At 49.9% G+C, this 98840-nt stretch carries 87 protein-coding genes and 8 tRNA genes; 46 read left to right on the plus strand and 49 right to left on the minus strand.

From position 1 onward, the window contains the following. The first annotated feature begins 96 nt into the window (after window positions 1-96). The 3 genes from CWE07_RS08725 to CWE07_RS08735 all read left to right on the plus strand — a co-directional run bounded on the left by CWE07_RS08725 (window position 97) and on the right by CWE07_RS08735 (window position 2206). Complete coding sequence (locus CWE07_RS08725; RefSeq protein WP_111569544.1) at window positions 97-339, plus strand: hypothetical protein; 243 nt, start codon at window positions 97-99, stop codon at window positions 337-339. 93 nt (window positions 340-432) lie between these two features. Further along, window positions 433-1605: a trans-sulfuration enzyme family protein gene (locus CWE07_RS08730; RefSeq protein ID WP_241974110.1), complete on the plus strand. Its 1173-nt coding sequence runs from the start codon at window positions 433-435 to the stop codon at window positions 1603-1605. Next, entirely contained in the window at window positions 1595-2206 is a 612-nt protein-coding gene (locus tag CWE07_RS08735; RefSeq protein WP_111569543.1) for a YigZ family protein, read from the plus strand. Before CWE07_RS08730 ends, CWE07_RS08735 begins: the two co-directional genes overlap by 11 nt. Here CWE07_RS08735 and CWE07_RS08740 read toward each other — a convergent pair. From CWE07_RS08740 to CWE07_RS08760, 5 genes are all read right to left on the minus strand, one after another. Next, window positions 2153-2860 (minus strand): gamma-glutamyl-gamma-aminobutyrate hydrolase family protein, encoded by a 708-nt coding sequence (locus CWE07_RS08740; RefSeq protein ID WP_111569542.1) that lies wholly within the window; start codon window positions 2858-2860, stop codon window positions 2153-2155. The two genes, CWE07_RS08735 and CWE07_RS08740, sit on opposite strands and share 54 nt — an antisense overlap. A gap of 2 nt (window positions 2861-2862) precedes the next feature. Next, window positions 2863-3870 (minus strand): amidoligase family protein, encoded by a 1008-nt coding sequence (locus CWE07_RS08745; protein WP_111569541.1) that lies wholly within the window; start codon window positions 3868-3870, stop codon window positions 2863-2865. Between the two features lie 9 nt (window positions 3871-3879). Then, on the minus strand, window positions 3880-4617 hold the full coding sequence (locus CWE07_RS08750; protein ID WP_111569540.1) for a hypothetical protein: 738 nt from the start codon (window positions 4615-4617) through the stop codon (window positions 3880-3882). Between the two features lie 68 nt (window positions 4618-4685). Next, a complete protein-coding gene (locus tag CWE07_RS08755; RefSeq protein ID WP_111569539.1) occupies window positions 4686-6122 on the minus strand; it encodes a GTPase/DUF3482 domain-containing protein in 1437 nt (478 codons plus the stop codon). A gap of 24 nt (window positions 6123-6146) precedes the next feature. Then, entirely contained in the window at window positions 6147-7637 is a 1491-nt protein-coding gene (locus CWE07_RS08760; protein ID WP_157983253.1) for a DUF2868 domain-containing protein, read from the minus strand. A 175-nt stretch (window positions 7638-7812) separates the two neighbouring features. On the opposite strand from CWE07_RS08760, the gene tig reads away from it, so the two are divergent. The 7 genes from tig (at window position 7813) to CWE07_RS08795 (ending at window position 16281) form a co-directional block, all read left to right on the plus strand. Further along, a complete protein-coding gene (gene tig, locus CWE07_RS08765) occupies window positions 7813-9117 on the plus strand; it encodes a trigger factor (protein ID WP_111569537.1) in 1305 nt (434 codons plus the stop codon). 83 nt (window positions 9118-9200) lie between these two features. After that, complete coding sequence (gene clpP, locus CWE07_RS08770; RefSeq protein ID WP_111569536.1) at window positions 9201-9818, plus strand: ATP-dependent Clp endopeptidase proteolytic subunit ClpP; 618 nt, start codon at window positions 9201-9203, stop codon at window positions 9816-9818. A gap of 32 nt (window positions 9819-9850) precedes the next feature. After that, window positions 9851-11128, plus strand: a complete 1278-nt coding sequence (clpX, locus tag CWE07_RS08775; protein ID WP_111569535.1) for an ATP-dependent protease ATP-binding subunit ClpX — start codon at window positions 9851-9853, stop codon at window positions 11126-11128. A gap of 130 nt (window positions 11129-11258) precedes the next feature. Next, window positions 11259-13625, plus strand: coding sequence for an endopeptidase La (gene lon / locus CWE07_RS08780; RefSeq protein ID WP_111569534.1), 2367 nt, complete (start codon window positions 11259-11261; stop codon window positions 13623-13625). A gap of 247 nt (window positions 13626-13872) precedes the next feature. After that, window positions 13873-14145, plus strand: coding sequence for a nucleoid-associated protein HU-beta (gene hupB, locus CWE07_RS08785; protein ID WP_111569533.1), 273 nt, complete (start codon window positions 13873-13875; stop codon window positions 14143-14145). Window positions 14146-14197: 52 nt separating this feature from the next. After that, a tRNA-Asp gene (locus CWE07_RS08790) sits at window positions 14198-14274 on the plus strand. A 147-nt stretch (window positions 14275-14421) separates the two neighbouring features. After that, window positions 14422-16281: a SurA N-terminal domain-containing protein gene (locus tag CWE07_RS08795; protein ID WP_111569532.1), complete on the plus strand. Its 1860-nt coding sequence runs from the start codon at window positions 14422-14424 to the stop codon at window positions 16279-16281. Window positions 16282-16375: 94 nt separating this feature from the next. Here the strand turns inward: CWE07_RS08795 and CWE07_RS08800 are convergent, their stop codons facing one another. The 6 genes from CWE07_RS08800 to CWE07_RS08825 are packed head-to-tail and all read right to left on the minus strand — an operon-like array spanning window position 16376 to window position 23425. After that, window positions 16376-18082, minus strand: a complete 1707-nt coding sequence (locus tag CWE07_RS08800) for a BatD family protein (RefSeq protein ID WP_111569531.1) — start codon at window positions 18080-18082, stop codon at window positions 16376-16378. Then, window positions 18079-19962, minus strand: a complete 1884-nt coding sequence (locus CWE07_RS08805) for a tetratricopeptide repeat protein (RefSeq protein WP_181452275.1) — start codon at window positions 19960-19962, stop codon at window positions 18079-18081. Before CWE07_RS08805 ends, CWE07_RS08800 begins: the two co-directional genes overlap by 4 nt. Next, window positions 19962-20978, minus strand: a complete 1017-nt coding sequence (locus tag CWE07_RS08810; protein ID WP_111569529.1) for a VWA domain-containing protein — start codon at window positions 20976-20978, stop codon at window positions 19962-19964. The genes CWE07_RS08805 and CWE07_RS08810 overlap by 1 nt, the downstream gene beginning before the upstream one ends. Continuing rightward, window positions 20971-21450 (minus strand): DUF4381 domain-containing protein, encoded by a 480-nt coding sequence (locus tag CWE07_RS08815; RefSeq protein WP_111569528.1) that lies wholly within the window; start codon window positions 21448-21450, stop codon window positions 20971-20973. Before CWE07_RS08815 ends, CWE07_RS08810 begins: the two co-directional genes overlap by 8 nt. Continuing rightward, a complete protein-coding gene (locus CWE07_RS08820) occupies window positions 21450-22424 on the minus strand; it encodes a DUF58 domain-containing protein (protein WP_241974111.1) in 975 nt (324 codons plus the stop codon). Before CWE07_RS08820 ends, CWE07_RS08815 begins: the two co-directional genes overlap by 1 nt. Window positions 22425-22468: 44 nt before the next feature. Then, on the minus strand, window positions 22469-23425 hold the full coding sequence (locus CWE07_RS08825) for an AAA family ATPase (RefSeq protein ID WP_111569527.1): 957 nt from the start codon (window positions 23423-23425) through the stop codon (window positions 22469-22471). Window positions 23426-23613: 188 nt separating this feature from the next. Between CWE07_RS08825 and fadI the strand changes: the two genes are divergently transcribed. The 3 genes from fadI (at window position 23614) to CWE07_RS08840 (ending at window position 27469) form a co-directional block, all read left to right on the plus strand. Then, window positions 23614-24927 carry an acetyl-CoA C-acyltransferase FadI gene (fadI, locus tag CWE07_RS08830; RefSeq protein WP_111569526.1) on the plus strand — a complete coding sequence of 438 codons (1314 nt, stop codon included), beginning with the start codon at window positions 23614-23616 and terminating at the stop codon, window positions 24925-24927. After that, window positions 24927-27089 (plus strand): fatty acid oxidation complex subunit alpha FadJ, encoded by a 2163-nt coding sequence (gene fadJ, locus CWE07_RS08835; protein ID WP_111569525.1) that lies wholly within the window; start codon window positions 24927-24929, stop codon window positions 27087-27089. The genes fadI and fadJ overlap by 1 nt, the downstream gene beginning before the upstream one ends. A gap of 173 nt (window positions 27090-27262) precedes the next feature. After that, window positions 27263-27469: a hypothetical protein gene (locus CWE07_RS08840; protein ID WP_111569524.1), complete on the plus strand. Its 207-nt coding sequence runs from the start codon at window positions 27263-27265 to the stop codon at window positions 27467-27469. Here the strand turns inward: CWE07_RS08840 and CWE07_RS08845 are convergent. The 4 genes from CWE07_RS08845 to nadK form a co-directional block, all read right to left on the minus strand. Further along, entirely contained in the window at window positions 27466-30309 is a 2844-nt protein-coding gene (locus CWE07_RS08845; RefSeq protein ID WP_126818996.1) for an insulinase family protein, read from the minus strand. The two genes, CWE07_RS08840 and CWE07_RS08845, sit on opposite strands and share 4 nt — an antisense overlap. Window positions 30310-30511: 202 nt before the next feature. Continuing rightward, entirely contained in the window at window positions 30512-30859 is a 348-nt protein-coding gene (locus CWE07_RS08850; RefSeq protein ID WP_111569522.1) for an outer membrane protein assembly factor BamE, read from the minus strand. A 115-nt stretch (window positions 30860-30974) separates the two neighbouring features. Further along, on the minus strand, window positions 30975-32642 hold the full coding sequence (gene recN / locus CWE07_RS08855; RefSeq protein WP_111569521.1) for a DNA repair protein RecN: 1668 nt from the start codon (window positions 32640-32642) through the stop codon (window positions 30975-30977). A 158-nt stretch (window positions 32643-32800) separates the two neighbouring features. After that, window positions 32801-33694: an NAD(+) kinase gene (gene nadK, locus CWE07_RS08860; protein ID WP_111569520.1), complete on the minus strand. Its 894-nt coding sequence runs from the start codon at window positions 33692-33694 to the stop codon at window positions 32801-32803. Window positions 33695-33908: 214 nt separating this feature from the next. Here nadK and grpE point away from each other — a divergent pair, with 214 nt between their 5' ends. The 9 genes from grpE to greA all read left to right on the plus strand — a co-directional run bounded on the left by grpE (window position 33909) and on the right by greA (window position 46204). Then, window positions 33909-34535: a nucleotide exchange factor GrpE gene (gene grpE, locus CWE07_RS08865; protein WP_111569519.1), complete on the plus strand. Its 627-nt coding sequence runs from the start codon at window positions 33909-33911 to the stop codon at window positions 34533-34535. A 167-nt stretch (window positions 34536-34702) separates the two neighbouring features. Then, entirely contained in the window at window positions 34703-36634 is a 1932-nt protein-coding gene (dnaK, locus tag CWE07_RS08870) for a molecular chaperone DnaK (protein WP_111569518.1), read from the plus strand. A gap of 99 nt (window positions 36635-36733) precedes the next feature. Then, the gene (gene dnaJ / locus CWE07_RS08875; RefSeq protein ID WP_111569517.1) at window positions 36734-37885 is read left to right on the plus strand and encodes a molecular chaperone DnaJ; all 1152 of its coding nucleotides are present in this window, start codon (window positions 36734-36736) and stop codon (window positions 37883-37885) included. A 161-nt stretch (window positions 37886-38046) separates the two neighbouring features. Beyond that, entirely contained in the window at window positions 38047-38889 is an 843-nt protein-coding gene (locus CWE07_RS08880; protein WP_111569516.1) for a M48 family metallopeptidase, read from the plus strand. A gap of 127 nt (window positions 38890-39016) precedes the next feature. Further along, a complete protein-coding gene (locus CWE07_RS08885) occupies window positions 39017-40270 on the plus strand; it encodes a dicarboxylate/amino acid:cation symporter (RefSeq protein WP_111569515.1) in 1254 nt (417 codons plus the stop codon). A gap of 79 nt (window positions 40271-40349) precedes the next feature. After that, entirely contained in the window at window positions 40350-41162 is an 813-nt protein-coding gene (gene dapB / locus CWE07_RS08890; protein ID WP_198679907.1) for a 4-hydroxy-tetrahydrodipicolinate reductase, read from the plus strand. A 152-nt stretch (window positions 41163-41314) separates the two neighbouring features. Continuing rightward, the gene (gene carA / locus CWE07_RS08895; protein ID WP_111569513.1) at window positions 41315-42493 is read left to right on the plus strand and encodes a glutamine-hydrolyzing carbamoyl-phosphate synthase small subunit; all 1179 of its coding nucleotides are present in this window, start codon (window positions 41315-41317) and stop codon (window positions 42491-42493) included. A gap of 10 nt (window positions 42494-42503) precedes the next feature. After that, window positions 42504-45731, plus strand: coding sequence for a carbamoyl-phosphate synthase large subunit (gene carB, locus CWE07_RS08900; RefSeq protein ID WP_111569512.1), 3228 nt, complete (start codon window positions 42504-42506; stop codon window positions 45729-45731). Continuing rightward, the gene (gene greA / locus CWE07_RS08905; RefSeq protein WP_111569511.1) at window positions 45728-46204 is read left to right on the plus strand and encodes a transcription elongation factor GreA; all 477 of its coding nucleotides are present in this window, start codon (window positions 45728-45730) and stop codon (window positions 46202-46204) included. Before carB ends, greA begins: the two co-directional genes overlap by 4 nt. A 125-nt stretch (window positions 46205-46329) precedes the next feature. On the opposite strand, the gene CWE07_RS08910 is transcribed toward greA, so the two are convergent. Then, window positions 46330-46599 (minus strand): helix-turn-helix domain-containing protein, encoded by a 270-nt coding sequence (locus tag CWE07_RS08910; protein WP_126818997.1) that lies wholly within the window; start codon window positions 46597-46599, stop codon window positions 46330-46332. A gap of 114 nt (window positions 46600-46713) precedes the next feature. Here CWE07_RS08910 and CWE07_RS08915 point away from each other — a divergent pair, with 114 nt between their 5' ends. Further along, complete coding sequence (locus CWE07_RS08915) at window positions 46714-47244, plus strand: helix-turn-helix domain-containing protein (RefSeq protein WP_111569509.1); 531 nt, start codon at window positions 46714-46716, stop codon at window positions 47242-47244. Between the two features lie 66 nt (window positions 47245-47310). Here the strand turns inward: CWE07_RS08915 and yhbY are convergent, their stop codons facing one another. Beyond that, window positions 47311-47604, minus strand: coding sequence for a ribosome assembly RNA-binding protein YhbY (gene yhbY / locus CWE07_RS08920; protein ID WP_111569598.1), 294 nt, complete (start codon window positions 47602-47604; stop codon window positions 47311-47313). A gap of 153 nt (window positions 47605-47757) precedes the next feature. Here yhbY and rlmE point away from each other — a divergent pair, with 153 nt between their 5' ends. The 18 genes from rlmE (at window position 47758) to CWE07_RS09010 (ending at window position 67118) form a co-directional block, all read left to right on the plus strand. After that, window positions 47758-48387 (plus strand): 23S rRNA (uridine(2552)-2'-O)-methyltransferase RlmE, encoded by a 630-nt coding sequence (gene rlmE / locus CWE07_RS08925; protein ID WP_111569508.1) that lies wholly within the window; start codon window positions 47758-47760, stop codon window positions 48385-48387. Window positions 48388-48458: 71 nt separating this feature from the next. Further along, the gene (ftsH, locus tag CWE07_RS08930) at window positions 48459-50411 is read left to right on the plus strand and encodes an ATP-dependent zinc metalloprotease FtsH (RefSeq protein WP_111569507.1); all 1953 of its coding nucleotides are present in this window, start codon (window positions 48459-48461) and stop codon (window positions 50409-50411) included. 99 nt (window positions 50412-50510) lie between these two features. After that, the gene (gene folP / locus CWE07_RS08935) at window positions 50511-51323 is read left to right on the plus strand and encodes a dihydropteroate synthase (protein ID WP_146608518.1); all 813 of its coding nucleotides are present in this window, start codon (window positions 50511-50513) and stop codon (window positions 51321-51323) included. Window positions 51324-51328: 5 nt separating this feature from the next. Beyond that, entirely contained in the window at window positions 51329-52660 is a 1332-nt protein-coding gene (glmM, locus tag CWE07_RS08940; RefSeq protein WP_111569506.1) for a phosphoglucosamine mutase, read from the plus strand. Window positions 52661-52788: 128 nt separating this feature from the next. Further along, complete coding sequence (gene tpiA, locus CWE07_RS08945) at window positions 52789-53544, plus strand: triose-phosphate isomerase (RefSeq protein WP_111569505.1); 756 nt, start codon at window positions 52789-52791, stop codon at window positions 53542-53544. Window positions 53545-53551: 7 nt separating this feature from the next. Beyond that, window positions 53552-53842 (plus strand): preprotein translocase subunit SecG, encoded by a 291-nt coding sequence (secG, locus tag CWE07_RS08950; protein ID WP_111569504.1) that lies wholly within the window; start codon window positions 53552-53554, stop codon window positions 53840-53842. An 8-nt stretch (window positions 53843-53850) separates the two neighbouring features. Beyond that, a tRNA-Leu gene (locus tag CWE07_RS08955) sits at window positions 53851-53937 on the plus strand. 81 nt (window positions 53938-54018) lie between these two features. Next, window positions 54019-54095, plus strand: a tRNA-Met gene (locus CWE07_RS08960). Between the two features lie 165 nt (window positions 54096-54260). Next, on the plus strand, window positions 54261-54689 hold the full coding sequence (gene rimP / locus CWE07_RS08965) for a ribosome maturation factor RimP (protein WP_420836544.1): 429 nt from the start codon (window positions 54261-54263) through the stop codon (window positions 54687-54689). Window positions 54690-54713: 24 nt separating this feature from the next. Further along, window positions 54714-56210, plus strand: a complete 1497-nt coding sequence (nusA, locus tag CWE07_RS08970; protein ID WP_111569502.1) for a transcription termination factor NusA — start codon at window positions 54714-54716, stop codon at window positions 56208-56210. Between the two features lie 22 nt (window positions 56211-56232). Then, complete coding sequence (infB, locus tag CWE07_RS08975) at window positions 56233-58914, plus strand: translation initiation factor IF-2 (protein ID WP_111569501.1); 2682 nt, start codon at window positions 56233-56235, stop codon at window positions 58912-58914. A gap of 91 nt (window positions 58915-59005) precedes the next feature. Continuing rightward, complete coding sequence (gene rbfA / locus CWE07_RS08980) at window positions 59006-59401, plus strand: 30S ribosome-binding factor RbfA (RefSeq protein ID WP_111569500.1); 396 nt, start codon at window positions 59006-59008, stop codon at window positions 59399-59401. Beyond that, window positions 59401-60348, plus strand: a complete 948-nt coding sequence (truB, locus tag CWE07_RS08985) for a tRNA pseudouridine(55) synthase TruB (protein ID WP_111569499.1) — start codon at window positions 59401-59403, stop codon at window positions 60346-60348. Before rbfA ends, truB begins: the two co-directional genes overlap by 1 nt. Window positions 60349-60434: 86 nt before the next feature. Beyond that, window positions 60435-60704, plus strand: a complete 270-nt coding sequence (gene rpsO, locus CWE07_RS08990; protein ID WP_111569498.1) for a 30S ribosomal protein S15 — start codon at window positions 60435-60437, stop codon at window positions 60702-60704. 149 nt (window positions 60705-60853) lie between these two features. Next, window positions 60854-62956 carry a polyribonucleotide nucleotidyltransferase gene (pnp, locus tag CWE07_RS08995; protein WP_111569497.1) on the plus strand — a complete coding sequence of 701 codons (2103 nt, stop codon included), beginning with the start codon at window positions 60854-60856 and terminating at the stop codon, window positions 62954-62956. Between the two features lie 127 nt (window positions 62957-63083). Then, the gene (ggt, locus tag CWE07_RS09000) at window positions 63084-64829 is read left to right on the plus strand and encodes a gamma-glutamyltransferase (RefSeq protein WP_111569496.1); all 1746 of its coding nucleotides are present in this window, start codon (window positions 63084-63086) and stop codon (window positions 64827-64829) included. Window positions 64830-64852: 23 nt separating this feature from the next. Next, entirely contained in the window at window positions 64853-65767 is a 915-nt protein-coding gene (gene nlpI, locus CWE07_RS09005) for a lipoprotein NlpI (protein WP_111569495.1), read from the plus strand. Window positions 65768-65771: 4 nt separating this feature from the next. Beyond that, a complete protein-coding gene (locus CWE07_RS09010) occupies window positions 65772-67118 on the plus strand; it encodes a hypothetical protein (RefSeq protein WP_111569494.1) in 1347 nt (448 codons plus the stop codon). A gap of 72 nt (window positions 67119-67190) precedes the next feature. On the opposite strand, the gene lipA is transcribed toward CWE07_RS09010, so the two are convergent. The 21 genes from lipA to CWE07_RS09115 form a co-directional block, all read right to left on the minus strand. Beyond that, window positions 67191-68156, minus strand: a complete 966-nt coding sequence (gene lipA / locus CWE07_RS09015) for a lipoyl synthase (protein WP_111569493.1) — start codon at window positions 68154-68156, stop codon at window positions 67191-67193. Continuing rightward, window positions 68140-68802 carry a lipoyl(octanoyl) transferase LipB gene (lipB, locus tag CWE07_RS09020; RefSeq protein WP_111569492.1) on the minus strand — a complete coding sequence of 221 codons (663 nt, stop codon included), beginning with the start codon at window positions 68800-68802 and terminating at the stop codon, window positions 68140-68142. The genes lipA and lipB overlap by 17 nt, the downstream gene beginning before the upstream one ends. 197 nt (window positions 68803-68999) lie before the next feature. Continuing rightward, window positions 69000-69263: a DUF493 family protein YbeD gene (gene ybeD, locus CWE07_RS09025; protein WP_111569491.1), complete on the minus strand. Its 264-nt coding sequence runs from the start codon at window positions 69261-69263 to the stop codon at window positions 69000-69002. Window positions 69264-69271: 8 nt separating this feature from the next. Next, window positions 69272-70435 carry a D-alanyl-D-alanine carboxypeptidase family protein gene (locus CWE07_RS09030; protein ID WP_111569490.1) on the minus strand — a complete coding sequence of 388 codons (1164 nt, stop codon included), beginning with the start codon at window positions 70433-70435 and terminating at the stop codon, window positions 69272-69274. A gap of 116 nt (window positions 70436-70551) precedes the next feature. Further along, on the minus strand, window positions 70552-71361 hold the full coding sequence (locus tag CWE07_RS09035) for a septal ring lytic transglycosylase RlpA family protein (protein WP_111569489.1): 810 nt from the start codon (window positions 71359-71361) through the stop codon (window positions 70552-70554). After that, window positions 71345-72388 (minus strand): lytic murein transglycosylase B, encoded by a 1044-nt coding sequence (gene mltB / locus CWE07_RS09040; RefSeq protein WP_241974112.1) that lies wholly within the window; start codon window positions 72386-72388, stop codon window positions 71345-71347. The genes CWE07_RS09035 and mltB overlap by 17 nt, the downstream gene beginning before the upstream one ends. 34 nt (window positions 72389-72422) lie before the next feature. Further along, complete coding sequence (rodA, locus tag CWE07_RS09045; RefSeq protein WP_111569488.1) at window positions 72423-73550, minus strand: rod shape-determining protein RodA; 1128 nt, start codon at window positions 73548-73550, stop codon at window positions 72423-72425. After that, complete coding sequence (mrdA, locus tag CWE07_RS09050) at window positions 73537-75474, minus strand: penicillin-binding protein 2 (RefSeq protein ID WP_111569487.1); 1938 nt, start codon at window positions 75472-75474, stop codon at window positions 73537-73539. Before mrdA ends, rodA begins: the two co-directional genes overlap by 14 nt. Continuing rightward, a complete protein-coding gene (rlmH, locus tag CWE07_RS09055; protein ID WP_111569486.1) occupies window positions 75474-75944 on the minus strand; it encodes a 23S rRNA (pseudouridine(1915)-N(3))-methyltransferase RlmH in 471 nt (156 codons plus the stop codon). Before rlmH ends, mrdA begins: the two co-directional genes overlap by 1 nt. 6 nt (window positions 75945-75950) lie before the next feature. Further along, on the minus strand, window positions 75951-76271 hold the full coding sequence (rsfS, locus tag CWE07_RS09060) for a ribosome silencing factor (RefSeq protein WP_111569485.1): 321 nt from the start codon (window positions 76269-76271) through the stop codon (window positions 75951-75953). A gap of 116 nt (window positions 76272-76387) precedes the next feature. Then, window positions 76388-77068: a nicotinate-nucleotide adenylyltransferase gene (gene nadD / locus CWE07_RS09065; protein ID WP_111569484.1), complete on the minus strand. Its 681-nt coding sequence runs from the start codon at window positions 77066-77068 to the stop codon at window positions 76388-76390. Then, on the minus strand, window positions 77068-78171 hold the full coding sequence (gene holA / locus CWE07_RS09070; protein ID WP_111569483.1) for a DNA polymerase III subunit delta: 1104 nt from the start codon (window positions 78169-78171) through the stop codon (window positions 77068-77070). Before holA ends, nadD begins: the two co-directional genes overlap by 1 nt. Before the next feature lie 6 nt (window positions 78172-78177). Beyond that, window positions 78178-78675, minus strand: a complete 498-nt coding sequence (locus tag CWE07_RS09075) for an LPS-assembly lipoprotein LptE (protein WP_111569482.1) — start codon at window positions 78673-78675, stop codon at window positions 78178-78180. Beyond that, the gene (gene leuS / locus CWE07_RS09080) at window positions 78676-81264 is read right to left on the minus strand and encodes a leucine--tRNA ligase (RefSeq protein ID WP_420836543.1); all 2589 of its coding nucleotides are present in this window, start codon (window positions 81262-81264) and stop codon (window positions 78676-78678) included. Between the two features lie 84 nt (window positions 81265-81348). Continuing rightward, window positions 81349-81552: a hypothetical protein gene (locus tag CWE07_RS09085; RefSeq protein WP_111569481.1), complete on the minus strand. Its 204-nt coding sequence runs from the start codon at window positions 81550-81552 to the stop codon at window positions 81349-81351. 136 nt (window positions 81553-81688) lie between these two features. Next, complete coding sequence (gene lnt / locus CWE07_RS09090) at window positions 81689-83251, minus strand: apolipoprotein N-acyltransferase (protein WP_241974113.1); 1563 nt, start codon at window positions 83249-83251, stop codon at window positions 81689-81691. A 2-nt stretch (window positions 83252-83253) separates the two neighbouring features. Next, window positions 83254-84132: an HlyC/CorC family transporter gene (locus CWE07_RS09095; RefSeq protein ID WP_111569480.1), complete on the minus strand. Its 879-nt coding sequence runs from the start codon at window positions 84130-84132 to the stop codon at window positions 83254-83256. Window positions 84133-84136: 4 nt separating this feature from the next. After that, window positions 84137-84646 carry an rRNA maturation RNase YbeY gene (gene ybeY / locus CWE07_RS09100; RefSeq protein ID WP_111569479.1) on the minus strand — a complete coding sequence of 170 codons (510 nt, stop codon included), beginning with the start codon at window positions 84644-84646 and terminating at the stop codon, window positions 84137-84139. After that, window positions 84646-85695 (minus strand): PhoH family protein, encoded by a 1050-nt coding sequence (locus CWE07_RS09105; RefSeq protein ID WP_111569478.1) that lies wholly within the window; start codon window positions 85693-85695, stop codon window positions 84646-84648. Before CWE07_RS09105 ends, ybeY begins: the two co-directional genes overlap by 1 nt. Before the next feature lie 54 nt (window positions 85696-85749). After that, on the minus strand, window positions 85750-87180 hold the full coding sequence (gene miaB, locus CWE07_RS09110; protein WP_111569477.1) for a tRNA (N6-isopentenyl adenosine(37)-C2)-methylthiotransferase MiaB: 1431 nt from the start codon (window positions 87178-87180) through the stop codon (window positions 85750-85752). A gap of 76 nt (window positions 87181-87256) precedes the next feature. After that, the gene (locus CWE07_RS09115) at window positions 87257-88159 is read right to left on the minus strand and encodes a DMT family transporter (protein ID WP_111569476.1); all 903 of its coding nucleotides are present in this window, start codon (window positions 88157-88159) and stop codon (window positions 87257-87259) included. Between the two features lie 198 nt (window positions 88160-88357). Between CWE07_RS09115 and CWE07_RS09120 the strand changes: the two genes are divergently transcribed. After that, complete coding sequence (locus CWE07_RS09120) at window positions 88358-89581, plus strand: FAD-dependent oxidoreductase (RefSeq protein WP_111569475.1); 1224 nt, start codon at window positions 88358-88360, stop codon at window positions 89579-89581. Between the two features lie 68 nt (window positions 89582-89649). On the opposite strand, the gene CWE07_RS09125 is transcribed toward CWE07_RS09120, so the two are convergent. The 6 genes from CWE07_RS09125 to CWE07_RS09150 form a co-directional block, all read right to left on the minus strand. Beyond that, a tRNA-Leu gene (locus CWE07_RS09125) sits at window positions 89650-89736 on the minus strand. Window positions 89737-89748: 12 nt separating this feature from the next. After that, window positions 89749-89823: transfer RNA gene (locus CWE07_RS09130), tRNA-Gln, on the minus strand. A 36-nt stretch (window positions 89824-89859) separates the two neighbouring features. Then, window positions 89860-89934: transfer RNA gene (locus CWE07_RS09135), tRNA-Gln, on the minus strand. 17 nt (window positions 89935-89951) lie between these two features. Continuing rightward, window positions 89952-90036 (minus strand) — tRNA-Leu (locus tag CWE07_RS09140). A 9-nt stretch (window positions 90037-90045) separates the two neighbouring features. After that, a tRNA-Met gene (locus tag CWE07_RS09145) sits at window positions 90046-90122 on the minus strand. 155 nt (window positions 90123-90277) lie between these two features. Next, window positions 90278-91657, minus strand: a complete 1380-nt coding sequence (locus CWE07_RS09150; RefSeq protein ID WP_111569474.1) for a class II fumarate hydratase — start codon at window positions 91655-91657, stop codon at window positions 90278-90280. A 157-nt stretch (window positions 91658-91814) separates the two neighbouring features. Between CWE07_RS09150 and CWE07_RS09155 the strand changes: the two genes are divergently transcribed. Continuing rightward, window positions 91815-92645: an EAL domain-containing protein gene (locus tag CWE07_RS09155; RefSeq protein ID WP_157983254.1), complete on the plus strand. Its 831-nt coding sequence runs from the start codon at window positions 91815-91817 to the stop codon at window positions 92643-92645. 8 nt (window positions 92646-92653) lie between these two features. On the opposite strand, the gene ychF is transcribed toward CWE07_RS09155, so the two are convergent. From ychF to CWE07_RS09180, 5 genes are all read right to left on the minus strand, one after another. Next, window positions 92654-93745, minus strand: a complete 1092-nt coding sequence (gene ychF / locus CWE07_RS09160; RefSeq protein WP_111569472.1) for a redox-regulated ATPase YchF — start codon at window positions 93743-93745, stop codon at window positions 92654-92656. An 11-nt stretch (window positions 93746-93756) separates the two neighbouring features. Continuing rightward, the gene (gene pth, locus CWE07_RS09165; protein ID WP_111569471.1) at window positions 93757-94347 is read right to left on the minus strand and encodes an aminoacyl-tRNA hydrolase; all 591 of its coding nucleotides are present in this window, start codon (window positions 94345-94347) and stop codon (window positions 93757-93759) included. A gap of 23 nt (window positions 94348-94370) precedes the next feature. Continuing rightward, window positions 94371-94994 carry a 50S ribosomal protein L25/general stress protein Ctc gene (locus CWE07_RS09170; protein ID WP_111569470.1) on the minus strand — a complete coding sequence of 208 codons (624 nt, stop codon included), beginning with the start codon at window positions 94992-94994 and terminating at the stop codon, window positions 94371-94373. A gap of 121 nt (window positions 94995-95115) precedes the next feature. Then, a complete protein-coding gene (locus CWE07_RS09175) occupies window positions 95116-96039 on the minus strand; it encodes an energy transducer TonB (RefSeq protein WP_157983255.1) in 924 nt (307 codons plus the stop codon). A gap of 212 nt (window positions 96040-96251) precedes the next feature. Beyond that, entirely contained in the window at window positions 96252-96797 is a 546-nt protein-coding gene (locus tag CWE07_RS09180) for a DUF2058 domain-containing protein (RefSeq protein ID WP_157983256.1), read from the minus strand. A gap of 92 nt (window positions 96798-96889) precedes the next feature. On the opposite strand from CWE07_RS09180, the gene CWE07_RS09185 reads away from it, so the two are divergent. From CWE07_RS09185 to CWE07_RS09195, 3 genes are all read left to right on the plus strand, one after another. Beyond that, window positions 96890-97984 (plus strand): endonuclease/exonuclease/phosphatase family protein, encoded by a 1095-nt coding sequence (locus CWE07_RS09185; protein WP_198679908.1) that lies wholly within the window; start codon window positions 96890-96892, stop codon window positions 97982-97984. Between the two features lie 102 nt (window positions 97985-98086). Next, window positions 98087-98365, plus strand: coding sequence for a peptidylprolyl isomerase PpiC (ppiC, locus tag CWE07_RS09190; protein WP_111569467.1), 279 nt, complete (start codon window positions 98087-98089; stop codon window positions 98363-98365). A gap of 12 nt (window positions 98366-98377) precedes the next feature. Continuing rightward, window positions 98378-98818, plus strand: coding sequence for a M14 family metallopeptidase (locus CWE07_RS09195; RefSeq protein ID WP_126818998.1), 441 nt, complete (start codon window positions 98378-98380; stop codon window positions 98816-98818). The last annotated feature ends 22 nt before the right edge of the window (window positions 98819-98840 follow it).

The raw sequence follows: 98840 nt of genomic DNA on the forward strand, positions 1-98840 counted from the left end.
GTCATCCACCAGCTCGGTCAATTGCAGTTGCTAAGTGGTTGAATTCTGCTTAACTAAAAGACTAAGTTAAATTGTTTTGAAGTGAAGAGGCGAGTTATGGATATTGATAAAGTAGTACAAAGCCCTGCTGATTATTTCGCAAGTCCTGCACAGGTCGCGACTGAGCCTGCGCTCAACACAGCACAAAAAATTAAAGTGCTGGAGAGTTGGCAAGTCGATGCAAATCGCTTATTGACGTCAGACGCAGAGAACATGCCAGGTGATGAGCATGAACAAATCACCGCTCAGTTGCAGGAAATTAGCAGCACCTTAAACGACTTGAAGTCTGCTGCAGGCTGATTCCCTACTCAAGCGCGGCGCGCTCAAGCGACAGTTGGTGGTTGTACGAAGTTGAAGCACAGTATTAGAACACCAACGCGCAGGAGTATCGCTATGAGTAGCGCCGACAAACCAACCAGTTCGACCCTTAGTATGGCAACCTTAACGGCTCAAGCTTTGGGCTTAGTCGATTCGCAAACACGCTCGGTTGTGTTGCCGATATACCCTGCCACCACCTATTTGCGCGATACTGATAACCAGTACTGTAGCGGACATGTGTATTCACGTGACGATAACCCGACATATAAACCTGTTGAGTCGCTGCTATGCAAGCTTGAAAAAGGCGAGGACGCATTGCTATTCGGCTCAGGCATGGCCGCCGCAGTCGCGGTATTTCAAGCCTTACGCCCGGGCGACCACGTCATTGCACCTAAGGTTATGTATTGGTCGCTGCGCAACTGGTTGCTAGGCTTTGCGACTGACTGGGGTTTACAAGTGAGTTTGGTTGATTGTACTGACACCGAGGCAGTCGCGCGCGCGATCATTCCCAACAAGACTCGCCTGGTGTGGTTAGAAACTCCTGCTAACCCGATGTGGACCTTAAGCGATATTGGCGCTATCAGTCAGTTGTGTAAGCCCCATCAAATTACCCTTGCTGTTGACTCAACCTGCGCCACACCTGTATTGAGCCAACCTTTGACCTTGGGTGCTGATATTGTCATGCACTCGGCCACTAAATACTTAAATGGCCATTCCGATGTTATCGCAGGTGCACTAATTACTGCCCAAGACACCCCGTTGTGGCAACGCATTCGCACTATTCGACGCGCAGGTGGCGCGGTAATGAGTCCATTTGACGCTAGCCAGTTGTCGCGTGGGATGCGCACTTTGGTGATTCGGGTGCAGCAAGCATGCCGCAACGCAGTTGCGATTGCTGAAGCGTTACAACAACACCCGTTAGTCACTCACGTGCATTACCCTGGCTTGTTGAGCGGTGAAGCGCTGGCATTAGCGCAGCGTCAAATGCCAGGCGGGTATGGCGCAATGTTGTCGGTCCAGGTTCGTGGTGGCGAGGCGGCAGCGATCGCAACAGCCGCCCACACGAAACTATGGAAGCGGGCAACCTCCTTGGGGGGTGTCGAGAGTTTAATTGAGCACCGGGCCAGTATTGAAGGGCAGGGCACGCCAGTCCCAAATGACTTGTTACGTTTATCGACAGGTATTGAGGACGCGGACGAGTTACTTGCTGATTTTATTCAAGCACTTGAGGCAGGGCATGACGTTTAAAGTGCCCGCAGGCTTTAAAGAGACCGAGTTAGAGATTAAGAAAAGCCGCTTTATTGCTTGGGCGGCGCCCGTGCAAACGCGTGAGGATGCGCTGGCCTGGGTCGAGCAAGCCAAGGTGGCTTTTCCAGACGCAAGGCATCATTGCTGGGCTTATTTGTTGGCGAGCTCTGGTGCCGCCACGCATGCTGCAGCCAACGATGATGGTGAGCCTTCGGGCACGGCGGGCAAGCCGATTTTAAATGTGATTCAGCATAAAGACATTGCCAATGTGGTGGTCATAGTGATTCGCTACTTTGGTGGCATCAAACTAGGCGCTGGCGGGCTAGTGCGTGCCTATGCAGGTGCCAGTGAGCAAGTCTTAAGCCAACTCGAAGTCAACGAGCTGGTAGCTACGCAAGTACGATATGTACGCTGTGATTTTGCTCAAGAGCAGCAAATACGCCACTTCTGTCAGCAGCAGGGGGTAACCGTGGTTGACGTGACGTATGCGGAGCACGTCACCTTAACCCTTGAGGCACCTGAACATGTGCTTGCGGATCTCGAAGCGTTAGCGGCGAGCTTGCAAGCGCACGTCTTGGAAACGTCTGGCACAAGCGATTAAATGACGAAATATATGACGCTGACGGCGCAAATACAGCAAAAACTCTGGGTGCCATTGCACGCCCATTAAGAAGTCGTAGCCTGGGTCTTCAATCGCCTGCACAATCCCATCCAAGTCACGTCCACTGACCTGCAAGCCGTCGCCCAGACGGTCAATGGCTTGATTATGCAAACTGTTAATCGGGGCCTTAGCGCCACCGAGTAACCTTTGCAGCTGGGTTTGTTGGCGAATGCAAAGGGTTTTAACCGGCAACACAGTCCAGCGGTTTGAGGTAATTTGACGGCGGCTTTTGAGCTCTTGCATCAGATTGCCACCGCGGCACACATTGAGTAGCTGCGCACCCCGACAAATCCCCAGCAGTGGCGTTCTTGAGTTCAATGCCGCGTGAATCACGGCTTGCTCAAAGGCGTCGCGCTCGGCATCGTACTTAGGTTGAACCTCTGGCTCTGCGGCGTACAGCACAGGGTCGACATCGTGCCCGCCGGTCACTACAAAGCCATCAAATTGGCTTAAATCCAGCGTGTCTTGGGGCCGAATTTGGCGTGCTTCGCCACCATAAAGCTTCACGATAAGTGCCACACATAGGCGAGGCATCAAAGCTTTGGTCTGCGGCCCGGTAATTCCAATCAGCGGCTTGCCATTTGGCGAGGGCATACTTACATGTCCTCGAGGTGGATGAGCCACTGTTTGCGCACTTCACGGCTCCAGTCGCTCTTACGTGGCCGCAATACATGTTGCCACCAAGGACGCTGTTCATTCTTTTGCCATTGTTTTGCACACTGACGCAGGCGAGCCTTGTCTTGGGCTAATGCTTCGACTTGCAACCAACCGTTCCATGCAAGGTGGATACCCCAATCAGGTAAGTGAATTTCACAGTTAGGCAGCCGGTAGTGAAAAGCTGGGCGCGCTTTAATCAGCGGATCTTGGGTAAACTCCTGCACTAACTCTTCATTGATAAAAGCAAATAACGGCAGTAGATCAAGGGCGCGGTTACGTGTTGGATTGTCAGTTAAGTAGTCACGAATTAGCTCGTCGTTTGAAGTAGGCCAATAATCTTCAGCGAGTACTTTTTTGACGTATTTAGTTGGAAATGGGTCGACGTAAGTGGTGATACGGCGAGTAAAGTTAATCGAAGCCTCGTCATGCAACCAATCGTACAGGCATAAGAAAGCTTTCAAATACCGTGTGATAGTATCGACGTCAAGACTAGGAAGTTCAGGGTTTAGCTGCATACTGAACGCGTACAGCACAGAGTCAGACGTGCCTTTTGCGCCGGCTTTACGGAGTGTCTCGATTAAGGCTTGCACCTCGTCGAGTCGACGCATATCCAAGGGTGGGCTGACGAGTTCGTGTGGCACCAGGGGCTTGGAAACCAGTTCCAGTAGGCTTTCAATATCTTTTTTATGCCCTTGGTGCTCTTTTTCCCCCATTTCCTTGAGCAAACGGAAGTCGAGCTCGGTTAGCCACTCGCCATCGTCGTCGCCTTTCAAGGTATATTGATAGCGACTGGTCGGTTCAACCTTGAGGTTAAAAAAATCCGCAACTATGGTCGATAACTGGTCAATACTGAGGCCGCTCATCTCCATTTCGACACCAATGCGACGCGCGTTGCCGTCGGCATTGGTGAGCAGCTGAGGCATGTGGATTCTGTGTTCGGCTGACATACTACACCTCTATGGAATCGCGTGGGTCAAGGCCTGATTACTAAGGTCAACTTGGCAAAATTGTTCTGGGTAATGGTTGAAGGCATCACGCCAATTACTGCGAATCGGTTCGATATCGCCGATTCCAAAGCGTAATAGCTCTGGAATACTGTAATAAAAGCCTTGGTGCGCAGTTTCAGTGCAGCCTGATGCTTCTGTATAGCCATAGGCGGTGACTGTTTGGTCGACCGCAATACGATCAAAAAAGCGGATTTCACGGCGCAGGAATGCATCCATATACTGCTCCGCAACAAAGCGCACACCGGGAATTAGTAAGCCCTGATGCTGCTGAGTCCAGCTCGACGACAAGGCACCGCCCGAGAATGCGACAATGGACTCTGGCGCAAGATATTTCTGCCGCGCTGCGGTAAATAAATAGTTCGCGCATACGCTTAAGCAATATTCCTCAACCACCAAGTCGAGTTCACGGCGGTGAATAAAATAGCCTAGTTGCATGGTCGCAAGTGGATCGCCTTCAGTCACGTTGACCCGCACGCGCTCCACATTGTATGAACTGGTAAGGGAGCGCACTTGCTCTATGGTTGCCTCGCTAATGAAGCCGCTTATTTGTAACTCACTGTCAGTAATTCTGACGGATGAGCTAGGCGTTTCAGTAGGGCTACTACTACATGCGCTTAACGCAAAACCAGCGAGCAATAGACAACTAAGGCGGGCAACGCGAGCAGACAGGTGTTGAAATACAGGCATAGGAAGCTCTTATTGTTATGTTAAGTAGTAATAGTTACGTCATGTTCTAAGCAATCAAAGCAGTGTGTTTACTTTGACTCAATCCGCTGTAAAGTCAACCGCTGAGCTAGTTTATCTACTAGGTGTTGGCGTTCAGGGTCGTCATTCTGGCGGGAAGCAAGTCGTGAACGGGTGGTCGCCACGCTCGGCTGGAAACGCTGAAACTGCTCCGCACTCGCTATCGATGACCAGCCTGGAAAACCTCTCGCGTGCTCAAAAAATGGCTCAAAATCTGCTAACTCAGCGGTGTCGACCGTTAACGTTGACGGGCTTTGGTTGGCGTGAGCCCGGGAATCTAAGTGCCTGGTAAGTTGCTGACAGCGCGCAACCAATAGTTTCAGCACTGAGGTTTCCACACTTAGTTCGCGGTAGCCACGCAATTTGTCTTTAACCCGTTGCCCGTAACTACGCCAGCTTTGCCAAGCGCCCCCCAGAGTGGCGCCAAGTAAAGTGGCACCGCCCAAGGTGGTGCCCAACATCATCACGTCGATGCCAGCGCCGACAGCGGCACCGCCCGCCGCAACTTTGCTGGTTTGAATACCGAAAGACTTCAAGCTGTGCGGGTTAAATAAGTCGTGTTGCCAACGGCCTTGGCTCAGTTGCAGTGCGTTAATATCGACGCTGTCAACGCTAAAGCCATAGAGCTTAAACAGACTATTCGTTGCGTGTTGCTCACGCTGTCTGACCAATTGCTGAAGGTCGTTCACTTGCTGATTAAGCGCGTCAGCGTCTTGTGTCGTGGTGTGTAAGCGCAGTGCGCTGCAATCGACGATAAGCTCAGCAATGATCTGGCTGGCGGCATGCTGGCGTTGGGTTCTGCGTTGCTGTATCTCTTGTTGCCATGCGCTTAATAAAGCGCGGCGAGTTGGCAATAGGGTGGCTAAGTTGGCATAAATCAAGGCTTCGCCCTGGGCTTCTGGGGTAACGCTGTCAAACGCGACCCAAGCGTGTAAATTGACATTTGCCAGCGCTTGTTGCCAGGCGCTTTGTTGACTCTCTGGGCTCGACGAAAAGTTAAGTATTGGGAGTAACGGCCTTGCCGCCATACTCAGAATTGCCAGTTCGTCTTGAAACTTGGCCAACACAGGGTCGCGGGTGTCGATCACATATAGCCCGGCATCGCACTGCAAAAGTTGGCGAATCACTTTAGCCTCTTGGGCATAACTTGCATCCGCTTCTGGGCTGGCCAGAAACTGTTGTAATAGCTTAGGACCATCGTGGCGCAGTTGCTGGCGCTGGGCTAAGTGCTGCAGATACTCGTACAGGCCGACCCCATCTTCTAATCCCGGGGTGTCATACCATTCCACCACTGAGGACTGCCATTCAACGCGCGCGACACTCACATCGCGCGTGGTGCTCGGCTGATCGCTGACCTGGCCAAAGGTTGCGTCACGCAATAGCGTGCGCAGCAACGAGGTTTTGCCAACGTTGGTATGCCCGACAATGGCTAATTTAATGCTGTCCACTTTGCTTTCAACTCCAATGTGCTTTCAACTCCAATGTGCGTTCAACTCCGTAACTGTCGCTACCCAATTGTTATCCACGACTTGGAAAGATTCGATGTGTAACGGCGTGGGCACATGTTGGGTTAAATACTCGCGCCACATCTCAGTGCGCTGACTGCCAGTCTCAGGACGTGCGTTCACCAGTGCAATGTGTAGCTGCCTGCTCGACGCGCCCTGTTTTGTCAAACTCTGGATAAACCGTAAACTGCCGCGTTCAGGGGACAGCCGCGCATTGACCACCACCAATAAGGGGCGGTTTGGGCCTTGGGTTAGTATATTTAAAGCATGCTGGCGCTGCGCGCCACTGTTGACCAATTCGCAGTGCACCGCAGTGGGTTGCTGCTGCCAAGCGTGACGAAAGTTGGCATAGTCATCTTCTGGCCAATCTAAATAATAGACCAAGGCTACAGTCGAATTAACTGCTTGCGTGCTAGGTTGGCTCTTTCGTTGCGAGCTGGCTTGCATATGGAGTTCTGCTGGCGCTGGGTCCACCACACGCACCTGGCGTTGCTCAAAGGCCGGTAATAACTCACTGTAACCGGGCAAGGTGGGGTTGATAGTGAGTGTGCCCACACGTTGGCGTAACCAAAGCTTACAACCCAGCCAGCAGAGTATACGTGGCGCGACAGCATAGAGCAGCACGCAGGTTAACAGCCACCAAGCCGTTTGTTGCGGGTTGAAACTGCCACCTTGCTCAATGTTTGGTGCACTGAGCCCAAACCACGCAGGCACTGTATGCAAGGTAGCAACCAGCATCTGAATGTGCTGCTCGCTAAGCAGCGTGGTAGGCCATGAAAACTGATAATCAGCGACTACAAAACGGACAAACAGCGTCATCCAGGCTGCGCTTAACAGTGTCAGCCACATGCTATGGGCAATGGTTCCCAGACCCGGGCGAATTAGCCTCTGCTGTTGTATCAATTGGCTTAAGCCTAGCGCAGCATTGACGTGGACAGGGTTACGTAACTTTGACAGTAGGTGATGAAATCCCCAGCCAAGCGGTGAGCTGGCGCGATTACCGACAAGGTTGGCGATGCCCCACAGCACAATGAATAAGCCATTCACGACGATGAGCATGACGATGGCTTCTACCACACTGACGGCACCCGCTTGCTGCGGTGTCAGTGAAATAGCCAGCCCCACGCCGCTCAACCCGGCAAACAATAACAAGGCGATATAACTAACGCGTAACAGCATAGTGACATGACGAATGCCCTGATCAAATTGGTGTTGTTGCGCTAATTGCTCGGCACGGCGTTGTACAAAATGCTCGAAGTTGGAGGCGGTGCGCGCATGGCGAATAGCTTCGGCGTCGGCAAAAGGGCCTTGAGTCGCCTCAATGCGGCGAATAACAGCGGATGTCCAATGTGAAAGAAAATGCGAATGACTCTGTGCTTGCCCCATGCCAGCCTTAAGTTGGTGCGTTTGCCAACAGTATGCAAGGCCGATATAAATTGTCAATTTAATCCAATTCACGAGAAATTTCCCTAGGGTTCTCGACGTACGCATTTGTGCTGGCTATAATGTCGCGTCAATTTTTAACGTGAGCTCATTTAAGCCACTCGTGAATGCTACTCGTGCTATTCGAGCCAGCGACTCGATTAAGCGACACGATGAGCAGCCATCCAGGTGATGTTGAGGTAGATTAGTAATGCAGGTTTCCGTAGAAACAACACAAGGTTTAGAGCGTCGCGCGACAATTGTTGTGCCGGCTGAAAAGATCGATAACGAAGTCAAAAAACAGGTCCAGCAGGAAGCTCGTCGTGCGCGCATTGATGGTTTCCGCCCTGGCAAAGTGCCTGTGAGCGTGATTGAAAAGCGTTTTGGCCAAGCTATCCGTCAAGATGTTGCCATGCAAGCGATGCAGCAACAGTACATTGAAGCGATGATTCAGGAAAAGTTGAACCCTGCTGGCGCGCCAAAATTCGAACCAAAAACCATGGAAAAAGGTAAAGACCTTGAGTTCGTGGCTATTTTCGAAGTCTATCCAGAAGTGGAATTGAAAGACTTAGAAAAAGTTGAAGTCGAAAAACCAGTTGCGGAAGTAACTGAAGGCGACGTTGACAACATGCTGGAAACATTGCGCAAGCAACACGCTGGCTGGAAAGAAGTTAAGCGTGCAGCAAAAGACAGCGACCGTGTCGTGATTGATTTTGCTGGCAGCATCGACGGCGAAGCCTTTGACGGTGGTAAAGCGTCTGACTTCGCACTTGAAATGGGACAGGGTCGTATGATCCCTGGCTTCGAAGAAGGTATCGCAGGCATGAAAGCTGGCGAAGAAAAAACTATCGAAGTCACGTTCCCTGAAGAGTACCACGCTGAAAACCTGAAAGGTAAAAAGGCAGAGTTTGCTATCACTTTGAAGAAAGTTGAAGAGCAAGAATTGCCAGAATTGACTGCCGAGTTCGTTGAGCAGTTCGGTATCACTGAAGGCGGTGTCGACGCACTACGCGCAGAAGTGAAAAAGAACATGGCTCGCGAATTAAAAGGTGCAGTGAATAACAAAGTAAAGCAGCAAGTGATTAAAGGCTTGTTAGCTGCAAATACTGACGTGCCAGTGCCGTCAGCATTGAAAGAGCAAGAAGTGAACGCATTGCGTCAGCAAGCGTTACAGCGTTTCGGTAACAACGCGAAGAACATGCCTGAATTGCCAGCTGAGTTATTCGAAGAGCAAGCTAAAGAGCGTGCTCAAGTCGGTATCTTATTAGGTGAAGTGATTCGCGGCAATGAGCTTAAAGTTGACGATGCTAAGGTGAAAGATTTGATCGAAACCACTGCATCTGCGTATGAAGATCCGCAAGAAGTGATCGAATACTACAACAGCAACCAAGAGTTGATGCAGCAAGTTCGCAACATGGCGCTAGAAGAGCAAGCAATTGAGCTGATTCTAGAAAAAGCCAAGGTGACTGAGAAGCCAATGAGCTTCGATGACGTGATGAACCCACCACAGCAATAATTATTGCTGATTGAGTTCACAATTGCTTTAATGGCTCGGGTGGGTAACACTCGAGCCATTTTCATTAAGGAGCTTTAGCTTTTATGCAAAACACAACACCCGACCCAATGGCGGCATTAGTGCCAATGGTGATAGAACAAACCTCAAAAGGTGAGCGCTCATTTGATATCTATTCGCGCTTATTAAAAGAGGGTGTAATTTTTATGGTGGGCCAAGTGGAAGAACATATGGCGAACCTAATTGTCGCGCAAATGTTGTTTCTTGAGTCTGAAAACCCAGATAAAGACATCAGCCTTTATATCAACTCACCGGGTGGCTCAGTGACTGCGGGGATGGCTATCTACGACACCATGCAGTTTATTAAAAATGACGTGAGTACGGTTTGTATTGGCCAAGCGGCTAGTATGGGTGCATTTTTATTAGCCGGTGGCGCTAAAGGTAAGCGCTATTGTTTGCCGAACTCGCGGGTCATGATTCATCAACCGTTAGGTGGCTTCCAAGGCCAAGCGTCAGATATTGAAATTCACGCCAAAGAGATTTTGTATATCAAAGATAAGTTAAATCGTATTTTAGCTGAGCACACTGGACAGGACGTCGAGCGTGTCGCACGTGACACCGACCGCGATAATTTTATGAGTGCACAAAACGCAGTGGATTATGGTATTGTGGATTCAGTGCTGACCCACCGTGGTCAAAAGTAAGCAGTAAACAGCACCCAGCGCTGGAGAGTTAGATGACAGACAAAACAAGTGGCAGCGACAAAGACGGTAAAGCACTTTACTGTACTTTTTGTGGTAAAAGCCAGCATGAAGTGCGCAAGTTAATCGCCGGCCCTTCGGTGTTTATTTGCGACGAGTGCGTGGATTTATGCAACGACATTTTGCGTGAAGAAATTAAAGAAATAGCGCCACAGCGTGATGAAGACGATGTGCCTACGCCGCACGATATTCGTCAGCATTTGGATGACTATGTCATTGGCCAAGATCGCGCCAAGCGTGTGTTGGCAGTAGCGGTTTACAACCATTATAAGCGCTTGTCGAATGCAGGCGTTTATAACGATGTTGAGCTGGGTAAAAGTAATATTTTGCTAATAGGTCCTACTGGTAGTGGTAAAACCTTATTGGCAGAAACCTTAGCCCGCTTCCTGGATGTGCCATTTACGATGGCCGATGCAACCACGCTAACCGAAGCCGGTTACGTGGGTGAAGACGTTGAAAACATCATCCAAAAGCTGCTGCAAAAGTGTGATTACGACCCGAAAAAAGCAGAGCGTGGCATTGTCTATATTGATGAAATCGACAAGATTTCACGCAAGTCTGATAACCCGTCGATCACGCGTGATGTGTCGGGTGAAGGCGTGCAGCAAGCGTTGTTGAAGTTGATTGAAGGCACGATTGCCTCGGTACCGCCGCAAGGTGGTCGTAAGCATCCACAACAAGAATTCTTGCAAGTTGATACGTCAAAAATCTTGTTTGTGTGTGGTGGTGCGTTCTCTGGTCTGGATAAAGTCATCGAACAGCGTTTAGCTGTGGGCTCAGGTATTGGTTTTGCGGCGGAAGTAAAAGCCAAAAAAGACAAGCCAAGCGGTGATGTGCTGGCTCAAGTTGAGCCGGAAGACTTAGTCAAATATGGTCTTATTCCAGAGTTCATCGGACGCTTGCCTGTAGTTGCCAGCTTAAATGAGCTAGATGAAGACGCGCTAGTGCAAATTTTAAGTGAGCCGAAAAACTCATTAACCAAACAATATTCGGCATTATTGTCGATGGAAGACGTTGAACTTGAGTTCCGTGACGACGCGCTACGTGCCATAGCACGCAAAGCTTTGTCGCGTAATACGGGTGCACGTGGCTTACGCTCTATTGTTGAAGACGTTTTACTTGGCACTATGTATGACTTACCGTCGTCAGACGGGGTAAGCAAAGTGGTGATCGATGAAACGGTTATAAACGGCGAATCTGACCCGATTTTAATTTACGGGAAGAAGAAAGACGCCAAAGCTTCAGGCGAATAAGTTGAAAAAAGCATCACTTAACTCAAAAAAAGGGCCATTTAGGCCCTTTTTTTTTGCTTCCTATTGAACTTTCGCGCGAAGCCCGCATATTTAAGCATAGAGATTTTCTTTTGCGCCAATGGAGATAAAAATGACAGATACAAGCAACGAGCGCTTTAGCATACCCGTGTTGCCGTTACGCGACGTCGTGGTGTACCCACATATGGTAATTCCATTATTCGTGGGTCGGGAAAAGTCAATTCGTTGTCTTGATGAGGCCATGGACAATGACAAGCAAGTGTTCTTAGTGGCGCAAAAAGATGCCGGTGTCGACGAACCGAGCAGTGATGATATTTATCAGGTGGGGGCAGTTGCCACCATCTTACAAATGCTTAAGCTACCAGACGGCACGGTCAAAGTGTTGGTCGAGGGTAAACAACGCGGCAAGCTGGTCGAGTATGAGCAAAGCGAGCCATTTTTCCGTGCACAGGTTGAGTACTTAGACTCTCAGCCATTGGACGACAAAGAAGAAGAAGTGTTGGTACGTTCAGCCATGAACCAGTTTGAAGGGTACGTGAAGCTGAATAAGAAAATTCCTCCTGAGGTGATTACGTCATTACAGGGTATTGATGATGCAGATCGCCTGGCGGACACCATGGCCGCTCACATGCCGCTTAAGCTGGCAGATAAGCAACATGCCTTAGAAATTATTGACATACGCGAGCGCGTTGAACATTTGATGGCGATGATGGAAGGCGAGATTGATATCTTGCAAGTGGAAAAGAAAATCCGTAGTCGCGTTAAGCAGCAAATGGAAAAGAGCCAGCGCGAGTATTATTTGAATGAGCAGATGAAAGCCATTCAAAAAGAGCTGGGCGAGAGCGAAGATGGTGTTGATGAATTTGAGCAGTTAGAGCAAAAAATTGAAGCTGCACAAATGCCTGATGAAGCGCGCGATAAGACTAAAGCCGAGCTACAAAAGCTGAAAATGATGTCGCCGATGTCCGCTGAAGCGACAGTAGTACGTGGTTATATTGACTGGATGGTGTCGATTCCATGGAAGAAGCGCTCGCGGGTGAAAAAAGACTTAGCTAAAGCGGAAGAGATTTTAGATGCGGATCACTTTGGTTTAGAAAAAGTCAAAGAGCGTATTATTGAATATTTAGCGGTGCAACAACGTACCAGTAAAGTCAAAGGCGCAATTTTGTGCTTAGTAGGTCCTCCAGGTGTGGGTAAAACCTCGTTAGGTCAGTCGATTGCGAAAGCCACAGGGCGCAAATATGTGCGCATGGCCTTAGGCGGCGTGCGTGACGAAGCGGAAATTCGTGGTCATCGCCGCACCTATATTGGCTCAATGCCGGGTAAGCTGATTCAAAAGATGTCAAAAGTAGGCGTGCGCAACCCGCTATTTCTACTCGATGAAATCGACAAGATGTCATCGGACATGCGCGGCGACCCTTCATCGGCCTTACTTGAAGTGCTTGACCCTGAGCAGAACAGTAATTTCAACGACCATTATCTGGAAGTTGACTACGACTTGTCGGACGTCATGTTTGTGGCGACTTCGAATAGCATGAATATTCCAGGCCCGCTATTAGACCGGATGGAAGTCATTCGGTTGTCAGGTTATACCGAAGACGAGAAGCTTAACATTGCGAAGCGTCATTTGCTGGAAAAGCAAATGGAACGTAATGGCTTGCGCAAGAACGAGTTAACGATTAAAGACGACGCTATTATTGGCATCATTCGTTACTACACACGTGAAGCTGGGGTACGTAACTTAGAACGTGAAATTTCAAAGCTTTGCCGCAAAGCAGTGCGTAATATCTTGATCAATAAGAAAATCAAGTCGATTACGATTACCGCCAAAGACCTTGAAGATTACCTCGGTGTGCAGCGCTTTGATTACGGTAAAGCCGAAGAAAGCAACCAGATTGGTCAAGTAACAGGCTTGGCTTGGACACAAGTGGGCGGCGATTTACTTACCATTGAAGCGACCAGTGTATCGGGTAAAGGTAAGACGACTTTCACCGGCTCACTCGGCGATGTCATGAAAGAATCTATCAGTACCGCGATGACGGTCGTGCGTAGTCGCGCGGACAAGCTTGGTATCGCAGATGACTTCCACGAGAAGCGCGATATTCATGTGCACGTACCGGAAGGTGCTACGCCGAAAGATGGCCCGAGCGCTGGTATTGCCATGGTAACCGCTTTGGTGTCATCACTGACCTCGAACCCAGTACGTGCTGACGTTGCGATGACCGGTGAAATTACCTTGCGTGGTGAAGTGCTTGCCATTGGTGGTTTGAAGGAGAAACTTTTAGCCGCCCACCGTGGTGGGATTAAACGAGTGTTGATTCCGAAGGACAACGAGCGCGATTTAAAAGAGATTCCAGAGAACATTAAAGGTGATCTTGAGATTCACCCAGTGCAGTGGATTGATGAAGTTTTGCACTTAGCATTGGCGCAAGACCCGGTAAAAACGGTTAAAACAGGCGCTGGGCGGAAGAAAAAATAGCCGCCCAGGCTAAATTTGCAGAAAAATTTGTTAAAAATGCTGAAAAAGGCTTTTCATACGCAACGACTGTGATAGCCTAGTGAAAGTTACTCCAGCCCTTGCTGAGCAAGGTACAGAGGACTTTCGCAAATACTTTAGTCTAAGAACATTTACCTTGAACTAAAGATATAAGCTTGTTATAAACTTTTCTGGCCCATGTAAGATGGTTCCATGGAACTCCATAATAACAATGTAAGGGGATGATACTGTGAACAAGTCTCAGCTAATTGACAAAATTGCAGCAGATGCTGAACTCTCAAAAGCGGCTGCAGGTCGTGCTTTGGACTCAATGATCGATGCAGTAACAGAAGCTTTGAAAAACGATGACCAAGTAGCTTTGGTAGGCTTCGGTACTTTTAGCGTTCGTGAGCGTTCTGCGCGCACTGGCCGTAACCCGCAAACTGGTGAAACTATCCAGATTTCTGCAGCTAAAGTGCCTTCTTTTAAAGCTGGTAAAGCGCTAAAAGACGCCGTTAACTAAGCGATTGCAAAACAAAGAGTGTTAAAGGCACCCAATAGGGTGCTTTTAATTTGGAGTGGTAGTTCAGTTGGTTAGAATACCGGCCTGTCACGCCGGGGGTCGCGGGTTCGAGTCCCGTCCACTCCGCCAATTTTGTTAGCTAAAATTCCACCTGTCTTGGTAATTATGTTAGTATCGGGACTAGGTGGCGAAAGAGAAGCGCACCCAACCCGGTGCGCTTTTTTTATAGCCTGAATATACGTCAACAGTGATATCAACTGATTAAGAGACTGGATTATGCTCGACAGGATTCGTGAGGGCTCTAAAGGCCCCGCAGCAAAGATTATCCTATTTGTGATTATTATCACGTTTGCCCTTACTGGTGTAAGCGGCTACTTAGGCGGTGGTAACGAAGATTATGTGGCTGAAGTCAATGGTGAAAAAATTTCACGCATGGACTTTGACCGCGCTTACCAAAATGAACGCGCCCGGATGGAAGAGCAGCTTGGTGATTTCTTCGACAACTTGTTGGCCGATGAAAGCTACATGCGTGATTTTCGCCAAGGCGTGTTGGAGCAACTGATCGAGGAGCGCTTAGCGACCCAGTTTGCACGCGAGCAAGGTTTCCGTCCATCTCCGGAGTCGATTCGCGACAATATTCGCCGCATGCCTGAGTTCCAGATCGGTGGTCAATTCAACAACGATCGGTATGTCGCTTTGTTGATGAATGCGGGCTTTACCCCTGAGCAATTTCGCGATTATATGGCCAATGAATTAGGCCGTTCAACTATGTTGTCTGGCATTATGATGTCTGAGTTCATGTTGCCGTCAGAAGCTGAGTATTTCCAGCGTCTGCAAAATCAGCGTCGCAGTGGTGAATTTTTACGTATTCCAGTAGAAAGTTACACGGATAGTGTAACCGTCAGCGATGAAGAGATTGCCGAGTTTTACGCGCAGAATGAATCGCGCTTTGAAACTGAAGAGCGCATTCGCGTTGAATATGTAACCCTTGATTTTGATGATGTGCTGGCAACGATAGATGTTTCTGAAGAACAAGCACGCCAGTTCTACGAGCAAAATACAGCAAACTTCCGTTCACCAGAGCGCCGCGAAATTGCGCATATTCTGGTTGAAGGCGATGACCAAGCCACACGCGAGCGCGCAGAAGCATTGTTAGCCCGAATTCAACAGGGCGAAGACTTTGCTGAGTTAGCGGCAACTGAATCTGACGACACGTTTAGCGGTAGCGATGGCGGTGAGCTTGGTCGTTTAGAGCGCGGCATGATCGACCCTGATGTTGAAGATGCTGGCTTTGCCCTTGCACAACAAGGCGACGTATCTGAAATTATACAGTCAGAATTTGGCTTCCATATTGTCAAACTAACGATGTTACGTGAATCACAAGTTGATGCATTTGACGACGTGCGCGATATGATAGTGACCAACTTACGACGCGAGCGTGCTGAGCAAGCTTACTTTGAAATGCAACAAGAGTTGTCGCAGATAGCCTTTGAGATGGACAACAGCTTAGAGCCTGCGGCTCAGGCACTAGATCTCGAGATTCAGGTTAGTGACTGGATTGGTCGTCAAGGCAGTGCCGAATTCGACGACCAGCGCGTGTTGAATGAAATCTTTTCACGCGATGTCGCCCGCGACAACTTAAATAGCGAATTGCTTGAAATTGGTGAGCGTAGCTATGTGTTCCGTGCTGCTGAGTATCAACAAGCCAGTGTGATGCCACTTGAAGATGTGCGCGAGCGTATTGAGCAGACCCTATTGTTACGTAAAGCTCGCGAAGAAGCACAGCAGTTCGCGCAGCAGCTACTCGACGACTACCGTGCTGGTGAGTTACCTGCAGGCGTTGATATGGAGTCTTTTGACGCAGTATCACGTTACAGTGACAGTGTCCCAAGCGCAGTAATTAATCAGTTGTTCCGCCTGCCTGTACCAACGGACGGCAGTGTGTCAGCTGAGATCACTGAGTTACGCGATGGCGATATTGCCATTGTCGCTGTGACGGAAGTGATGGAAGGCGAGGTCGACAGTGACAGCTTGGCGCAAGTGACTGAGCAGTTCCAAGCGCGCTATATTGACGCTGCCTATCAAGCCTTTATGGATGCACTGAAAGAACAAGCGTCAATACGTCGCAACCTGTAAGTTAAGTCTTACCATCCAACTGCAGCAAAAAAGCCGTACTGAATGAACAGTACGGCTTTTTTATTGGCGGCGTTAGTCGCTACGAACTGACTGTTTAGTTCAAGTACAAGCTTGGTAACTTCGCATCGGTCGTTGCTTTGGCTGGCTGTTGGTGCAAGCGTTGAATGGCTTGCCACAACTGAGGGCCACCGCGCCAAGGCTCCTTATTGGCGGCATAGAGAGCATGCTCCAAACCATCTAACGCGTCATGCAGTGCTTGGCTATGCAGCGTATCTGCTAACTGACGCGCGCTTTGGTAGGCGCCTGGGCGGCTTTGCAACCAGCGTTGTAAAGCTTGATGCGCGGCTTGTGCGTCACTCCCTGCGCAAGCATGTTTAAGGGCTTGGAGCGGCTGTCTGCTACTTTTAGGTACCTGACCATCAGGCTCAGACACGGCAATAGGGCGCGCCTTTCGATGCTTAGTGGCCCATAGCCACAACGCCGCGGCCAGCGTGACTAACCAAAGGCAACCGAAAATCAGGGTGGCCGTGCGCCAATAACCGGGCTCAGATGGCGCTACAATCATTGGTGCCATTGCCGATGGGGGGGGATTATTGGCTTCACCAAGTTCAGCTTGAGCGAACGGAGATGCCAGTCCACCTGCGGGTTCATGCACTTCAATCTCGCGTGCCGGTATCGTTGCGCTGCGCTGTTGTTGGCGTTCGACGTCCCACCACTGCACGTCTATGGCTGGAAGCTGAAAAGTCCCTGCGCGTGCGGGAATAATGACGCCGCGAAATTGCGCTTGAGCGAAGCGCTGGCCCTGGCGGCTGAAGCTGTCGCGTTCAGTGCGTTCAGGGTAATAGCGCATACCTTCAGGCAGCATGATCTCAATATCAGGCAGTTGCTCGTCGCGCACACCTTGAGCGGTGAGGGTAATGCGACGACTAATCGGTTCGCCGACAATTAAGCGCTGTGAATCATCCCATTCTTCATTCAGCGTCACTTGTTCACTCGGTAGCCAGTGCCCCTGATAGTTCTGGGGTTGGGCTTGTACATCAATGTCTATATCGGCTGCCAATGCGCTGACCGTTTGCGGACGACTAAACGTTGCAAAAGAGCGGCTTGTGTTATCTCGGATCTGACCGTCAAAACGGCTACCTTGAATGCTCAGCGGCCCGCTGCGACGTGGGGTGATAAAATACGTGCGCGTAATCACGCGATAGCGTTGGCCATCAATGATGTCTTGACGGTCTTCGTCATTACTGGCTTGCTGAATATCCGCATGCTCAACTTCAGGTGGGCTAATGCTACCGCTTTCCAGGGTTTGCGCGATATGTAAGCGCACGGTGTAGCGAACCTGCTGCTGCACATAAGGGGTTTGGTTGTCGACTTCAGCAGTCACAAAGACCGGACCGCGTTGGCTTTCGCTGTCACCAGGCGCTACCACATCTACCACGATAGGTGAGGTGCGGCGGCCTTCAATCGTGAACGAGGGGATTTCGTATTGCCCAGGGTTACGTGCAATCAAGGTTAATTGCCAACGGGTTTGGCGGCTCATTTGGCCATTAATCAATTGTGTTGATCGGTCGACAGATGTGGCACCGACGATAAAATGACGCGTCAATGCGTCACTGCGAAAGGCATTGCGGGGTAAATCGTCATTCGCGGTAATGGTGAGGGTAAAAGATTCGTCCGCAATCACAGGGTTTTTATCGACTTCAGCTCTGACATCAAAAGCTTCGGCGGGTGCGCCCCACAACAACACCAAAAGTAGCCCTGAATAAATTAACCAGGTTACTTGGGTCAAAGGTAACTTCATGGGCGGCGTACTCCTCGCGGTAACTGAGATTGCTGGCGGCGTTCGGCTTCACTACGCATGCGGTTGCGCAGTAAAGTCGCCGGGTCATTTTGCACGCGGCGGAGTAATTGCTCCAGTTCAGCGCGCTCTTCATCACTTAAATCATCGTCGGCTAAAGCACTTTCAAGCATAGCGCTGGCCTCGGCATTATCTGCGTCCTGTGGCTCATCCGCACCTTGCTGTTGCACTTCCTGGGATTCAGCCTCGTCGCCATTATCAGCGTCTTGTTCATTTGTCATATCGTCGGCGCCGTCTTCTTGGGCATCGCCTTGGGCTTCGTCTTCAGCTTGCTGCGAATCCTGTTGGTCATCCCCTTGAGTGTCGTCCCCTTGAGTGTCGTCCCCTTGATTGTCACCTGAGTCGGGCTGACTAGCTTGGTCACTGTTGTCGCCCTGACTGTCATCATTTGGTTGTGACTCAGACTCTTGTTGTTGTAGCAACTGTTCAATCAGTGCTGCGTTCTCCTCGGCTTCAGGCCAATCTGGACGGGCAGCCAAGGCTTGCTGAAAAGCATTCAGCGAGGCTTCAAGCTCACCTAACTGCGCGAGGGTATTGCCTTGGTTAAACCAGCGCTCAGGGCTGGCCGGAGCCTGCTCATATGCCTCTGCCGCGGCCCCATAATTACCGCCACGGTAATAGGCATTGCCACGTAGCATCGGGTTTTGAGCCAGTCGTGCAGCGCGTTCATAGTCACCTGCGTCAAACGCTTGCTGGGCACGCTGCTGCTGATTATAAAACGGTCGGGCTAGTCGATTCGTTACACTTGGATTATCTGTGTTAGCGCCTGAATTTGGCGCGCTGGCGAGTGCAGTGCTTGGGAACAGCAGCATACTGCAAAAGCCAATGCCGGCGATACTGAGCAATACACCGCGACGCATCACCAGCACTGCTAAAGGCACCAGCAGCCAGGCTAAATAGGGGCCTCGGTCGCGCCATTGGTCTGCACTGTCCTGATATTGCTCATCTTCCACGCTGTTCTGCCAAGCACCTTGGCCAACTAAGTGATCGATGTCACTCTGATCAGCACGTAACGCTGCGTAACGACCATTATATTCGCGCGTTAGACGTTGAAATAAGGAACTATTTAACTGCGCCATCGCAAGGCGGCCCAATTCATCGCGCAACATGTCACCAGAGCTGAGGCGAATTGGGCTGCGCTCCTCGTTGCCCGCCACTAAAGCAGATACGCGATGTCCTTTACCACGCAGAAAACTGCGTATCTCTTGGTAGTCGTCCAGACGCATACCAGCGCTTAACCAGTAAATTTCTGCATTCGCGTAGCCTGCGTCAACCACCATGCGGTGCGCTTCTTGAAATGCACGCACAGGATAATTGCCCGCAACGGGCATAATTTCCGGACTTAAAGCCGGCAGCATCCCTTGAATATTGGCATGGTCGCGCGTCAATGGAGATAGCGCAAATGCATCCCCAGCATAGGCAATCAGGCCAATTTGGGCGTCCTCAAGCTCGGCAATCAAATCAAGGGCTTTGAAGCGTAAACGTGTCAGTCGGTCTGGACCAATATCGGTGGCCCGCGTATTCAAGCTCATATCCATGATGACAATAGCGTTACGTTCGGTTTGAAATGTGGGTGTCGGTAGTCGCTCCCAGGCCGGCCCAGCCAAGGCGACACAGGTAATCACCCACGCACTTGCCAACATCGCAAACCAACGTCCACTCGGCGCGTCTTGCTGCGCGAGTAAGCGCTGACTTAAGTGTGGAGCCAGTACTTGGTGCCAACCTGAACTTTGTTTAAATAGACGCCACAACCAAGGACTTAAGACTATGAGTAGAGCAATCCCGATTAGCCACCAAGGGCGTAAAAAATGAAAGGCTTCCATTATTCCCCCTGTTGCCATGAAGTCAGTTGAGCTTGGTGGCGCCGGTGTCGCCATAGCCTCAGGGCCAACGCCGACAGTAATAAACCAAAACCGAAGGCCATCGGCCAATGCGCCAAAGAGGTTTGTGGCCGCAAGCGCTGACTGTCATCCGCTATCGGCTCTAACTCGTCTATCAAACGGTAAATATCGCGCATTTCCTGTTCGTTCCGTGCACGAAAGTATTGCCCACCCGTACTCTGGGCGACGGCACGAAGAAAGTCTTCGTCCATCTCAGCACTTGGGTCGATACGTCGTTCGCCAAACAGACCTTGTACGATCATTTCATCCGACCCTATGCCAATCGTATGCATTCTCACGTTACTGTTGGCAGCCAGCCGCAGGGCTTGCTCAGCATTGATTTGACCGGTATTGATCATGCCATCGGTGAGCATCAGTACCACAGGTGGCTCGCTTTCACTGTCGTGCATAGTGGATATCGACAGCGCGATGGCGTCACCTAAGGCCGTACGTTGCCCGGCTAAACCAATTTGCGCTTCGCGCGCAAGTTGCGCCAAGGCATTCAAATCCCGGGTCAATGGCGAATACACGTACGCGTTGTCTGCGTATACAATCAGGCCAATTCTGTCGCCTTGGCGGCGCTCAATAAATTCCGCCAAAATATGGTGAGCGGCCTGTAAGCGCGTCACCTGCCGCCCGTTGTAGGTCATGTCGTCCGCTTGCATACTGCCGGATAAGTCCAGCGCAATCATCATTTCACGGCGCTCGGTGGTGACGGTGACAGGTTCACCCAACCAGCGCGGTTGTGCCAGGGTTGCCACCAATGCAAGCCAAATGCAGGTTGGGAGCAGCCAGCGTTTTAGTAGTGCAGGTTGACGTACTTGGCGCGGGCCAATAAAGCGCGCTGCTTTGGGTAACGCTAAAGGTGCTTGGGTGTGGGCTGCACTTGGCAGTAGCAGGCGCACTATCCAAGGCAATGGGAGCAACAGCCATGCCCAAACTAAAGCAAATTCAAACATTTGCCACCTCACGCTTAAATTGTGGTTGGGCAAGTTGCCACCATTTCAAAGACCATGCGTGGTAGGCCTCCACCAGCGCCGGGTTTTGGGGCTGGTACTGCGCTTCAATCAAAGGTGTGAGCTGTTCACCTAAAAGGGCGCGTTGAGAATCCGGCAGGTGAGATAACAATAGTGCTGACCACTGATTGCTGGAAAGCTGAGCGATGCTGGTGCGCGAGTGTTTGAGCATAAGCACTTGTTTTAAGCGTAAACTCACCTCACTGATAGAGGCTGGCGGTGACGTCAATAGTTGATTAACTGCGCGCATGCCCCGGCGACGCTTGAGATAGCGCACTAACAGAATAGTTGCAACGATGGCGAGACTGAATAGCGCAACGATGAGTAGCCACCAGCCCCAAGCTAATGGCCACCAACCCGCAGTGGTTTGGGTTACAATATCGTGTAACGGTAGTTCATTCGATGTTGTTGACATTAGCTCAGCGCCTCGCGTTGCAGTGACAGCGGCGTTGCGGCGTCAATCAGTAAACTTGGAATACGTGCCTGTTGTAACATATCTTGGCGCTGTTGCAGCCAATCGCCGGCTTGGCGCTGGTACAGCGCATTAGTGCGGCTGTCACCTAACCAGAAATCACGGATAAAATCATCGTCTTTGGCTTGTACCCGGGTTGCTGCAACATTGGGCAGCCGCAACTCCAGCGGGTCAGTTAAGATAATGGCTTGTACGGAATTGTGCGCACTTAAGCTGCGCAAATCCTGAATGCTGCGGGCATTCAGGTAATGAAAGTCGCTAATCAGGAACACTTGGGCGCCGGTTTTTACTAACTGGCGTAAGCGCTGAAGGTTAGCCTGAAAGGTGGTTGCATCCCCGCTGATCGACGCTTGTTGTGGCGCACCTTGATGCGCTGCTACCAGCTCGTGCAATAAGCGTAATACGCCTTTGTCCCGAGCCATCGGCTTGACCTCACTGTGCTTGCTGTCGTTAAACACCAAACCGCCGACCCGATCACCACGGTAGGCGTAGCGCCAAGCTAAATTAGCGGTGACATGTGCCGCTTGTACCGATTTATATAGCAGCTGGCTACCAAAATACATGCTCGGGCTGAAGTCAACGAAGAAAAACACCGGGCGCTCTTTTTCTTCGCGATACAGCTTGGTGTGGGTTTGCCCGGTGCGTGCGGTTACGCGCCAATCAATCGCTCGAATATCATCGCCTGCCTGATAATGACGCACTTCATCAAACTCCATGCCGCGCCCTTTGGTCTTGCTTAACTGATTACCGGAGCGACCACGCGCAGGTGTGCGCCTGCCCGTGGGTAATTTATGACTGCGTTGCAGTCGATATTGCAGTAGCTCCGCTAAAGCAAGACTATAGCCAGATGCCTGCAGGTGTTGCAGCCATTGGCTCGGGTTGCTCGGCAGTGTGGTTGGGGTAGGTTTATTTAACATAGCACCTTAAATTATCTACAACTGGGCGTACACATTGAATGCCGTTAAGGCGCAGGCACAAGTTCAAGAATCTTGTCTAACACTTGATTGGCGCTAATACCGTCCGCTTCTGCTTGATAGCTTAAAATCAGGCGGTGGCGCAACACATTATGTGCCATCGCGGCAATATCTTCTGGGGTGACAAATTCACGACCTAACAGCCAAGCCCGGGCTCGCGCACAGCGTTCCAGTGCAATCGATGCGCGCGGGCTCACCCCGAAGTCAATCCAACTGGCGAGCTTATCATCATAAGCTTGTGGCTTACGCGTCGCCATGATCAACTGAACCAAGTAGTGCTCAACTGCGTCTTCCATATGCAGGCTTAGACAGGCTTGGCGGGCGGCAAAAATGGCATTCTGGCTTAATGGCTGTGGCATCTGGCTTTCACCCTGAATCGACTCATTGCGGGTTAAGCGCAGAATCTGCTGTTCAGTTTCCGCATCGGGGTAGTCTAATTCTAAATGCAGTAAAAAGCGGTCGAGTTGCGCTTCAGGCAATGGGTACGTGCCTTCTTGCTCAATTGGGTTTTGGGTGGCCATGACAGTGAATAGGGCAGGTAACGGGTAAGTACGCTTACCTACAGTAATTTGACGTTCGGCCATTGCTTCTAATAGCGCTGATTGCACTTTGGCTGGCGCACGGTTGATTTCGTCAGCCAACACTAAGTGGTGAAACAATGGCCCGCGTTGAAATTTAAACTCGCCAGTCTCAGGGCGATAAATGTCCGTACCAGTGAGGTCAGCAGGCAGTAAATCTGGGGTAAATTGAATGCGGTGGAAGTCCGCCTCTATACCTTTCGCCAAGGCATTCACTGCTCGGGTTTTAGCTAAGCCCGGCGGACCCTCTACCAGTAGGTGACCGTCGGCTAAAAGTGCGATAAGAAGATGTTCAACCAACTCGGGCTGGCCGATGACTTGGCTGTTTAGAAAATCGCGTAACTGTCGAAAGGCGTGAACTGCCATGCTGGATGCTACTCCTGATTTAAGTAAGTTCGTCTATGCTGTAATGGACACTCTGATGCCAAATTACACCGATAGTTCTGCTATAAGGGCAGTCTACCTAAAATCAAAGGTTTAATTCTGCTAAATTTGACGTTAGAATCGATTAATTATTTCGTGGTCTGACCAGCAAGCCGAGCTAGGGGAGTTCTATGTCAGCTTCAGCACAACATTTAAAAACCGCGTCGGGTGACCGCATTGCGATTGTCGATGGCCTACGCACACCGTTCGCCAAACAAGCCACTTACTTCCATGGGGTACCAGCCCTTGATATGGGCAAGCTCGTGGTTCAGGAGCTGTTGAATCGCAGTGATATCGACCCTGCATTGGTGCAACAATTGGTGTTTGGCCAAGTCGTGCAGATGCCATCGGCCCCCAACATTGCGCGTGAAATTGTGCTCGGCACCAACTTGTTAGCGGCAACAGATGCTTACAGCGTTAGCCGAGCCTGCGCCACCAGCTTTCAATCGACCGCCAGTGTCGCCGAGGCGATGTTGGCTGGTAACGTGGATGTGGCTATTGCAGGTGGCGCGGACTCGTCGTCGGTGCTACCGATTGGTGTGTCGCGCAAATTGGCCCATGCGCTGGTGGATTTAAACAAAGCCCGTAGCTTAGGTGCACGCCTGAAAATCTTTAAGCGGTTAAGCTTTAAAGATTTGCTGCCAGTACCCCCAGCTATCGCCGAATATTCAACCGGTTTAAGTATGGGTGATACCGCCGAGCAAATGGCGAAAACTCACAATATTAGCCGTGCAGACCAAGATAAATTAGCCCATCGATCGCATACCTTGGCGCACCAAGCATGGGAAGCAGGTAAGCTTGATCGTGAGGTCATGGCTGCACACGTGGCACCGTACACGGATTTCTTACAGCGTGATAACACCATCCGTACGGATTCAAAAGAAGATGGCTATGCTAAGCTGCGCCCGGTGTTCGACCGCAAACACGGCTCGGTCACTGCGGCCAATTCAACGGCTTTAACCGATGGCGCGTCGGCGGTTCTAATGATGACCGAAAGCCGTGCTAAAGCACTTGGTTATAAACCACTTGGCTACATTCGTAGCTACGCGTTTAGCGCGATTGACGTCTGGGAAGACATGCTGATGGGTCCTTCTTATGCCACGCCATTAGCGCTTGACCGCGCTGGTATGCAGTTAAGTGATATCGATATTATTGAAATGCACGAAGCGTTTGCCGCGCAAACCTTAGCGAACGTCAAAATGTTTGCAAGCCAGAAATTTGCCCAGGAAAAATTGGGTCGTAGCCAAGCCATTGGTGAAATTGACATGGATAAATTTAACGTAATGGGCGGCTCTTTGGCATATGGTCACCCATTCGCAGCCACAGGTACACGCTTAATTACGCAGACTTTGAATGAGCTACAGCGCCGCGGCGGTGGTACCGCCTTGACTACGGCGTGTGCCGCAGGTGGCCTAGGTGCTGCGATGATCTTGGAGACCGAATAATGACTGACACATTACATCCAGAATTGGCGACCACAAATAGCCCGGCAAGCACATCCGCATTTACCCTTGCCAAGCGCGAAGACGGTATTGCAGTGATTACGATTGATGTGCCTGGCGAGAGCATGAACACGTTGAAGGCGAGCTTCGCTGACGAAGTGACCGCATTGTTAGACCAAATCGAAGAAGACAGCAGTATTCAAGGTGTGGTGCTGATTAGCGGTAAGCCAAGCTCGTTTGTGGCTGGTGCGGATATTCGTATGATCAGTGAGTGCAAGACCGCAGCCGATGCTGAAAGTCTGGCGCGTCAAGGCCAAGCCTTGTTTGACCGCATTGAACAGCAGCGCATCCCTTTTATTGCTGCAATTCATGGTGCCTGTTTAGGGGGCGGCCTTGAGCTAGCATTAGCTTGCCATGGCCGGGTGATTTCCGATTCACCAAAAACTGTCATGGGTTTGCCAGAAGTACAGCTCGGCTTATTGCCAGGTTCTGGTGGCACGCAACGCCTACCGCGTGTGGTGGGTGTTCAACAAGGCCTGACTATGATGTTGACGGGCAAGCAGTTACGTCCAAATCAAGCGAAAAAGTTAGCGCTGGCGAACGATGTTGTGCCGCATAGTATTTTATTGGCGGCGGCGGTTGAATTGGCGAAGAAAGGCAAGCCAAAGAAAGCCAAAGCGAAGCAAGGTGCGCTGCAAAAGCTGCTTGAAGGCCCGTTGAAAAACGTACTGTTCAACAAAGCACGCGAGCAGGCGCAGAAGAAAGCTAAAGGTAACTATCCTGCAATTGACCGCATCATTGATACCGTTAAGCATGGTGTTGAGAAGGGCTTTAAAGCAGGTTTAGAACTTGAGGCAAAGAACTTCGGTGAACTGGCCATGACCCCTCAAAGTCAGCAGTTACGCAATATTTTCTTTGCTACCACGGAAATGAAAAAAGAAACCGGTGCCGATGGCGTGCAGCCAGAGAAAGTGAAGAAAGCGGCGGTATTGGGTGGTGGCTTGATGGGCGGTGGTATTGCTCACGTCACTATCAGTAAAGCAAAAGTACCGGTGCGGCTAAAAGATATTGGTCAAGAGGGAATTAAAAACGCCCTGAATTATCATTACCAGTTGCTCAAGCCGCGGGCGAAGAAACGTATTATTCGTCAGTCTGAGCTTGAAAAGCAGATGCTGATGCTAAGCCCGACGGTGGATTACAGTGGCTTTAAAGACACGGATATCGTGATTGAAGCGGTGTTTGAAGATCTTGCCCTGAAGCAATCCATGGTGGCTGATGTTGAGCGTGAAGCCAAACCGACAACGATTTTTGCGACCAACACGTCCTCACTGCCGATTACCAAGATAGCGGCGAAAGCTGAGCGTCCAGAGCATGTGATTGGCCTGCATTACTTCTCGCCGGTAGAAAAAATGCCATTGGCAGAAATCATCACGCACTCAGGCACGTCAGCGAAAACGATTGCGACCACGGTTGCCTTTGCAAAGGCACAGGGCAAAACACCGATTGTGGTGCGTGACGGCGCTGGATTCTACGTGAATCGTATTTTAGCGCCATACATGAATGAGGCAGCACGCTTGTTGTTAGCAGGCGAACCGATTGAACACCTGGACAAGAGCTTGGTGCAATTTGGTTTCCCTGTGGGCCCAATCACGTTGTTAGACGAGGTTGGTATTGATGTGGGTGCTAAGGTTGCTCCAATTTTACGTGATGAGTTGGGCGAGCGTTTCAGCGCGCCGGCTGCATTCGATAAGCTACTTGATGATGGCCGTAAAGGACGTAAAACTAAGAAAGGTTTTTATCAGTACGGCAGTGGTAAAAAGGGCAAAGAGGTCGACAGCTCAGTCTATCAAGTGCTAGGTATTACCCCGTCGCAAAACCTTACCCAAGAGCAAGTGGTAGAGCGTTGTATTTATCCAATGTTGAACGAAGCGGCATGGTGTTTACAGGACGATATTATCCGCTCACCACGTGACGGTGATATTGGCGCGATTTTCGGCATTGGTTTCCCACCATTCCTTGGCGGTCCCTTCCGTTATATGGATAGCTTAGGCATTGCCCAGGTCGTTGCAACGCTGCAGCGCTTAGAGCAGGAGCATGGCAGTCGCTATGCACCTTGCGATTTACTGGTGCAAATGGCGAAAGATAACACGCGCTTTTATGTGTAATTCGAGGTGTAATTCGAGGTGTAATCCGAGCGCCCACGCTAGTGGGTAAACAAAAGGTTAGGTATGTGCGGGTTTCCCGCGAAGACCTATAGCAAAAAGGGCAGTGTGGTAGCTGCCCTTTTTTTGTACACTATACTAGTTGTTACACATCAAGATTTAACTAGGGGTGCCATATGTTTGTCGTACCTGTTGTCAGTTTATTATCAGGCGCGTTTTTCTACACGCAAGCCTTAAAAAATGCCATGGGCGCAAAGCGCTGGGCATTGATGGGCTTAATCATGGGCCCGTTTATCTGGCCATTGTTTAATACCCATAAGCGGCTGATGTGGCTTAAGGCTGGGCGTAATGCTGGCCAATGCAGTGGTCAATTTCACGCTTAATCGTCCTCGTTGTCTACCCCATAGTTAGCGTGATTCTGTTGACCTGCCTGGCTGACATTACCTTGGGTGCAGGTGAGCCAAAGCCTTGCAGACTGAGCCAATAGCCGTTGCCGCGCGATATCAGTCAGGCTGGCTAATGACATCTCATCAATGAGCGCAGCCATGCGCTTGGCTAAATCAAACTTAACATCGTCAATACTAATGCTGGTCCAAAAGCGTTGGGCACGAATACGCAAATTGGGGTCAGCATCGGTCAGTTGTGACACCACACTGTGTTTCGCGTCTTGCCATAAAGTCTCTGGTAGTTGCGGTAACTGAGCGCAGAAATCTTCAATAAAACTCTCGATGGCACGCTCAAGCTCGGCCAGGCCGGTATGGGGAGATTGTACATAAAAAAGCAGACCCGGACGGCCATTCATTGGTACGTAGCTATTACCTACCATATAGCCAAGCTGTTGCTCAGTGCGCAGCTGATTAAAAAAGCTTGGTGAAATAATATGATTCAGCAACAAAAAGGCCGCTTTCTCTAAATCACTAATGGATTGGCCTTGGCAGAACAGTGCGACAGCATGGTCAGGGTGCGGAAGCTGGCAATGAATTGATTCCGCCTTCCCCGGTTGTAGCAATGTCACTTCACGCAGGGGCGCCTGTTGTGGGCGACCACTCAGGCTCAATTGGTGGGTCAACGCGCGTCCAATGCGCTGCGCAACGTCGACGGGCCAATCGCCACATACCAAAGCGGTAACATTCATTTGCGCAAAGATAAGCGGCATTTTCTGTGCAAAACTGTGGGCGTCCATAGTCTCAAGCTCGGTGGCGAGCTCGGCACCGATATAGCATCCACGCTGCAAGGTTTGGTTCAGCACCGTAAACAAGTGATTAATCGGCTTATGGCGATTAACCGCCAGCCAATTATGATAAAGCTGATGACGGATATGCTGAAAATGCTGTGGGTTGAATTCAAAATCAGTCAGGCTATTGAGAATTAATGACAATAGCTCAGGCTGACGTTCTGAAAAGCCGCTAATGTGAATACTAATGCCGGACTGTTGAGGGTAAACATTGAATTGCATCCCAGCCACTTCAGCGTCGTAACAACGCTCATTCAGCGCATCAAGCACCAACTCACACCAAACCCGAGCATGGGCAAACGCGGATTTTGTATTGGTGGCTCGCGGCAGCGCTAATGATAAATAAATGTGGCCTTTGGGTACCCGAAATTCGGGGTCTTGAAAATGCCAAAGACTCAACGCAGGAACGCCTGCCAGTAGATTAGGCAGCCGTGTGTCCTGATCGCGCAGTGGCATGGCCTCAAGGCGTCTGGGAATAAATGGATTGGCACTGGGTAACTCAAGCAATACATCTGCATCGCAATTGAAACGCGCTAATTGCGCTTCGGACAACGGAGCGATGCGATACGCGGTTTCATACAACTGGGTTGTTTGATTCACTGGTAGCGAGTGATGGATTAAAACCACACGCGCCTGTTCTGGCTGCATATGTGCCAGTAAGCGTTCGGCTTGCGCAGCATTAAACTCGCGCATTAAGTAATCGCCTTGAATGATATCGTCGCGTCGATAATGCAACATATTAATCGACAGCTGGGATGCCAACTCAAGGCTGCGAATAGGCTCTTGATAGCGAAACGAAAGTGCCACCATTTGCTGGCGCTCAGCGTAATGGGGTGACGCTAGATCTTGGCGGCTGAGTTGGCGAATCGCCTGAAAAATCAGTTGGCAGACGGTGTCATACTGCGCTAAACCTTGCTCTGTCAGTTGAATATTAAAGTTAAAGTCTTTGAAATTACTGCCGTTGATACCACCCCCGGCAGACAGATCAGTGACCAAGCCTAGGGACTTTAGTTGCGAGGTCAGACTGCCAGGCCCCTCATAGCCAAGCAAATGTGCCAATAAAGTGGTGGTTTTGTATGGGTAATCGTCATCAATCCCCGGCAATGGTAAGGTCAGTATCATGCGACATGCATTTTTCAATGGTCGCACATGAACCACTACGCCTTGCTGTGATTTCAAGTACAAAGGCGCTTGAATGGCGCTAGGGGTTTCGCCCTCGGCTGCGATGTCGCTGAAATAGCGTACGCTTAGCCCCTCGAGCTCATCCAGACTTTGTGGCCCGACAAGCACCAAACGCATGTTGCGGGCGTGATACCAAGTGTTGAAAAAAGTGCGAAGTTGTTGCTGTAAGCTATTTTCAGCATAGTTTTGTAGGGTCGCAGCATTGCCCACTGAAAACTTAGTGAATGGGTGGGCTGGGTTAGCGGTCTCTTTATGCACTTGATAGAGTCGGCGTAGCTCATCGTTGAGCTTCATCCGATACTCAGCTTCCACAGATTGCAGTTCTTTGGCAATCCACTCAGGTTTAAACAAGGGCGCAATAAACAACTGTGCGAATAGAGCTAAACCCTGAGCAAATTGCGGCGCACGAATATCAAAATAAAAGTTGGTGTGCTCTGTACCTGTCCATGCATTGTGTTGCCCGCCGTGCTGACCGACAAAATCTGGATAAACGTTTGGCTCGGGTGTTTGCTCGGTGCCCATAAACAGCATATGTTCAAGAAAATGAGCTAACCCCTGGGCGTCCATCGGGTCCTGAAAATGCCCCGCACGGATAGCTAATGAGGCAGCGCTATGTGTGGTGGACTCGTCATGCACTAACAACACTTCAAGACCATTTTTTAGCTCAACTAAACGATACTTGCGAGTGTCGTTAGGGCTTTTAATCAGGTCGTCAAGCAGCTGTGTTGCTTTAGGAACAGGTGTAGAGGCTTGCGCCGACGTGGTTTGGTGCGGGTCGCTATGCTGCATGGATGTGTGTGATGGCAATGTCGTCAGTTCCTAAACAAGAGCAAGCAAAATTGGGGCGCACAACGTGCGGAGCCTGGCTCATGACTCACACTCAATCTCGTGGTGTGAGTCGCATACGGCATACTGACTAGTTTAGTGAATAATGATGACACGGTTCACTAAAACAATGCTGTAAGGCTACGCGCGACATACCCTATCGCGCGTTGATTCAACGGGGCGTTTACTCTGCTAATGGGGTATCAAAGTCAGCGGGCTTTTCATAAAAACCACTGACGTCAGCTAATACATCATTTTCAAAGTGCACTCGAAACTCACGTTCAACCAAATCGCCGCGCCCAGGCTTTAAACGATACACATAAATCCAATCATCGTCGCGAAATGAGTTGTACACAACAGGTGAACCTAATACGAAACGCACTTGCTCCCGGGTCATGCCGACACGCAAGTTATCAACATCCCGTTGTTCGATGAAGTTACCTTGTGGAATATTGATTTTGTAGACCAAAGGGTCAATCACAGCGCAGGCTGAGATACTGCAAATGGCCGCAGCCAGAACGATTGCTTTCATGTGGAACCATATTAATAAATGAATGAACTGATGATAGCGAATGAACTATACGAATACTAGCCCTAGCGTTGACCCGCTAGGGCTAGAAAAGTTCAGCGTTGCTGGTTGATGATGCTCAACTGGCGAGTAAATCTTGCGCATTGGCAAGGGCTTTATCGGTGACTTGGTCGCCGCCTAGCAGTCGAGCCAACTCGACTACCCGTTCGTCACCTTGTACCGGTGTCATGGTAGTCTTGGTGGAGTCAGCAAAATGCTGCTTTTCCACACGCAATTGCTGGTGCGCCTTCGCTGCTACTTGTGGCAAGTGAGTTACACAGATGACCTGAGTGCGCTCGCCAAGTTCGCGCAATAAACGGCCTACTGTCGAAGCAGTTGGGCCACTTATGCCCACATCGACCTCATCAAACATAAGTGTCGGTGTACTTGCTCGATTAGCCGTAATCACCTGAATAGCCAAGCTAATTCTTGACAATTCACCACCTGACGCAACTTTCTGCAATGCCTGTAGTGGCTGACCTGGGTTAGCACTGACTTTAAACTGCACGGCGTCAATGCCTAAGCTGCTGGCGTATTTTTTATCCGCCTGAATATCGACCTCAAAACGAGCTGCCGGCATATTAAGCTGCTGCATACTCTGCGCGATGGCGGCGCTAAGTTCTTCAGCGGCATGTTGACGATGCTGGCTTAACTCAGTGGCTGCCGCTAAATAACTTTCACGCGCTGCAGCGACTAAACTATCAATATTTTCAGCTTGTTCATTGCTGCTGTCAATTTGAGCTAACTCTTGCTCGAGTGTAGCGCGCAGATTGGGTAACTCAGCAGGCGTGATATGATGCTTTTTCGCCAACTGTAGCGCTTGGGTCATGCGTTGTTCGAGCTGGGCGAGGGTGTCCCCATCGACCTCAACACCATCTTGATACTGACGCAATTCTCGCACCGCTTCCTCGACTTGCACGCTCGCTTCACTCAGCAGATCAATGCACGGCTGTAAACGCGGATCTAAGCTTACTTGTTGACTCAAGCGCTCAATCACAGCTTGGACTAGCGAGTAGGCATTATTGTGCTCACCGTCATATAAACAGTTAATTCCAAAGGCAGCTTCGTCTTGTAGCGTGCTTGCATTCGCTTGACGCTGATGCTCTTCCTCGATACTTTCAAACTCACCAGGTAGTAAATTGAATTCTTGTAATTCAGTCACTTGGTAACGAATAAGTTGCTGGCGCGATTTAAGTTGTTCAAGATCTTGGTCAAGCTGCTTTTTCTGCCGTTTCAGCTGTTGTAAGTCGCGCCAAGCATCAGCCACCTGCTGTAAGACAAGTTTTTGATCCGCATACTGATCGACTAAGCGCAATTGTTGCTCAGGCTGACTAAGCAATTGGTGTTCATGCTGACCATGAATATTCACCAGACTAGCGCCGATATCTTTTAACAGATTAAGCGGAGAGGGTACGCCGTTAATGTAAGCCTTTGAGCGACCTTCTTTGCTCAAGGTACGACGTAAAATACATTCGCTATTATCTTCGCTATCCAATTCTTGCGCGAGCAACCACTCTTTGGCGGTTTGGTTACTACGAATATCAAATACGGCGATAATTTCGGCTTTATCTGCGCCTGGGCGCACCATACTGGCTTCAGCCCTGGTACCTAAGCACAGCCCAAGGGCGTCCAGCGCAATAGATTTACCTGCGCCAGTTTCACCGGTAATGGCAGTCATACCTTTTTTAAGGTCAATATGAATATTTTCTACGATAGCAAAGTGACGAACTTGCAATTGAGTCAGCATACACGCCTCTAAACCTGTTTATTTATACAGTAACTATATACAGTGTATATCCAGTACTGCAAGAGGTTTTTTGCGGATATTTTCGCCAGTTTCAGCGAGTCGAGGCTAACTTATTGTTTTACATGAATTTAACCTAGTAACCGCAGGGCGCGGCAGGGCTAAAATAAGCGACTGCCCCACTTCAACTTATTACGTAAGACATGGTAGTAGTTGTATGACTTGGGGTGGATTAAGCGCAGTTGCTGAGGGTGCTTTTGAATCAAAATCTCGTCACCGGGTGCGACTTTGAGGGTCACATGGCCGTCGCAACTGATATGCAGAGGGTCATTTTCATTCGCGACTCGAATACGAATTTGACTATCACCGGCCACCACGATGGGGCGGCTGCTCAGTGTATGTGGAAACATAGGCACTAGGGCCATGGCGTCTAAATGTGGCGTCAAAATAGGCCCGCCAGCAGACAGTGAGTAAGCAGTCGAACCGGTTGGTGTGGCAATAATCAGACCGTCGGAACGCTGTGAAAACATGAACTCGTCATCCACATAGACTTCGAATTCAATCATGTGCGCGACTTTATCTGAGTGCAATACCATTTCATTGATAGCATTGTTGCGGCCAGTCACTTTGCTGCCACTGCTCACTGTCGCAGCGAGTAGATATCTGAATTCAGTTTTGTATTCACCACGCAGCACCGCTAATAGAGGGTCTAAGGCATCATCCGGATCTAAATCAGTCAAAAAGCCAAGGTTGCCACGATTGACACCAATTACGCCGATTTCATATTGACTCAATACCCTAGCGGCACCCAGCATATTACCGTCGCCGCCGACAATCACGGCGAGGTCCGCTTGTTGACCGATCTGGTCGATGCTACATAAATCAGCGTCATGAGGGTGGTCGAGGGCTTCCCAGCTATTACGCTCGAGGAGGAGCTGATAGCCATGCTCGCGTAAGCCGTGGTACAGCACCTTGAGGCTTTCTTGGGCTTCCGGCATGCTGGCCTTGCCCATTAAGCCAATACATTTGAATCCGTTAGAGTGCGTATCTGGCATGCTATTCTCGCCTGTAAATTTGCTTAAAATTAAGAGCTTTAGCGCCGTAAATCAAGTGATTCCCAGACCTCAGGTCAATATTTCCCAACTTTGTAACTAAATTTGCGCCCTTGTACGCTTGAATCGATAAATTCTGCCCCCATTGTGATAGCAACTGTGCTTAAGCAATCATTGAACCGCTTAAGCCAATGTCTTGGACCAGAGGATTAAAAGCATGACAAAGCCAGAACAACCTAACACTGAAGCCCAGACTGAGCAGGATCTAGAACAGCCAGTCGAGACTCAAGCCGACCAAGAAGCAGCCGCTGGCCAAGAACCTTCATCGCAAGGCGATGCGCTGGCACGTATTGGCGAGCTGGAAGCCGCGCTGGCTGCAGCGCAAGATGAAGTGCAAAGCCGCAAAGACGCCGCACTGCGTGCGGCGGCAGAAGCGGAAAATGTGCGCCGCAGAGCGGCTCAGGATGTGCAAAAAGCGCGTGATTTCGCGCTGGAAAAGTTCGCTGCCGAGCTACTTTCTGTAGTGGACAACTTAGAGCGTGCGTTGCAGTCCGTTGGCGATAGCAGCGACAGCCAAGAAGCTTTGGTCGCTGGGATTGAAATGACTCACAAGAGCTTTTTAAGCACGCTGGAAAAATTTGGTATTGCGTCCGTTGACCCACAAGGTCAACCGTTTAACCCAGAGCAGCATGAAGCCATGGGTATGCAAGAGAGCGCTGAACACCCTGCGAATACGGTGTTAGCGGTATTGCAAAAAGGCTATGTGCTGAATGGTCGTTTACTACGTCCAGCGATGGTGATGGTATCGCGCGAGCCAAGCGCTGGCGTCGACACCACGGCCTAGACATTCCAAGGTTGAAAAAAAAGTTTGGCTTAAACCTTTAAAAATTTAGAACAACCCTCATTAAAAGGGTAACCAAAAATTTCGTCACGGTGAGCGCACGAAGCGCTTGAGTAAGATAGCAGCATTGGCTCACCGCAACACCGAGTTAACAGGAATTGGAGCATATCATGGGTAAAATTATTGGTATTGATTTAGGTACAACAAACTCTTGCGTGGCTGTACTTGACGGCGATAAAGCGCGCGTCATTGAAAACGCTGAAGGCGATCGCACAACCCCTTCAATTGTTGCATTTACCCAAGACGGCGAAACCTTAGTAGGCTCACCTGCTAAGCGTCAGGCAGTGACAAACCCTAAAAATACATTGTTCGCGATCAAGCGTTTAATCGGCCGTCGTTTTGAAGACGAAGAAGTGCAGCGCGATATCGGCATCATGCCATTTGGTATCGTCAAAGCCGACAATGGCGATGCTTGGGTTGAAGTCAAAGGTGAAAAGAAAGCACCACCGCAGATTTCAGCTGAAGTCTTGAAGAAAATGAAGAAAACCGCTGAAGATTACTTGGGCGAAACAGTGACCGAAGCCGTTATCACTGTGCCTGCGTACTTTAACGATGCTCAGCGTCAGGCAACCAAAGATGCAGGCCGAATTGCTGGCTTAGATGTAAAGCGCATCATTAACGAGCCTACCGCAGCGGCGCTTGCTTATGGTATGGACCGTAAGAAAGGCGACAATGTGATTGCGGTTTACGACTTAGGTGGCGGTACTTTTGATATTTCAATTATCGAAATTGACGAAGTTGAAGGCGAACACACCTTTGAGGTACTTGCAACCAATGGTGATACTCACCTCGGTGGTGAAGACTTTGATAACCGTGTTATCAACTACTTGGTTGAGCAGTTCCAAAAAGACCAAGGCATTGATTTACGCAAAGATCCGTTGGCGATGCAGCGTCTGAAAGAAGCTGGTGAGAAAGCTAAAATTGAGCTTTCATCTGCGCAACAGACCGAAGTTAACTTGCCTTACATCACTGCAGATGGTTCAGGTCCTAAGCACTTGGCAATTAAATTAACCCGCTCAAAGCTTGAGTCGTTGGTTGACGACCTAGTGCAAAAGTCACTTGAGCCTCTACGTCAGGCATTAGCAGACGCCGACCTTAAAGTGGGTGACGTCGATGACATTATCTTGGTTGGTGGTCAAACCCGGATGCCGAAAGTTCAAGAAGTTGTGACTGACTTCTTCGGCAAAGCGCCACGCAAAGATGTGAACCCAGATGAAGCGGTTGCTGTTGGTGCTGCGGTTCAGGCTGGTGTTTTGGCTGGTGACGTGAAAGATGTATTGTTGCTTGACGTGTGCCCACTGTCACTTGGTATCGAAACCATGGGCGGTGTGATGACTAAGTTGATTGAGAAGAACACGACGATTCCGACCAAGCAGTCGCAAACTTTCTCAACGGCAGAAGACAATCAGTCAGCAGTAACAATTCACGTACTGCAGGGTGAGCGTAAGCGCTCAGCGGACAACAAGTCATTGGGCCAATTCAACCTTGAAGGTATTCGCTCTGCAATGCGCGGACAGCCGCAAATTGAAGTGACCTTTGATATTGATGCCGACGGTATTTTGAATGTGTCTGCGAAAGATAAAGACACCGGCAAAGAGCAGAAGATCACCATCAAAGCGTCATCGGGTCTAAGTGACGATGAAGTAGAAAAAATGGTACGTGACGCCGAAGCCCATGCTGAAGACGACAAGAAGTTTGAAGAAATGGTACAGGCTCGCAACCAAGCAGATGGCTTGATTCACGCTACGCGCAAGCAAATGGAAGAAGCTGGTGATGCATTGACAGACGCTGACAAAGCGCCAATTGATAGTGCCATCACTGAGCTTGAGTCAGCGATCAAAGAAGGCGATAAAGAAGCCATTGAAAGCAAGCAACAAGCGTTGATTGAAGCATCAGCGAAGTTGATGGAAATTGCACAGCAAAAAGCACAGCAAGGCGCAGCAGATGCCGGCGCTGATGCAAATAACAGTGCCGCAAACAATGCTGCCGACGACGTTGTCGATGCAGAGTTTGAAGAAGTGAAAGACGACGAGAAAAAGTAAGTCGACACTGGTAACTCACTTCCTCAGCACGGGCGTTGACGTAAGGCATCGCCCGTGTGTTTGTTTGCAGACATTAAGTAATCTAGAGAAGACGTAGCTATGGCAAAAGCGGATTATTATGAAATTCTTGGGGTCGCCAAAGACGCCAATGAACGTGATATTAAAAAAGCCTACAAACGTATGGCGATGAAATATCACCCTGATCGCACCAAAGGTGACAAAGACCTTGAGGCCAAATTCAAAGATGTGAAAGAAGCCTATGAGGTATTAATTGACCCAGCTAAGCGTCAGGCGTATGACCAATATGGCCATGCTGCGTTTGATCAGTCACGCGGCGGCTTCGGTGGCGCTGGCGGCGGCGCAGGCGGTGCCGATTTTTCTGATATCTTCGGTGATGTATTTGGTGATATTTTCGGCGGTGGACGTCGCGGTGGCGGTGGACAGCGCGCAGCGCGTGGTGCCGACTTGCGCTATAACCTTGAAATGTCACTCGAAGAAGCGGTGCGTGGAAAGCAAGTTGACTTAAAGATCCCAACCTTAGCTGAATGTACTGACTGTGATGGCAGCGGTGCAGCGAAAGGTTCGAAGGCGGAAACTTGTGACTATTGCCATGGTGCGGGTCAGATCCAAATGCGTCAGGGCTTCTTTGCGGTGCAGCAAACCTGTCCGCAATGTGGTGGCCGCGGTAAAGTGATTAAGAACCCATGTCGTAGTTGCCATGGCGAAGGCCGGGTGGAACGCACTAAAACTTTGAATGTGAAGATTCCAGCTGGCGTTGACACCGGTGATCGCATTCGCCTTGCTGGTGAGGGTGAAGCGGGTGAGCAGGGCGCTCCTGCAGGCGATTTATATGTTCAGGTGCATGTGCGTGAGCATGATATTTTCAAGCGCGATGGTAGCAATCTGTTCTGCGAGGTGCCGATTAGCTTTACCCATGCAGCCTTAGGCGGTGAAGTAGAAGTACCGACGTTAGATGGCAAAGTGAAGCTAAAAATCCCAGCTGAGACTCAAACTGGCCGTATGTTCCGCTTACGTGGCAAAGGTGTTAAATCGGTGCGCAACGGCGTAACCGGCGACCTGATTTGTAAAGCAGTGGTGGAAACCCCGGTCAATTTGTCAGAGCAGCAGCGCAACTTGCTGCGTAGCTTAGACGAATCAATGGGCCAGGGCGATGAGGCGGCTAAGTATCGTCCGAAAGAACGCGGGTTCTTCGACGGTGTGAAAAAGTTTTTTGACGATTTGACGAAGTAAAAAGTCGATTAATTCGGTCAAAAAGGAGTGCTTAAGCGCTCCTTTTTTGTTAATAGTGTTCTATCATGTTAGTAAAGCAAATGTGCAAGTATGTGTATGTTTGCTAACCGATAACAGACGCTCGGCTGCTTCCACATGCAGCGTAAATTGATAGGTGTAAAATGAAACGACTAGTAAAAACCATTGCGATGGCCGCCATTGCGCTGAGCGTTGTCAGCGCTTGCAGCACTTCGCCGACCGGGCGTAATCAGCTTAATTTACTACCGGCTTCACAGCTCGACCAAATGGGCGCTGAATCCTGGAACCAAATCAAAGGCCAAGAGAAAATTTTGCAAGACGCTGAGGCGCAAGCCTATGTGGCTTGTATCACCAATGCAATCGCGGAAGTTGTACCTGAGCGCTACCATCGTGACAATTGGGAATTTGAAATTTTTGACTCCGAAACCATTAATGCTTTCGCACTGCCAGGTGGCTACCTTGGGGTGTATGTAGGCATGATCCGCTTGGCTGAGAACCAACATCAACTTGCTGCGGTGATGGGTCACGAAATTGGCCACGTAATGGCAGAGCACAGTAACGAGCGTGTCTCGCAAAACCTGATTTTAACGGGGGCTTTAGTCGGGACCGACTTGGCGTTTTCAAACCGTTCGGCGTCGCAGCGCGCGATGATCATGGCCGCTGTCGGGGTGGGTGCTCAGGTTGGTTACATGTTGCCGTTCAGTCGTCGGCATGAATCAGAAGCGGATGAAATAGGCATGGATTTAATGGCGCGCGCAGGGTTTGACCCGCGCCAAGCGCCTAAGTTGTGGGAAAACATGCAAAGCTTAGGTGGCGGTGGCGGACCTGAATTTTTATCAACGCACCCGTCACCAAGCTCGCGTATCCGTGATTTAACTAATCAGTTGCCTGACGCGATGCCGTTATACGAGGCGCGCAGCAGTCAAGGTAATTTACCGCAATGCCGCCGTCCTGCTTGGGCCAATGAGCGCCCTCAACAAAGCTAATAAGTCATGCTTTTTTGATATAAACCATAGCAAAACAGACTTGTTACCCAACCGCTACTTGACCTAAGGTAGCGGTTTTTGTATCTAAGCGCAGAATAATATTTCAGGCGTTGTTTTAGGAGTGGGTATGCTCAAAGCTTGGTTCGCGATTCCGTTTTGGCAACGAGTGCTAGGTGCCTTTGTTTTAGGCGCTCTGTTAGGTGTTGTGCATGCGGACACTGCAGTGGCTATGCAACCATTAGGTCAGCTATTTATAAACGCCATTCAAATGCTGGTGGTGCCACTGATTTTTTGCGCCATTGTGAGTGCTATCACCAGCTTACAGGCACAGCAAAATATTAAGCGTTTGGCACTTAAAACGGTCGGCTTGTTTTTATTCACTGCGTGGATAGCAAGCTTGATTGGTTTGAGCGTCGGTAGTTTTATCGATATGGCACCTGCGGTCGAATTGAGTGCGAGCAGTGTCCCAGAGCGCGACATTCCACCTTTTTCCCAAGTTTTGTTGAATATCATCCCAACCAACCCGTTTGCGGCCATGGTAGAGGGGCGGGTGCTACAAATTCTGCTGTTTGCAGCTCTGGTTGGTATTGCAATTAACCAACTTAAAGACAAGGCCGAACCGGCGCGTGCGTTTTTTAAATCAGGTGCAGAGGTTATGTTCCAGATAACGCGCATGGTGCTTGAACTCACCCCAATTGGGGTGTTTGGCCTGATGGCCTGGATGGTGGGTAGCCATGGTTTGGAAACCTTGCTGCCATTGGGTAAATTTATTCTCGCTATCTACATTGCCTGTATCATTCACATCGTGGTGACCTATGGCCTGCTGGTGCGTTATGGCGCGAAATTTAGTCCGTGGCAATTTTTCAAGGCGATCATGCCGACACAACTGGTCGCTTATACCACGTCAAGTAGCTATGGCACCTTACCGTCTACCTACCGCACCACCACCGAGCGGCTGGGTGTGAATAAAGATTATGCGAGTTTTTCGTTGCCCCTTGGCGCCACTATCAATATGGACGGTTGTGGCGGGATTTATCCGGCGATTGCAGCGATATTTATTGCGCACTTGTACGGCATTCCGTTGGGCTTGACTGAGTATGCAGTGATTATGGTCACAGCGACGATCGCTGCGGTAGGTACTGCAGGTGTACCAGGCTCAGCGATGGTGATGTTGACGGTGACCTTAACTGCGGTTGGCTTACCACTTGAGGGTATTGCCTTTATTGCCGCGGTGGACCGGATCATTGATATGATGCGTACTGCGACCAATGTAACAGGCGATATGGTGGTGACATCGGTGGTGGCACGCTCGGAAAACATGATTGACGATACACAAGCGACGCTTGACCAGCCAGATGCGACCACGGCACAGCGCGCTTAGTGCTTGCATGAGTGAATCTTGCTACACTGCAAACGCGGCACTTTGAGGCCGCGTTTTGTTTTAGTTTTGGGGAATAACATTGAGTGAATTGAAGGTTGCTATCATCGGAGCTTCAGGGCGTATGGGCGCTCAGCTTATCGAATTAATGCTAGATCGTGATGACGTTACTCTGGTCGCAGCGGTCACCCATGCTGAATCGTCAGCGTTGGGACAAGACGTAGGCAGTCGACTGCATCGACCCACAGCCGGCGTTCAATTTAGCCACGACCTGATGGCTGCAGCCAAAGCCGCCGATGTACTCGTGGACTTTAGTTTACCTGCGGCATTAGCCGATAATCTGGCTGCTGCGGTACAGACCCAAACCCCGATTGTCGTATGCACCACCGGCTTGAATTCACGTCAACACGCCGACGTCGAGGCAGCCGCGGCAAAAGTGCCGGTATTGTATGCAGCAAACACCAGTTTGGGCGTTAACCTATTGCTTGCCTTAGTGCGCACCGCCAGTCAGGCCCTAGGTAGCAATTGCGATATTGAAATTCTAGAGGCACATCATACGGCTAAACGTGATGCCCCATCGGGTACTGCACTTGCATTGGGCGAAGCGGCCGCAGCAGGGCGCGGGCAGCAGCTAAAAGACGTGGCGGAATACCAGCGCAACCATCAGCATGACCCCTATAAAAAAGGCAGTATTGGCTTTGCCACCTTACGTGCTGGGGATATTGTCGGCGAACATACGGTTTACCTGGTATGCGGCAGTGAGCGCTTAGAACTGACGCATCGGGTGGCTGGTCGTAAAACTTTTGCTGAAGGCGCTCTGAACGCGGCACTGTGGCTGGCAAAGCAGACGCCAGGTTTTTACCACATGAAGCACGTTCTTGGGCTAGACGACTAAGGTCATTTTCTGTAGACTACGTCCAATTTGCCGTCATCACTGTGAGTGCATGGGCGAAGATATAGCGAATAGCGAAAGACACAAGCATTTTCATGCAAAACGGGGGAGTCATTGAGTTGATTTAACCCGTTTTTTTATGTTCGGAGGTTAACTTGAGCATTCTTGCGAGACAAGCCGCGCGAAGAGCGATTCTGGTTCTCGCTGACGGCACTGTATTTCACGGCACTGCAATTGGCGCCAGTGGAAAAGCCGTTGGTGAAGTTGTTTTTAATACCGCCATGACAGGCTACCAAGAGATTTTGACCGACCCCTCCTATTCAGAACAAATTGTCACCCTTACTTACCCCCATATTGGCAATTACGGTACCAACTCCGAAGACACCGAATCCGATAAAGTATGGGCCAAGGCATTGGTCATTAGAGATCTCCCCCTCCTCGCAAGTAACTTCCGCTCTCAGCAATCCCTCGATGAATATCTTAAAAGCCACAACGTGGTTGGCATCGCCGATATCGATACCCGTCGTTTGACTAACGTTTTACGTAACAAAGGCGCGCAAAACGGATGCATCATTGCGTTTGGCGCCGACGCTGACGTTACAACAAGCGACAGCGAGCAAACCGCACTTGCGGCTGCTCAGGCATTCCCAGGCTTACAAGGCATGGATTTAGCGAAGCTGGCAAGTTGCACGGCGCCGCACTCATGGACGCAAACCAGCTGGCAGTTGGAAAGTGGCTACGGTGAGCAAACTCAGTCGCAATTTCATGTAGTTGCTTATGATTACGGCGTTAAACACAATATTTTACGCATGTTAGCAGACCGCGGTTGCCGTATTACGGTAGTGCCCGCGCAAACCAGCGCTGCTGACGTGCTGGCATTACAGCCAGACGGTATATTCTTATCGAATGGTCCAGGTGACCCCGCAGCTTGCGATTATGCCATCGAGGCCATTCGTGAGTTGCTTGAACATAATATCCCAATCTTTGGTATCTGCTTAGGCCATCAATTATTAGCCTTGGCGATGGGTGCGCGTACCACCAAGATGCCACATGGTCACCATGGGGCAAACCACCCGGTGTTAGACATCGCCAAAGGCGTGGTGATGATCACCAGTCAAAACCATGGTTTTGCGGTCGATGAGAAGAGCTTGCCAAGCCATTTGCAAGCGACGCACCGCTCGTTGTTTGACCAAACTTTGCAAGGTATACATGCCACCGATAAGCCCGCGTTTGGCTTCCAGGGGCACCCAGAGGCAAGCCCTGGCCCGCATGATGCTGCGCCATTGTTCGAGCATTTTATCGATTTGATGAAGACCCACCAAGCCAACCAATAGGAGCTGCTGAATGCCAAAACGTACAGACATCCAGAGTATTTTGATTATTGGCGCAGGCCCTATTGTTATCGGTCAAGCCTGTGAATTTGACTATTCTGGTGCGCAAGCCTGTAAAGCGCTTCGCGAAGAAGGTTACCGAGTTATTTTGGTGAACTCTAATCCTGCCACGATTATGACAGATCCTGATATGGCCGATGTAACCTACATCGAGCCTATTCATTGGGAAGTGGTTGAGAAAATCATTCAGCTTGAACGTCCGGATGCGGTGTTACCAACGATGGGTGGACAAACCGCCCTAAACTGCGCCCTCGAGCTTGAAGAAAATGGCGTCCTGGCCAAATACAATGTTGAGATGATCGGCGCCACCGCAGATGCGATTGATAAAGCTGAAGATCGGGATCGTTTCGATAAAGCAATGAAATCAATTGGTTTGAAAACTCCTCAAGCTGAAATTGCCAACAGCATGGAAGAAGCCTTTGACGTGCTCGAGCGCGTTGGCTTTCCATGTATTATTCGCCCGTCTTTCACCATGGGCGGTAGCGGCGGTGGTATCGCGTATAACCGTGATGAATTCGAAGAAATTTGCTTGCGTGGCTTAAAGCTATCGCGCACCAACGAGTTGCTGATTGATAAATCATTGATTGGTTGGAAAGAGTACGAAATGGAAGTGGTGCGTGATAAGAACGATAACTGCATCATTGTTTGTACCATTGAAAACTTTGACCCGATGGGCGTGCACACGGGTGATTCGATTACCGTGGCACCTGCGCAAACCTTAACGGATAAAGAATTCCAGATTATGCGTAATGCGGCGATGGCGGTTCTGCGCGAGATTGGGGTCGAGACTGGCGGTTCGAACGTCCAATTTGGTGTCAACCCAGATACCGGCGACATGGTCATTATCGAAATGAACCCACGTGTAAGCCGGTCGTCGGCATTGGCGTCAAAAGCAACTGGTTTCCCGATTGCTAAAGTCGCAGCTAAATTAGCCGTTGGCTACACTCTGGACGAACTGGCGAATGATATTACCGGCGGGGTGACCCCGGCGTCATTTGAGCCTGCCATTGACTATGTTGTGACCAAAATTCCACGTTTTAACTTTGAAAAGTTTGCTGGTGCCAATGACCGCCTGAATACCCAGATGAAATCTGTGGGTGAAGTGATGGCGATAGGGCGCAACCAGCAAGAGTCATTGCAAAAGGCGCTACGCGGTCTTGAGCTTGGCTATAGTGGCTTTGATTCGCTCACTGACTTGAGTGACCCAGAAGTTGCTCAAGCGACTATTATTCGCGAACTGAAAGAGCCAGGGGCAGAGCGTATTTGGTATATTGGCGATGCGTTCCGCTTCGGTATGAGTGTCGATGACGTATTTGAACTCACTAAAATTGACCGTTGGTTCTTAGTTCAAATCGAGGAAATCATTCGACTTGAAGCCGAAGTGACTGAGCTTGGCTTGTCTGAGCTTGATCATGATGCGTTGCGTTTATTGAAGCGCAAAGGGTTTTCAGACGAACGCTTGGCATATTTGCTTGGGGTCAGTGAGCAAGAAGTGCGTAAGCGCCGTGAACACTTTAAGTTGTTCCCGGTATATAAGCGCGTTGATACCTGTGCCGCTGAATTTGCTTCAGAAACTGCGTATATGTATTCCACGTATGACGAAGAATGTGAAGCACGCCCAAGTGATAAAGACAAAATCATGGTTATCGGTGGCGGGCCAAACCGCATCGGTCAAGGCATCGAATTTGATTATTGCTGTGTGCATGCAGCCCTAGCAATGCGTGAAGATGGTTACGAAACCATAATGGTGAACTGTAACCCTGAAACGGTATCGACGGACTACGATACGTCTGACCGGTTATATTTCGAGCCTATTACGTTAGAAGACGTGCTTGAAATTGTACGTATTGAAAAACCAAAGGGTGTGATTGTGCAATATGGCGGACAAACGCCATTGAAGCTAGCGCGCGCTTTAGAAGCCAACGGCGTACCTATCATTGGTACATCGCCTGACTCGATTGACCGTGCAGAAGACCGCAAACGCTTCCAGCACGCAGTTCAGCGTCTGAATTTAAAGCAGCCTGAGAATTCGACCGTCACTAATTTTGATGAAGCGATGACGGAATCACGCCGCATCGGTTACCCACTTGTCGTGCGTCCATCCTACGTACTTGGTGGGCGCGCGATGGAAATCGTGTATGACGAGCAAGATTTACGCCGCTATCTGACTGAAGCGGTGAAAGTGTCGAACGCGGCGCCTGTGCTACTCGACCGCTTCTTAGACAACGCTGTAGAAGTCGACATTGACGCGATTTGTGACGGTGACACGGTGTTGATTGGCGGTATCATGCAACACATTGAGCAAGCCGGTGTGCACTCAGGTGATTCAGCCTGTTCACTGCCGCCTTACTCATTGTCGGATAACGTGCAAGCTGAGTTGCGGGAACAAGTGCGTAAACTGGCGTTTGAGTTGAATGTTCGTGGCTTGATGAACACCCAGTTTGCGATTAAAGACGGTGAAATTTACCTGATTGAAGTGAACCCGCGGGCCGCGCGGACAGTGCCCTTTGTGTCGAAGGCGACAGGTGTACCGCTGGCTAAAGTAGCTGCACGGGTCATGGCGGGCCAAAGCTTGAAGCAACAAGGTTACACCAGCGAAGTGATTCCACCTTATTATTCGGTCAAGGAAGTGGTCGTGCCGTTCGCTAAGTTCCAAGGTGTTGACCCGATCCGCGGGCCAGAGATGCGCTCAACGGGCGAGGTGATGGGTGTTGGCGAGAGTTTTGAAGAAGCCTATGCCAAAGCCAATTTAGGGGCTGGTCAGGCGTTACCGCGCAAGGGCAAAGCCTTGTTATCGGTACGTGAAGCAGACAAGAAACGCGTCGCGGAATTGGCACGTGGTTTACTGTCACTGGGCTTTGACGTTGAAGCGACGCGTGGAACCGGCGCTTACTTGCAACAACAGGGTATAAAATGTTCGATTGTGAATAAATTACAAGAAGGACGCCCAAACATTGTGGATGCAATCAAAAACGGCGAGTATAGTTATATCATCAATACGGTAGAAGGCCGCCAAGCGATAGCTGACTCCGTATATATTCGTCGCGAGGCTTTGGTCAATAATGTGATTTATACCACCACATTAAATGCAGGTTTCGCAACTGTCAAAGCACATACAGTGAATGATCGAGCTCGGGTAAGCTCGGTGCAGGATTTACACAAAAGGGTAAGTGAAGGATGAACCAAATACCAATGACAGTGGGCGGTGCGGAAGCACTGCGCACTGAATTAAAACGTTTGAAGCAAGAGGACCGTCCGCGCATTATTCAGGCCATCGCTGATGCACGTGAACATGGTGATCTGAAAGAAAATGCTGAATACCATGCTGCGCGTGAGCAGCAAGGTTTCTGCGAGGGGCGTATTCAAGAAATTGAAGCTAAGCTATCGAACGCGCAAATCATTGATGTCACCAAAATGCCCGATACGGGCAAAGTAGTGTTTGGCGTGACTGTCACCTTATACAACACCAGCACGGACAAAGAGGTGAAGTATAAGATTGTCGGTGATGACGAATCAGACATTAAAAACAATTTGGTATCAGTCAATTCACCCATTGCACGGGCGTTAATCGGTAAGCAAGTAGACGATGTTGCTGTGGTGATTACCCCAGGTGGTGAAGTTGAGTACGAAATCGTCAGCGTTGAATATTTATAGTTGTATACGTATTCAGTGACGCAAGCGCGAATTAAAAAAGAGCCGAAAGGCTCTTTTTTTGTGTGCTCTGCAAGCTAATCATCGCACTTATGACCCCACAAAAGCTCAGCCGCTTGATAATTTGGCTACTCGCTCTTCAACTTTGCCAAGAGTTCAGCCCGTTTTAACTGCCGCGCATCGACTTGAGAACTGGCATGGTAAGCGGGTACATCAGGGAAAACTTCCTCTAAGCTTTTATCCAAAGCCTTGGCGATTGCCTCAGCCACATAGAGTGAACGTGCCTTTCGTGCCGCCACTTTCGACAGCAGTGATGGGCTCCTTTCGATCACTTCCGCCAGCATACTAAAATCGTAGCCACGGGAAGTTAGTCCTTTTTTTATTTGATCTTTAGTCATTTATGTATTTACATAGCAATGGATTGGAGTTCATATCTGAGCTCATTCGGGTATTCATTCTGGAGTTCAAAAAAGACCTCAAATGAAGATTAAATATTATTCAAATGAAAACTTATGACAAATAAAACACAAGCGCCCGTTAAAAGCAAGCCAGCAGAGGCTTCATTAGCAGAATACATGGAAAAGTTGGGGCGCATTTCCGGCGAGAAAAAGACCGCAGGTATTCTTCGTTGGATGGGGGTAAGCTCGTCGAGTTACTCGAATTGGGTCCGGCGGGGCACGATTCCCTATAAAACCTTAGTCAATGTGTTGCTCGAGCGAAATATATCGCTGAATTGGTTTTTCGCGCCTTATTCGCGTTTGCAAGTGCCGGTGATCACGAGTGAGCAAACGCAGGAGAAAGCCCAGACCTATCGCGGGCAGTTGCAACAAGCCAAAGAAAATAGTGCTGGTTTTATGCAGGCTTACGCCGATTGTGAGTCTTTACTACAGCGCTATGGCGTGGCTCAAACCACCGCCAATATGCAAATCCTGTTGGATATGCACCTGCGTGTTAACGAAGGCGTGGTAAACCGTGAAGATGTGTTGGAACATTTAGCGCAAACATTACTAAATATTCAGAATGGGCAAGCGCAGTCACGTTAAGCGCTGCGGATACAAAAAAAGGCGAACCTTTGCAGGGTTCGCCTTTTTGCGTTTACACGCTAGCCATTAGCGCGGTAATTTAATCGTCGGTTGCTGCGCAGGGCGATACAGGATCAAGGTTTTACCAATGGTTTGTACCAAGCTTGCTTTGACTTCGCGACAAATGGCCTCGGCAATCGCCGTGCGCAGCTCTCGCTCATCGGTAGGCACTTTAACCTTGATCAGCTCATGGTGTTCCAAAGCACCGTCAATTTCTGCTACCACGCCCTCAGTAAGCCCGTTAGCACCTAACAACACCACTGGCTTGAGCGGGTGGGCTAAGCTTTTTAGGTGCTGCTTTTGTTTGTTATTTAGTTCAATTGCATCTGTCATGCAGTCATTTTCCTTATAAAGTGCTGGGAAATGGCCTGCTTATTACCGGTTTCCCTTGATTTTGGTGTATTCTAACGCCATCTAACGATGTGAGCTAGTGAATCTCGGGATTTGTCCGAAAATTGAAAATGATGAGAGAGCATGGGTAAGAAGAAGCGCAGTGCCAGTAGTCGCCGATGGCTAAAAGAACACTTTGACGATCAATACGTACAAAAGGCACAAAAGCGTGGCTTGCGTTCACGTGCCGTATTTAAGTTGGAAGAGGTTCAGCAGCGAGACCGAATTTTAAAGCCCGGACAGACTGTGGTTGACTTAGGTGCTGCCCCAGGTGGTTGGTCACAGTTGGTGGTGGATATTCAGCAAGGCAGTGGTCAGGTCATTGCTTGTGATATTTTACCGATGGACCCAATCGCGGGTGTCGATTTCCTTGAAGGGGACTTTCGCGAAGAAGCCGTTTTAAATGCATTATTAAACCGCATCGGCGGCGCCAACGTAGATGTAGTATTGTCCGATATGGCGCCCAACATGAGTGGTAACCAAACGGTTGATCAGGCGCGCTCCATGTATTTGGTTGAGCTCGCATTAGATATGTGTCATCAAGTGTTAAAACCGAACGGTAGTTTTGTGGTCAAAGTGTTTCAAGGTGAAGGCTTTGACCCTTTTCTCGCCAACGTAAGGGCAGCGTTTAACAGTGTCAAGGTACGCAAGCCTGATTCATCCCGTGCACGTTCACGGGAAGTGTTCTTGGTGGCGAGTGGCTATAAAATATAGTAGGCTAAAGACGTTTTGCTGTATGGCTTGTGAGCCGTGCAGCCTAGTCATGTAATAAAGAGGTAACTGCGTTGAGCGATATGGCAAAGAATCTAATCCTTTGGTTAGTCATCGCGGTGGTATTGATGAGTGTCTTCCAAGGTTTTTCACCAGGCACCAACGATACCCCGACTTACTCGTATAGCGAGTTCGTACGTGATGTGAATCAGGGTCAAATCCGTGAAGTTACGATCGACGGGCGCGTGATAACCGGCGTTAATCGTAATAACCAACAGTTCAGAACAGTGGGTCCTGCCAACGATCAGAAATTGGTAGACGAGCTGATTGACCGCGGTATCGACGCGCGCTGGAGAGAGCCAGAAAGCCCAAGCATGCTGGGTACTATCTTTATCTCTTGGTTCCCGATGTTATTGCTCATCGCGGTGTGGATTTTCTTCATGCGCCAGATGCAAGGCGGTGGCGGTCGCGGTGCGATGTCGTTTGGTAAAAGTAAAGCCAAACTGATGAGCGAAGATCAAGTTAAAACCACATTGGCTGACGTGGCTGGTTGTGATGAGGCGAAAGAAGAAGTTGCTGAGCTGGTGGATTACTTACGCGACCCGACCAAATTCCAGAAACTTGGTGGCCGTATTCCAACCGGTGTATTGATGGTGGGCCCTCCAGGTACGGGTAAAACTTTATTAGCGAAAGCGGTGGCTGGTGAAGCGAAAGTTCCGTTCTTTACAATTTCAGGTTCTGACTTTGTTGAGATGTTCGTTGGTGTTGGTGCATCACGTGTACGCGACATGTTCGAGCAAGCCAAGAAATCTGCGCCTTGTATTATCTTTATTGACGAAATCGATGCCGTAGGCCGCCAGCGCGGTGCTGGTTTAGGTGGCGGGCATGATGAGCGCGAGCAAACCCTCAACCAAATGCTGGTCGAAATGGACGGCTTTGAAGGTAATGAAGGTATTATCGTGATTGCGGCTACCAACCGACCTGACGTGCTTGACCCTGCGTTGTTACGTCCTGGTCGCTTTGACCGCCAGGTTACCGTTGGTTTACCTGACGTACGTGGGCGTGAGCATATTTTGAAAGTTCACATGCGCAAAGTACCTTTAGGAGATGACGTTGAGCCAGCCGTGATTGCACGTGGTACTCCAGGGTTCTCTGGTGCCGACTTGGCGAACTTAGTCAATGAAGCGGCGTTATTCGCAGCGCGTGAAAATCGCCGTGCGGTAGGTATGAGCGAATTCGAGAAAGCCAAAGACAAGATCTTGATGGGGTCTGAGCGTAAGTCGATGGTGATGAGCGAGTCAGAGAAAGAAATGACGGCTTATCATGAAGCTGGCCACGCCATCGTCGGTCGTATTGTGCCTGAGCATGACCCTGTGTATAAAGTATCGATCATTCCACGTGGTCGCGCGCTGGGTGTTACCATGTACTTGCCTGAACAAGATCGCGTCAGTCATAGCAAGCAACATTTAGAAAGTATGTTGTCGAGCCTGTTTGGTGGCCGTATCGCTGAGCAAATTATTTATGGCGATGAGAAAGTAACGACCGGTGCTTCCAACGACATTGAACGCGCAACCGATATCGCGCGTAAAATGGTGACTCAGTGGGGCTTATCGAGCAAAATGGGGCCATTGCTATATGCTGAAGAAGAGGGCCAAGTATTCTTGGGCCGCTCTGTGGCACAAAACAAGCAAATGTCTGATGAGACGATGCGCGCGATTGATGCGGAAATCCGCTCGTTAATCGATAAAAACTATGATCGTGCGAAGCAGATCTTAGAAGACAATGTAGACATTCTGCATTCGATGAAAGATGCGTTGATGAAGTACGAAACCATTGATGCAGCGCAAATCGATGACTTAATGGCGCGCCGTGAAGTTCGTCCACCGCAGGACTGGCAAGACGTTGATAGTGACGTACCGCCATCAGGACCAACATCGACGGACGGTAAGAAGAAGCCACGTAAGAAGGCCGATTCGCCTGACGGCTCGTTGGATTTAAACAACCCTGACGAGTCACCAGCCAAATAAGCTGATAAGAAAGCCCCGTATTGCGGGGCTTTTTTTTGACACTTAATATGGCTCTACAACCTTAACCTGTTTTCACTTATTACCGCACAGGACATCGAAATGCGCAAAAAATCGCCACGCACAGCAGTGATGGGAATACTCAATGTGACCCCAGATTCATTCTCCGATGGGGGCCAATTTAATCAGCTTGATGCAGCCTTGCGCCAAGCGGAGCAGATGCAAGCAGCCGGCGCCGAGTGGATTGACATCGGTGGCGAGTCGACGCGACCCGGTGCCGCCGAGGTTGCTTTACAGGCCGAAATTGATCGCGTTATTCCCGTGATTGAAGCCGTGCGCCAACGCTTCGACATGCAAATCTCCGTTGACACCAGTAAAGCAGGGGTCATGCAAGCAGCGATTCAAGCTGGGGTGGCGATGATTAACGACGTCCGCGCATTACGTGAACCCGGGGCGCTCGAGGTCGCTGCACAAAGCCAGGTACAGATATGTCTTATGCATATGCAAGGCCAGCCTCGAAGCATGCAAGAGGCACCCGATTACGATGATGTGGTGTGTGAAGTGAAAGATTTTTTGCAGCAACGCATCGACGCTTGTGTACGTGCAGGCATTGGGCGCGAGCGTTTGTTACTTGACCCTGGGTTTGGTTTTGGTAAAACTGTGCGCCACAACTATCAATTATTGCAACGTTTACCAGCACTACGTGAATTTGATTTACCTCTGCTGATCGGTTTATCGCGTAAATCCATGCTTGGGGCCGTCACCGGTCGTGAGGTGGAGGGACGCCTTGCTGCAAGTATTGCAGGCGCAACTATCGCGGCGATGAAAGGGGCAGATGTGATTCGAGTGCATGACGTTGCAGAAACCGTGGATGCTATACAAGTGGTTCACGCGACTTTAAATGGGGAGTTTTAGTTACAATGGGGAAGTATTTCGGCACCGATGGTATCCGTGGGCGCGTTGGCAGTGAATTAGTCGCACCCGATTTCGTATTGCGCTTAGGCTGGGCAGCAGGCAAAGTTTTGGCGGCTGAGGGCAATACCAAGGTGTTAATTGGCAAGGACACGCGCATATCTGGTTATATGCTGGAGTCGGCGCTGGAGGCAGGGCTCTCTGCTGCTGGCGTTAGTGTTGAGCTTTTAGGTCCAATGCCAACCCCTGCAATCGCTTATCTGACACGCACTTTTCGCGCGTCAGCAGGGATTGTCATCAGTGCGTCGCATAACCCTTACTACGACAATGGCATCAAGTTTTTCTCGGATACAGGGCATAAGTTAAGCGACGATTTAGAGGCTCAAATAGAAGCCATGCTCGACAAGCCAATGACGTGTGTGGAGTCAGAAGCTTTAGGTCGGGCGTCACGGATTACTGACGCTCCTGGTCGTTATATTGAGTTCTGTAAAAGCGTTTGCCCCGGTGACATCTCGTTTGCGGGGCTCAAAATTGTGGTCGATTGTGCACATGGCGCGACGTATCACATTGCGCCTTCGGTATTTCGTGAGCTTGGTGCCGAAGTTATCAGTATTGGTACGAAACCAGATGGCTTGAATATCAACCACCAATGCGGAGCGACTCACTTAGACGCACTGACCCAAGCCGTGCTTGAGCACAAAGCGGATGTCGGTATCGCCTTAGACGGTGATGGCGACCGAATTATGATGGTGGATGAACAAGGTCGCGTGGTAGATGGCGATGAGATTGTGTATGCACTGGCTAAGCAAGCGTTGCTAAACGGCACCTTGGAAGGTGGTGTGGTGGGTACCTTGATGAGCAATATGGGGCTGGAACTCGCATTGCGTGACCTAGGCATTCCATTTACGCGCGCCAAAGTGGGCGATCGCCATGTGATGGAGGCCTTACGCGATAATGCTTGGAGTATTGGCGGTGAGAACTCCGGGCATGTGATCAACTTGCAATATCACAGCACTGGCGATGGCATTATTGCCGGTGTACAAATACTCAGCGCAATGCTTCGTAAGAAGTGCTCGCTACGCGCCTTGCTCGAGGGAATGACCAAGCTACCGCAGGTGTTGGTGAATGTACAATACAATGGTAAGCAGGACCCATTACAGGCGCCTAATGTACGTTCTGCGGTGACTGAGGTTGAGGCTGCGTTGAAAGGTGAGGGGCGAGTATTACTACGTAAATCAGGCACTGAACCGCTGATTCGAGTCATGGTCGAGGGGCGTAATGAGAAAACCGTACGTGCTTTTGCCCAGCAAATCGCATCGGAAGTCAGCGCGGCTGTTTAAGCCTCAATATCAAGTTGGTTAAAGCGCGTACAGCACGCGCTTTTTTTATGGGAATAGCTTGTATCTTGCAGGCAGGTTAGGTACTATCGCTGCCGCTTGAAACGAGGGAATAACCAAGGAACTACAGCATGCGCCAATCGTTAGTGATTGCAAACTGGAAGTTAAATGGTGATTTGGCTTTACTTGATTCTATGATGAACGGGTTAAGTAGCCAAACTGGATATGTAGCCGATGTGGTCATCTGTCCGCCTGCGGTGTATCTGGCTGCCATGCAGCAGCGTAGCCTCGCGACAGCAACAGATTCTTTTAAACTTCACGTCGGTGCGCAAAACTGCAGTGAGCACACACAAGGTGCTTTTACTGGTGAGCTAGCGCCACAGATGTTACGTGAAGTGGGTTGTGAATACGTTATTTTGGGACACTCAGAACGACGTAACTTGTACGCAGAAACTGACGCGCTGATTGCGCAAAAAGTCGCAACTGCGCAACAGCAGCAACTCAAAGTAGTATTATGTGTAGGCGAAAGCTTAGAACAGCGTGAGCAAGGCCAAACCCTGGATGTGGTGACGGCGCAGATTGCAGCGGTGTTGGCAGCAGATGTAGACGCCAGCCAGTTAATTATTGCCTATGAACCTGTTTGGGCGATTGGCACTGGTAAAACTGCGACCCCCGAGCAAGCACAAGAAGTGCATGCCGCGATTAGACAGTTTTTAAACCAACACAGCGGTGTTGGTGAACACATTGCTTTGTTGTACGGAGGCAGTGTGAAAGCAGACAACGCAGCAGTGTTATTCGCCCAGCCAGACATCGATGGCGGTCTGATCGGCGGCGCGAGTCTGGATGTTGAGCAATTTCGCGCCATTTGTAGTGCGGTGAAAGGATAATAGAAGCATGTACGAGATATTTTTAGTGTTATACCTATTATGCGCTATTGCTTTGATTGCAATGATCTTATTGCAACGCGGTAAAGGCGCTGAAATGGGCGCGTCATTTGGTTCTGGGGCGTCAAATACGGTATTCGGTTCAAGTGGTTCTGGTAACTTCATGACCCGTACCACCACTATTTTGGCCGTTGCGTTTTTCCTGCTGAGCCTGATTTTAGGCAACATGGCAGCTGGCGGCAGCCAAGTCCAGGACGATTGGAGCGACCTAAGCGTTCCAACATTACCGGACGATATGTAACAAAATTTGCCGAAGTGGTGGAATTGGTAGACACGCCATCTTGAGGGGGTGGTGCTCTTCTGAGCGTACGAGTTCAAGTCTCGTCTTCGGCACCAAATAAATTACCCATTTATCAGCATTGTAGCCGTTACGGTGTTGAATAAAGCCGCTAGTTCAGTATAATAGTGGCAATCGGACGCGGGGTGGAGCAGTCTGGTAGCTCGTCGGGCTCATAACCCGAAGGTCGTAGGTTCGAATCCTGCCCCCGCAACCATTTACAGGGTCCCAGTTTGGTTGAAAAGCCCCGACACAGTAAGCGGGGCTTTTTGCTATCTGCCCTGTGATGAAGTAAGTTTATCGTCACCAAAAACTGGGCTTTTAAGCCCTTTTTTTATTTCTGGAGGACGCCTTGGCGACCATTACTGAACGTTTAACTGAGATGCTGGCGCCGGCAGTAGAAGCGCTAGACTATGAACTGGTGGGTGTGGAATTTATTCGCGCCGGCAAGCATTCAACCCTGCGTGTGTATATTGACCATGCGGAAGGTATTTCTGTCGACGATTGCGCCCGTGTCAGCCATCAGGTGAGCGCGGTACTTGACGTTGAGGACCCAATTAACACGGAATACAACTTAGAAGTGTCATCTCCAGGTATGGACAGACCTTTGTTCAACGCTGCCCAATATGCGCAGTTCGCCGGTGAGAAGGCCCAAGTAGCATTAAATGTACCAGTAAGCGGCAAGCGCAAATTTACTGGTGTGATATCGCAGGTAGCAGGCGACGTTGTGACCTTTGAAGTGGGTGAAGAGACCCTTGAAGTGGACGTAGCTACCATTAAAAAAGCAAATATAGTCCCGAATTTTGATTGAGGATTTCGTTGGCGAGGCACGAACATGAGTAAAGAAATCTTGATGGTTGCAGAAGCGGTGTCGAATGAAAAAGCGGTACCTCGAGATAAAATCTTCGAAGCTTTGGAATCAGCGCTAGCAACTGCTACTAAGAAAAAGTATGACGGCGAAATTGAAGTTCGCGTCAGCATTAACCGCCAGACTGGCGATTTTGATACGTTCCGTCGTTGGAAAGTAATTCCAGATGACGCGCAAATGGAAAACCCATATGCGGAAATGAGCCTTTCCGCTGCGCAATATGATGACCCGGAGTTACAACTGGGTGATTACGTCGAAGAGCAAATTGAATCGATTAAGTTTGACCGTATTACTACCCAGACTGCCAAGCAAGTTATCGTGCAGAAGGTGCGTGAAGCTGAGCGCGCTATGGTAGTAGAAGAGTACGAAGACCAAGTCGGTGAATTAATTAGCGGTATCGTGAAAAAAGCGACCCGCGACAATATTATTTTGGATTTGGGTAATAACGCAGAAGCGGTTATTTTCCGTGATGAAATGTTACCGCGCGAAATGGTGCGCCCAGGTGATCGTGTACGCGGTTTACTGTATGCAGTGCGTCCAGAAAGCCGTGGTGCGCAATTATTCGTCAGTCGCACAAACCCGAACTTCTTAATTGAGCTGTTCCGCATTGAAGTGCCGGAAATTGGCGAAGAAATGATTGAAGTCAAAGGCGCAGCTCGTGACCCAGGTTTACGCGCGAAAATTGCGGTGAAAAGCAATGACCGCCGGATTGACCCAGTCGGTGCCTGTGTCGGCATGCGTGGTGCACGTGTTCAAGCGGTTTCAGGTGAGCTCGGTGGTGAGCGTATTGATATCGTATTGTGGGACGAAAACCCTGCGCAATTCGTGATTAATGCGATGTCGCCGGCAGAAGTTGCTTCGATTGTTATGGACGAAGAAACTCGCACCATGGAAATCGCAGTGGAAGCTGACAACTTAGCCCAAGCGATTGGTCGTAACGGTCAGAATATTCGTTTAGCTAGCCAACTTACCGGTTGGGAGCTCAACGTGATGACGGTGGAAGACTTTAACAAGCGCAATGAAGAAGAAGCGGGTCGCTTGAGCAAGCTATTCACGGAAGGTTTGGACATTGACGCTGATTTCGCTGCCGTATTAATCGACGAAGGTTTCTCTTCGCTGGAAGAAGTTGCGTACGTACCAGTGGCTGAATTACTGGCGATCGACGGTATGGACGAAGATATGGTTGAGGAGTTGCGTACTCGTGCGAAAGACTTCCTGACCACCAAAGCTTTGGCCACCGAGGAATCGTTAGAAGGTGCGGAACCAGATCAAGCTTTAGTTGACCTTGAAGGTATGGATAAGCATTTGGCCTATGAATTGGCCGCTAAGGGCGTAAAAACCTTAGAAGACTTAGCTGAGCAGGGCATTGATGACCTCTCAGAAATTGAATCTTTAGACGCTGAAAGAGCAGGCGAGCTGATCATGAAAGCTCGTAATATCTGCTGGTTTAGCGAAAACGAATAACAGTCAGTGAGGTGAGAAATAAATGGCAGAAGTTAAAGTAGAGAAGCTCGCCAGCGACATTGGTACCTCCGTTGAACGGTTGTTAACGCAATTTGAAGAAGCCGGCATGCGCAAGCAGGCTGGTGACAATGTGTCAGAAGATGAAAAGCAGAAGCTGCTGACGCACTTGAATAAGCAACATGGCGGTTCTGGTACATCAGAACCGACACGCATGACGTTGACCCGCAAAACCAAAAGCACTTTAAGTGTTGCTGGTGGTGGCGGTAAAGCGAAAGCGGTTCAAGTTGAAGTGCGTAAAAAGCGTACCTATGTGAAGCGTCCTTCCGCTGAAGAATTAGCTAAACAGGAAGAAGAGCGTTTAGCAGCAGAACGTGAAGCTGAAGCGAAGGCGCAAGCAGAAGCAGAAGCCCAAGCTAAAGCGAAAGCAGAAGCAGAACGTAAAGCGGCGGAAGAAAAGGCCAAAGCGGAAGAAAAGCGTTTAGCTGAAAAAGCGCGCAAAGATAAGCAGCGCGAAGAAGCTGAAAAAGTAGCGCGTGCGGCCATGAGTCCGGAAGAGCGCAAGAAAGCTGACGAAGCGAAAGCCGAAGAAGAGCGCCTGCGTAAAGTTCAGGAAGAAGAGGCCAAGAAAAAGGCAGAAGCGGAAGCAGCTCGTCAAGCTGAAGAGGCACGTCTCCTAGCAGAGGAAAACGAAGCGCGTTGGCAGGAAGAAGAAGCCAAGCGCAAGAAGGCAGAAGAAGAAGAGGTTCACTTTACCACCTCTGAAACTGCTAAGCAGGCTGAAGATCAGCAAGATAACGATGAAGAACGTCGTTCGCGCCGCGCTAAGAAAAAGCGTAGCCGTAAAGACGAAGAGCGCGAAGAAGCACCGCGCCGCGAGCGTCGTCGTAAAGGCGGTAAGATGCGCGCACCTTCAACCTTGCAGCATGGTTTCCAGAAGCCAGCGTCACCAGTTGAACGTGAAGTTCGGATTACCGAGACGATTACGGTCGGTGAATTGGCTAGCCGTATGGCTGTAAAAGCCGGTGAATTAATCAAGACCATGATGAAAATGGGCGAGATGGTCACCATTAACCAGGTGCTAGATCAAGAAACTGCGGCTTTAGTGGTTGAAGAACTAGGTCATAAGCCAGTGCTGGTCAACGACAATGCCCTTGAGCAGTCAGTTCTTGACGATCGCCAAGAAGAAGGTGAATTGAAGCCTCGTGCGCCGGTTGTCACTGTGATGGGTCACGTTGACCATGGTAAAACCTCTTTGTTGGATTACATTCGTAAAGCCAAAGTGGCAGCGGGTGAAGCCGGTGGGATTACCCAGCACATTGGTGCATATCACGTAGACACTGGTCACGGTATGATCACCTTCTTAGACACTCCTGGTCACGCGGCGTTTACGTCCATGCGTGCACGTGGTGCGGGCGCGACTGACGTGGTCATTCTAGTGGTCGCAGCCGATGACGGCGTGATGCCACAAACGATTGAGGGTATTCAGCACGCTAAAGCTGCTGGTGTGCCTTTAGTGGTTGCGGTCAACAAAATGGATAAACCAGAAGCTGACCCAGATCGTGTGAAATCAGAATTGTCACAGCACAACGTATTGTCAGAAGAGTGGGGTGGCGACACCCAGTTCGTTCACGTATCAGCCAAAGCTGGTAGCGGTATCGACGAACTGCTTGAAGCTATTTTGCTCCAAGCAGAACTACTTGATTTGCAAGCTGATGACAGCGGCATGGCACAGGGTGTCGTGATTGAATCGCGTCTTGATAAAGGCCGTGGTCCGATTGCTTCCATCTTGGTTCAAAGCGGTACTTTACGCAAAGGCGATATCGTGTTGTGTGGTCTCGAGTATGGTCGAGTGCGCGCTATGCGTGACGAAACAGGTCAGGAAGTCTCGGAAGCGGGCCCTTCAATTCCAGTAGAAATCCTTGGTTTATCAGGGGTGCCTCAAGCGGGTGATGAAGTAACTGTGGTACGTGACGAGAAAAAAGCCCGTGAAGTTTCGAACTACCGTCAAGGTAAGTACCGTGATATCAAACTGGCGCGTCAGCAGAAAGCTAAGCTGGAGAACATGTTCAGCAACATGGCCGACGGCGAAGTATCGGAATTGAATATTGTTCTGAAGGCGGACGTACAAGGCTCGTTGGAAGCGATAGCAGAATCCTTGCAAAAGCTGTCTACCGATGAAGTTAAAGTGAATATTATTGGTAACGGTGTAGGTGGTATCACCGAAACCGACGTCACTTTGGCCGGTGCGTCGAACGCTATCGTGATTGGCTTTAACGTACGTGCGGATGCGACTGCTAAACGTGCAGTTGAGCGCGAGCAAGTCGACCTACGTTATTACAGCGTTATCTATGACTTGATTGATGAAATCAAGCAAGCGATGACGGGTATGTTGGCACCTGAATTCAAGCAAGAAATCATTGGCTTGGCTGAGGTTCGCGACGTATTTAAGTCACCGAAGCTTGGTGCTATCGCAGGTTGTATGGTCACCGAGGGCGTGGTTAAGCGCTCTGCACCGATTCGTGTTCTACGTGATAACGTCGTTATTTACGAAGGTGAACTTGAATCACTGCGCCGCTTTAAAGACGACGTACAAGAAGTTCGCAACGGTATGGAATGTGGTATCGGGGTGAAGAACTATAACGACGTTAAAGTTGGTGACCAAATTGAGGTGTTTGAAACCGTTAAGGTTGAACGCTCACTATAATGGCAGTCTAAGCAACATCAGGTTGTTAGGCTGACAGGTAGATAACATGGGGGCTGTAGCCCCCATGTGTGTATCTGTAAAGGAGAGAATCATGGGTAAAGAATTTAGTCGTACGGACCGTTTCTCGCAGCAGTTACAGCGGGAAGTGGCGCAAATTATACAACGTGAAATTAAAGACCCGCGGGTGGTGATGCCAACCGTGTCTGACGTGGAAGTGTCGAAAGATTTAGCCTACGCCAAGGTGTTTGTAACGTTTTTAAACGATGATGCTGATAGCGTTAAAGAAGCCCTGAAAGTGTTAAATGACGCCAATGGTTTTATTCGCTCGCTGTTAGGCAAGCGTTTGAAAGCTCGTATTACGCCAAACTTACGCTTTGAGTATGACCCTTCATTAAATGAAGGTATTCGTATGGCTCGCTTAGTTAATGAAGCGACCCAACGTGACGCTGAGCGCAAGAAACAATCAGGCCAGACGGACGACGAATAGTGGCACGACGGAGTAAGAAAGGACGCCCAGTGAATGGCGTGGTGTTGGTAAATAAGCACCAGGGTGAATCGTCGAATCGCGTATTGCAACAGGTAAAGCGCTTGTTCAATGCACAAAAAGCAGGGCATACCGGCGCGTTAGACCCGCTAGCGACTGGCATGCTGCCGATTTGTTTAGGTGAAGCGACTAAGTTTTCCCAGTTCCTGTTGGATGCCGACAAAGTCTATCGGGTGCGTGCCCAGTTAGGTGTGCGTACCGATACGTCGGATGCAGATGGTGACGTGGTGGCAACTCGACCCGTGGACGTAAGCCCGAGTCAGCTTGCCGCCGCATTAGAACCATTGCGTGGTGCGATTATGCAAGTGCCATCCATGTTCTCGGCACTAAAGCATGAAGGCAAGCCACTCTATGAGTACGCACGTAAAGGCATTGAAATCGAGCGCCCTGCGCGCCCGGTGCACATCTACCGGCTGGATTTATTGCAGTTTGAAGGTGATATGGTCGAGCTTGAGGTGCATTGCAGTAAGGGCACCTATATTCGCTCGTTAGTGGACGACTTAGGCCAAGCTTTAGGGTGTGGCGCCCATGTCACTATGCTGCACCGCTTGGCAGTCGCAGACTACCCGGCCGAGCGCATGCTAAGCGTTGAGCAATTAGCTAGTTTTGCGCCTGACCGAGAGCAACCCGATGCCGATTACTCCGCCATCGACCAGCATTTGCTGGCGTTAGACAGCCCGGTTGCGCGTTTACCAATGATTCACGCTGGCTTGGTGCAAAGCGATGGCTTCTTGCATGGGCAACCTGTCGATGCACATCGTTACGCTGCTGGCACGCAAGTGCGTGTGGAGAGCGAGCACGGTGTGTTTCTGGGGGTAGCAGAATATCGCGAAGACGGCCGTGCGTGGCCAAAACGCGTGGTGGTATTTGAACAGCCCGACAAAGCTTGAAAAGCATCTACGAGCTGCGTATAATTCGCAGCGATTTTAACCCCTGGCTGAATTAGTGATCGGTCGGGCTTATTTTGGAGAACACTATGTCACTAAGTGCAGAAGTAAAAGCGCAGATCGTTAAAGATTATGGCCGTGGTGAGAACGACACAGGTTCACCTGAAGTTCAGGTAGCTCTGTTGACTGCTCAAATCAACCATTTACAAGGTCACTTCAAAGAGCATATCCATGACCACCACTCACGTCGTGGTTTGTTGCGCATGGTAAGCCAGCGCCGTAAATTGCTTGACTACCTGAAAGGTAAGAGCAACGAGCGTTATCTAGACCTGATCAACCGCTTAGAACTGCGTCGTTAATCAGTTTCAATAAAAAAGGGGCCTATTCGGCCCCTTTTTTTTGCTTTTCTGCTCTTATTTTATACGCGACTTCGTTATACTGTGTCGCGAGAAATAAGCGAAAGTAGGGTCTTGGGTAAAAGACCAACAAAGGTGAAGGAAAAAACATAGTGAATCCTATAACAAAACAGTTCCAGTACGGTCAGCACACGGTCACCCTAGAAACGGGGGCTATCGCACGCCAAGCGTCGGGTGCAGTATTGGCAAGCATTGATGACACAGCAGTTTTAGTAACTGTTGTCGGTAAGAAAGACGTTAACGAAGGCATGGATTTCTTCCCGCTGACGGTTAACTACCAAGAGCGTACATACGCGGCAGGTAAAATCCCTGGTGGGTTCTTTAAGCGTGAAGGTCGTCCAACTGAAAACGAGACTTTAACCTCACGTTTGATTGACCGTCCAATTCGTCCATTATTCCCTGAAGGTTTCAAAAACGAAGTTCAAGTCATTGCGACTGTGGTGTCTTTGAACCCTGAAATCTCTCCTGATATCGTTGCGTTGCTGGGTACTTCAGCGGCATTGGCTGTGTCTGGCATTCCGTTTGCTGGTCCAATTGGTGCAGCACGCGTTGGTGTGATTAACAGCGAATATGTGTTGAACCCGACGGCAACTGAACTGCAAACCTCTGATCTTGATTTAGTGGTTGCAGGTACAGAAGCTGCTGTATTAATGGTTGAATCAGAAGCGAACTTGCTGAGCGAAGAAGCAATGTTAGGTGCCGTAGTTTACGGTCACGAGCAGATGCAAACAGCGATCAGCGCAATCAATGAATTTGCTGCTGAGGTCAACACCCCGAAGTGGGATTGGCAGCCGCCTGCAGTTAATCAAGAATTGAAAGCTGCAGTGAAAGAACTGGCTGAAGACAAAATTGGTGAAGCTTACCGCATCACTGATAAAACTGAGCGTCGCGACAAGCTGACAGCTGCTCGCACTGAAGTGATGGAAGCTTTGGCTGCGAAGTTTGAAGAGCTGGACCAGAAAGCGGCAGGCAACTTCTTCCACGATTTAGAAAGCGATGTGGTACGTAGCCGCGTGATTAAAGGTGAGCCGCGTATCGATGGCCGTGAACCTGATATGGTTCGTGCCCTTGACGTTGCCACTGGCGTATTACCACGTACGCACGGTTCTGCCGTGTTCACCCGTGGTGAAACCCAGGCACTCGTGGTTGCAACACTAGGTACTGAGCGTGACGGTCAGAACATTGACGAAATCATGGGCGCACGTACCGACCGTTTCATGTTGCATTACAACTTCCCTCCGTATTGCGTCGGTGAAACTGGCTTTGTCGGTTCACCAAAACGTCGTGAAATCGGTCACGGTCGTTTAGCTAAGCGCGGTGTCTTGGCTGTCATGCCATCAGCCGAAGAATTCCCGTACACCGTGCGTGTGGTATCTGAAATCACTGAATCAAACGGCTCAAGCTCAATGGCTTCAGTATGTGGTACCTCGTTGGCATTGATGGATGCTGGCGTACCAATCAAGTCATCTGTTGCTGGTATTGCAATGGGCTTGGTTAAAGAAGGTGATGATTACGTCGTATTGTCTGACATCTTGGGTGACGAAGATCACCTTGGCGACATGGACTTCAAAGTAGCAGGTAGCCGTGAAGGCGTAACCGCGCTACAAATGGATATCAAGATTGAAGGTATCACCAAAGACATCATGGAAAAAGCATTGGCTCAAGCCCGTGCTGCGCGTTTGCACATTTTGAATGTGATGGACGAAGCCATGAGTGGCGCACGTGAAGAAGTATCAAGCTACGCACCACGTTTCCACATCTTGAAAATCAATCCTGAGAAGATTCGTGACGTTATCGGTAAAGGCGGCGCAGTTATCCGCGAATTGACTGAGTCGACTAACACCAACATCGAAATTGATGACGATGGTACGATTAAGATTGCTGCAACCTCAGAAGCTGACGCGCAAGCGGCAGTCGCTCGTATCGAAGCGATTACAGCAGACGTTGAAGTAGGTCGTATTTATCAAGGTAAAGTGGCACGTATCGTTGATTTCGGTGCGTTCGTAACTGTATTACCAGGTAAAGACGGTTTAGTGCATATCTCACAAATCTCTGACGATCGCGTTGAAAACGTTGCTGATCACATGAGTGTGGGTGACACAGTAGCAGTCAAAGTATTGGAAATCGATCGCCAAGGCCGTGTGCGTTTAAGTATGAAAGAAGCAGCTGAAAAGCCAGCAAGTAACGAAGAGTAAGTTAACTTACTCGAGCGCATACATAGCTCGTTACAAAAGCCAGACACTAAGTTGTCTGGCTTTTTTGTTTTTTGGCCCAGCAAAGTGGTATAACTAGATATCATTCAAGTGACTATGAGTATGCCCTATGCCAAAACCTGCCATTCATTCCCGCGCATTTAATAGACCCACACGCAAATTCGGATACTTCGCCGCCACGCTGGCGCTGACGGCTGCTATTAGCGCACCAGTCAGTAGTTATGATCGTGTGACTGGGCACCACTTTGCGTCGCGTTCTGAAGCAATGGCACCTGACGCGATGGCGGCAACCAGTCAGCCGTTAGCGACGCAAGTTGCGTTAGAGGTCATGCGTCAGGGCGGTAATGCGATTGACGCTGCCATTGCAGCCAACGCGTTACTGGGGTTGGTGGAGCCGACTGGCAACGGCATCGGCGGCGATTTGTTCGCAATTATCTGGCATGCCGAAAGCGAACAACTGTATGGATTGAATGCGTCGGGGCGATCACCGCAAAGCCTTACCCTTGATTATTTCCGTGAGCAGGGCATTGAGCAAATACCCCAACGAGGGCTACTCACCCTGTCGGTGCCCGGCGCGGTGGACGGCTGGCATGAAATGCATTCACGCTTCGGCGCGTTAGATTGGGCCGCGTTATTTGAGCCGTCGATTCACTATGCGGAATCTGGATTCCCAGTAACTGAGGTGATTGCGTATTATTTTGGCCGCAACGCCGAAGTTTTATCTGAGTTTCCTGGTTTTGCTGACGTATTCTTAAAAGACGGCCAACCGCCACAGCAAGGCCAACGTTTTCGTAACCCAGATTTAGCTAACACGTATCGAACGATTGCTCAGGAGGGACGGGACGCCTTTTATCAAGGCAGTATCGCCCACGCAATCAGCAACTTTGTTGCCGAGCACGGTGGCTTTTTAAGCTATCAGGACTTGGCGAATCATACATCGCAGTGGGTCGAGCCGGTATCCACCAATTATCGTGGATACGATTTGTGGGAGCTGCCACCAAATACCCAAGGTATTGCAGCACTGCAAATTTTAAATATTTTGGAAGACTACGACTTAGCGGCCATGGGTTTTGATAGCCCTGAATATATTCATCATTTTGTCGAAGCCAAAAAGCTCGCTTTTGAAGACCGTGCTAAGTTTTATGCGGATATGGATTTTCAGGATGTACCTGTGGATTGGCTTATCTCCAAAGAGTACGCCGCAGAACGTCGCCAATTAATTGATCCTGAACGGGCAGGGCGTGCCTATGAGCCCGGTAACCCGCCAATGCAGGGGGACACTATTTATCTCACCACAGCAGACCAACAGGGTAATATGGTGTCACTCATTCAAAGCAATTACCGTGGTATGGGGTCAGGCATTACCCCGGCTGGAACCGGTTTTGTGCTGCAAAACCGCGGTGAAATGTTTGTTCTCGATGAGCAGCATGCCAATGGATATGCACCCGGCAAACGGCCTTTCAATACCATTATTCCAGCATTCGTCACTAAGGACGGCAAGCCAGTTATGAGCTATGGTGTTATGGGTGGGGGTACACAGCCGCAAATGCACGCGCAGATTCTGATTAATATGCTAGATTTTGGCATGAACCTGCAGGAAGCGGGCGACGCGCCGCGTATCTTGCATTCAGGTTCAAGCCAACCTACTGGGGAGCAAATGAGCGATGGCGGCGTTTTAAGCTTGGAAAACGGGTTTTCTGACGCAACCCGCCGTGAACTCGTTAAAATGGGTCATCGCTTGCAAGAGGCGGTTGGCCCGTATGGCGGTTATCAAGCGATTTGGTACGATGCCGAGCAGGATATCTATAAGGGTGCCTCAGAGAGCCGTAAGGACGGTCATGCTGCAGGCTTTTAATTAAGTAATAAGTTGGGGTTCATGTGGTTAATTTACGGTTAGTTTGTGTTGCATTATGGGTGTGTGTTTTAGCCGCTTGCGCCTCAGCTCCGCAAGGGCAAGGGGCAGCTGGCGGTGCGCAAACATCGGCTACAGGCTCGTCCGCAGACATGCGAGCGAACCAGTTTATTTTAGTTGAGCCTTTATTGCCAAACCCGCAGCGTCAGATAGAAATTGCGCAAATCTCGCAGCTCATTCATGAGCATGACTTAAGTCGTGAACAGCGCGCTGTGCTGCATTATCGCCGTGGCGCACTGTATGACGCCTTGGGTCTAAGTACACTGGCACGAATCGATTTTAATCAAGTGCTGGAGTATCGCCCTGGGATGGCCGATGCCTATAACTATATTGGTATTCATGCGACTCAAGCCGGCGACTTTGAAATGGCCTTTGAGGCCTTTGATAGTGTGCTAGAGCTGGATGGTGAGCACCCTTATGTGTTGCTTAACCGTGGCATTGCGGCCTATTACGCGGGTCAGTATGAACTTGCCCAAGTGGATTTAGCTGATTTCCACTATCAGGCACAGGATGATGCGTATCGTGTACTCTGGTTGTTCTTTGCTGACTTACAAATTGACCCAGAGCGAGCGTACGCATTACTGGTTGAACGCCAGGAAGGTCTGGGTGATCGCTGGGAAAGGAACTTGGTGCGTTTATTTACCGAGGAAATATCACCGCAACAACTGATGGCGAGCACATTAGAAGGCGTTGAAGATCAGTTAGGTCTGATTGAGCGTTTAGCTGAAGCGTATTTTTATTTAGGTAAATACCAACGTATGCAAGGTGAGAACGACGAAGCAGCCAATTACTTTAAGCTTGCTTTGGCAACCAATTTGTATGAATTTATTGAGCATCGCTACGCCTATTTAGAGTTAGACGCGATCCGTTATCCAGGCTAACTACATGCGGCGGGTGGCGAGCTTTGCCTGGCTGCGCTGGCTCGGTGTGGTGCTGCTTACATTCAGCTTAGGGGCCAGCAGCCCTGTCACACATGGCTACTGGCAGCAGCTGTTTGAGCGCAGTCCTGAAGCGGTTGCCTACCCAGCCAGTTTTTATGGTGTTAGCGAAGCCAGTACCAGCATAGGCCAGACGCTTTGGCAGTCTGGTCAACGAGCCGTAAGCCTACACTACTTACGGTTAGGCGTGCAGCAGGGGGATGCCCATGCTGCCCGTCTACTCGCCGACTATATCCCCTCCCAGCGCGATTATTGGCGCTCACAAGCCAGCCTGTTAGGTGACGAGACAGAAATACTGCGGCTCGCTGCCGATTTGCTGGCGACCGATCCCGATGCAGCTGTTGCAACCTTATTAAGCGGTGAGCAAGACGTGCGTAAATTACCTAAGATGCAACGCCAAGCGCTGATGCGCCTATTGTTTAATCATCCATGGCTGCAAGACCAAGAGTTAAACTGGCAACAGATACTGGCAAATGAGGCTGCGTTAGCGCCCGATTCAATTTGGCTAGAGCGCCAAATATTGGCTCAGCAGTTGGCAAGTACCACGGGCCTAAAATGGCACACAGGGGCTTGTAGCGCTCAGGTTGAGCTACGTGTTGAAGGTGGTCAGGGGCGTGAACAGCTGTATGCTTGGTTATTGCAATTACGCGAGCATCCCATGGCTGATCTCGGTCTATGCTGGTTCGAGGCACAGCAGCCGGCACAGTGCGAGGAGACTAGCGCCGGGCGCTTGCGTTGTGACGTTGATACCCAGCGCTATCAAGTGACAGTCGCAGCACAGCAGCACCAGTTCGCCAGCCTTCCAGCTCGCGCCAATGTGCACGGCCGGGCGATGAGTATTAGCGCAGCCTCGAGCTTTAGCGTGTGGGTACATGAGTTGGGACACATGTTTGGTTTAGCCGACGAATACCCGATGGCGCCGGCTTTAGCCGCAGCATTTTGTCGCGGTGATTACACATTTAATGCGCAAAACCTATATATCACACCGCGTGATGCAGACGCGCTCGACGCTGACCAAGTGGTGGCTGTTCAGCGCGAGTTGCCGTGGCAGGCTTGGTTACAACAACCTATCGCGCAACGTCAGGCGTCAGGTGCAGAGGTCTTAGGGTCTGCGAATCCAGAGCAAATTGGCTTGTTCGCTGTGGATACCTGCGAAGGCACGGGCTTTCAAGCTTGGCGGCCAGTGGCAAAGACCACTTTTATGCAGCAGCATGAAGTCGGTGTTGTGCCTGACTTATATATTCAGTTAATGCGTCAGCATTTACTTGGGTACAGCGACAGCCATTTAAAATAGGCACCGCGCAGAAACACAAAAGCCACTATCTGTCAGGATAGTGGCTTTTAAAGGTATTACGCGGCTGAGTGCTTAGGACACTTCAATGCCTGCAGCTTGCAAGTCTGCATGGTATGAGGAGCGCACGAGCGGGCCTGAAGCTGTGTGGGTGAAGCCCATCTTGTCAGCTTCGCGCTTAAACATCGCAAACTCGTCAGGGTGCACATAACGGTCAACTTTGATGTGGTGACGGCTAGGTTGCAAGTACTGACCGATGGTGAGCATGTCGACGTTGTGGCGACGTAAATCTCGCATCACTTCGAGAATTTCTTCGTTGGTTTCACCAAGACCAACCATTAAGCCTGACTTGGTCATCACATCAGGACGGCGCTCTTTATAGAGCTTAAGTAAATCCAGCGACCATTGATAGTTTGCCCCAGGGCGTGCCGCTTTGTACATACGTGGCACGGTCTCAAGGTTGTGGTTAAACACATCAGGTGCTTCACCCTCTAAAATATCGAGGGCAATTTGCATGCGTCCACGGAAGTCAGGCACTAATACTTCGACTTTGATGTCTGGGCTATGGGCACGGATTTCGCGAATGCAGTCAGCAAAATGCTGCGCACCACCGTCACGCAGGTCGTCGCGATCAACAGAGGTTACCACCACATAGCGTACACCCATGTCACGAATGGTAAGACCAAGTTTACGTGCTTCTTCGGCGTCTGGCGGTAGCGGACGACCATGGGCTACGTCACAGAATGGACACCGGCGCGTACAAATGTCACCTAAGATCATAAAGGTTGCGGTGCCGTGGTTAAAGCACTCAGGTAAGTTCGGGCAAGAGGCTTCCTCACATACTGAATGCAAACCGTGTTTGCGCATCGCTTTCTTAATATGGTCAATTTTCTCCGTCGAAGCGGGCAGCTTAACTTTCAGCCATTCAGGCTTGCGCAACATCTGCTCACGTTCAGTTGGAATAATTTGTACTGGGATCAGTGCCATTTTATCAGCGTCACGCATTTTGACGCCTGGCTGTAGTCTAACTGGCTTGCTCATAGTCTGTATTCAGCCCCTTTACTTCGTGTGTCTGTTGGTAGCCCAACAGCTCAATAAATGCATTACTAATTGCGTGTGCGGCTTCGTCTAAGTTGTCCGGGCCACCATGGGCAGACGTTTGCGTCATTTGCATACCAGCGTAACCGCATGGGTTAATTCGTAAGAACGGTTCCATATTCATGTTAACGTTCAACGCCAAGCCATGAAACGAACAACCGCGCCGAATTCTTAGCCCCAACGAACAAACTTTTTGCTCTCCAATATACACGCCCGGCGCGTCGGCTCTTGGTGCCGACTGGATTGCGTAGCGCTTAAGTGCCGCAACAACAGTGTCTTCAATCGCGCTGACAAGTTGACGCACGCCCATTTTACGGCGTCGTATGTCAATCAAAAAATACACCACTAACTGGCCAGGACCGTGGTAGGTGACTTGCCCACCGCGATCAACCTGCACCACGGGAATGTCCCCTGGGGCCAAAATATGTTCGGCTTTACCGGCTTGGCCTTGGGTGTATACAGGCGGGTGCTCAACCACCCAAATTTCATCTTTGGCGCTTGCGTCACGTTGGTCTGTGTACGCCTGCATGGCGTGCCAAACCTGGGTGTAGTCCATGCGGCCAAGATATCTAATCGTTAATTCAGTCAATCGGAAGCCTGTGTGTCAATGATGAATATGGTTAACCACCACATTCGCTTAATCAATTTGCGTATTATACCTGTCCTGCGCTCAGGTTACACCTTAGAAGCCGTAAGGTTTTTCTAGCTCAAGGGGTAACCAAGCAAAGCGCGGATAAAAAAAACGCGGCCAGCGCCGCGTTTTGAATAACTAGATCGTGATGCTGTTTACAGTACGTAACGAACGTCATCAATGGCCGACAATTCGCGATATAAAGTTTCCACATGGTCTTTACTGGTAACCACCACGCTAATCGAGATAGACGTGTAGTTGCCTTTACTCGATGGACGCTGCTGCGGACGATAGTCGCCAGGCGCATGCTGTTGCACCACTGAGACAATTTGATCTTGCAGGGTTGGGCTCGTTAACCCCATGACTTTGAAAGTAAAATCACAAGGGAAATCGAGTAGCTCGTCAAATTTAGTTTGCATAGTGGTCCTTACTCGTCTGAAAAGCTCTTGCGAATGCTATCGACCATACGCTTAAAGAAGCCGCCTTGAGCGACATCTTCCAGTGCAACCAGTGGGAAAGTGGCTAAGTCTTCGCCATTCAAGCTAAGAATCAGTTCACCAACTTCGTCGCCACGGGCAATCGGGGCTTCAAGAGCCGAATGAAGGACGAAGTTAGCGGTTAAATTCTGACGTTGGTTGCGTGGCAAGGTCAACACGACATCCTGGTCTACACCAAGTGATACCTCGTCTTTTTCGCCGCCCCATAGGCGATGCTCGACAAAACTTTCTCCCGCACTATAGGCGTCGACGGTTTCGAAAAAGCGAAAACCGTAGTTCAGTAGCTTCTTACTCTCAGCGGCGCGTGCACGCTCACTGTCGGTGCCCATTACGACAGTAATTAATCTTGTGTTACCGTCCACTGCGGAAGTCACCAAACTAAAGCCAGACTCACGGGTGTGACCGGTTTTGATGCCATCTACGTTGAGGGAGCGATCCCATAGCAACGAGTTGCGGTTATATTGACGGATATCGTTATAGGTATGCTCGCGTTCGGCGTAAATCGCATATTCTTCCGGCACGTCACGAATAAGTGCCTGGCCCAGAATCGCCATGTCACGGGCGGTGGTTACTTGGCCTGGTGCTGGTAAACCATGCGAGTTCACAAATGTGGTGTTGTACATACCCAAACGCTGGGCATGGGCATTCATCAAGTCGGCGAAGGCATCTTCAGTGCCTGAGATATGCTCGGCCATCGCCACGGTGGCGTCGTTGCCAGATGAAATAATAATGCCTTTATTTAATTCACGTACTGGCACCTGACGACCAACTTCAATAAACATCAACGACGAGCCAGGGAAGTTACGTGCCCATGCGTTTTCGCTGACGGTGACCATGTCGTCTTCGCTAATGGTGCCGCGTAATAGCTCGTGGCCAATAATGTAACTGGTCATCATTTTAGTTAATGACGCGGGCCCATGCGGCTCATCGGCACTACCTTCGGCAATCACCTGACCGGTGCGATAATCCATAAGGATATAGCTTTTGGCGTTAACAGAAGGAGCAGAGGGCACAACAGCGGTAGCCGACGCGGTAAAAAGGGTAGCTGCCGCGATACAAGAAGACAGGGTAAGGTTGGAAAAGACTTTGCGCATGTCGCTATTTATCTCATTTATTCAGGGTTGACGGTATTTGCGCGAGCGCTGGTCGATGACCAAACTAACTAGCCCGCACAGGCTGTTGATTGTAACAAAAACTACGTGTTGCTTCACTACTGGTTAACGCGAAACGCTTGGTTAAAGCCGTCATTACGTAAGCGCTGCAGCCATTCACTGGCCTGACTCTCATTAAACGGCCCTAACAATAAACGATGTAGACCATTGCGTTCGCGAGAGGTTGCATTCAACGCATATTTTTCTGCCAGGTTGGCTTTTAGTTCAGTCAGCCGAGTAGGGTCACTTAGCGCGGTCAACTGAATGTAAACAACCTCAGTGCCCGTGGAGCTGCTGCTGGTATCGCCGTCCGCTTGACTGGCAACTAACGGCGGCGGCATAAAGATAGCTTCCACCCGCACGGGTGCGGTGCCGCTGTGCAGCATATCAAGCTTGTAAGCGGCGGCGTATGACAAATCAATGATGCGCTCGGGGTGAAACGGACCGCGGTCGTTGACCCGAACAATCGCCTCGCGGCCGTTATTTAAGTTGGTCACTTTAACATACGTAGGTAATGGCAAGTAGCGATGGGCGGCAGACAAACCGTACATATCGTAGTATTCGCCATTGGACGTCAGATGACCGTGAAATTTTTCGCCATACCAAGACGCGCGACCCACTTCGCTATACCCCTGAGCACTGGGTAGCACATGATAGGTTTGTCCAAACACCGAGTAAGAGTCCATGTTGCCCTGACGCGACAAAGGTTCATAGCGTGGCTCTAACGGCGTCAACTCTGCAGCCGTTGGGGTGCGCAGTGGTGCCTGGTCGTTACGCATTTGGTAACGCCCTTCAGGTTTGGCGCTACAGGCGGTTAGCACCACACTACCAAGCGCAAGCAATACCCACCATTTATTGTTGCTTAGCATGGCGAATTTCTTCACTTAATAAGTGCACGGCAAGGGCGTACAACGGGCTGTGGTTATAGCGTGTAATGCTATAAAAATTTGGCAAACCGACCCAGTAGCTGGCGCCATCTTGCTCGTCAAAACGGAATAAGCGTGCTGGCGTATCGTCACCCATCTGGGTAATAAAATCGACCCCAGCGGCGCGTAACGAGCCCACAGTGTGGGTTAAGTTCTGGCCGCGCGACGATACCAAGGTATCTAAGTCCTCAACTCGGTTAGGCCATGCTGGAACCGCTACGGGCTGACCTTTCTGATAACGGTGACGGGCAAAGTAGTTGGCAACGCTACCAATAGCATCGACTTTGTTATTTAGTAAATCACGCTGGCCGTCGCCATCAAAATCAACCGCGTAAGCACGATAGCTCGAGGAAATAAACTGGCCATAGCCCATCGCACCGGCATAAGAGCCCTTAATGGCTTCTGGGTCGAGTCCTTCGGCGGCAGCTAAACGAATGAATTCACCCAATTCACTACGAAAAAAGCGCTCTCGCGGCGGGTAATAAAAGCCTAACGAGTAAAGTGAATCAAGCACTCGGTAATTACCCATATACTGGCCGTAAAAGGTTTCGACCCCAATAATCGCGACGATCAAAGACGCAGGGACGCCGAATTCTTGCTCCGCACGGGCCAAGGTGTCTTGGTGTTCATTCCAAAATGCGACCCCTTGCTGAATACGGCGCTCGGTCAAAAAGATACCGTGGTACTGGTGCCACGGACGTGCTTCCCATGGGCGTTGAATTGCTTGCAATACTTGCTCATCGCGTTGGGCGGAGTCGAGTAACTGAGTGATATAATCAGGGTCGATTTGATGTTGTTGTGCAAGCTCCTGAATAAATGCTTGTTTAGCTGCTTCCGTGGTGGCGCTAGGGCTCACTTCTTGTTGTGCATAAACCGCGACACTAGCGCTAAGGCCGATACCAGTCATGACAAATTTTGCCAAGCTGGCAATACGGCGGAAAAAAGGCGATGCAGAATTCTGAGGGCACATAATCATGTCCATAGTGATAAGTAAAATGCGTTTGTTAGCGGCCAGGCTCGTCTCGTAAGGTCAAACGGCGGTGCGTGCCGATTGCCATCAGAATCCCAAACCCTGCCATAATGGTAACCATTGAGGTGCCGCCATAACTAATCAGTGGCAATGGCACACCGACCACGGGCAACAACCCTGATACCATGCCGATATTGACCAATGCATAGATAAAAACGGTCATCGTAATGCTACCGGCCAACAGTTTACTAAATACATGTTGTGCGCGTATAGCAATCAGCAGGCCACGATAGATAATAAAGCCGTAAATAAACAGTAAAGCTATGACACCAATTAAGCCAAATTCTTCACTGAAAACCGAAAAAATAAAATCTGTGTGGCGTTCCGGCAAAAATTCCAGTTGTGATTGTGTGCCTTGCAACCAGCCTTTACCTTCAAGGCCACCTGAACCAATCGCAATTTTGGATTGAATAATGTGGTACCCGGCGCCCAAAGGGTCGCTTTCTGGATTTATAAACGTCAAAACGCGCTGCCGTTGGTAGCCATGTAATAAAAAGAACCAAGCAACGGGCAAAAACGCACCCAGAGCAAGCAGGCCCATAATAATCAGTCGCCAGCTCATGCCTGCTAAAAACAACACAAAAATACCCGAGCTAAACACCAGCAATGCAGTGCCCAAATCGGGTTGGCGAGCGATCAGTAAAGTGGGTACTAACACTAGAAACAAGCCAATGAACACCGTAGTCCAGCGTACCGGCAGTGGTTGACGCGCGCAGAACCAAGCTAGCATCATCGGTGCGGCAAGTTTCATCAGCTCCGAGGGCTGCACTCTCACGACCCCGAGATCCAACCAGCGTTGTGCACCTTTACCGACCACCCCCACTAACAGCACCGCTACAAGCAACGCCAAACCGACGATGAATACTGGGATAGTAAGGCGTTTAAAAGTATCCGGAGAAATTTGTGCAAACACCAACAGAACAACAAATGATAAGCCAATGCGTGCGACCTGGCGCTCAACTAAGTCAATATTTTGCCCACCTGCGCTATAAATGACTGCCAAGCTAATACAACACAATGCAATCAAAGCTAAGAGCAAGGGTAGGTCAATATGGAAGCGTTGGAATATCGCTGATAAGCTGCGTGGGTTAGTCTCGTGCATGATCACGCTCCAACGGCAATGTGACTAACTCAACCTCACGTTGATAATCAAAGTAAAAGTCGAAGATCCGCCGTGCAATCGGAGCGGCATTACGACCACCACCGCCGACGTTCTCAATCGCAATAGCGACGGTAATTTGTGGGTCATCGGCAGGGGCGTAGCCAATGTAGGTTGCATTGTCGCGTAACCGCTCATCAACCTCTATGGGTACTTGCTGGCCGTCAACAATTTCATATTCCGGGGTGCGTTCCGCTTCGGCGCGGCTAATTACCTGTGCCGTCCCCGTCTTGCCCGCCGCACGATAGGGTGCATTCAGAAAAGCCGCATGCGCGGTGCCGTCGACGCGACTAATGACGCGCTCCATGCCGTCCATGACTGCCGTAAAATAGTCGTTGCTACGCAGTTGCAGCGGAGGTAGTTCAAACGGCTCCTGATACTCAATCTCTTCGCCGTGGCGAACGGCACGTAAAAATCTTGGTTGTAAGCGTCTACCCTTGGTGACAATGGTATTGGTGCTAGTAGCAAGCTGTAGTGGGGTGACTGTCCAGAAGCTTTGCCCGATGCCAACGGACAGTGTTTCACCCGTGTACCAAGGCTCGTTCAATGTAGCGCGCTTCCAGCCACGAGAGGGCAGCAGTGCTGCGTTTTCCTCGTGAATATCAATGCCAGTTGACTGACCAAAGCCAAGTTCAGCCATAAAGTCGTGAATGCGGTCGATGCCAAGCTCGTGGGCAAGCTTATAAAAATAGGTATTGTTTGACACTTGAATGGCTTTTTTCATGTCCACCCAACCATGACCCCAGCTGCGCCAATTACGAAAACGTCGCTCGACGCCAGGTAATTGGTAGTAGCCTGGGTCCCAAACCCGTGTATTAATGTCAATTAAGCCCGACTCAAGACCGAGCAACGACATATGCGGCTTAATTGTGGACGCGGGCGGATAGCGCCCTTGGGAGGCACGGTTAATCAGTGGATTGTTGGGGTCTTGCAACAGCGCCTGGTAGTCTTGCACTGAAATACCATGCACAAATAAGTTAGCGTCGTAACTTGGGTTAGAATACATCGCCAGTAGGCCACCGGTATCGCTGTCCATTACCACAATCGCGCCACGTCGCCCCTGCAACTGTTGCATCGCAATTTTCTGCACTTCGATATCAACTTCCAGATAGATATCCTGGCCCGGAACAGGCGGGGTAAAGTCCAGGGTGCGTACCACCCGACCGCGGCTATTTACTTCAACGGTCTGATAACCTGGGCGGCCATGCAAAATAGATTCGTAGTAACGTTCCACCCCCAACTTACCGATGGTACGCGTAGCCGCATAACGGCCATACTCATCATTGGCGCGCAGGCGTTCTATATCTTGGCGGTTGATACGCCCGACATATCCAACCACATGGGTAAATAATTCGCCAAAGGGATAGTGACGTTGTAAACGCGCCTCAACGGACACGCCGGGAAAGTGGTGTTGGTGCAAGGAGAAGCGCGCAACTTGCTGTTCACTGATATTGTCCGCAAAAGGGATTTGAGGGAAACGCCGGGCCCGGCGTAGTTGGCTGCGGAAACTTTCAACTGCGGTCTCGTCTAATTCAAGTAGCGTCGCTAAACGGTGCAGCGTATCGTCTAGGTCATCGACTTCTTCGGGAACAATCTCAATGCTGTAAACAGGTACATTCTCAGCCAAGATCTCACCATTGCGGTCATAAATAAGTCCACGGTTTGGCGCGACGGGTAGCACGGTAATGCGATTTGAATTTGAACGCGTTTGGAATTCCTGAAAGCCGGTGACTTGCAGGTGGTAAAGATTTGTTAGCAATACCAGGAATACCGCGGCCGCAACGACCATACAAGCGATAGCACGACGAGCAAACAAGTTTGCTTCTATGGTGTGGTCGTGAATCGTAGGTCGGCGTTTAGGTTTCATTATTCCCGATGGTATGGATGATTGTTATTTAAACTCCAAGCTCGAAATAACGCCTCCGCAACGATGATGCGAACCATCGGGTGGGGCAAGGTCAACGGCGATAATGACCACTTTTCTTCACTTGCCTGTATACATGCTGGCGATAACCCTTCAGGCCCACCAATTAAAAAGCTAACGTCGCGGCCATCCAATTGCCATTGCTGCATGCGCTGGGCAAGCTTAGAGGTCGACCATGGCCGTCCTTCAACCTCTAAAGTGACAATCCGTGAGCCTTTATTCACCTGGCTTAGCATGTGTTCACCTTCTTGCTCGGTGATACGCGCTATATTTGCCTTTTTGCCACGTTTTCCTGCAGCAATTTCAGTCAGTTGCAACGGCATGTCAGGCGGTAAGCGACGGGCGTATTCCTGGAATCCTACGCTAACCCAATCTGGCATTTTGCTGCCTACCGCGAGCATTTGCAAACGCATAACGACTTATAAACCCCAGAGTTTCTCAAGCTGGTAGAAGTCACGAGTAGCGTCTTGCATCACATGCAGCACGACATCGCCGAAATCAACCAATACCCACTCAGAGTCTAACTCGCCCTCAATACCGATCGCTGCAAAACCTTGGTGCTTGGCTTCTAAGGCAACGTGGTTGGCAATACTGCGAACATGGGTTTTGGAGTTTCCTGAGCACACGATTAAAAAGTCTGCGACATCTGATTTTTTAGTGACATCAATGATAGTAATATCACGTGCTTTAATTTGTTCGATTTTGTCGACTACGAAGTCGCGCAAATTTTGCCCTTGCAATCTATCTCTCCTAACTACGGACTGGTTTTGACCGCGCAGTTTAACACGAGTTCAGCGCAGGTAGATAATAACTTCGGGTTTTAGGCGCCAATTTTTGGCCTATCATGGTAGTCAAACTAGACTTTGGCTTGATATAAACCGTGGCGTTGAATGTAAGTATACACTTTAGGTGCAAGTAGCTCAGGGCAGGGCGTATCGATATTGCGTGCGGCTAATTGTTGGCGCAGTTGGGTCGCGGAAATCGCTTGGTGTTGGGTATCGGCAAGATGAATTAGGCCGCTGCCATGGCTAAATTGCGCCAAGTTTGGAGCGCCTTGCTGGGTTAAGCGTTGCTGCAGCTCTTCCGGCACTTGTTCGAGCTGATAGCCTGGGCGGGGAAGGACAATAACATGGGCGAGCTCGAGAATCCCTTGCCAGTTCAGCCATTGAGTGAAATTAATGAAGCTGTCCATACCCATAATAAAGCATAAACTTGCTTGCGGGTGTTGGCGTTGCAAGTGGGCGAGGGTGTGAACCGTGCGCGTTGGCTGTTGCTGGCGCAGTTCAAAATCATCGGCGACTAAGCGTGGATCGTCTTCGCAGGCAAGCTCGACCATGCGCATACGATGTGTGTCACTGACAGCGGGCGCTGGGCGATGCGGCGGCGCAAAACAAGGCTGTAAATGTACATGTGACCAGCCAAATTGGTCGGCGAGCTCTGACAGCGGGCGGGTATGCCCCAAGTGTATCGGGTCAAAGGTTCCGCCAAATAATGCGACACTTTGTGGCCTTGCCTTTTTTGGCCTTACCTGGAACATTAAACTGCTGCCTCAAGTGGTAGTACAAGGGATTGAATATCTGCCCGGGTTATCGCGTCCGCCACTTGCAATGGGCTGTCTGCCAACTGATATACAATCGCAAGATGACAAAATAAAGTGGCGAGATCTTCTTTGCTGTCGCGCTTGATGGCTAACTCGCAGCGCCACAATAGCGCACTGGCTTTGGCGTAACGACTGTCGTCCCAGGCTTGTAAGTGGCGTAGGTACAGGCTTTGATGATTCTTCCACACACCTTGTTTTTGTAAGGCTTGGGCAGGGCTTTGGTCATTTGCAACCAATTGCTTAGCTTGCTGTAAAATAGTGCAGTGACGCTGTAGTAACCAGTGGATGAGTACCGGCTCCGCATCGGTTTCTAACAGGCGTTGCAAGCGCTGAATAAACAGTTCAATTTGGCCATTTAGCAGTGGGTCTTGCAGTGCGAAAATATCGAATCGCGACTGCTGTTGTGCATGCTGCTCGACCAGCTCCAGACTGACAGGTACACGCTGCGCAGAATACTGAGTATGGCTCTGGCTCAAGGCTATTTTCTGTAGGCTCTGGTCAAGGGCGAGTAAATTTCCCTCAAACCATTGTTGCAGTAATTGCACCGCGTCAGGGGCGAGCTCGAGCTGGTATTCTGCGGCCAACTGATGAATAAAGCGTCCAAATTGGGCGTTATCTGGCGTGTAAACGGGTACAAAGACGCCGTATTCCGTTAAGCCTTTAAACCATTTACTGCGTTGCTGCTCGGGCTTAAGCTTAGGGCCATGCAGAATGAGTAAGGTGTCTGCTGGCGGGTTATCAAGCCAAGCTTGCAGGGCTTTAGCACCATCTTGGCCAGGTGATGCTGTTGGTAATTCAATCTCAATGCTGCGCAATTGACTAAACAAAGATAGGTTTTGCGCGCTCGTGGCGAGCTCATCCCAGCTGAAATCTTGCTGTTGATTAAACTGTAAGCGCTCGTCGAAGCCCAATTGGCTGGCTCGCTGTCGAATTTGACGCAGTGCACGCAAGCGTAAAAAATCATCATCACCAAACACTAAGTAGAGTGGCTGCAAGGGGCCTTGTAAGTGTTGGGCGAGTTGATTGCTATACACTTGCATGGGTGACTATTCCCAAGTTAACTGGGTCAGTAGCAACATAATGCGATGCACTGCGTCGCTACGCATTTCGTTGACCAGTAACTCCAGTTCACGGGTTTTTGCCAACGCAAAATTTGGGTCTTCCTGGTAATCGCGCAATACCTGAATATCTTGCAGCTGAATGTCACCGTTCGCCGTATGCACGCGCACTGGGACGGTATAAATCAATTCATATTCCGCAACTTGACCTGAAATAAGCAATGAGAGCACGCGTCTATCAAGGCTGTCTTCAAGTAATTCGATATGGGTAATATCTTGACCACGCGCGACGACTTGAATGTCATAGCGGTCGAATTCATCGCGTAAGCGGCTGGCGATTTCACTGCGCGCAGGGGCCTCCAGCGATACCTGCGCCAATTGCGCAGGTATCTGATAAGAACCGCGCAATTGGAAGCCACAAGCCGCCAAGGCCAGCAGCGTAATAACTACGCTGAAGACCTTCAGGCCACGCTGAAAAGCGCTCATTTAGCTCACCACAATATTGAAGATTTTACCCGGTACGTAAATAATTTTACGCACGGTTTTACCTTCAGTGAAACGTTGGACATTTTCTTCCGCTAAAGCAGTCTGTTCGACTTGCGCTTGGTCGGCATCCGCAGGGACGGTAATTTTAGTGCGCACCTTGCCGTTGACTTGCACGACAACCAGCTTCTCGTCTTCAACTAAGGCGCTTTCGTCCACTTGCGGCCAAGCTTCAAAGTTAATGTCGCTGTCATGACCAAGCGCCGCCCATAAACGGTCACATACGTGTGGGGTGATCGGTGACAGCATCACCACGATAGCGTCTAGTGCTTCCTGCATCAGCGCGTGGTCGTTGGCGTCGTCTAAAGGCGCTTTTTGTAACGCATTCATTAACTCCATCACAGCCGCAATCGCGGTGTTGAAGTTTTGGCGGCGTCCCATATCATCACTGACTTTGGCGATGGTGCGGTGAATATCACGACGTAGCGCTTTTTGTTCACGGTTGAGCTCGCCGCGCTCGCTGGTGACGGTCGGCGCTTGCTGGAACTCATACACCTGCTTCCACACCCGGCGAATAAAGCGATGCGCACCTTCAACGCCAGAGTCTGACCATTCGAGGGTCATTTCGGGTGGTGCGGCGAACATCATGAACAAACGCACGGTGTCAGCACCGTATTTATCGACCATGGTTTGCGGGTCAATGCCGTTATTCTTCGACTTTGACATTTTGCTCATACCATCGTGTTGGACTGGCTGGCCGTCCTCTGCACGTGCCATTACAATACGACCTTTGTCGTCACGCTCAAGGGTCACTTGCTGCGGCGAGAACCAAGTTTTGGCGCCTTTTTCGTCTTCACGATAGAAGCTATCCGCAAGTACCATGCCTTGACATAATAGGCGTTTAAATGGCTCATCGGATTGCACTAAGCCCGTGTCACGCAGCAATTTGTGGAAAAAGCGTGCGTACAATAAATGCAAAATAGCATGTTCAATACCGCCGATATATTGGTCGACCGGCAACCAGTAATTGGCTTTATCTGGGTCCAGCATGCCATCGGCGCGGGGAGAGCAGTAACGCGCATAGTACCAAGATGACTCCATAAAGGTGTCAAAGGTATCGGTTTCATGCTCCGCAGGCTGACCTTGGTAGCTGGTTTGGCGCCATGTAGGGTCTGCTTTAATCGGCGATGTAACCCCATTCATGGTGACGTCTTCAGGCAAACGTACAGGCAGTTCATCAGCAGGTACCGGCACCGATTCACCATTGGCAAGGTTCAGCATCGGGATCGGGGTACCCCAGTAACGTTGGCGAGATACACCCCAATCACGCAGGCGGTAATTAACTTGACGTTCGCCAATGCCATCGGCTTCAATTTTTTCCGCGATCGCCGCAAACGCGTCATCGGTGCTAAGACCATCGTAACTACCGGAATTGATTAATTGGCCGTTACCTGTGTAAGCGCCTTGGCTCAGGTCACATGCTTCACCTTCAGCCGCAGCAATCACTTGCACAATAGGTAGGCCATAGGCGGTGGCGAATTCCCAGTCTCGTTGATCATGAGCCGGTACTGCCATTACAGCGCCAGTGCCATAATCCATCAGCACAAAGTTGGCGATATAAATAGGAATTGACTGGCCAGTAAACGGATGTTTGGCGGTGAAACCTGTGTCGATACCACGCTTTTGCATGGTGGCTAACTCTGCTTCCGCTACTTTTTGTTGTTTACAGCTTTCAACAAATTCCGCCACATCAGGGCGGCTAGCCGCAGCCTGTTGCGCGAGCGGATGTTGCGCCGCGACAGCCATGTACGTGGCACCAAAGATAGTGTCTGGGCGTGTGGTGTAGACCGTTAATTGGTCGTTGATTTGCTCAACCTGATAGGTAATTTGTACGCCTTCAGAACGACCAATCCAGTTGCGCTGCATGGCTTTTACTTGATCTGGCCAACCGTCCAGTTGATCCAGATCGTTCAATAATTCTTCCGCGTAGGCGGTGATTTTAATGAACCATTGTGGGATTTCTTTTTGTTCAACCAACGCACCAGAACGCCAGCCGCGGCCATCGATGACCTGCTCATTTGCAAGTACGGTTTGGTCAATTGGGTCCCAGTTAACGGTGGCATTTTTCTTATATACCAGGCCTTTTTCATATAGCTTGGTGAAGAACCATTGTTCCCAGCGATAGTATTCAGGGTGACAGGTGGCGATTTCGCGTTTCCAATCATACCCAAACCCAAGGCGGTTTAGCTGCTCGCGCATGTACTTAATATTGTCGTAAGTCCAAGCGGCTGGCGCGGTTTTATGCTGAATAGCGGCGTTTTCTGCAGGCAAACCAAACGCGTCCCAACCAATAGGCTGCAACACGTTTTTACCTTGCAAGCGCTGATAACGTGCCACCACATCGCCCAGCGTATAATTACGTACATGGCCCATATGCAGCTTGCCACTCGGGTAGGGAAACATTGACAAGCAATAAAATTTCTCTTTGCTTGGGTCTTCGTCGACCGCAAACGTGTTGTCGCTTACCCAGCGCGATTGAACCAGACTCTCAATGTCTTGATGTGCATATTCTTGTTGGATTTTCTCAGCCATTACACCCGTTACCAGCGTTGAATAAAAATGAAGAAGGCACCTGACGTTACCGTCAGATGCCCCAGAAAATTGTTCTGACCAAGGTTAAAATACCAGAGCAGCCCACATAAGCAATCCTATTATGATGCCTGCGACGCCTAAGTACAGGTTTTCGTAAGTACCTTCCGCACGGCGGCCGCGACTTTCAGCGACTGACGCAGGAAAAAACGCCATCACTAGGTACGCAATACCTACACCAAACCCAGCTACTAAAACTGCAAAGAATAATGCGTCGAGAAGATTAGCCATGTCAGAATTCCTTAATTAACCCGATATCCGGAAGTTGCTTTGTATATGGATGGGGATTTTAAAGCCTTTACATCCATTTGACCACGCCCAGTCATGGGTTTTTGCGCTTTAGCTGACCAAGATCATAAGTTAGTGGTTACGGCTTATGCTGCTGACGTCGTTTACCCGCTATTATCAGGCTGACAAACGCCAGTAACCAAGCGGGCCAATCGCCGAGTTGGCGATACCAGGTAACACCCTCAACTATGGCGACGCGGCCACTTGCTACGGCAGGGACAAATGCGGGAATTTGGTTAATGGTGCGGCCGCGTTCATCAATAATCGCGGTGACACCACTATTGGTGGCACGCAACATGGGGCGCCCCATTTCCATCGCGCGCATGCGTGCAATTTCCAAATGTTGATGCGGGCCGTGCGAATCACCAAACCAGCTATCGTTGCTCACTGTTAGCAATAACTGCGTGTCGTCCTGTACATTGGCACGAATTTGTCTTGGGAACGCCACCTCATAGCAAATATTCGCGGCTATTTGAAAGCCATTGGCATTAAGGTTCGGTTGTTCATAAGCACCACGAGAAAATGATGACATTGGCAAATTAAACAAGGGTGCCAGCGGGCGCAGAATCGACTCAAAAGGCACAAACTCACCAATTGGCAGTAACTGGTGTTTCTCGTAACGGTTTTGATGGCCATAGTAATAGCCTTCAGGACCAGCTTGCTCGCCAAGCACCACGATTGAATTAAAGTACTCACCGGTAGGGTGGTGGCGGTCGTATTTAAGGTCAATAATGCCGGTAATAATACTCGCCTGTTGCGCTGCGGCTAGCACATCGAGTTGTTGCAGGGAGAATTCAGCGCGGTCTTCCAATACCGTGACGGCAGATTCGGGCCAGACAATAATGTCGTGGTCGGCTAAATAGGGTTCGGTCATTGCCCGATACGTAGCTAACTGCTGCCATTGCACGGCAGGGTCCCATTTTAAATCAAGCTCTACATTGCCTTGCACCAGTGCGACCTGGGTGTTTTCTCCGGTCGCCTGCATCGGATTGAGGTGTGGCGCATACATGGCGATAACGTAGACACCAAGGGGCATTAACAGCCATGCAAATTGCTTGCGTAGCAAGGTGTAGGCAAAACCAATAGCACTCAACAGCACGGCTACAATTAAACCTATTTCACCTATGTGGGGTGCCAATTGACCTAAGATTTGGCTGGTTTGGGTATAGCCCAAACTAAGCCAAGGAAAGCCAGTCAGTAACCAACCGCGCAGGAACTCAGTGAGCAGCCAAATAAACGGGAATGCAAATAGGCTAAGGCCTGACAGGTAGCGTCTGCAACGAAACCATAACCACGCGGCTAGCATCGGGAATAACGCTAAGTACGCCCACAATACCACCATGATAAGTATTGAGAAGACCAGTGGTAAGCCGCCGAATTGGTCGATACTAACAAAGACCCAGCTTATTCCGGCGCCAAACCAACCGAAGCCAAATGCAAACCCTATAGCCAGGGCTTGACGCTGGGTTTGACAGGCAAGCAAACCTATTAACCACAATGCCATGACAATAGGTGCTATCCAGCCTTGCCCGAAAGGTGCGTAGCTAAACGTCATCACCAGCCCGAGCAGAAGCGCAAATACGGCGCGCCGTTTAGCGTTACCTAAGGCCAATGAGCCAATATGTTGTAACCAGCCCAGCACGATTAGTTGATATCTTTTGGCTTGGCGAAGCCATCTAAACTGACTTGCAATTGCTGAATGCGCCGGCGATCAGCTGCAGTGACCTTAAAGGCCAGATCTCCAATACTAACCACTTCCCCAATTGTCGGAAGGTGGCCGAAAGCGGAAGCAACCAATCCGCCAACCGTGTCGTATTCAGAATCTGGGAATTCGGTACTAAAGAAGTCGTTGAATTCTTCAATCGTGGTGAGCGCTTTGATTGAAAAACGCGATGCGTTGATGCGGCGTATATTAGATTTTTCACTATCATTGTCGTCAGTCTCATCTTCGATATCGCCGACAATCTCTTCTAAAATATCCTCAATCGTGACCAGGCCTGAGACGCCGCCGTACTCATCCACCACAATTGCCATGTGATAGCGCTTTGAGCGGAATTCCTTGAGCAATGCATCGACTCGTTTACTTTCAGGCACAATCACCGCTGGACGCATCACCGCCTCTAAAGAGAAGGGCGCATCGACCATATTAAAGCCGAAAGGAAGCAAGTCTTTGGCGAGTAACACGCCTTCCACTTGGTCTTTGTTCTCGTTCACAATCGGGTATCGTGAGTGTCCACTTTCGATCACAATTTTAAGAATTTGCTCGACGCTTTGCTGCTTATCAATCGTCGTCATTTGCGACCGCGGGATCATGATGTCACGAACTTTGAGCTCGGCCACATCCAGAACGCCCTCAATCATTTCCTTGGTGTCTGAGTCAATCAAATCACGCAACTCGGCGTCTTGAATTAAATCAACCAATTCTTGGCGGGTGTTCGGCTCTCCACTAAAGCTTTGTAGCAGGCGGGCTGCCCAAGATTTGCGTGAAGAACCGCTGCCAGACTGGGAATTGTCATCACTCATGAGACTAAGAAAGCTCCTTTCGATAGGGGTCTGCAATGTCAAATTGACTAAGAATTTCGATTTCCAAGGCTTCCATTTGTTCAGCCTCAGCGTCTTCAATGTGGTCATACCCTAGCAAATGCAAGGTGCCGTGCACAATTAAGTGCGCCCAGTGGGCAAGTAACGGTTTGTCTTGCTCCGCGGCTTCACGAGCCATCACTGGTACACAAATGACTAAGTCACCGAGTAAACGCACAGGCAATGGAAAGTCTGCATCAAAAGGGAACGACAACACGTTGGTGGCGCTATCTTTGCCACGGTATGTGTGGTTGAGCTCGCGGCTTTCAGCTTCATCAACAGTGCGGATAGTAAGCTCTGCGGCGCTGATATCAGTATGCTGTAAAGCAGCGCTGACCCATGCAGTGCATTGTTCTGCATCGGGCACTAGGGTGGCCGATGCGTCGTCGCTATGAGCCAATTGTAAGTCCAGTGTGACGACCGGCAACTGCCGGTCACTGGCGGGGGGAGGTTGCATTAGTGATTCTCTTTACCGTTAATTTTGGCGTCACGCGCGGCCTTTGCTGCTGCCGCTTTGGCCTCTTCCGCGTCACGTTCGTGTTTTTCGTATGCTTGTACTACGCGTTGTACCACTGGATGACGCACAACGTCAAAGGCATTAAAGAAATTAAAACTAATTTCTTCAACCTCGCTGAGTACTTCAATCGCATGACGTAAGCCCGACTTCTGGCCTCTTGGCAAGTCAATTTGAGTAATATCACCCGTAATGACAGCTTTTGAGTTAAAACCAATCCGGGTCAAAAACATTTTCATTTGCTCTGGGGTGGTGTTTTGGCTTTCATCCAAAATGATAAATGCATCATTCAAAGTACGGCCACGCATGTAGGCAAGTGGCGCCACTTCTATCACGCTACGCTCAATCAGCTTTTCAACTTTCTCAAAACCAAGCATCTCGAACAGTGCATCGTACAGGGGGCGTAAGTACGGGTCGACCTTTTGGGCCAAATCGCCGGGTAAAAATCCAAGCTTTTCACCGGCCTCTACCGCAGGGCGAGTTAACAAGATACGACGAATTTCTTGGCGTTCCAATGCATCGACCGCAGCGGCTACGGCCAAATAGGTTTTACCCGTACCCGCGGGGCCGATACCGAAGTTGATGTCGTGGGCTAAAATAGCACGAACGTAGGCTTGTTGATTCGCATTACGCGGTTTTACCAGGCCTCGCTTGGTTTTAATCACAGTGTGCTTGTCGTCTTCAACCCCGTGGTCTTGTTCCAGCGCATTGCTATGTTGAATGGCCAAATGCACCATGTTTGGCTCGATACTTTGTGCCTCACCACGCACGGGGGCGGTCTCAATATATAAATCGCGCAGAATTTGGCTGCTGGCTAACATGCCTTGTGGCTGACCGATAATCCGAAAATGGTTATCGCGATAGCTAATTTCAACGCCCATACGGCGTTCAATTTGCTTGATGTTGTCATCCATAGGCCCGCATAGGTTCGCTAAACGCTGGTTGTCAGCAGGCTCTAAGTAAAGGTCAAAACTGTCGATTTGTTTATTCAATCTGCCCTCGAACTGTCGTTAAAATGAGTCGTGCGTAAATGATGGCTGAATGCCTTAAGGTTGAAAGTGCAGCACACCCGTGGCATCCGCTTCGGCTTTCGCGTTGCTGGCCAAAATACTTTGTGGTGACGTAGCAACCCGTAAACCCATATCAGCTTCTTCGCGAATAACTGTGCCACGCAACGAGTTTGGCAAAGCTTCAGTGATTTTGACGTCGACAAACTTACCAATCATCTTGGGGTTGCCTTCGAAATTCACCACGCGATTATTCTCTGTACGACCAGAGAGCTCCATTGGGTTTTTGCGCGATGGACCAATGACTAAAATACGTTGCTCAGTGTCCAGCATTCGTCTTGCATGTTGCTGCGCTTGTTGGTTAATCCGTTGCTGCAATAACTGTAGACGTTGCTTCTTAGTTTCCTCGCTGACATCGTCTGGTAAATCAGCCGCAGGCGTACCAGGGCGCGCACTGTAAATAAAGCTGAAGCTGAGATCAAAATCAATCGCCTGAATTAAGTCCATGGTCTTTTCAAAGTCAGCATCGGTCTCACCAGGGAAGCCAATAATGAAATCTGACGACATTGCAATGTTTGGGCGTACTTTGCGTAGCTTGCGAATTTGCGACTTATATTCCAGTGCGGTGTGACCACGCTTCATCAGCGCAAGGACACGGTCAGAGCCACTTTGCACGGGTAAATGCAGGTGGTCGACGAGCTCTGGAATGGTTTCATATGCAGCAATAATATCGTCGGTGAATTCAACCGGGTGTGATGTGGTGTAACGAATGCGGTCAATGCCGTCAATCGACGCAATCAAATGCAAAAGTTCTGCAAAGGTGCAGATACTGCCGTCATGGTTAGGGCCGCGAAACGCGTTCACGTTCTGACCTAGTAAGTTAACCTCGCGGACACCTTGCTCTGCAAGTTGTGCAATTTCATAAATCACATCATCCACCGGCCGGCTAACTTCTTCACCACGGGTGTATGGCACTACGCAGAACGTACAATATTTACTGCAACCTTCCATAATGGAAACGAAGGCTGTAGCGCCATCTGCTTTCGGGTCAGGCAGGCGGTCAAATTTTTCAATTTCAGGGAACGAAATATCGACCACCGATTGCGCGCCGCCGCGAATTTGATTAATCATTTCTGGTAAGCGGTGCAAGGTTTGCGGACCAAATACGAGGTCGACGAAGGGTGCGCGCTCGCGAATATGTTCACCTTCCTGAGATGCGACACAACCACCAACGCCAATGATCAGGTCTGGCTTGTCGTTCTTCAGTAATTTCCAACGACCAAGCTGGTGGAATACTTTTTCCTGCGCTTTTTCGCGGATAGAGCAAGTGTTGAGCAAGATCAGGTCGGCATCTTCAGCATTGTCCGTCGGCTCGTAGCCCTGAGTGGCCTGCATCAGATCAACCATCTTGTCTGAATCATACTCGTTCATCTGGCAGCCCCAGGTTTTGATAAAGACTTTCTTACTCATGATGCTCGCTTACCCGCTAATAATTTAGATACAACAAAAAAGGGCGCTTATTTTATCATCCATAGCGCCCCTGTGACTAGCCTTTAGCACGGATGTCCGCGCTAGCGTCTGTTTCTGTGGCGATTACTTGCCGTCGCGGGGTGCGCAGCGCGTAGTAGCCAGCGATGAAAATAATCACGCCGCCAGTCACCATGTACCAAGTGACCGGCTCCTGCCAAATGAAATACCCCATCAGGGCAGCAAAGATAACCGAGGTGTAGGTAAACACACCAACTCTGGACGGACTGGCGATACTGAATGCTCGCGTCATCGTGAGTTGGCCAATCACCGCTAACAAACCCATCAATGCGACCAGCCCCCACATTGCAGGGTCAATAGGTTGCCATCGTATTAACAACGGAATAGCCGAGAGTAGCGTGGCAAAGAAGGAAAAATAGAACACAATTTTGCTCGGCGACTCGGTACTGGATAGCTTGCGGATAATGGTTTTCGCCCAAGCAGCGCAGACCGCAGCAAATAATGCCACAATGACCATCGGGTGCAGGCTGTTAGACCACGGATTTAAAAACACCAACACACCAATAAAGCCTAAGCCGATGACTGCGATAAGTTGGGCTGATATATGTTCGCGTAACCAAAAATGCGAAATCACAGGAATAATAAAAGGCGCCATGAGCAGTACTAAAGTCGCCTGGGCCAGGGGGATGGCCGCAATAACCATAAAGAATAGTAGCATCGCCACGACACCAACCAGCGCGCGTAACAAATGCAGTGGCATTTGAGTGGTGCGAAACGCGGTCGCGCGTTTGCGATACAGCCACGGCAACAAAATGATCAGCGCAAACAGGTTGCGAAAGAATACTAACTGCTCATACGGAAGGGTGGTGGTGAGGTGCTTAACAAGCGCGCTAACACCGGCAAAACATAGCTCAGCAGTAAGGATTAAAATCGACGCAAGTACGACAGGAGGTAGGGGCATACAGCATTTGGCACCGTGTTAATGGATGATTTTCTTAGTACAAGTAAAATGAAAGCTGGACGTCATTTACTTGCAATATGTTATCACAGCGCAAGCTAATTCAGAGAGTTTCTTTCACCGGAGTGGCGGCTTGAGGCATAATAACGACCGTTACCAGCAACGGCTCATCACGCAAACGCAGACCAAGGACATAAACCAATGCACACACCACCAATGCAAACCGCTAATGGGCAGCACACCGATATACTTGTGGTCGGCGCAGGCATGGTAGGCGCTGCAGCAGCGCTTGGTTTGGCTCAGCAAGGCTATCGTGTGGCGGTGGTGGAGCCAAACTTTCAACAGCAGGTTGACGTGTCAGCAGGGTATGATTTGCGCATTTCAGCGGTGACCGAAGACAACATTGAATTGTTGCGGCAGTTGGGGGTGTGGGAAGACATTCAGGCGTTACGTGTACAAGCATTTGAACAACTCAGTGTGCGTAAGCAAGGCTCGGATTGGTTAACCCTCGGACAAGCGGGTAGCCAATTGGGGTATATGATAGAAAATTCAGTGCTTCAACATGGGTTGTACTTAGGTTTGCAGCGTCAACCAAATATTCAGTTGTACACGACGACGTTGCAGGCGCTACAGACACGGCCAGAGCATCAGGGTTATGCGCAACTGGCAAATGGGCAAGCTCTGCATTTTGATTGGGTGTTGGGCTGTGATGGTGCTCAGTCGCAAGTACGTCAAGCCAGTGGCATTGGCGTCGCGGGCCGCGAATATGGACAGCGTTGTCTATTAAGCGTGGTGACATGCAGTGCCCCCGTTGCAGCACGCACCTGGGAGTCTTTTGCTGAGCACGGTGAAATTCACGCATTATTACCCTTGGCTGATTCCTATGCGTGCCTAATTGCCTATGGCTCGCGCCCCCAGGTACAACAGTGGCAAGCCAACGATGAAAGCTTACGGCGTTACTTAACGGCCCAGTTTGCTGACATCACCGGTGACTTTGAGGTGCAGCAGGCTGGCGCATTTGATTTAACTCGCCAAAGTGCGCTGCAATATGTAAAGGGACGGACCATTTTATTGGGTGATGCGGCTCACACCATTCACCCGATGGCCGGTCAAGGGGTTAACTTAGGCTTTCGCGATGTGCGTCAACTGTTGCAAGCCAGCCAGGGGTTGCGCCTGAAAGATGGCCCGGGCAGTCGTGCGGTGAGCTTGGCGCTGGCCACATATAGTGCAAAGCGGCGTGCTGATAACGAATTGATGGCACAGGCAATGGATAGCATTGGTGCGGGCTTCGGTGTTGATAAGGGACCAATAGCCACAGTTCGCGAGCTATTGTTGTCAGGTTTACGCCGATTTACACCAGCGCAACAGCTCATGACGGCTTATGCGTCCGGGGTATGGAAAGTGACAGGTAACTCTACTCAGTGATGTTCGGAGCTTAAATAGCAGATACAAAAAAAGTCGCTTTTAGCGACTTTTTTTCTGCTGGCTCAAGTTGGTGCGGAGGGGGGGACTTGAACCCCCACGTCCTTTCGGACACTAGCACCTGAAGCTAGCGCGTCTACCAATTCCGCCACCACCGCAACTCGAGAAAATGGCTGGGGTACGAGGATTCGAACCTCGGAATCGCGGGATCAAAACCCGCTGCCTTACCGCTTGGCTATACCCCAACAGCATTTCGTGAAGTCTAGAGAACAAGTTGCAAGTGGCTGGGGTACGAGGATTCGAACCTCGGAATCGCGGGATCAAAACCCGCTGCCTTACCGCTTGGCTATACCCCAACAGAATTGCAAAGTAATGGTGCGGACGGAGAGACTCGAACTCTCACACCTTGCGGCACTGGAACCTAAATCCAGCGTGTCTACCAATTCCACCACGTCCGCATTTTGACTTGGTGGCTACGGCGGGATTCGAACCTGCGACCCCATCATTATGAGTGATGTGCTCTAACCAACTGAGCTACGTAGCCATGCCAAAATGTTGTGCTGCTCTCTAAGCAACGGCGCGTATTATGCGAATTAGGTGCCTTACGGTCAACACCTTTTTCTAAAAAAAAGCGCTTTTCCGGCGTAACTGCTCAAAAAAGCGCTGAACTGACCAAAAGACCAGCAAAAACTAGCTGGATTAATCTAAACCGCCTTGAGTAAGTTTGGCTGGGTCAAGTAATTTCGCTAATTCAGCGTCACTTAAATCTGTCATTTCGGCGGCGACTTCACGCACTGGGCGTTTTTCCTGATACGCACGTTTGGCTATTTTTGCCGCTTGTTCGTAGCCGATGACAGGGTTCAATGCGGTCACCAAAATGGGATTTTTGTCCAAAGCGGCGCTGACGTGCTCGCGGTTAACATGAAAGTCACGAATTGCTTTGTCGGCCAGCGCATACGCGCTGCGGGTCATTAACTCAATGCTTTGCAGCAAGTTATAGGCTATCACGGGTAACATCACGTTGAGCTGGAAATTACCTGATTGGGCCGCAACTGTGACTGTAGTTTGATTCCCCATCACCTGGGCACACGCCATGCAAACCGCCTCAGGAATCACTGGGTTGACCTTACCCGGCATGATGCTGCTACCAGGCTGCAATGCTTTGAGTTCGATTTCTGCAATACCCGATAGCGGGCCACTGTTCATCCAGCGTAAATCATTGCTGATCTTCATCATCACCGCACTCAATGCGCTGATGCCTCCCATCACGGCCACCGCTAAATCCTGGCCCGCAATACCGGCAAATTTATTCGTGCTTGGGGTGAAAGGCATTTCGGTAAATTCGCTCAAACTACGGCAAAAGTGGGCACTAAAGTCGCTGTGACAGTTCACGCCTGTGCCTATCGCGGTTCCGCCTTGGGGGAGGGCATGCAACTGCGGCAATAACGCCTCTAAACGCTCAGCCGCTTGTGCAATTTGAAATTGCCAAGTGTCGAGTTCTTGCGCCATGGTGAGTGGCATCGCATCCATTAAATGCGTGCGCCCAGTCTTTACCACATCCTCAAGCTGTGCGCTTTTCTCGGCCAAGGTATTTTGCAGATATTTGAGGGCAGGTAGCAATTTGCGGGTAATTCGTCGTGCGGCACTGACTTGTATTGCGGTTGGAATCACGTCGTTACTACTTTGGCCTAAGTTGACATCATCATTCGGATGCACCTCAACGCCTGTGGCGCGTTTAGCTAAGTGCGCCAAGACTTCATTCACATTCATATTGGTGCTGGTACCAGAGCCTGTCTGAAATACGTCCACTGGAAATTGCTTTTGCCACTGGCCTTCAAATACTTCAAGGGCAGCTTGTTTGATAGCGTCGGCTTTGTCGCCGCTCAGCAATGCTAATTCTTGGTTAGCCTCGGCGGCGCAGTACTTAATCAGCGCGACCGCACGAATGAAAGCAAACGGCATCTGCAAATCACTTAGGGTGAAGTTGTCGACAGCGCGTTGCGTTTGCGCGCCGTACATAGCATCAGCAGGTACTTTTACTTCACCCATGCTGTCGTGCTCAGTGCGATATTCTGACATTTGATTTCCTTTAGCTACTTATAGGGGAACAAAAAGTTGTCAGCGATCAGCGCATTGTATGCTCATCGCCTGTTCATCTTGGTTAATACTACTTAAGCTTAGGCTCTATTTAAATCTCATCAAGTTAAACGGGTATTGCCGCGACAAGGAGTTGCAATTGGAATCAGCCATGGATGCACGCTATGAGCAATTACTCAACGGCCTTCTGGACCCCAGATTAGATGAACAGTTGGAATTACGCTTTCAACCCGTGGTTGGTTGTCGTGCGCTCTGTGGTGTGGGGGTCGAAGCCTTGTTGCGATGGTGCCACCCTCAGCTTGGCTGGGTAAGTCCTGAAGAGTTCATTGCCATTGCAGAGCAACATGCTTTGATGCGTCGGTTGACCCTGTGGGTGATTAAAACAAGTTTTAATTACTTGCAGCGCTGGCTTAGACAGGGCATGTGCGTAGAGCTTTCTATGAATGTGTCGATGCTTGATCTGGAAAGCAATTACTTATTGGCGGCTTTGCGCGCCGCCGCAGAGCATTCCGGCGTACCGCCTGCGCAGGTCATTATTGAGCTCACCGAAACCGCAGGGGTGCAAAATCCTGTATTTGCTCTGCGCCAGGTAAAACGTATACAACGCCAAGGTTTTCATGTTGCGTTAGATGATTTTGGCAGCGGCCATGCTGGCTTATTACAGCTTGCGGCGCTGCCGGTGAACCGAGTCAAAATTGATCGTTGCATTGTGAAGGCGTGTGAAGGCTCTTGGCAACATCAGCGAGTGCTTATCGGGCTGATTGAGATAGCCCATCAATTGGGTGTCGATGTTGTCGCTGAGGGCGTTGAAAATGCTCAGGTGCAAGCGTTGTTAAATGCCAATGGCTGTGACTACGTACAAGGCTATTTTATTGCAAGTCCGTTGACCGTTGAAGAGTTTAAACCATGGTATCAGCAGCAAATAAAAACGCACCCGAAGGTGCGTTGCGCGTACAAAGGGAAAGGTTGAGCTTGCGCTTACACGTTAAACCGGAAGTGAATCACATCACCATCTTTAACGATATATTCCTTACCTTCCAAACGCCATTTACCTGCGTCTTTTGCACCTTGTTCACCACGATTGTTAATGTAGTCGTCGTAGCCCACGATTTCAGCGCGAATAAAGCCTTTCTCAAAGTCAGTGTGAATTTTACCCGCAGCTTGAGGTGCCGTGCTATTTACAGGAATCGTCCATGCACGCACTTCTTTTTGGCCTGCCGTGAAATAGGTATGCAAGTTCAATAGTTCGTAGCCTGCACGAATAACTCGGTTGAGGCCTGGCTCTTCAAGGCCCATCTCGTCCAAGAATTCGGCTTTATCAGCGTCGTCCAGCTCTGAAATTTCAGCTTCAATGGCGGCACATACTGGCACTACAATGGCGTTTTCCTGACTTGCAATGGCACGCACTTGCTCAAGGAATGGGTTATTCTCAAATCCATCTTCAGCCACGTTACAAATGTACATGGTCGGCTTAAGCGTCAATAAATTGTATGAACGAATTAACTTACGCTCGTCTGTGCTGAGCTCAACACTACGCGCCATCGAACCTTCTTCAAGGGTTGGCAATAGCTTTTGCAACACATCGCTTTCGGCTTTCGCTTGTTTGTCGCCACCTTTGGCTTTTTTGCCTAAACGGTGGATAGCTTTTTCAACAGAATCCATGTCAGCCAAAGCGAGCTCAGTGTTGATAGTATCGATGTCCTCAGCGGGATTCACGCGGCCATTGACGTGAATAATATTCTCATCATCGAAACAGCGCACTACGTGGCCAATGGCATCGGTTTCACGAATATTAGCGAGGAATTGGTTACCCAAACCTTCGCCTTTTGATGCGCCTTTCACCAAACCTGCGATGTCGACGAATTCCATGGTGGTAGGAATAATCTTTTGTGGCTTAACGATAGCTGAGAGTGCGTCAAGACGTGCGTCAGGAACCGCCACTACACCAGTGTTAGGTTCAATTGTGCAAAATGGGAAGTTTGCCGCATCAATGCCTGCTTTAGTCAATGCATTGAAAAGGGTGGACTTGCCTACGTTCGGGAGGCCAACGATACCGCATTTAAAACCCATAATGGTTCCTGTTACTCTGCTTTGATGGAATGTAAATATTGCTTCGCCGGCGTATAACCTTCGCGCATTACAATTTCAATACTGCGCGCAGCATCGTCAATAATGCTATCCATAAGCTGCTGTTCAGCCTGTGGCGCCTTGCCAAGCACATAACCTGTGACTTTGTCTTTGTGGCCTGGGTGACCAATGCCAATTCTCAAACGGTGAAAACTGTTGTCATTACCCAATGCCGCAATGATGTCTTTTAAGCCGTTGTGGCCACCATGGCCGCCACCGGTTTTGTATTTTGCTACCCCTGGGGGTAGGTCCAGTTCGTCATGCACAACTAATATATCGGCTGGCTCTAACTTGAAAAAATTCGCCATCGCACCCACGGCTTGACCACTGCGGTTCATATAGGTGGTAGGCACCAATAATCGCGTGTCAGAAAAAGGATCGGGGAGGCGAGCACTAAGGCCAAAGAATTTACTGTCAGGTGTCAAACTGGTATGAAAACGACTAGCTAGTGCGGAGACTAACCAAGCGCCGGCGTTATGCCGTGTATGCTGATATTCGGGGCCTGGATTGGCCAGGCCCACGATAAGTTTCAGGTTTGCTGTCAAAATACAGTCCTGATACCTTGCTATTACTCTTTGTCTGCTTCTTCTGCAGCTGCTTCGCCGTCTTCAGCTTCAGTTTTCTTAGCAGAAACAGTTACAACCACTTGGTCGTGATCTTCACCTTTGGTTAATTCAACCAAAGATACACCTTCTGGTAATTTAAGATCGCTTAAGTGAATGTTGTCGCCAACACCTAAACCAGCCACATCAACTTCGATGAACTCAGGCAAGTTCTTAGGTAATACTGCGATTTCAACTTCATTCAAGTGGTGAACTACGACACCGCCAGCTTTCTGTGCGTCTTCTTCGTTCAAGAAGTGCAAAGGTACGCTAGTGTTCAATTCCTGCTTAGCATCCACACGTTGGAAATCAAGGTGAATAATCTTAGGCTTGAACGGGTGACGTTGCATGTCTTTCACGATTGCTTCGATTTTCTTACCATCGACAGTCAAGGTCAAAATGTGCGAATAGAAACCTTCGTGGTCAGCTGCGTTGTTGATTTTGTCGTGCTCTAACGTTAATGCAACAGCATCTTTACCAGCGCCGTATAAAACAGCAGGTACTTTACCTTCGCGACGTAGGCGGCGGCTCGCACCTTTACCCATGTCGTTACGGACTTGTGCATTAAAAGTGTAAGTTGGTTGAGACATTTGTATTCTCCAATAGTGTATTGCTGCCGACAACCGCGACCAGAAGTCGGCTCGTAACCCCATAATTTAAGGGCGGCGCATCATAGCACCTACGCATGGTAAACACAATCGAGATAACCGCCTATTGCTGGTAATAAGGCTTGATGGTTCGCAAAATATTTTGCACTACATTCGATTCAGAATCTTCGAGCTGCGCGATTAATGCGTGGCCTTGTTCGTGGCCGTCTTCTTGCTGCAGTAGTCGCACTGCCTCCCAAGCCATCGTCGGTTCATCCTTTTTCCCTAAAAGATAGTCACGCCATTGCGGGTCGGAGGAAACACGCTCTTCGTCAATCTCACGCTCATCGCTATGGTTTGAAATAGCACGTAACACAAAACCTAAGGTTGCTTGCGAGGAAGGGTTGCCGGCCATAGCACTCTCCCACACGGACTCGTGAATAAACTCAAAATATGGAACCAAATCTTGCTGAGCTCTTCCTGCAATGGTGAAGTTAATACTCACGGTCGTGGCGGCTGGCACAGCAACTGGCTCGTAACGCCAACTTTGAATCGCGCGCTCAGTTGCAATCTTAAAGTCACGGTGCGAATAAAAATGGGTGTCTATGGTACTCACTGAGCCATCTGTGTCGATCAAAAATCGGGTGTTAGCAAAACCAAGGCGGCGGCGCTCTGCAGAGCGTCGAGGATAATTGACTGCGGGACGCTCTAGTGGAACTAAGTCAGCTGCTCGAGCTTCATCTGGCAAGTCATACTCATGGTTAACAATAAGATTTGCCTTTAACTCGTCTAACGCTTGGGCTGTACTGGTTTGTTGTTCCGTTGTGAGTTGGTCGTAAACCTCTTGGGCAAAAGCGTGTCCATCCGAATATCCCTGCTCACCTGCCAATTCAAAATATGCCCAAGCCTTAACGGGGTCGTAATCGGTGCCTTCAGCGCCAAGTATCATGATACCTAAATGAGCGCTCACTTGACTATTTCCTAGCTGCGAGAGCTCTTCAAACGAGCGGTAGCTAGCATGGTACTCTCCTGCATTATACTGTTGCATTGCTTCTACAAGATTCGCCCGCGGCAATTCCGATTGGACGCTGTAGGCTTGAGTTATCAAGCCTACATTTGCAACGAGTAAAACTATGAGTGTTAAAGTACGTATTAACATATATATCCCTATAAAAAGTTAAAATATCGTTTCGAACACCTATTAATATATGCAAGATAAATCTCTAGTTAAAGAACTAATTGCTCAATTTTAACGCAACGCTACCACATCAAATCATCGGGAATTTGGTAGTCTTTGTAAGGGTCATCTTCATCGACTTGTTGGTCGTGATCAGGGGCGATGTAAATCAGTACATCAGCGAAGCGTTCCGCGGCTTTTTCTGCAATATTGCGGGGCACTACAATGTAACGCTCGCGCAGCAAGCAAATCGCTAAGTTCGCTTGTGACAAGTGCTTCTGTGTGCGAGCGTCAACCAATATTTGCTTAACCTTATTCGTGTGCGGGTCAACAAAATTGAAGGTGACGTCACCTTCGCAGGATAATTGATGTTGTTCGAGCATCTGCAAGGCTTGAGCGCGCATGGCTTTCTGTTGTTCGCGCTGTTGGCGTTCACGGTTTAGAGCTTTATCGCGCTCCACCTGAGCGGCTTTGTCTGCCGCGATACGCTCGGCGCTATTATCAACTTCGACAGCCACGCCGCTGCGTAACTGCTTATTCACTTTGCGCTTTTCTTGGCGTGCTTTTTTGACTTTTTTCTCGTCGACTAAACCAGCACCGAGTAATTGATCGGCAAGAGATTTACCCATGATATTCATTCCGTAGCTTAACTTGGGCTATAGTTTATCATCTAAAAACTAAAATGTGCTGAGCGAATTTAAGCGCTGTAAAAGGGCCTGTTGTGTTGTCATCTATTATTCTGCCAAGCGTAGGCATACTGCTTTTTGTATGTGCCGTTATATTGTGTGCGATTACCTTACTGCCATATTCTCGCCATCGCGCCTGGTGGGTGCGTTGCTGGGAGTTTCCTCGCCTGCAAATTGCTACTCTGGCGATTATTGCGGCCAGCTTACAGCTCGGGCTGTTTGCTTTTGATACTTGGGTGAGTTGGTTTGTGGTGGTCGCGAGCGGTGCAGTTGCACTTATCCAAGGCTGGCGTATTTTACCCTATACAGGTGTATACCCAGTCCAAGCGAAGCGTGCTGCGTCGAGTGCGAAAGGACTGCAAATTCGTATTATGGTGGCGAATGTTTTAACGCCGAACCGCAATGCGGCAGGCTTGTTGGCACAGGTTAGGGCGCAACAACCCGATATCTTGGTCACAATGGAGAGCGATATCTGGTGGCAGCAACAACTGAGCTCACTAGAGGCGGATTACCCGCATCGACTGTATCAGCCACAAGATAATTTGTACGGCATGCATGTGTATAGCAAGCTACCTTGGAAGCAGGCGAAAATAGCCTTCTTAGTCGAGGATGACGTGCCTTCCATGCACTTTATCCTGCGTCTCAATGACAGCTCAGATATGCGTTTGCATGTCCTTCACCCGGCGCCACCGAGCCCAACTGAGAATGCCAGTTCGAAGCCTCGTGATGCAGAACTCATTCAAGTTGCGAAGTACGCGCAGCAGCAACAGCAACAACATAAGTTACCGGTGATGGTTGTCGGCGACCTGAATGATGTTGCCTGGTCTGACTCAACGCGCTTATTTAAGAAACTAAGTGGGCTGCTTGACCCTCGTGTCGGGCGTGGCATGTTTAACACTTTCCACGCCAAGTACTGGCCCTTACGCTGGCCTCTCGACCACATGTTTTATAGTGACCATTTTCAGCTGGTGCATATGCAGCGCTTACCCAAATTTGGCTCGGATCACTTTCCAATGCTATTGGAACTGGCATTTCTTCCATCGCAGCAGCACACCCAAGAGGGGCTGATGGCTAAGGCGGAGGACCATGCTTGGGCAGAGGACACGTTAGAGTCATCCGACTCGCCGTAGATTGTGTTAGCATTGTGGCAACAGCGCGTCAGCTTGCTTCAGTTAAGAAAGTTAACCAAGTTGATATAGTTTATCGAAACACAGTGAGTAGGAGTGCAGTATATGGCTAAAGCCGCCGCCGTACATATTTTGGTAGATAGTGAGAAGAAAGCCTTGGAATTGAAAGCAGAGTTAGCGAAAGGCGCCAATTTTGCTGAGCTGGCGAAGCGCCATTCATTGTGCCCGTCGGGTAAACAAGGGGGCGACCTTGGCGAGTTTCGTCGCGGTGACATGGTCAAGGCATTTGACCAGGTGGTATTTAACAAACCTGTGCTGGAAGTTCATGGCCCAGTTAAAACCCAGTTCGGTTATCATTTGATCAAAACTTTATACCGTAGTTAGTAGGTTAAGTAGATGAATTCACAGAATCCGCAGTATCCAGTCGGTACGCTCGGTCAACCATGGGGCGAGCGTGAAAAGCAACAATGGCTCGATCGCCAGCGTGCACAACGCAGTTACCAAGTAGATGTCATTAGTCAGATAGACGCGTTAGCTTCGCATTTCGATGTCGAAAGCTACGGTGAACTAGATTATACCCACTTAAACGCAGCAGCGGCGGACGCTGCGCGTTATCCGGTATTTGTACTGCGTCAGACCGATGAAAACCCAGACAATCCGTACGTACTCGTCACTGGTGGCGTGCATGGCTATGAGACCAGTGGGGTGCATGGCGCATTGGCATTCGCACGTGGCCTTGTTGATCAAATCCGTACCGAGGGTAAAATTGCCCCTTTCCCACCTGGGGTTAGCGCACCATTTCGCTCACAGGCATCCCAAGGCGTGTTAATTTATTAAGTACGGCGACCCGTACATAACC

The organism is Aliidiomarina maris (genome assembly GCF_003987335.1).
Lineage (GTDB): Bacteria > Pseudomonadota > Gammaproteobacteria > Enterobacterales > Alteromonadaceae > Aliidiomarina > Aliidiomarina maris.

Excerpts from the sequence above, each read along its gene's own strand:
- CWE07_RS09115 (WP_111569476.1), bottom strand. The coding sequence starts at position 88,159 with ATGCCCCTACCTCCTGTCGTACTTGCGTCGATTTTAATCCTTACTGCT.
- CWE07_RS09195 (WP_126818998.1), top strand. The coding sequence starts at position 98,378 with ATGAATTCACAGAATCCGCAGTATCCAGTCGGTACGCTCGGTCAACCA.
- CWE07_RS08750 (WP_111569540.1), bottom strand. The coding sequence starts at position 4,617 with ATGCCTGTATTTCAACACCTGTCTGCTCGCGTTGCCCGCCTTAGTTGT.
- infB (WP_111569501.1), top strand. The coding sequence starts at position 56,233 with ATGGCAGAAGTTAAAGTAGAGAAGCTCGCCAGCGACATTGGTACCTCC.
- CWE07_RS09095 (WP_111569480.1), bottom strand. The coding sequence starts at position 84,132 with ATGAGTGATGACAATTCCCAGTCTGGCAGCGGTTCTTCACGCAAATCT.
- nadD (WP_111569484.1), bottom strand. The coding sequence starts at position 77,068 with ATGTTCCAGGTAAGGCCAAAAAAGGCAAGGCCACAAAGTGTCGCATTA.
- CWE07_RS08810 (WP_111569529.1), bottom strand. The coding sequence starts at position 20,978 with ATGTTTGAATTTGCTTTAGTTTGGGCATGGCTGTTGCTCCCATTGCCT.
- rpsO (WP_111569498.1), top strand. The coding sequence starts at position 60,435 with ATGTCACTAAGTGCAGAAGTAAAAGCGCAGATCGTTAAAGATTATGGC.
- tig (WP_111569537.1), top strand. The coding sequence starts at position 7,813 with ATGCAGGTTTCCGTAGAAACAACACAAGGTTTAGAGCGTCGCGCGACA.
- rlmE (WP_111569508.1), top strand. The coding sequence starts at position 47,758 with ATGGGTAAGAAGAAGCGCAGTGCCAGTAGTCGCCGATGGCTAAAAGAA.
- CWE07_RS09085 (WP_111569481.1), bottom strand. The coding sequence starts at position 81,552 with ATGGCTAATCTTCTCGACGCATTATTCTTTGCAGTTTTAGTAGCTGGG.
- nadK (WP_111569520.1), bottom strand. The coding sequence starts at position 33,694 with ATGCCAGATACGCACTCTAACGGATTCAAATGTATTGGCTTAATGGGC.
- rodA (WP_111569488.1), bottom strand. The coding sequence starts at position 73,550 with ATGCACGAGACTAACCCACGCAGCTTATCAGCGATATTCCAACGCTTC.
- CWE07_RS08735 (WP_111569543.1), top strand. The coding sequence starts at position 1,595 with ATGACGTTTAAAGTGCCCGCAGGCTTTAAAGAGACCGAGTTAGAGATT.
- CWE07_RS09035 (WP_111569489.1), bottom strand. The coding sequence starts at position 71,361 with ATGCTAAGCAACAATAAATGGTGGGTATTGCTTGCGCTTGGTAGTGTG.
- nusA (WP_111569502.1), top strand. The coding sequence starts at position 54,714 with ATGAGTAAAGAAATCTTGATGGTTGCAGAAGCGGTGTCGAATGAAAAA.
- CWE07_RS09120 (WP_111569475.1), top strand. The coding sequence starts at position 88,358 with ATGCACACACCACCAATGCAAACCGCTAATGGGCAGCACACCGATATA.
- ppiC (WP_111569467.1), top strand. The coding sequence starts at position 98,087 with ATGGCTAAAGCCGCCGCCGTACATATTTTGGTAGATAGTGAGAAGAAA.
- dnaJ (WP_111569517.1), top strand. The coding sequence starts at position 36,734 with ATGGCAAAAGCGGATTATTATGAAATTCTTGGGGTCGCCAAAGACGCC.
- CWE07_RS08820 (WP_241974111.1), bottom strand. The coding sequence starts at position 22,424 with ATGTTAAATAAACCTACCCCAACCACACTGCCGAGCAACCCGAGCCAA.
- rbfA (WP_111569500.1), top strand. The coding sequence starts at position 59,006 with ATGGGTAAAGAATTTAGTCGTACGGACCGTTTCTCGCAGCAGTTACAG.
- CWE07_RS08730 (WP_241974110.1), top strand. The coding sequence starts at position 433 with ATGAGTAGCGCCGACAAACCAACCAGTTCGACCCTTAGTATGGCAACC.
- clpX (WP_111569535.1), top strand. The coding sequence starts at position 9,851 with ATGACAGACAAAACAAGTGGCAGCGACAAAGACGGTAAAGCACTTTAC.
- miaB (WP_111569477.1), bottom strand. The coding sequence starts at position 87,180 with ATGAGTAAGAAAGTCTTTATCAAAACCTGGGGCTGCCAGATGAACGAG.
- CWE07_RS09075 (WP_111569482.1), bottom strand. The coding sequence starts at position 78,675 with ATGAGCGCTTTTCAGCGTGGCCTGAAGGTCTTCAGCGTAGTTATTACG.
- CWE07_RS08745 (WP_111569541.1), bottom strand. The coding sequence starts at position 3,870 with ATGTCAGCCGAACACAGAATCCACATGCCTCAGCTGCTCACCAATGCC.
- fadI (WP_111569526.1), top strand. The coding sequence starts at position 23,614 with ATGTCAGCTTCAGCACAACATTTAAAAACCGCGTCGGGTGACCGCATT.
- carB (WP_111569512.1), top strand. The coding sequence starts at position 42,504 with ATGCCAAAACGTACAGACATCCAGAGTATTTTGATTATTGGCGCAGGC.
- clpP (WP_111569536.1), top strand. The coding sequence starts at position 9,201 with ATGCAAAACACAACACCCGACCCAATGGCGGCATTAGTGCCAATGGTG.
- greA (WP_111569511.1), top strand. The coding sequence starts at position 45,728 with ATGAACCAAATACCAATGACAGTGGGCGGTGCGGAAGCACTGCGCACT.
- folP (WP_146608518.1), top strand. The coding sequence starts at position 50,511 with ATGCGCAAAAAATCGCCACGCACAGCAGTGATGGGAATACTCAATGTG.
- CWE07_RS08725 (WP_111569544.1), top strand. The coding sequence starts at position 97 with ATGGATATTGATAAAGTAGTACAAAGCCCTGCTGATTATTTCGCAAGT.
- CWE07_RS09010 (WP_111569494.1), top strand. The coding sequence starts at position 65,772 with ATGCGGCGGGTGGCGAGCTTTGCCTGGCTGCGCTGGCTCGGTGTGGTG.
- CWE07_RS08850 (WP_111569522.1), bottom strand. The coding sequence starts at position 30,859 with ATGAAAGCAATCGTTCTGGCTGCGGCCATTTGCAGTATCTCAGCCTGC.
- holA (WP_111569483.1), bottom strand. The coding sequence starts at position 78,171 with ATGCAAGTGTATAGCAATCAACTCGCCCAACACTTACAAGGCCCCTTG.
- ggt (WP_111569496.1), top strand. The coding sequence starts at position 63,084 with ATGCCAAAACCTGCCATTCATTCCCGCGCATTTAATAGACCCACACGC.
- CWE07_RS09030 (WP_111569490.1), bottom strand. The coding sequence starts at position 70,435 with ATGCGCAAAGTCTTTTCCAACCTTACCCTGTCTTCTTGTATCGCGGCA.
- rimP (WP_420836544.1), top strand. The coding sequence starts at position 54,261 with ATGCTGGCGCCGGCAGTAGAAGCGCTAGACTATGAACTGGTGGGTGTG.
- lipA (WP_111569493.1), bottom strand. The coding sequence starts at position 68,156 with ATGAGCAAGCCAGTTAGACTACAGCCAGGCGTCAAAATGCGTGACGCT.
- ybeY (WP_111569479.1), bottom strand. The coding sequence starts at position 84,646 with ATGCAACCTCCCCCCGCCAGTGACCGGCAGTTGCCGGTCGTCACACTG.
- CWE07_RS09150 (WP_111569474.1), bottom strand. The coding sequence starts at position 91,657 with ATGTCAGAATATCGCACTGAGCACGACAGCATGGGTGAAGTAAAAGTA.
- leuS (WP_420836543.1), bottom strand. The coding sequence starts at position 81,264 with ATGGCTGAGAAAATCCAACAAGAATATGCACATCAAGACATTGAGAGT.
- CWE07_RS08840 (WP_111569524.1), top strand. The coding sequence starts at position 27,263 with ATGTTTGTCGTACCTGTTGTCAGTTTATTATCAGGCGCGTTTTTCTAC.
- CWE07_RS09180 (WP_157983256.1), bottom strand. The coding sequence starts at position 96,797 with ATGGGTAAATCTCTTGCCGATCAATTACTCGGTGCTGGTTTAGTCGAC.
- fadJ (WP_111569525.1), top strand. The coding sequence starts at position 24,927 with ATGACTGACACATTACATCCAGAATTGGCGACCACAAATAGCCCGGCA.
- lon (WP_111569534.1), top strand. The coding sequence starts at position 11,259 with ATGACAGATACAAGCAACGAGCGCTTTAGCATACCCGTGTTGCCGTTA.
- mltB (WP_241974112.1), bottom strand. The coding sequence starts at position 72,388 with ATGTGCCCTCAGAATTCTGCATCGCCTTTTTTCCGCCGTATTGCCAGC.
- CWE07_RS08915 (WP_111569509.1), top strand. The coding sequence starts at position 46,714 with ATGACAAATAAAACACAAGCGCCCGTTAAAAGCAAGCCAGCAGAGGCT.
- ybeD (WP_111569491.1), bottom strand. The coding sequence starts at position 69,263 with ATGCAAACTAAATTTGACGAGCTACTCGATTTCCCTTGTGATTTTACT.
- CWE07_RS08910 (WP_126818997.1), bottom strand. The coding sequence starts at position 46,599 with ATGACTAAAGATCAAATAAAAAAAGGACTAACTTCCCGTGGCTACGAT.
- CWE07_RS08805 (WP_181452275.1), bottom strand. The coding sequence starts at position 19,962 with ATGGAAGCCTTTCATTTTTTACGCCCTTGGTGGCTAATCGGGATTGCT.
- CWE07_RS08815 (WP_111569528.1), bottom strand. The coding sequence starts at position 21,450 with ATGTCAACAACATCGAATGAACTACCGTTACACGATATTGTAACCCAA.
- CWE07_RS09175 (WP_157983255.1), bottom strand. The coding sequence starts at position 96,039 with ATGCAACAGTATAATGCAGGAGAGTACCATGCTAGCTACCGCTCGTTT.
- CWE07_RS08795 (WP_111569532.1), top strand. The coding sequence starts at position 14,422 with ATGCTCGACAGGATTCGTGAGGGCTCTAAAGGCCCCGCAGCAAAGATT.
- CWE07_RS08800 (WP_111569531.1), bottom strand. The coding sequence starts at position 18,082 with ATGAAGTTACCTTTGACCCAAGTAACCTGGTTAATTTATTCAGGGCTA.
- CWE07_RS08885 (WP_111569515.1), top strand. The coding sequence starts at position 39,017 with ATGCTCAAAGCTTGGTTCGCGATTCCGTTTTGGCAACGAGTGCTAGGT.
- mrdA (WP_111569487.1), bottom strand. The coding sequence starts at position 75,474 with ATGAAACCTAAACGCCGACCTACGATTCACGACCACACCATAGAAGCA.
- CWE07_RS09170 (WP_111569470.1), bottom strand. The coding sequence starts at position 94,994 with ATGTCTCAACCAACTTACACTTTTAATGCACAAGTCCGTAACGACATG.
- dnaK (WP_111569518.1), top strand. The coding sequence starts at position 34,703 with ATGGGTAAAATTATTGGTATTGATTTAGGTACAACAAACTCTTGCGTG.
- glmM (WP_111569506.1), top strand. The coding sequence starts at position 51,329 with ATGGGGAAGTATTTCGGCACCGATGGTATCCGTGGGCGCGTTGGCAGT.
- CWE07_RS08740 (WP_111569542.1), bottom strand. The coding sequence starts at position 2,860 with ATGCCCTCGCCAAATGGCAAGCCGCTGATTGGAATTACCGGGCCGCAG.
- grpE (WP_111569519.1), top strand. The coding sequence starts at position 33,909 with ATGACAAAGCCAGAACAACCTAACACTGAAGCCCAGACTGAGCAGGAT.
- CWE07_RS08880 (WP_111569516.1), top strand. The coding sequence starts at position 38,047 with ATGAAACGACTAGTAAAAACCATTGCGATGGCCGCCATTGCGCTGAGC.
- secG (WP_111569504.1), top strand. The coding sequence starts at position 53,552 with ATGTACGAGATATTTTTAGTGTTATACCTATTATGCGCTATTGCTTTG.
- tpiA (WP_111569505.1), top strand. The coding sequence starts at position 52,789 with ATGCGCCAATCGTTAGTGATTGCAAACTGGAAGTTAAATGGTGATTTG.
- ychF (WP_111569472.1), bottom strand. The coding sequence starts at position 93,745 with ATGGGTTTTAAATGCGGTATCGTTGGCCTCCCGAACGTAGGCAAGTCC.
- CWE07_RS08825 (WP_111569527.1), bottom strand. The coding sequence starts at position 23,425 with ATGGCAGTTCACGCCTTTCGACAGTTACGCGATTTTCTAAACAGCCAA.
- recN (WP_111569521.1), bottom strand. The coding sequence starts at position 32,642 with ATGCTGACTCAATTGCAAGTTCGTCACTTTGCTATCGTAGAAAATATT.
- rlmH (WP_111569486.1), bottom strand. The coding sequence starts at position 75,944 with ATGCGTTTGCAAATGCTCGCGGTAGGCAGCAAAATGCCAGATTGGGTT.